This is a genomic window from Haloferax sp. Atlit-10N (assembly GCF_003586325.1).
GTDB lineage: Archaea > Halobacteriota > Halobacteria > Halobacteriales > Haloferacaceae > Haloferax > Haloferax prahovense.
Genome location: NZ_PSYX01000004.1, coordinates 160,858 through 274,409, shown reverse-complemented (window position 1 = coordinate 274,409; position 113,552 = coordinate 160,858). Strand labels below are relative to the sequence as shown.

Annotated in this window: 102 protein-coding genes, 1 tRNA gene and 2 pseudogenes (1 of these 105 running past the window's edge); 42 read left to right on the top strand and 63 right to left on the bottom strand. The window is 67.3% G+C overall.

The window, feature by feature from the left end; genetic code table 11:
• From C5B91_RS14535 to C5B91_RS14505, 7 genes are all read left to right on the top strand, one after another.
• A protein-coding gene (locus tag C5B91_RS14535) for a GTP-binding protein (RefSeq protein WP_115819898.1) crosses the window boundary here: on the top strand, nt 1-846 show its 3' portion. Its footprint begins 462 nt before the window's first position; the window shows 846 of its 1,308 coding nt (coding positions 463-1,308); the start codon falls outside the window, past its left edge; its stop codon occupies nt 844-846.
• Nucleotides 843-1,079 carry a hypothetical protein gene (locus tag C5B91_RS14530; protein ID WP_008090892.1) on the top strand — a complete coding sequence of 79 codons (237 nt, stop codon included), beginning with the start codon at nt 843-845 and terminating at the stop codon, nt 1,077-1,079. Before C5B91_RS14535 ends, C5B91_RS14530 begins: the two co-directional genes overlap by 4 nt.
• A 108-nt stretch (nt 1,080-1,187) precedes the next feature.
• The gene (gene upp / locus C5B91_RS14525; protein WP_008090895.1) at nt 1,188-1,868 is read left to right on the top strand and encodes a uracil phosphoribosyltransferase; all 681 of its coding nucleotides are present in this window, start codon (nt 1,188-1,190) and stop codon (nt 1,866-1,868) included.
• A 131-nt stretch (nt 1,869-1,999) separates the two neighbouring features.
• Nucleotides 2,000-2,203, top strand: a complete 204-nt coding sequence (locus C5B91_RS14520; protein ID WP_004974143.1) for a hypothetical protein — start codon at nt 2,000-2,002, stop codon at nt 2,201-2,203.
• 450 nt (nt 2,204-2,653) lie between these two features.
• On the top strand, nt 2,654-3,682 hold the full coding sequence (locus tag C5B91_RS14515) for a TAXI family TRAP transporter solute-binding subunit (protein WP_049967892.1): 1,029 nt from the start codon (nt 2,654-2,656) through the stop codon (nt 3,680-3,682).
• A gap of 51 nt (nt 3,683-3,733) precedes the next feature.
• Nucleotides 3,734-4,219 (top strand): DUF1850 domain-containing protein, encoded by a 486-nt coding sequence (locus tag C5B91_RS14510; protein WP_049905033.1) that lies wholly within the window; start codon nt 3,734-3,736, stop codon nt 4,217-4,219.
• 6 nt (nt 4,220-4,225) lie between these two features.
• Nucleotides 4,226-7,105 (top strand): TRAP transporter fused permease subunit, encoded by a 2,880-nt coding sequence (locus tag C5B91_RS14505; protein ID WP_115819897.1) that lies wholly within the window; start codon nt 4,226-4,228, stop codon nt 7,103-7,105.
• 24 nt (nt 7,106-7,129) lie between these two features.
• Here C5B91_RS14505 and C5B91_RS14500 read toward each other — a convergent pair whose 3' ends face one another.
• Together C5B91_RS14500 and C5B91_RS14495 are read right to left on the bottom strand one after the other, a co-directional pair.
• A complete protein-coding gene (locus C5B91_RS14500) occupies nt 7,130-7,762 on the bottom strand; it encodes a YigZ family protein (protein WP_049967894.1) in 633 nt (210 codons plus the stop codon).
• A gap of 309 nt (nt 7,763-8,071) precedes the next feature.
• Nucleotides 8,072-8,575 (bottom strand): ACT domain-containing protein, encoded by a 504-nt coding sequence (locus tag C5B91_RS14495; protein ID WP_004974129.1) that lies wholly within the window; start codon nt 8,573-8,575, stop codon nt 8,072-8,074.
• Nucleotides 8,576-8,737: 162 nt separating this feature from the next.
• Here C5B91_RS14495 and C5B91_RS14490 point away from each other — a divergent pair, with 162 nt between their 5' ends.
• Nucleotides 8,738-9,454: a hypothetical protein gene (locus C5B91_RS14490; RefSeq protein WP_008090902.1), complete on the top strand. Its 717-nt coding sequence runs from the start codon at nt 8,738-8,740 to the stop codon at nt 9,452-9,454.
• A gap of 43 nt (nt 9,455-9,497) precedes the next feature.
• Here C5B91_RS14490 and hisB read toward each other — a convergent pair whose 3' ends face one another.
• Nucleotides 9,498-10,091: an imidazoleglycerol-phosphate dehydratase HisB gene (gene hisB / locus C5B91_RS14485; RefSeq protein ID WP_004974124.1), complete on the bottom strand. Its 594-nt coding sequence runs from the start codon at nt 10,089-10,091 to the stop codon at nt 9,498-9,500.
• Between the two features lie 121 nt (nt 10,092-10,212).
• Between hisB and C5B91_RS22665 the strand changes: the two genes are divergently transcribed.
• Together C5B91_RS22665 and C5B91_RS14475 are read left to right on the top strand one after the other, a co-directional pair.
• Entirely contained in the window at nt 10,213-10,371 is a 159-nt protein-coding gene (locus C5B91_RS22665) for a hypothetical protein (protein WP_233514263.1), read from the top strand.
• A 45-nt stretch (nt 10,372-10,416) separates the two neighbouring features.
• Nucleotides 10,417-10,605 carry a hypothetical protein gene (locus tag C5B91_RS14475; protein WP_008090904.1) on the top strand — a complete coding sequence of 63 codons (189 nt, stop codon included), beginning with the start codon at nt 10,417-10,419 and terminating at the stop codon, nt 10,603-10,605.
• Nucleotides 10,606-10,641: 36 nt separating this feature from the next.
• Here C5B91_RS14475 and hisA read toward each other — a convergent pair whose 3' ends face one another.
• Nucleotides 10,642-11,358, bottom strand: a complete 717-nt coding sequence (gene hisA, locus C5B91_RS14470) for a 1-(5-phosphoribosyl)-5-[(5-phosphoribosylamino)methylideneamino]imidazole-4-carboxamide isomerase (protein WP_115819896.1) — start codon at nt 11,356-11,358, stop codon at nt 10,642-10,644.
• 142 nt (nt 11,359-11,500) lie between these two features.
• On the opposite strand from hisA, the gene glmM reads away from it, so the two are divergent.
• A complete protein-coding gene (gene glmM, locus C5B91_RS14465; RefSeq protein WP_008090906.1) occupies nt 11,501-12,865 on the top strand; it encodes a phosphoglucosamine mutase in 1,365 nt (454 codons plus the stop codon).
• A 45-nt stretch (nt 12,866-12,910) separates the two neighbouring features.
• On the opposite strand, the gene C5B91_RS14460 is transcribed toward glmM, so the two are convergent.
• From C5B91_RS14460 to C5B91_RS14420, 9 genes are all read right to left on the bottom strand, one after another.
• Nucleotides 12,911-13,162 (bottom strand): hypothetical protein, encoded by a 252-nt coding sequence (locus tag C5B91_RS14460; protein ID WP_008090907.1) that lies wholly within the window; start codon nt 13,160-13,162, stop codon nt 12,911-12,913.
• A gap of 90 nt (nt 13,163-13,252) precedes the next feature.
• The gene (gene hisI, locus C5B91_RS14455) at nt 13,253-13,621 is read right to left on the bottom strand and encodes a phosphoribosyl-AMP cyclohydrolase (RefSeq protein ID WP_004974115.1); all 369 of its coding nucleotides are present in this window, start codon (nt 13,619-13,621) and stop codon (nt 13,253-13,255) included.
• Between the two features lie 76 nt (nt 13,622-13,697).
• Nucleotides 13,698-14,750: an A24 family peptidase gene (locus tag C5B91_RS14450; RefSeq protein WP_115819895.1), complete on the bottom strand. Its 1,053-nt coding sequence runs from the start codon at nt 14,748-14,750 to the stop codon at nt 13,698-13,700.
• A 73-nt stretch (nt 14,751-14,823) separates the two neighbouring features.
• The gene (locus C5B91_RS14445) at nt 14,824-15,765 is read right to left on the bottom strand and encodes a hypothetical protein (RefSeq protein WP_115819894.1); all 942 of its coding nucleotides are present in this window, start codon (nt 15,763-15,765) and stop codon (nt 14,824-14,826) included.
• Nucleotides 15,766-15,886: 121 nt separating this feature from the next.
• Nucleotides 15,887-16,276 carry a ferredoxin Fer gene (gene fer / locus C5B91_RS14440; RefSeq protein WP_004974109.1) on the bottom strand — a complete coding sequence of 130 codons (390 nt, stop codon included), beginning with the start codon at nt 16,274-16,276 and terminating at the stop codon, nt 15,887-15,889.
• A 140-nt stretch (nt 16,277-16,416) separates the two neighbouring features.
• Nucleotides 16,417-17,538, bottom strand: a complete 1,122-nt coding sequence (locus tag C5B91_RS14435) for an inorganic phosphate transporter (protein WP_181950705.1) — start codon at nt 17,536-17,538, stop codon at nt 16,417-16,419.
• Between the two features lie 143 nt (nt 17,539-17,681).
• Entirely contained in the window at nt 17,682-18,977 is a 1,296-nt protein-coding gene (locus C5B91_RS14430; RefSeq protein WP_115819893.1) for an O-acetylhomoserine aminocarboxypropyltransferase/cysteine synthase family protein, read from the bottom strand.
• Between the two features lie 126 nt (nt 18,978-19,103).
• The gene (gene metX / locus C5B91_RS14425; protein ID WP_049967899.1) at nt 19,104-20,351 is read right to left on the bottom strand and encodes a homoserine O-acetyltransferase; all 1,248 of its coding nucleotides are present in this window, start codon (nt 20,349-20,351) and stop codon (nt 19,104-19,106) included.
• Nucleotides 20,348-21,667 (bottom strand): O-acetylhomoserine aminocarboxypropyltransferase/cysteine synthase family protein, encoded by a 1,320-nt coding sequence (locus C5B91_RS14420; protein WP_008090917.1) that lies wholly within the window; start codon nt 21,665-21,667, stop codon nt 20,348-20,350. Before C5B91_RS14420 ends, metX begins: the two co-directional genes overlap by 4 nt.
• Nucleotides 21,668-21,838: 171 nt before the next feature.
• On the opposite strand from C5B91_RS14420, the gene C5B91_RS14415 reads away from it, so the two are divergent.
• The 4 genes from C5B91_RS14415 to ligA all read left to right on the top strand — a co-directional run bounded on the left by C5B91_RS14415 (nt 21,839) and on the right by ligA (nt 26,459).
• A complete protein-coding gene (locus C5B91_RS14415) occupies nt 21,839-22,492 on the top strand; it encodes a helix-turn-helix domain-containing protein (protein WP_115819892.1) in 654 nt (217 codons plus the stop codon).
• A gap of 99 nt (nt 22,493-22,591) precedes the next feature.
• Nucleotides 22,592-23,944 (top strand): cytochrome P450, encoded by a 1,353-nt coding sequence (locus C5B91_RS14410; RefSeq protein ID WP_115819891.1) that lies wholly within the window; start codon nt 22,592-22,594, stop codon nt 23,942-23,944.
• 100 nt (nt 23,945-24,044) lie between these two features.
• Nucleotides 24,045-24,263, top strand: coding sequence for a hypothetical protein (locus C5B91_RS14405; RefSeq protein WP_049967900.1), 219 nt, complete (start codon nt 24,045-24,047; stop codon nt 24,261-24,263).
• A gap of 96 nt (nt 24,264-24,359) precedes the next feature.
• A complete protein-coding gene (ligA, locus tag C5B91_RS14400) occupies nt 24,360-26,459 on the top strand; it encodes an NAD-dependent DNA ligase LigA (protein WP_115819890.1) in 2,100 nt (699 codons plus the stop codon).
• 62 nt (nt 26,460-26,521) lie between these two features.
• On the opposite strand, the gene C5B91_RS14395 is transcribed toward ligA, so the two are convergent.
• The 4 genes from C5B91_RS14395 to C5B91_RS14380 form a co-directional block, all read right to left on the bottom strand.
• Nucleotides 26,522-27,445 (bottom strand): ABC transporter permease, encoded by a 924-nt coding sequence (locus C5B91_RS14395; protein WP_008090922.1) that lies wholly within the window; start codon nt 27,443-27,445, stop codon nt 26,522-26,524.
• Nucleotides 27,442-28,422 (bottom strand): ABC transporter ATP-binding protein, encoded by a 981-nt coding sequence (locus C5B91_RS14390; protein WP_049967902.1) that lies wholly within the window; start codon nt 28,420-28,422, stop codon nt 27,442-27,444. The genes C5B91_RS14395 and C5B91_RS14390 overlap by 4 nt, the downstream gene beginning before the upstream one ends.
• A 175-nt stretch (nt 28,423-28,597) precedes the next feature.
• Nucleotides 28,598-28,873: a hypothetical protein gene (locus C5B91_RS14385; RefSeq protein ID WP_004974087.1), complete on the bottom strand. Its 276-nt coding sequence runs from the start codon at nt 28,871-28,873 to the stop codon at nt 28,598-28,600.
• A gap of 66 nt (nt 28,874-28,939) precedes the next feature.
• Nucleotides 28,940-30,460 (bottom strand): methyl-accepting chemotaxis protein, encoded by a 1,521-nt coding sequence (locus tag C5B91_RS14380; protein ID WP_115819889.1) that lies wholly within the window; start codon nt 30,458-30,460, stop codon nt 28,940-28,942.
• A 147-nt stretch (nt 30,461-30,607) separates the two neighbouring features.
• On the opposite strand from C5B91_RS14380, the gene C5B91_RS14375 reads away from it, so the two are divergent.
• Nucleotides 30,608-32,347, top strand: coding sequence for an excinuclease ABC subunit C (locus tag C5B91_RS14375; protein ID WP_115819888.1), 1,740 nt, complete (start codon nt 30,608-30,610; stop codon nt 32,345-32,347).
• A 65-nt stretch (nt 32,348-32,412) separates the two neighbouring features.
• On the opposite strand, the gene mdh is transcribed toward C5B91_RS14375, so the two are convergent.
• Nucleotides 32,413-33,327, bottom strand: coding sequence for a malate dehydrogenase (gene mdh / locus C5B91_RS14370; RefSeq protein ID WP_049905028.1), 915 nt, complete (start codon nt 33,325-33,327; stop codon nt 32,413-32,415).
• 206 nt (nt 33,328-33,533) lie between these two features.
• Here mdh and C5B91_RS14365 point away from each other — a divergent pair, with 206 nt between their 5' ends.
• Nucleotides 33,534-34,226, top strand: a complete 693-nt coding sequence (locus C5B91_RS14365; protein ID WP_049967905.1) for an Sjogren's syndrome/scleroderma autoantigen 1 family protein — start codon at nt 33,534-33,536, stop codon at nt 34,224-34,226.
• Nucleotides 34,227-34,507: 281 nt separating this feature from the next.
• On the opposite strand, the gene C5B91_RS14360 is transcribed toward C5B91_RS14365, so the two are convergent.
• The 4 genes from C5B91_RS14360 to C5B91_RS14345 all read right to left on the bottom strand — a co-directional run bounded on the left by C5B91_RS14360 (nt 34,508) and on the right by C5B91_RS14345 (nt 39,523).
• Nucleotides 34,508-37,102: a DEAD/DEAH box helicase gene (locus C5B91_RS14360; RefSeq protein ID WP_049967906.1), complete on the bottom strand. Its 2,595-nt coding sequence runs from the start codon at nt 37,100-37,102 to the stop codon at nt 34,508-34,510.
• A gap of 345 nt (nt 37,103-37,447) precedes the next feature.
• Nucleotides 37,448-38,434 carry a Zn-ribbon containing protein gene (locus tag C5B91_RS14355; protein WP_115819887.1) on the bottom strand — a complete coding sequence of 329 codons (987 nt, stop codon included), beginning with the start codon at nt 38,432-38,434 and terminating at the stop codon, nt 37,448-37,450.
• A 48-nt stretch (nt 38,435-38,482) separates the two neighbouring features.
• Nucleotides 38,483-38,875, bottom strand: a complete 393-nt coding sequence (locus tag C5B91_RS14350) for a DUF2073 domain-containing protein (RefSeq protein ID WP_004044951.1) — start codon at nt 38,873-38,875, stop codon at nt 38,483-38,485.
• 6 nt (nt 38,876-38,881) lie between these two features.
• The gene (locus C5B91_RS14345) at nt 38,882-39,523 is read right to left on the bottom strand and encodes an Era-like GTP-binding protein (protein WP_004974066.1); all 642 of its coding nucleotides are present in this window, start codon (nt 39,521-39,523) and stop codon (nt 38,882-38,884) included.
• A gap of 535 nt (nt 39,524-40,058) precedes the next feature.
• Here C5B91_RS14345 and C5B91_RS14340 point away from each other — a divergent pair.
• Nucleotides 40,059-40,342, top strand: a pseudogene (locus tag C5B91_RS14340) (hypothetical protein).
• Nucleotides 40,343-41,595: 1,253 nt separating this feature from the next.
• Nucleotides 41,596-43,269 (top strand): Cdc6/Cdc18 family protein, encoded by a 1,674-nt coding sequence (locus C5B91_RS14335; protein ID WP_008090936.1) that lies wholly within the window; start codon nt 41,596-41,598, stop codon nt 43,267-43,269.
• Nucleotides 43,270-43,357: 88 nt separating this feature from the next.
• On the opposite strand, the gene C5B91_RS14330 is transcribed toward C5B91_RS14335, so the two are convergent.
• Nucleotides 43,358-44,197 carry a S26 family signal peptidase gene (locus C5B91_RS14330; RefSeq protein WP_199519533.1) on the bottom strand — a complete coding sequence of 280 codons (840 nt, stop codon included), beginning with the start codon at nt 44,195-44,197 and terminating at the stop codon, nt 43,358-43,360.
• A 78-nt stretch (nt 44,198-44,275) separates the two neighbouring features.
• On the opposite strand from C5B91_RS14330, the gene C5B91_RS14325 reads away from it, so the two are divergent.
• A complete protein-coding gene (locus C5B91_RS14325; RefSeq protein WP_008090938.1) occupies nt 44,276-45,868 on the top strand; it encodes a DNA-directed DNA polymerase II small subunit in 1,593 nt (530 codons plus the stop codon).
• 109 nt (nt 45,869-45,977) lie between these two features.
• Entirely contained in the window at nt 45,978-47,105 is a 1,128-nt protein-coding gene (locus C5B91_RS14320; protein ID WP_008090939.1) for an NADH:flavin oxidoreductase, read from the top strand.
• A 126-nt stretch (nt 47,106-47,231) separates the two neighbouring features.
• On the opposite strand, the gene C5B91_RS14315 is transcribed toward C5B91_RS14320, so the two are convergent.
• Together C5B91_RS14315 and C5B91_RS14310 are read right to left on the bottom strand one after the other, a co-directional pair.
• A complete protein-coding gene (locus C5B91_RS14315) occupies nt 47,232-48,041 on the bottom strand; it encodes a ZIP family metal transporter (RefSeq protein WP_008090940.1) in 810 nt (269 codons plus the stop codon).
• A 153-nt stretch (nt 48,042-48,194) separates the two neighbouring features.
• Complete coding sequence (locus tag C5B91_RS14310; RefSeq protein ID WP_008090941.1) at nt 48,195-48,623, bottom strand: hypothetical protein; 429 nt, start codon at nt 48,621-48,623, stop codon at nt 48,195-48,197.
• Nucleotides 48,624-48,810: 187 nt separating this feature from the next.
• Here C5B91_RS14310 and C5B91_RS14305 point away from each other — a divergent pair, with 187 nt between their 5' ends.
• Entirely contained in the window at nt 48,811-49,989 is a 1,179-nt protein-coding gene (locus C5B91_RS14305) for an aspartate kinase (protein ID WP_008090944.1), read from the top strand.
• A 216-nt stretch (nt 49,990-50,205) separates the two neighbouring features.
• On the top strand, nt 50,206-51,552 hold the full coding sequence (locus C5B91_RS14300) for a tryptophanase (RefSeq protein ID WP_115819886.1): 1,347 nt from the start codon (nt 50,206-50,208) through the stop codon (nt 51,550-51,552).
• Between the two features lie 30 nt (nt 51,553-51,582).
• Here C5B91_RS14300 and C5B91_RS14295 read toward each other — a convergent pair whose 3' ends face one another.
• A complete protein-coding gene (locus tag C5B91_RS14295; RefSeq protein ID WP_008090948.1) occupies nt 51,583-52,242 on the bottom strand; it encodes a metallophosphoesterase in 660 nt (219 codons plus the stop codon).
• Nucleotides 52,243-52,336: 94 nt separating this feature from the next.
• Entirely contained in the window at nt 52,337-52,909 is a 573-nt protein-coding gene (locus C5B91_RS14290; RefSeq protein ID WP_008090950.1) for an IMP cyclohydrolase, read from the bottom strand.
• 132 nt (nt 52,910-53,041) lie between these two features.
• On the opposite strand from C5B91_RS14290, the gene C5B91_RS14285 reads away from it, so the two are divergent.
• Nucleotides 53,042-53,114 (top strand) — tRNA-Gln (locus C5B91_RS14285).
• Between the two features lie 161 nt (nt 53,115-53,275).
• On the opposite strand, the gene cgi121 is transcribed toward C5B91_RS14285, so the two are convergent.
• Both cgi121 and C5B91_RS14275 read right to left on the bottom strand, forming a co-directional pair.
• Entirely contained in the window at nt 53,276-53,770 is a 495-nt protein-coding gene (gene cgi121, locus C5B91_RS14280) for a KEOPS complex subunit Cgi121 (protein ID WP_115819885.1), read from the bottom strand.
• Nucleotides 53,767-56,241 carry an ATP-dependent DNA helicase gene (locus C5B91_RS14275; RefSeq protein ID WP_008090954.1) on the bottom strand — a complete coding sequence of 825 codons (2,475 nt, stop codon included), beginning with the start codon at nt 56,239-56,241 and terminating at the stop codon, nt 53,767-53,769. Before C5B91_RS14275 ends, cgi121 begins: the two co-directional genes overlap by 4 nt.
• Nucleotides 56,242-56,349: 108 nt before the next feature.
• On the opposite strand from C5B91_RS14275, the gene C5B91_RS14270 reads away from it, so the two are divergent.
• On the top strand, nt 56,350-56,595 hold the full coding sequence (locus C5B91_RS14270; RefSeq protein ID WP_004044976.1) for a ferredoxin: 246 nt from the start codon (nt 56,350-56,352) through the stop codon (nt 56,593-56,595).
• Between the two features lie 253 nt (nt 56,596-56,848).
• Nucleotides 56,849-57,700: a hypothetical protein gene (locus tag C5B91_RS14265; protein ID WP_008090959.1), complete on the top strand. Its 852-nt coding sequence runs from the start codon at nt 56,849-56,851 to the stop codon at nt 57,698-57,700.
• Between the two features lie 31 nt (nt 57,701-57,731).
• Here the strand turns inward: C5B91_RS14265 and C5B91_RS14260 are convergent, their stop codons facing one another.
• A complete protein-coding gene (locus tag C5B91_RS14260; protein WP_008090962.1) occupies nt 57,732-58,310 on the bottom strand; it encodes a hypothetical protein in 579 nt (192 codons plus the stop codon).
• Nucleotides 58,311-58,407: 97 nt separating this feature from the next.
• A complete protein-coding gene (locus C5B91_RS14255; RefSeq protein ID WP_008090964.1) occupies nt 58,408-58,866 on the bottom strand; it encodes a DUF2391 family protein in 459 nt (152 codons plus the stop codon).
• Nucleotides 58,867-58,992: 126 nt separating this feature from the next.
• On the opposite strand from C5B91_RS14255, the gene C5B91_RS14250 reads away from it, so the two are divergent.
• Entirely contained in the window at nt 58,993-59,673 is a 681-nt protein-coding gene (locus tag C5B91_RS14250; RefSeq protein WP_008090965.1) for a class I SAM-dependent methyltransferase, read from the top strand.
• Nucleotides 59,674-59,715: 42 nt separating this feature from the next.
• Here the strand turns inward: C5B91_RS14250 and C5B91_RS14245 are convergent, their stop codons facing one another.
• From C5B91_RS14245 to C5B91_RS14235, 3 genes are all read right to left on the bottom strand, one after another.
• Nucleotides 59,716-60,852 (bottom strand): ABC transporter ATP-binding protein, encoded by a 1,137-nt coding sequence (locus tag C5B91_RS14245; protein ID WP_008090967.1) that lies wholly within the window; start codon nt 60,850-60,852, stop codon nt 59,716-59,718.
• A 94-nt stretch (nt 60,853-60,946) separates the two neighbouring features.
• Nucleotides 60,947-62,662, bottom strand: a complete 1,716-nt coding sequence (locus tag C5B91_RS14240; RefSeq protein ID WP_008090968.1) for an iron ABC transporter permease — start codon at nt 62,660-62,662, stop codon at nt 60,947-60,949.
• 9 nt (nt 62,663-62,671) lie between these two features.
• Complete coding sequence (locus C5B91_RS14235; protein ID WP_115819884.1) at nt 62,672-63,811, bottom strand: thiamine ABC transporter substrate binding subunit; 1,140 nt, start codon at nt 63,809-63,811, stop codon at nt 62,672-62,674.
• A gap of 130 nt (nt 63,812-63,941) precedes the next feature.
• Here C5B91_RS14235 and C5B91_RS14230 point away from each other — a divergent pair, with 130 nt between their 5' ends.
• The gene (locus C5B91_RS14230; protein WP_115819883.1) at nt 63,942-64,976 is read left to right on the top strand and encodes an AI-2E family transporter; all 1,035 of its coding nucleotides are present in this window, start codon (nt 63,942-63,944) and stop codon (nt 64,974-64,976) included.
• 12 nt (nt 64,977-64,988) lie between these two features.
• Here the strand turns inward: C5B91_RS14230 and C5B91_RS14225 are convergent, their stop codons facing one another.
• Nucleotides 64,989-65,765, bottom strand: coding sequence for a sulfurtransferase (locus tag C5B91_RS14225; protein ID WP_115819882.1), 777 nt, complete (start codon nt 65,763-65,765; stop codon nt 64,989-64,991).
• A 251-nt stretch (nt 65,766-66,016) separates the two neighbouring features.
• On the opposite strand from C5B91_RS14225, the gene C5B91_RS14220 reads away from it, so the two are divergent.
• A complete protein-coding gene (locus C5B91_RS14220; protein WP_004045008.1) occupies nt 66,017-66,877 on the top strand; it encodes a sulfurtransferase in 861 nt (286 codons plus the stop codon).
• 53 nt (nt 66,878-66,930) lie between these two features.
• Here C5B91_RS14220 and C5B91_RS14215 read toward each other — a convergent pair whose 3' ends face one another.
• Entirely contained in the window at nt 66,931-68,373 is a 1,443-nt protein-coding gene (locus C5B91_RS14215; RefSeq protein ID WP_008090973.1) for a short-chain fatty acid transporter, read from the bottom strand.
• A 185-nt stretch (nt 68,374-68,558) separates the two neighbouring features.
• Here C5B91_RS14215 and C5B91_RS14210 point away from each other — a divergent pair, with 185 nt between their 5' ends.
• Nucleotides 68,559-69,158, top strand: a complete 600-nt coding sequence (locus tag C5B91_RS14210; protein ID WP_008090975.1) for a hypothetical protein — start codon at nt 68,559-68,561, stop codon at nt 69,156-69,158.
• 257 nt (nt 69,159-69,415) lie between these two features.
• Here C5B91_RS14210 and C5B91_RS14205 read toward each other — a convergent pair whose 3' ends face one another.
• Nucleotides 69,416-69,685: a hypothetical protein gene (locus tag C5B91_RS14205; RefSeq protein ID WP_008090978.1), complete on the bottom strand. Its 270-nt coding sequence runs from the start codon at nt 69,683-69,685 to the stop codon at nt 69,416-69,418.
• A gap of 88 nt (nt 69,686-69,773) precedes the next feature.
• Between C5B91_RS14205 and uvrB the strand changes: the two genes are divergently transcribed.
• The 4 genes from uvrB to C5B91_RS14180 all read left to right on the top strand — a co-directional run bounded on the left by uvrB (nt 69,774) and on the right by C5B91_RS14180 (nt 74,294).
• On the top strand, nt 69,774-71,870 hold the full coding sequence (gene uvrB / locus C5B91_RS14200; protein ID WP_115819881.1) for an excinuclease ABC subunit UvrB: 2,097 nt from the start codon (nt 69,774-69,776) through the stop codon (nt 71,868-71,870).
• A gap of 6 nt (nt 71,871-71,876) precedes the next feature.
• The gene (locus tag C5B91_RS14195; protein ID WP_008090980.1) at nt 71,877-72,296 is read left to right on the top strand and encodes an NUDIX hydrolase; all 420 of its coding nucleotides are present in this window, start codon (nt 71,877-71,879) and stop codon (nt 72,294-72,296) included.
• A 408-nt stretch (nt 72,297-72,704) separates the two neighbouring features.
• Nucleotides 72,705-73,790 carry a sulfite exporter TauE/SafE family protein gene (locus tag C5B91_RS14185; RefSeq protein ID WP_008090981.1) on the top strand — a complete coding sequence of 362 codons (1,086 nt, stop codon included), beginning with the start codon at nt 72,705-72,707 and terminating at the stop codon, nt 73,788-73,790.
• Nucleotides 73,791-73,853: 63 nt separating this feature from the next.
• A complete protein-coding gene (locus C5B91_RS14180) occupies nt 73,854-74,294 on the top strand; it encodes a universal stress protein (protein WP_008090982.1) in 441 nt (146 codons plus the stop codon).
• A 25-nt stretch (nt 74,295-74,319) separates the two neighbouring features.
• Here C5B91_RS14180 and C5B91_RS14175 read toward each other — a convergent pair whose 3' ends face one another.
• Entirely contained in the window at nt 74,320-74,814 is a 495-nt protein-coding gene (locus C5B91_RS14175) for an acyl-CoA thioesterase (RefSeq protein ID WP_042665339.1), read from the bottom strand.
• A 454-nt stretch (nt 74,815-75,268) separates the two neighbouring features.
• On the bottom strand, nt 75,269-76,471 hold the full coding sequence (locus C5B91_RS14170) for an SPFH domain-containing protein (protein ID WP_008090984.1): 1,203 nt from the start codon (nt 76,469-76,471) through the stop codon (nt 75,269-75,271).
• Between the two features lie 76 nt (nt 76,472-76,547).
• On the opposite strand from C5B91_RS14170, the gene C5B91_RS14165 reads away from it, so the two are divergent.
• Nucleotides 76,548-76,742, top strand: a complete 195-nt coding sequence (locus C5B91_RS14165; protein WP_004974006.1) for a hypothetical protein — start codon at nt 76,548-76,550, stop codon at nt 76,740-76,742.
• 49 nt (nt 76,743-76,791) lie between these two features.
• Nucleotides 76,792-77,289, top strand: coding sequence for a 2'-5' RNA ligase family protein (locus tag C5B91_RS14160; RefSeq protein ID WP_049967917.1), 498 nt, complete (start codon nt 76,792-76,794; stop codon nt 77,287-77,289).
• Between the two features lie 64 nt (nt 77,290-77,353).
• Here the strand turns inward: C5B91_RS14160 and C5B91_RS14155 are convergent, their stop codons facing one another.
• The gene (locus tag C5B91_RS14155; protein ID WP_115819880.1) at nt 77,354-78,730 is read right to left on the bottom strand and encodes a cytochrome P450; all 1,377 of its coding nucleotides are present in this window, start codon (nt 78,728-78,730) and stop codon (nt 77,354-77,356) included.
• A 75-nt stretch (nt 78,731-78,805) separates the two neighbouring features.
• Nucleotides 78,806-81,010, bottom strand: coding sequence for an ATP-dependent DNA helicase (locus C5B91_RS14150; RefSeq protein ID WP_008090993.1), 2,205 nt, complete (start codon nt 81,008-81,010; stop codon nt 78,806-78,808).
• A gap of 147 nt (nt 81,011-81,157) precedes the next feature.
• On the opposite strand from C5B91_RS14150, the gene C5B91_RS14145 reads away from it, so the two are divergent.
• Nucleotides 81,158-81,628: a DUF6789 family protein gene (locus tag C5B91_RS14145; protein ID WP_004045043.1), complete on the top strand. Its 471-nt coding sequence runs from the start codon at nt 81,158-81,160 to the stop codon at nt 81,626-81,628.
• Nucleotides 81,629-81,664: 36 nt separating this feature from the next.
• Here the strand turns inward: C5B91_RS14145 and argF are convergent, their stop codons facing one another.
• From argF to C5B91_RS14035, 21 genes are all read right to left on the bottom strand, one after another.
• On the bottom strand, nt 81,665-82,564 hold the full coding sequence (gene argF, locus C5B91_RS14140) for an ornithine carbamoyltransferase (protein ID WP_115819879.1): 900 nt from the start codon (nt 82,562-82,564) through the stop codon (nt 81,665-81,667).
• Nucleotides 82,565-82,627: 63 nt separating this feature from the next.
• Entirely contained in the window at nt 82,628-83,803 is a 1,176-nt protein-coding gene (locus tag C5B91_RS14135; RefSeq protein ID WP_008090999.1) for a [LysW]-lysine hydrolase, read from the bottom strand.
• Nucleotides 83,800-84,936 (bottom strand): aspartate aminotransferase family protein, encoded by a 1,137-nt coding sequence (locus C5B91_RS14130; RefSeq protein ID WP_115819878.1) that lies wholly within the window; start codon nt 84,934-84,936, stop codon nt 83,800-83,802. Before C5B91_RS14130 ends, C5B91_RS14135 begins: the two co-directional genes overlap by 4 nt.
• Nucleotides 84,933-85,865, bottom strand: coding sequence for an acetylglutamate/acetylaminoadipate kinase (locus tag C5B91_RS14125; RefSeq protein ID WP_008091004.1), 933 nt, complete (start codon nt 85,863-85,865; stop codon nt 84,933-84,935). Before C5B91_RS14125 ends, C5B91_RS14130 begins: the two co-directional genes overlap by 4 nt.
• Before the next feature lie 54 nt (nt 85,866-85,919).
• Nucleotides 85,920-86,963, bottom strand: a complete 1,044-nt coding sequence (gene argC, locus C5B91_RS14120) for an N-acetyl-gamma-glutamyl-phosphate reductase (RefSeq protein ID WP_004973998.1) — start codon at nt 86,961-86,963, stop codon at nt 85,920-85,922.
• Entirely contained in the window at nt 86,960-87,835 is an 876-nt protein-coding gene (lysX, locus tag C5B91_RS14115) for a lysine biosynthesis protein LysX (RefSeq protein WP_008091006.1), read from the bottom strand. The genes argC and lysX overlap by 4 nt, the downstream gene beginning before the upstream one ends.
• A 1-nt stretch (nt 87,836) precedes the next feature.
• Nucleotides 87,837-88,016, bottom strand: coding sequence for a lysine biosynthesis protein LysW (lysW, locus tag C5B91_RS14110; RefSeq protein WP_004045057.1), 180 nt, complete (start codon nt 88,014-88,016; stop codon nt 87,837-87,839).
• A 317-nt stretch (nt 88,017-88,333) separates the two neighbouring features.
• Entirely contained in the window at nt 88,334-89,800 is a 1,467-nt protein-coding gene (argH, locus tag C5B91_RS14100) for an argininosuccinate lyase (protein ID WP_115819876.1), read from the bottom strand.
• 1 nt (nt 89,801) lies between these two features.
• Nucleotides 89,802-91,019 (bottom strand): argininosuccinate synthase, encoded by a 1,218-nt coding sequence (locus C5B91_RS14095; protein ID WP_115819875.1) that lies wholly within the window; start codon nt 91,017-91,019, stop codon nt 89,802-89,804.
• 484 nt (nt 91,020-91,503) lie between these two features.
• The gene (locus tag C5B91_RS14090; protein WP_115819874.1) at nt 91,504-92,718 is read right to left on the bottom strand and encodes a cation:proton antiporter; all 1,215 of its coding nucleotides are present in this window, start codon (nt 92,716-92,718) and stop codon (nt 91,504-91,506) included.
• A complete protein-coding gene (locus C5B91_RS14085) occupies nt 92,718-93,203 on the bottom strand; it encodes a cation:proton antiporter regulatory subunit (RefSeq protein WP_115819873.1) in 486 nt (161 codons plus the stop codon). Before C5B91_RS14085 ends, C5B91_RS14090 begins: the two co-directional genes overlap by 1 nt.
• Nucleotides 93,204-93,276: 73 nt before the next feature.
• Nucleotides 93,277-93,879 carry a dolichol kinase gene (locus C5B91_RS14080; protein ID WP_115819872.1) on the bottom strand — a complete coding sequence of 201 codons (603 nt, stop codon included), beginning with the start codon at nt 93,877-93,879 and terminating at the stop codon, nt 93,277-93,279.
• 6 nt (nt 93,880-93,885) lie between these two features.
• Nucleotides 93,886-95,670, bottom strand: coding sequence for a glycine--tRNA ligase (glyS, locus tag C5B91_RS14075; protein WP_049967925.1), 1,785 nt, complete (start codon nt 95,668-95,670; stop codon nt 93,886-93,888).
• Nucleotides 95,663-96,517, bottom strand: a complete 855-nt coding sequence (locus C5B91_RS14070) for a CBS domain-containing protein (RefSeq protein ID WP_004968794.1) — start codon at nt 96,515-96,517, stop codon at nt 95,663-95,665. The genes glyS and C5B91_RS14070 overlap by 8 nt, the downstream gene beginning before the upstream one ends.
• Before the next feature lie 123 nt (nt 96,518-96,640).
• Nucleotides 96,641-97,231 (bottom strand): hypothetical protein, encoded by a 591-nt coding sequence (locus tag C5B91_RS14065; RefSeq protein WP_008091031.1) that lies wholly within the window; start codon nt 97,229-97,231, stop codon nt 96,641-96,643.
• 59 nt (nt 97,232-97,290) lie between these two features.
• Nucleotides 97,291-97,728 carry a hypothetical protein gene (locus C5B91_RS14060; RefSeq protein ID WP_115819871.1) on the bottom strand — a complete coding sequence of 146 codons (438 nt, stop codon included), beginning with the start codon at nt 97,726-97,728 and terminating at the stop codon, nt 97,291-97,293.
• Nucleotides 97,729-97,730: 2 nt separating this feature from the next.
• On the bottom strand, nt 97,731-99,065 hold the full coding sequence (locus C5B91_RS14055) for an ABC transporter ATP-binding protein (RefSeq protein ID WP_008091035.1): 1,335 nt from the start codon (nt 99,063-99,065) through the stop codon (nt 97,731-97,733).
• The gene (locus C5B91_RS14050; RefSeq protein ID WP_008091037.1) at nt 99,062-100,141 is read right to left on the bottom strand and encodes an ABC transporter ATP-binding protein; all 1,080 of its coding nucleotides are present in this window, start codon (nt 100,139-100,141) and stop codon (nt 99,062-99,064) included. Before C5B91_RS14050 ends, C5B91_RS14055 begins: the two co-directional genes overlap by 4 nt.
• Complete coding sequence (locus C5B91_RS14045; RefSeq protein WP_115819870.1) at nt 100,138-101,577, bottom strand: ABC transporter permease; 1,440 nt, start codon at nt 101,575-101,577, stop codon at nt 100,138-100,140. The genes C5B91_RS14050 and C5B91_RS14045 overlap by 4 nt, the downstream gene beginning before the upstream one ends.
• 6 nt (nt 101,578-101,583) lie before the next feature.
• Nucleotides 101,584-102,633 carry an ABC transporter permease gene (locus tag C5B91_RS14040; protein WP_008091041.1) on the bottom strand — a complete coding sequence of 350 codons (1,050 nt, stop codon included), beginning with the start codon at nt 102,631-102,633 and terminating at the stop codon, nt 101,584-101,586.
• 212 nt (nt 102,634-102,845) lie between these two features.
• Nucleotides 102,846-104,684: an ABC transporter substrate-binding protein gene (locus C5B91_RS14035; RefSeq protein ID WP_049967927.1), complete on the bottom strand. Its 1,839-nt coding sequence runs from the start codon at nt 104,682-104,684 to the stop codon at nt 102,846-102,848.
• Between the two features lie 235 nt (nt 104,685-104,919).
• Between C5B91_RS14035 and C5B91_RS22490 the strand changes: the two genes are divergently transcribed.
• The 3 genes from C5B91_RS22490 to C5B91_RS14025 all read left to right on the top strand — a co-directional run bounded on the left by C5B91_RS22490 (nt 104,920) and on the right by C5B91_RS14025 (nt 110,681).
• Nucleotides 104,920-105,087: a hypothetical protein gene (locus C5B91_RS22490; RefSeq protein ID WP_004973981.1), complete on the top strand. Its 168-nt coding sequence runs from the start codon at nt 104,920-104,922 to the stop codon at nt 105,085-105,087.
• An 84-nt stretch (nt 105,088-105,171) separates the two neighbouring features.
• On the top strand, nt 105,172-105,591 hold the full coding sequence (locus tag C5B91_RS14030) for a PPC domain-containing DNA-binding protein (protein ID WP_004973980.1): 420 nt from the start codon (nt 105,172-105,174) through the stop codon (nt 105,589-105,591).
• A 2-nt stretch (nt 105,592-105,593) separates the two neighbouring features.
• Nucleotides 105,594-110,681, top strand: coding sequence for a DNA polymerase II large subunit (locus C5B91_RS14025; RefSeq protein WP_115819869.1), 5,088 nt, complete (start codon nt 105,594-105,596; stop codon nt 110,679-110,681).
• Between the two features lie 163 nt (nt 110,682-110,844).
• Here C5B91_RS14025 and C5B91_RS14020 read toward each other — a convergent pair.
• Nucleotides 110,845-112,109: pseudogene (locus C5B91_RS14020) on the bottom strand (PQQ-binding-like beta-propeller repeat protein).
• A 170-nt stretch (nt 112,110-112,279) separates the two neighbouring features.
• Between C5B91_RS14020 and C5B91_RS14015 the strand changes: the two are divergent.
• Both C5B91_RS14015 and C5B91_RS14010 read left to right on the top strand, forming a co-directional pair.
• Nucleotides 112,280-112,567: a rubredoxin-like domain-containing protein gene (locus C5B91_RS14015; protein WP_008091050.1), complete on the top strand. Its 288-nt coding sequence runs from the start codon at nt 112,280-112,282 to the stop codon at nt 112,565-112,567.
• A gap of 71 nt (nt 112,568-112,638) precedes the next feature.
• Nucleotides 112,639-113,535 carry a ketopantoate reductase family protein gene (locus C5B91_RS14010; protein WP_115819868.1) on the top strand — a complete coding sequence of 299 codons (897 nt, stop codon included), beginning with the start codon at nt 112,639-112,641 and terminating at the stop codon, nt 113,533-113,535.
• The last annotated feature ends 17 nt before the right edge of the window (nt 113,536-113,552 follow it).

Below are 113,552 nucleotides of genomic sequence, written 5' to 3'. Positions count from 1 at the left end.
GACGGCTCGGTGCGCCCCCTCTCGGACCTCCTCGTCGAGCAGGTCGAGAGCGCCGACCTCGTCGTCCTCAACAAGCGCGACCTCGTCTCCGACGCGGAACTCGCGGCGGTCCGCGACGCGGTCGAGGCGCTCCGTCCCGGCGCGACCGTGGTGGAGACGACCCGCGGCGACGTGGACGTGGACCTGCTCCTCTCTGACCTCCACGACCCCGACGCGCCCGTGGGCTGGCGGACGGCGTTGCAGAGTGCTACGGGAGGAGACGAGAGCGACCGAGACGGCCACGGCGGCCACGGCGACCACAGCGACCACGACCACGGCGGCTACGGCGACCACGACCACGACGACACCCTACACGCGGAAGCGACCTACGGCGTCACCTCGTTCGTCTACCGCCGGCGGGCACCGCTCGACCCCGACGGTGCGGCCGCGGTCCTCGGGAACCTCCCGGAGTCAGTCGTCCGCGCCAAGGGCTCGCTGTGGGTCGCCGGGGCCGAGAACGTACACTTCACCTACAGTCAGGCCGGCCCGTCGGCGTACGTCGCCGCCGCCGGCCCGTGGGTCGCCTCGCGCCCCGAGTTCGAACAGGACACCTACCGCCGCAACCACCCCGAACTCGACTGGCACGACGACCACGGCGACAGGCGGACCGAGCTGGTGTTCATCGGCCGTGAGATAGACGAAGACGCGCTCGCGGCCGCGCTCGACGCCCACCTGCTCGACCCCGGCGCGTCCGCGGACGCCGGCGACTTCCCGACCGACCCCGGCGAGGAAGTCGCGCTCGCGGAGCCGACCCGGGAGCGCGAGTCGGTGCCGACCACGGGCGCGGCCTCGGAGGGCGGGCGATGAGCGGCGAAGCCGAAGGGGCCGGGAGCGACGACGAGGGGCGCGGGGCCGACGAGATAGAGTGGGGCGAGGGCGACCCGCGGGTGCTGTTCGTCATGAACCTCGTTCTCTCGACGGCGTTCGCGGCGGTCGTCGTCTACGGCCTGTCGTACCTCGACCTCGCGGCCTTCTCGGCGGTCAACGTCGCCTCCGCGGCGCTCGTGCTCACGGCGGTTACGTACCTCGTGACGAACTGAAACCGCGGGATGCGCCGCCGACCCATTCTACGCGTGAACTACCCGCAGGGCACCGCTGGCGGCCGATAGCCGCATTTATGTCCTTCGGGAAACCGCCTTCTCAGTAAGATGCCCATCGAAGACCGAGACGATGCGTACCTCATCACGCACGCGCTGGCGAAGGACACGCTCTCGCGCCTCCGGGACGTGGAGACGACGCAGGTCGCCTTCCGGAAAGGCCTCGTCAAACTCGGCCGCATCTGTGGCTACGAGATAATCGACGGCGCGATGGAGACCGAGTACGTCACCATCCAGACCCCGCTGGCTGAGACGACCGGCGAGCGCGTGAAGGGGCTCGACAACGTCGTCATCATCAACGTGCTCCGCGCCGCGACGCCGTTCGTGGAGGGACTGCTCAAGGCGTTCCCGCGGGCGAAGCAGGGCGTCATCTCCGCCGGCCGCGACGAGGAGGCGGGGATGGACGACGACGGCGGCTTCCCCATCACCATCGACTACGTGAAGCTCCCCGAAATCACGGAGAAAGACACGGTCATCGTGGCCGACCCGATGCTCGCGACCGGTTCGACGATGTGCTCGGTCCTCGACCACATCCTCGAGAACGCGGGCGTCGACCCCGAGAAGCTGTTCGTCCTCTCGGCCGTCTCCGCGCCCGACGGCCTGCTCCGCGTCGACAGCGAGTTCCCCGAGGTCGACCTGCTGACGGTCTCCATCGACGACTACCTCGACGACGACGGCTACATCGTCCCCGGTCTGGGCGACGCCGGCGACCGCGCGTTCCGCACGACGTAACTCGGTCACCTCGCACCGCGGCTCGCGGGCGGGACGCCCCGGCCGCCGGCCCCGATTCGGGTAACGACTAAGTTACCGCCCGCGCACCTCCGACGCATGGACGAACCTCGCGCCACCGGAGGAACCCGACGATGAGCGACCCGTGCGACGGCTGCGGGCGGGCGGTCGAAGACGCCCTCGCCCGCGCGGTCCAGTTGCAGGTCGACGGCTCGACCGTGGACGACCAGCGACTCTGTCCGACCTGCTTCGCCGACTGGATAACCCGGTACGAAGAACAGATGTCGCCCAAGCAGTCGTCGGACGACTCGACGGACTCCGAGATAATCGTCGACTGACGGCTGCGGGCGCGAGCGCACTCCCCTGAACGCCGTCCGAACCCCCTCTTTTCGGGTCGAAAGTCGCCCGCCGGCGGCCGACTGTCGTTCGAGTCGAACGTCCCGAACCGCACCCCCGTAGACTACTGTGAGAGACGTTTGCACGGGGTGCGTCGGGGTCGGCACCCAACTCGCCGAACCCCTTCGTTTCGGGTCGAAGTCCGCCGCGAACTCCGGAGTCGGACGGAACAGAGAAACGAGAAACCGACAGCGGTGGGCACGCGGGTCGAAGTGAAATCAGAACCGCGGAGGATTGTATTTCTCCCCAGAAGGGCGAGTTCAGGTATGTGTATCGTTGGCGAATTAATATTCTAACATTGATAAGAATTTACCACAATTAGTGTGTAAATAGAGATATGTTGGCCGTTGACATGAACAGTCATAAATACGTATCGTGACGAATAGTGATGTATGACTCGGAAGCTTGACCGCCGACAGTTTATCGCTGCGACAGGTGCCGTCGGTCTGGCCGGCCTCGCCGGCTGTTCCGGTGGCGGCGGCGAAGAGACGACGACGACGACCGAATCCGGTGGCGAAGATACCACCACCGCCGAGGAGACGACGACCGAATCCGGCGGTAACGGCGGCACCGAGAGCCGACTCTCGTGGCACGCCGGCGGGACGGGCGGCACGTACTACCCCCTCTCGAACGAGTTCAAGTCCGTTATCGAGGGACAGACCGACTTCACGATTCAGGTGCAGTCCACCGGCGCGTCCGTCGAGAACGTCGGCAGCCTCGCCCGCGGCGACGCGGACTTCGCGCTGATTCAGAACGACGTCGCCTACTTCGCCCGCAACGGCGAGGGCATCGAGGCGTTCCAGGGCAGCCCCGTCGAGAACCTCCGCGGCGTCGCCACGCTCTACCCCGAGACGATTCACGTCGTCACGCTCGCCGACACGGGCATCGAGACGCCGTCCGACCTCTCCGGTGCGACCATCAACACCGGCGACCTCGGCTCCGGGACGCAGGTCAACGCGACCCAGATTCTCGAAGCCCTCGGCATCTCGGACTACAGCGAGCAGAACACCGGCTTCTCGCAGGCCTCCGACCAGCTGAAGAACGGCGACATCGACGCCGCGTTCGTCGTCGGCGGCTGGCCGGTCGGCGCTATCGAGGAACTCGCCGCGACCGAGGACGTGCGCATCGTTCCCATCGAGGGCGAGGACCGCACGGCCGTCAAGGACGCCGCGCCGTTCTACGCCGACGACGAGGTCCCGTCGGGCACCTACGGACTGGAGAACCCCGCCCCGACCGTCTCGGTGCAGGCGATGATCGCGACCAACGCCGAACAGCCCGAATCGACCGTCGAATCGGTCACCAGCGCCATCTTCGAGAACGTCGACGAACTCACCATCAAGACGGACTTCATCTCCAAGGAGAGCGCGCAGGACGGCATGTCCATCGAGCTCCACCCCGGCGCGCAGGCCTACTTCGGCTGAGCCCGGGCGCTTCGCTTCGCTTTCGAACAGCGGTTTCCTACCCATCTTTCGATGCTTGATTCGACTCCCACACGTCTCCTCGTCGTAGTCGCGGTGCTGGCGGTCGCCGTCGGCGGGAGCGCCGCCGTTCCGGCCGGACAGGTGCTCGTCGTCGAAGACGCCGAAACCGGCGAGCGACTACAGACGATGCCGGTCGAAGAGAACACGACCGTCGCGCTCGAATACACCCACAGCGTCGAGAAGACGCGCGTCCTCGACGCCTACGCGGTTCAGGACGGCGAACTCGTCATGACCAAGATGGAGTTCAAGTCCTACGGCGCGGGGCTGCCCGCTCGGGCGAACGTGACGACCGAAAACGGCTCGTTTGTCTTCGACCCCGAGGGAAGCTACGAGGATCTGTACGTCAAGCCCGGCCGTATCGCCGGCCACAAGCTACACGTCGGTGACCGGACCTACGACCTCGTGGCGCTCTCCGACGCGCGCTCGGTCCGCCTGTACGTCACGCACCGCTCCGTCCTCGACGCCGCCCTCCACTGACTAACGATGAACCGAACACACGACGAGGGTCGACCCGACGGCCCCGACGACGAAGACGCCTCCCGGTCCGTCCCGGAGACCGACGCGGCACCGGTCGACTCGCCGATTCGAACCGACGGCGGCGAGTCGCCCGCAGACGACGACCGCGAGGCAGCGAGTACCGACGAAGAACTATCCGAAGAAGAGGCACAGGAGATGCTGGAGGGCATCGACCGGAAGCGGACGCTCTCGGGGTGGGCGGCGATTCTCACGTCGCTCGTCGCCATCTCCTTTTCCGTCTTCCAGTCGTGGCTGGCCGCCCGCGGCTTCGAGTTCGCCGCGACGATACCGCTCGTCGGCGAGGTGTCGCTCGGTTCGCTCCAACTCCTGCAGGTGAACTCGATTCACGTCGCCTTCGCGCTCGTGCTGGCGTTCGTCCTCTTCCCGGCGACGACCGGCCACGGTCGGTTCGCCGCGGCACTCAGTCGCGTCGTTCCGACCCTCGCGTCGAACCTCGGTGAGGACCACCCGGTCACCCGCGGTGCCGCGGGAATCCGCCGGTTCGTCCGATGGCTCGCGATCGACCCGGAGCGCGAGCGCGTGACACCGCTCGACCTGCTGTTTATCGTGCTCGCCGTCGCCACGGCGGCCTACATGGTGTTCGAGTGGTCCGAGATTCAGCGGCTCCGCGTGTTCGGCCTCGAAGCCGGCCGGACGGTCGCCGAGTACCTCGGCGCGCCGTTCGTCTCGGTGTCCGAGACGCTCGGTCCGCTCGGCTTCCTCGCCGACGCGGTCGTCGCGGCCATCGGCGTCCTCCCCTTCACGGACGTGTCCTACCCGTTCTTCCTCGGCGCGGTCGGCGTCCTCCTCGTCCTGGAGGCGACCCGCCGCTCGCTCGGGTTCTACCTGATGGTCATCGTCGCCTCGTTCATCGTCTACGCGAGGTTCGGCTACCTCATCTCGCCGTCGATGCCGCTGGTCGGCGTCCTCTCCATCCCCGAAGGGTCGTGGGCGAACATCATCCAGAACCTCTGGTACAACACCGAAAACGGCGTCTTCGGCATCCCGGTCACCGTCTCCGTGCAGTTCATCTACATCTTCATCCTGTTCGGGGCGTTCCTGGAGATGTCGGGGGCCGGCCAGTGGTTCATCGACCTCGCGTACGCCGCGACCGGGACCCGCAAGGGCGGCCCGGCGAAGGCGTCCATCCTCGCGTCCGGATTCATGGGGACCATTTCGGGCTCTTCCATCGCCAACACGGTGACGACCGGCGCGTTCACCATCCCGCTGATGAAGCGCTCCGGCTACCGCTCTGAGTTCGCCGGGGCCGTCGAGGCCTCCGCCTCCTCCGGCGGGCAGATTCTCCCGCCGGTGATGGGCGCGGCGGCGTTCCTCATGATCGAGTTCATCGGCGTCCCCTTCTCCGATATCATCATCGCGGCGGCCATCCCCGCCGTGGTGTTCTTCTTCGGCGTGTGGGTGATGGTCCACCTCGAAGCGACGCGGGCCGGCATCGGCGGCCTCGACCGCTCCGAGGTCGTCGACCTCGGGAAGCACCTCGTCAGCGGGTGGTTCTACCTCATCCCGCTCGTGTTGCTCATGTACTACCTGCTGGTCGAGCGCCTGACGGTCGCGCGCTCGGCGTGGTTCACGCTCATCGCCATCATGGCGCTCCTGTCCGTCGTCGCGGCGTACAGCGAGCGGACCCGTGTGCCCCTCTTGGGCGCTATCGCGGCGGCGTTCGTCGCGCAACTCGGTTCCTACGTCACTACCGGCGTCGGCGTCATCGACGCGGTCACGGGTGGAAGCGGTGAACCGCTCGGCGCGACCGCGGCGCTCTTCGCCGCCGCGGGCGACCTCGGCGTCATCGCCATCTTCGTCAGCCTCGTCGTGATGCTCGTCCGACCGGCGCTCGACTCGCCGCTGTTGGAGTTCGACGACGCGGTCGACGAAGCGGCCGACAACATCGCCAACGCCGTCTCGCGGCCGTCGCTGTCCGACCTGAACGTCTTCCGCTACGTGACGTTCATCGGGAAGTCGATGGACTCCGGCGCGCGCACCTCGACCGAGGTCGTCGTCGCCGTCGCCGCCGCGGGAATCATCCCCGGTGTCGTCAGTGCGACCGGCCTCGGCCCGAACCTGACCGCGCTCATCAAGGCGGTCGCCGGCGGCTCTATCGTCCTCTTGCTGCTTTTCACCGCCATCGCCTCCATCATCCTCGGGATGGGGATGCCGACGACGGTGACGTACATCATCCTCGTCTCGCTGCTCGGGCCGGCTATCGCGCAGTCCTCCGACATCCCGCTGCTCGCGGCCCACCTGTTCATCCTCTACTTCGGGGTGATAGCGGACATCACACCGCCGGTGGCGGTCGCGGCGTACGCCGCCTCCGGCATTGCCCGGTCTAATCCGTTCCGGACCGGGACGAAGGCGTTCTCGCTGTCGCTCAACAAGGCCATCGTGCCGTTCGCGTTCGCCCTGACGCCCGGCATCCTGCTCCTCCGCGGACAGGGCGAGGCCGCGGCGGTCATCACGTTCGCCGACGTGGCCGAAATCGGCTACTTCGTTCCCGAGGTGGTCATCCCGGTCGCGGGCGTCTTCGTCGGCGTCATCGGACTCGGTGCGACCGTCATCGGTTACCTCTACAGCCGCGTGTCGCAGACCGAACGGGCCCTGTTCGCCCTCTCGGCGTTCCTGCTCATGGCCCCGATGCTCCTGTTGAACGCCGCGTTCGACCTCGGGAGCTTCCTCGGGCTCGTCGGGAACGTCCCCGACACGGTCGCCGTCGACCTCGCCATGCGCGCGGTCGGTGGGGCGCTGTTCGGCGCGCTCGCCATCAAGAACCGCCGCGAGACGCGCGAGAAAGCCGCACCGACGCCGCCGGAACAGGTGGAACCGACCGACTGAACCGAAAAGAATCCCGCGGCCGCGCTACTCGATGTCCGCGCGGCCGCTGGTCGCGCTTCTGATGCGGTCGCGGAGGTCCGCCCCGTCCTCGACGGGAACGCGGACTTCGAACGACACGTCGGCCTCGTAGGCGGCTTCGAACTCGACGCCCGCGCTTTCTAACAGCCCGCGAACGCTCCCCGAGTCGTCGTACTCGACGGTCGCAGTGAATCGTTCGTGGGGAATCTCCTCGACGACGCCCGCCGCGTCGAGCGCCTCCTTGACGGCTCGGGAGTACGCGCGGGCGAGGCCGCCGACGCCGAGGTTGGTGCCGCCGTAGTAGCGCGTCACGACGGCGGCGACGTTGCGCACGTCCTGCTGGACGAGGACGTTGAGCGCCGGTTTTCCCGACGAGCCGCTCGGCTCGCCGTCGTCGCTCTGGTACTCGCGGAGCATGACGTTCCCCCCGCCGGGAACCGACGACGAGGCCGCCCCGGCGGGCACCCGGTAGGCGGGGACGTTGTGGGTGGCGTCGGGGTGGCGCTCCTCGATTTCGGCGACGAACGCCTCCGCCTCCTCGACCGTCTCCGCGGGGGAGACGTAGCCGATGAACTCCGAGCCGTTGACCTCGAAGCGGGCGTCGGCCCGGCCGGCGACGGTTCGATAGGCGTCGGTCATGCCACCGAGTTGGCGTCGCGGCGTGGAAAAGCGTTCGCACCGGGGCGTCGTCGGCCCGGCGCGGGAGAAACCGAGCAGGGCGAGGCGGAGCGGGCGAGCGCGGAGCCGCGCTACTGCTACTGTCCGCAGGCGTCCGCGTACGACGTACACCCGTTTTGGATGCAGACGCCGCAGAGGTGGCGCGTCTCGGAAATCGGCTCACCACAGCACATGCAACTGCGCATGGACACCATGCGAACGGCTACCACGTGAAGTTACAAGAATCTTATTGCTACGTTGACAGAATATTCGCGGAGCCGACGGGCGGGCTCAGGCGATGATGATGCGGCGGACGAATTCGAGGTTCGACAGGTCGTTGAGCAGGTCGCCGGGAATCGGCTCGTCGGTGATGATGTAGAGCTTCGGGTCGTCGGTGAACTCGGGGTCCTCGCTTATCGTCTGGCGAATCGAGATGCCCGCGTCGGCGAGCTTCGAGGTGACGGTGGCGACGATGCCGGGCTCGTCGGCGTCGGCAACCTCGACGGTGAGCACGGAGAGGTTGAGCACCGGCGCGAGGTCCATCAGACTCGGAATCGACGAGATGTTCTGGAAGATTCGTCGAAGCTCCTCGTCGGCGAGGATGGCGTCGGTGGTCGAGTCGACGACGCGCCTGTCCACGTCGGCCTCGCGGGCGATGCCGGTGTTCGGTATCTCGATGCCGCCCGAGACGACCCGTCCCTGGTCGTTGACGGAAAAGCCCCGTTCCAAGAGGAGCCGGATGACGGCCTGCTGGCTCGGGCTGCCCTCGAACTTCTCCATAATCTCGTCGAACATTCGTTGGTCGGGGGATTTGCGGGCGGGTGCATTAAGTGGTACGTCGCCGACGGCGGCTGACTGGAGACGTCGCGTGGGCGTCGGGTGGACGACGCCACGGGCAGGCGACCGACGCCGCGGCCGGGGAGTGGGTTTAACCGTCGGCGCGGAGACCCGTCGTGCATGCGCGAGCTACGCACCTGCGACTTCTGTGGGACCGACGCCGTCGGCGTGTTCGAGGTACTGCCGCCGGAGTTGACGCCGGCCGACGACCAGCGCCGCGTCGTCCTCTGCGAACACTGCGAGGAGACGCTGAGCGAGGTCATCGCGCCGCTTCTCTCCCGACTCGGCGTCGACGCTGGCGTCGACGTGCCCGACGACGCACGGGCCGAGACGGGCGCGTCCGCGGCACCGGAGCGGACCGCGAGCGGGTCGGGCGGCGAGGCCGCCTCGGTCGACGTGAACGCGGTCGACCCCGCGCCGACGCCGCCGGAACCGGCGAACCACGACTCGCCGGACGAGGCCGACGACCACGAGGAGTCGGGAGACGACGCGGACGACGACGACGGCGAGGACGAGGCCGAGAGGTCCGACGGTGCCGCCCGGGCGGCCGACGAGACCGCCGACGAACCCGAGCGGCTCGACAGTGACGCCGAGTCGGACGCCGACGATGAGACTGAAACCGGCGGCGACTCGTCCGACCCCGGCGAGGAGCCGCCGAAGTTCCGAAAGGTCATTCGCATCCTCCAGAACCGCGAGTTCCCCGTCGAGCGGGCGGAGGTCGAGGCGCTGGCGTCTGGCGCGTACGACCTCGAGGACGACGAGGTCGCCGACATCTTCGACTACGCGGTCGAACGCGGCCTGCTCGTCGACGACTCGGGGACGCTCCGGCGACCCTGAGAGTCGAGTGCGGGAGGTCGGGGAGAACGGGGCGGACTGGCGACTACAGCTTTCCTTTGGTACTCGGCGTGTCCGAGCGCCGCGGGTCCACGCGGGTCGCGTCGTCGAGCGAGCGCGCGAGCGCCTTGAACAGCGCCTCGACCTCGTGGTGGGCGTTGTCGCCCTCGACGCCCGCGTGGAGCGTGAGGCCGGCGTTCATCGACAGCGACATCGCGAAGTGTTCGGCCATGTGGCTGGTGAACTCGCCGACGTAGGGCTGGGAGAACTCGCCCGAGAACTCGAAGAAGGGGCGGCCCGACACGTCCACGACGACGGAGGCGACGGCCTCGTCGAGCGGGACCTTGCGGTCGGCGTAGCGGACGATGCCGCGCTTGTCGCCGAGCGCCTCGGTGAACGCCTCGCCGAGGACGATGGCCACGTCCTCGACGGTGTGGTGGTCGTCGATGTGGAGGTCGCCGTCGCACTGGACGGTCAGGTCGAACAGGCCGTGTTTGGCGAAGGCCTCCAACATGTGGTCGAAGAATCCGATACCGGTGTCGACGACCGCGTCGCCGTCGCCGTCGATGGACAGCGTCACGTCGATGGTCGTCTCGGACGTCTCGCGGGAGACGGCCGCGCGTCGGTCGGCGTCGCTCATGTCGCGTTCGAAGCGGGCCGCGCATATAGGGATTCTCGTCGTGCGGCGGCGGCCGCAGCCCGCCGCAGCGTCAGACGCACGTCTGACGGACGTTCATAACTTCGGACGCGTACGGTGGGGTATGCAGCGAAAGGGAGCGCTGGTGGTGGGCTACACCATCTGCGTCGGGGGACTCCTGCTCACCGCCCGGTCCGGGGTGGCTGTCGCGCTCGGCGTCGCGCTGGTGACGCTCGCGGTCGGCGCGGCGGTACTCGGCGGAGGCGTCCTGGGTGGGCGATAACCGACCGATGCGGCTGGAATCGAGTCGTCCGGAGGCGAGCGACTGATGCGGCGCGGAGCGACCGCCAGCCCGAAACGCGACGTGGTGACCCTCAGTATGCTCGTTCTCGCCGGGCCGTTCCTCGCGACCTCGCGTCCCGAGACCGCGATTATCGGCGCGCTGTTCGTCGCCGTCGGCGTCTACGGGACCGTCGAGAGCCTCGCCGCGGCCGTTTTCGCGTACCTCGACGCGTAGCGTCTCGGTCAGGTCGTGTCTCGCCGCGTCGGCGACCTACGCCTCCATCGCTTCTTCGAGCGTGAACCGCCCCTCGTAGAGCGCGGTGCCGACGACGGTCGCCGCCGCGCCCGCCTCGCGGAGCGCGCGGACGTCGTCGAGCGAGGCGACGCCGCCGGAGGCGACGACGGGAATATCGACCGCGTCGACGACCGCCGAGGTCGTCTCGAGGTGGACGCCTTCGAGTTGGCCCTCCACGTCCACGTCGGTAAACAGGATGGCCGCCGCGCCGAGTTTCTCGTACCGGGCGGCCGCCTCGGCGGGGTCCAGGCCGGTGCCCTCGGTCCAGCCGGAGACGACGACCTCGCCGTCTTTCGCGTCGAGACTGACCATCACGCCGTCGGGGTAGTCGTCGGCGAGTTCGGCGACGATGTCGGGGTTCTCGACGGCCGCGGTGCCGAGGATGACGCGGTCGACGCCGCGGTCCAGCAGGTCGCGGGCGTCGTCGGCGGTGCGGATGCCGCCGCCGAGTTGGAGCGGCACGTCGACCGCGTCGAGGACGGCGTCGACCGCCGGGGCGTTCTTCCGCTCTCCCTCGAACGCGCCGTCGAGGTCGACGAGGTGGAGCGTCTCCGCGCCGGCGTCGACCCAGCGGCGAGCGGCCTCGACCGGGTCGCCGTAGGTCTTCTCGGTGCCGCGTTCGCCCTGTACGAGCTGGACGACCTCGCCGTCTTGCATGTCGACCGCGGGGACGACTTCGAACTCCGGGAACATACGCCACCGTGGGCGAGCGACGTGCGTAAACGCACCGGATACGGCGACCCGGATGATTGGGCGACTCGAATCGGGCGACGAACGTACCGAGCGAGCCACCAGTTCGGAACGGCTTTGTCGCGCCGGGGTGCACACACACTCAATGAAACTCTTCGGTTCCAGCGGCACCCGCGGCGTGGTGGGTGAGAGCCTCACACCGGAGTTCGTCCTCCGCGTCGCCAAGGCCGCCGGCACGGTCTGGAACGCAGACCGGGTCGCCATCGCACGCGACACCCGAACAACGGGTGAGATGTTCGTCAACGCCGCCGAGTCCGGGCTGGCGAGCGTCGGCGTCGACGTGGACGACCTCGGCGTCGTCCCCACCCCCGCCGCCGTCCGGTACTGCGAGAACCAGGGCGTTCCGGGCGTCGTCATCACGGCCTCGCACAACCCCCCGGAGTTCAACGGCGTCAAACTCGTCGGCGACGACGGCGTCGAACTCGCCGTCGAGGAGTTAGAGCGCATCGAAGACCACATCCTCGCCGAGGAGTTCGACGTGGCCGAGTGGGACGCCGTCGGGAAGACCCGGTGCGTCGAGACGGCGAACGACGACTACCGCGAGGACCTCCTCGCCAGCGTCGACCGCGAGAAAATCGCCGACGCGAACCTCACGGTCGCGCTCGACCCCGGCCACGGCGCCGGGTCGCTCGTCACGCCCGACTTCCTCCGCGAACTCGGCTGTGAGGTCCGCACCGTCAACGCCCAGCCAGACGGCCACTTCCCCGGCCGCCAGTCCGAACCGGTTCCCGAGAACCTCCGCGACCTCGAACGACTCGTTCGTGCGACCGACGCCGACGTGGGAATCGCCCACGACGGAGACGCCGACCGAGCCGTCTTCGTGAACGAGCGCGGCGAGTGCATCTCCGGCGAGGCGTCGCTGGCCGCCCTCGCGGCCGCAGCCCTCCAACCGGGCGACGCGACCGTCTCCGCGGTGAACGTCTCCCAACGGCTCGTCGACGTCTGCGAGGAGGTCGGTGCCGACCTCGAACTCACGCCCATCGGCGCGACGAACCTCATCACCCGCATCCGCGAACTCTGGCGCGAGGGTCGGAACGTCCCCATCGCGGGCGAGGGTAACGGGGGAGTGTTCTACCCCAACTACCGTCTCGTCCGCGACGGCGCGTACATCGCGGCGAAGTTCCTCGAACTCGTCGCCGAGCGCCCGCCGAGCGAACTCGTCGCGCCCTACGAGGACTACTACAACGTCCGCATCAACCTCGAATACGACGAGGAATCCGAGTTGACGGCGATGCTCAACGCCGCCGCAAACTACGCGGAATCCGCCGACGCGACGCCGAACACGACCGACGGCTACCGCCTCGACTACGGCGACGCGTGGGTGCTCGTCCGCCCCTCGGGGACCGAGCCGAAAGTCCGCGTCTACGCCGAGGGGCGCTCCGAGGAGCGCGCGACCGAACTCGCCGAGGACGCCGCCGACGCGCTTCGAAGCGCGGTCACGACGCTGTAACTCGGCGACAGCACCGGGGAGAAAGAATCACTTTTCGCGCGCCACTCACAGGCTAATCGCCGCGAACAGGAGCGCCAGCGCGCCGAACACCAATAGCATGAAGCCGCGTTCGAGGCCGTCGCCGTCGAGTTCGTCGTCCGGCGGGTCCTCGCGGGTCGGGTCGAGGACGAACTCCGGGTCGTCCGAGCGGGCGACCCGACGGGCGGCCGCGGCGCTCTTGAGCAGCCGGCCGCCGAGGGCGAAACAGCCCAGCCCCACGACGATGGCGACCACGGAGATCGGATTGACGCTCAGCATCGGCCGACGCCCGCGGTCATCGGTCGGTCGACCCGTCGGTCGCGATGGTCGACAAAGCGGCCGTCCCCGTCATCGGTCGGCTCGCATCGGTCACTCGTCGTCGTAGACCGCGTCGGGGTCGAAGACGCGCTCGCCGACGTTCTCGCCCTCGACGGTGCGGTAGAAACACGACCGGTGACCGGTGTGGCACGCGCCGACGTTCTGGTCGACGAGATACAACAGGGTGTCCGCATCGCAGTCGACGCGAACCTCCCGAATCTCCTGTGTGTGGCCGCTGGACGCACCCTTCTCCCAGAGTTCGTCGCGGCTCCGCGAGTAGTAGTGCGCCCGACCCGTCTCGACGGTTCGGTCGAGCGCCTCGGGCGAGACGTACGCCAGCATGAGCACCTCTCCGGAGTCGGCGTCCTGCGCCACGGCGGGGACGAGGCCGTCCTCGCCGAAGTCGACATCGACGGTCATGATTCGGGTCACGCAGTGGCCGGGGTTATCTCTTGTGCGTCGCCGCGCGGAAACTACGCACGACCCGCGCGGGTTCTCAGACGATACCGAGCGCGCCGAGGACGCCGAAGAGGATGTCGCCGTAGACGAACGCGACGACGAGACCGACGAACATGGGGACGAGAAACGGAATGCCCGGCGAAATCCAGACCGACTCGCGGGCCGTCACGAGTTCCAGTCCGCCGCGGAGTTTCTCGGGCGAGGTGCCGTAGGCGGTGCCCTCGATGCTGTCGAGGAACTGGGCCGCGCCCCACGGGTCGTCGAACGACGCGTCCGCGTCGGCTTCGGCGGTGTCGCCTCCAGCGCCGTCGTCCGCGGTATCGCCGTCGACCGCATCCTCGTCGTCGAGGTTGGGCGACGCGCCGCCGTCGGTCGCCGCGCGGTGGACCGCGCCGTCGGTCGGGTCGAACGTCTCGCCGATGCTGTCGGGGTCGCGGAGAGCGTCCGGGTCCGAACGCAGGTCCGCGAGCGTGAGGCCGCGCCAGCGGAGGTACATCCGGAGCGCGTCGAGGTCCAGCCCGTTCCGCGTCACGCCCTCGGGCGACTCGAACAGGCGGCCGTGGGCCGTCGAGAGCGACGGGACACCGACGCGGCGGCCGACGAACGAGATGGGGAACTCGAACTCGCCGTCGGCGAGGTTCCGGGCGGCGAGGAACAGCGGGTAGGCGAGGCCGACGATGACCGTGTTCGTGAGAATCGTCATCGAGAAGACGCCGAGGCGGGTGGCGGCGAGCGGGAACTCCGTTCCGGCGAGGGTGTAACTGGGGAACGTCGGGAGCAGGACGGCGAGCACCATGAGCGCCTTCGCGTCCGCGCCGCCGAAGCCGCCGAGCCGCCAGAACAGGTACGAAAGCGGGACGACGAAACAGACGCTTACGCCGACGCGAATCAGGTACAGCCGGTCGAACACCGTCTCGGGCGGCAGGTGGCCGACGAGTTCCCACGCGAGCAGGACGAGCCCCAGCGCCGCGAGCGGATACCAGACGACGTTGGGGACGCGCCGCGTGCGGACGTCGCGTACCGCGGTCCACGCGAGGACGGGGAGCACCACCAACCGCAGGAGGTCGGGGAGCGTTCCGATACCGAACATACCCGCAGACTGGGGGCAGGGGAGTTAGGTGTTCGGGACGGGTATCAATCCTGAAACCGACCCCGGCGACGCGTCAGAGCAACGCGAGTTCGACGAAGCCGACGAGTCGAATCGAAAGCGAGAACAGCGCCATCGTGGCCGCGGGAACCCACGCCGACTTCGAGCGGCCGAAACCGAGGGCCGCCACGCCGAACGCGAGCGACCACAGGGCGTGTTCGACGCCGCCGGGAACGTCGGCGAAGACGGTTCCGAGCGCGGCCACGGCGAACAGTCCGAAGGCGAACGCGGGAGCGAGTGTCGGGCGCGAGAGGGGTCGAATCGACCGCTCGACCACGCCTCGGTACGTCACGCCGGCGGCGACGCAGCCGCAGACGGTAGCGACGAGGAGAAGCGAGACGACGCCGACCCGCCACGGCTTCGGGAAGACGACGAGCGTGAACGCGGCGTCCCGAAGCACCGAGTGAAAGAACGTCGCGAGCGCGGCCGTCGTAGCGACGGCGCGCGCGGACGAGAGTCCGACCCGCGACGAGGCGAGGTCGAACACCGCCGCGACGAGAATCCCGAACCCGAGGCCGGTGAGTGCCGCGTCTTCGGCGGTCCGAACCGCCGCCGTCGCGACCGACGCCTCCGGATGGTACGTCCAGCCGAGGAGCGCGGCGAGCGAGGCGTCGAATCCGACCGCAAAGAGGACGCTCGCCGCGATGACGGCGAGCGCGGGAGCGAGAGCCGTCGCCGCCGCGTCGCCGAGTCGGGAGCGCTCGGGAGGCCCGAACGAGAGCGAAACGCCGCGATAGCGCGCGTAGACGAGCGTCGGAACCGCGAGGCCGGCGACGTTCGGCGACGCGAGCGTGCCAACTATCGGGACGCCGCGGAGCCTGAGCGCGACCCAGTAGCTGGCCGCGCTCGCCACCGTGAGACAGGCGAGAAAGAGCCCGAGTCGACCGAGTTCGGTCGCTTCGCTCGGGAGCGAATCGTCGGGGCGGAGTTCGCGGACGACGGCCGTGACTCTCGACACGGGTGGAGCGACCGGTCGGCGGGACAAATCGCTGTCGGCCTCTCGGCTCGGACGGGGGCGGAAACGGCGTACCCGTCAGTCACGGGTGCGACGCGTCGAAAGAAATGTTCGGGATAGCGCCTTAGATGACGCGGTTCTGCAGGTAGTCGAGGTGCTTCGCGTTGTAGACGATCTTGACCTCGTCCTCGACCGGCGAACCGATGCAGGTGAGACGGACGTTCTTGTCGTTGACTTCCTCGTCGGAGAGGATCTGCTGCATGTCCATCTCGATTTCGCCCTCCTTCAGGATGGACGCACAGTTCGCACAGGCACCTGCGCGGCAGCTGAAGGGCCAGTCGTAGCCCTGGGCCTCGGCGGCTTCCAGGATGTACTCGCCCTGGTTGACTTCCATCTCACCGTAGTCTTCGGCGTCGAGACCGGCGTCAGCGGCCTGCTCGAAGAGGTCGTCGTCGTCGAGGTCCCAGCCGTTGTCGTCGAGAACTTCGTAGTTGAGGTAGGTTACCGTGGGCATCGACAGAGGATTCGAAGGCCACCCCATTAGACTTTGCTGTTCCGTGCGCCGAATTCGACCCGCGCCGCGGCGGCGGCCGCCCGTTTGTTACATTGTTGACCGTGATAGTCCCGGGTTGACAGACGCGGCGATTGAACGCTTCAGATAACGCCAGCGGAGAACAGCGCGTACGACGCGAGGGCCGAAAGCGAGGGCGTGAGCATCCAGAAGAAGATGACCCGCCCGGTCGTGCCGGGGTCGAACAGGTCCTGCGCGGAGAGTTCGTCGGGGGCTTCCTCGCCCATCTTCGGCACCTCGTCCTCGCGCTCGACGGTGAGGGCGTTGACCGATACCTGCGGGGCCTCGCCGCCGCTCAGGGCCTCGCCGAGAGTGACAGTTCGGGTCGCCCGTCCCCAGCCGAGGCCGACGATGCACATCGTCGCGCTCACGGCGAGGCTGGCGGGGATACCGATGGCCGACAGGAAGGAGATGAGCGACGCGCTCACCGTCTCGACGATGAGCGCCGCGAGGATGGGCAACTGCGTGAGGTCGTTGCCGACGGTGTCGAGCGTCCGACGGGCGATGGTGAACGCGCCGAGACCGATGGCGCCGCCGGCGATGAGGATGCCCGTGTTCATCTCGACCGCGCCGTTGCCGACGAGCGGGGCGACCGCGTTGGCGACGTTCGACGCGCCCGCGGAGAACGCCATGTAACAGGCGACGACGACGACGAGGACGGTGCTCCCGAACTCGCGGTACGTCGTGTTCGGCCCGAGTCGCGGTCGCGGAACGCCGCCGTCGCGGTCGAGTCTGACGAGGGCACCGGGGCTCTGGTCGAGTTTGAGCCACGCGTCGAGATACGGGTAGATGTACCGACCGATGACCGCGCAGATCCAGAAGGCGATGACGGGCGCGACGATCCACCACGAGATGATTTCGAGCATCACGCCGGAGTCGAGCGACCCGTTGGCGAGGCCGAGACCCGCGATGGCCCCGACCGCCGTCATCGACGTGGAGGCGGGGACGCCGAAGGTGTTAGAGACCAACAGCGCGAGGCCGACGAAAAAGAGGACGGCGACGCTCGCCGCGAGGGTGAACTCGCTTTGCGGGACGATTTCGCCGCCCATCTTGGCGACGACCTCCCTCCCGAGCGTCCACCCGCCGAGGAGCGCGAACCCCGTCATCAGGGCCGCTGCGGCGAGTTTCCCGAGCACACCGCTCCCGACCGCGGGACCGAAGGCGACCCCCGTGGACGAGCCGCCGATGTTGAACCCGACGAACACTGCCACCAGGAGACCGACGAAGAGGAGTGCTTCTACCACGGAGCTACCTACTGGCGCGGGAATAAAAGGAACGGCGGTCGGTGGCCGGCCAGTCCGCCGACGCGGCGGCCGGGAACGACTCGTCCGAGGCGAGCGCGCTCAGTTCAGTTCGACGCGGCGCGAATGGCCTGGTCGAGGTCGTCGATGATGTCGTCGACGTCCTCGATGCCGACCGACAGGCGGACCATGTCGGGCGTGACGCCCGCGGCGGCCTGTTCGTCTTCCGTGAGCTGCTGGTGCGTCGTGGACGACGGGTGGATGACGAGCGTCTTCGCGTCGCCGACGTTGGCGAGGAGCGACGCGAGTTCGACGTTGTTGACGGTGCCCTTGGCGGCCTCGTAGCCGTCGGTGAGGCCGAAGGTAATCATGCCGCCGTAGCCGCCTTCCAGGTACTTCGAGGCCTCCTCGTGGCTCTCGTGGGATTCGAGGCCGGGGTAGTTCACCCACGACACCTTCTCGTGGTCGTCGAGGAACTCCGCGACGGCCTGCGCGTTCTCGCAGTGCGCGCGCATCCGAAGCGGGAGCGATTCGAGCTTTTCGAGCGTCTGCCACGCGTCGAACGGCGACTGGGCGTTGCCGAGGTCGCGCAGGCCGCGGGCGATGCCGGCGTAGGTGAAGCCGGCGGGACCGAACGTCTCGTCGAAGTTGACGCCGTGGTACGCCGGGTTCGGCTTCGCGATTTCGGGGTAGTCGTCGGCGTACTCGTCCCACGGGAAGGTGCCGCCGTCGATGAGGATGCCGCCGATGGTCGTGCCGGCCCCGTGAATCCACTTCGTCGTGGACTGCCAGACGAGGTCCGCGCCGTGCTCGATGGGGTTACAGAGGTACGGCGTGGCGAACGTGTTGTCCACGAACAGCGGCGTCCCGTGGTCGTGGGCGACCTCGGCGATGGCCTCGATGTCCGGCGTCACGAGCGCCGGGTTGCCGATGGTTTCGAGGTGGACGAACGCGGTGTCGTCGTCGATGGCTTCCTCGTAGGCGTCAACGTCGAGCGTGTCCACGAACCGGGTCGTGACGCCGCGGCGCTCGACGGTGTGGGTGAGGTAGGTGTAGGTCCCGCCGTACAGCGACGACGCGGAGACGATGTTGTCGCCGGCCGAGGCGAGCAGGAAGGTAGCGAGGTCGAACGCGGCCATCCCGGACGAGGTCGCGACCGCGCCCACGCCGCCTTCGAGCGACGCGAGGCGCTCCTGCAGCATCCCGACGGTGGGGTTCATCAGCCGCGAGTAGATGTGCCCCGGTTTTTCGAGGGCGAACTGCGCGGCGGCGTCGGCGGCGTCTTCGAAGACGTACGAGGTGGTCTGGTACAGCGGCGGGGCGCGCGCGCCCGTCGCGGAATCGGGACTCTGTCCGGCGTGGAGGCTCCGAGTGTGGAAGCCCGGGCTGTCGTCGTCGCTCATACCCGAACGTCGAATCGAACGGGGGTAAAGCGGGGTGTCGGTCGCAATTCCCGCCGGCTTCTGCGACGTGGGACCGACGCGAAAGAGGAAAACCGCCGGGGAGAAGCAGGAACGACGGAGAGACCGTCAGCGCGAGAACAGCGAGGAGTGGACCGGTGCGAAGTCCTCCTCCTCGTCGGGTTCACCGCCGTCGGTCGCGGTGTCGGTCACGGCGCGGCCCGCGACGCCCTCGTCGACGAAGTCGCCGAGCGGCGGCCCGACCTTCTCTGGTTCGACGAGGAAGGCGTCGTGGCCGTGGTCGGACTCGACGACGTGGTGGGCGACCGGCACGTCGACGCGGCGGAACGCGCCCGCCAGCGACTCCGACTGCTCGGTCGTGAAGTGCCAGTCGCCGGTGAAGGAGACGAGGAGCGACTCGCCCTCGAAGGCGGCGAGGGCAGCCGCGTCGGACTCGTAGCCCTCCGAGAGGTCGAAGTCGTCCATGGCGCGCGTGAGGTACAGGTACGAGTTGGCGTCGAAGCGCTCGGCGAACTTCTCGGCCTGGTAGTCGAGGTAGGACTCGACCTCGCGGTACGGGAAGAACGCGGCCGCGGGGTCCGACGGGAAGGCGTCGCCGCGGTCCCCGCGGCCCGCGGAGCGCCGGCCGAACTTGCGCTCCATCGAGTCCTTCGAGAGGTACATCAGGTGGCCGAGTTGGCGGGCGAGTCCGAGGCCCGCGTCGGGCGTGGCGCTGTCCTCGCCGTAGTAGTCGCCGCCGTTCCAGTTCGGGTCCGAGGTGATGGCGCGGCGAGCGACGGCGTCGATGCCGAGACACTGCGAATCGAGGCGGGCCGCCGAGGCGACGACGGCGAGGCGCTCCACGTCGTCGGGGAACTGCACGGCCCAGTCGAGGGCGTTCATGCCGCCGACGGAGCCGCCGACGACGGCGTGGAGGCGGCCGACGCCGAGGTGGTCGAGCAGGCGGCGCTGGGCGCGGGTCCAGTCGTGGACGGTGACCGGCGGGAAGTCGGTCCCCCACGGCTCGCCGTCGGGTCCCTCGCTCGCCGGGCCGCTCGTGCCGTAACACGACCCCGGGACGTTCACGCAGATGACGTAGTAGTCGTTCGTATCGAGCGCCTTGCCCGGCCCGACGATGTCGCCCCACCACGCGCGGGCCTGCCCGGAGACGCCCGACTCGGTGCCGTGGCCGGCGACGTGCTGGCTCCCGGTGAGACCGTGACAGACGAGGACCGCGTTCTGTCCGTCGAACTCGCCGTAGGCCTCGTAGGCGACCTTCAGGTCGGGCAGTATCTCGCCCGACTCGAACTCGTGTTCGCCGATGTCGACCACGTCGGATTCGACCCGGCGACCGGGCGTGGTTCGCGTGCGGCTCATGGCTCCTCCGGGCCCCCGTCGGCCTGCTGACGCAGGGCGTGTTCGATTGCCTGGTCGAGGTCGGCGATGATGTCGTCGGCGTCCTCGATGCCGACAGACAGTCGAAGCATGTCGGGCGCGACGCCCGCGGCGCGCTGTTCGTCCATCGAGAGTTGGGCGTGCGTGGTCGACGCGGGGTGGATGAGGAGCGTCTTCGCGTCGCCGATGTTGGCGAGGAAGCTCACGAGGTCGACCGACTCGCAGACGGTCTTGGCGGCCCCGTAGGCCGCCTCGTCGTCCGCGCCGTCGAGGCCGAAGGTGACCATGCCGGCGTAGCCGCCCTGCAGGTACTCCGAGGCGAGGTCGTGGGTCTCGTGGTCCTCGAAGCCGGGGTAGGTGACCCACGCGACGCCGTCGCGGTCGCGGAGGAACTCGGCGACCTGCCGGGCGTTCTCGCAGTGGGCGCGCATCCGGAGCGCGAGCGTTTCGACGCCCTGAAGCGTCTGCCAGGCGTCGAACGGCGACTGGCAACTGCCGGTGCTCCTGACGGCGCGCTGGCGGACGGCCTCGGCGAAGGCGCGCTCGCCGAACCGCTCGACGAAATCGACGCCGAAGGCGGGGTTCTCGCCGGAGAGTTCGTCGTAGTCGGCCGCGTCCCACGGGAAGGTGCCGCCGTCGACGACGACCCCGCCGACGGTCGTGCCGGAGCCGTGGAGCCACTTCGTCGTGGACTCCCAGACGATGTCCGCGCCGTGTTCGATGGGCCGACAGAGTGCTGGTGTGGCGAACGTGTTGTCCACGACGAGCGGGACGCGGTTCTCGTGGGCGACCTCGGCGATGGCCTCGAAGTCCGGCGTCTTCAGCGAGGGGTTCGCCACCGTCTCGACGTGGACGAAGGCGGTGTCCTCGTCGATGGCGTCCTCGTAAGCGTCCACGTCGAGCGTCTCGACGGTCCGGGATTCGATACCGCGCCTGACGGCGGTCTTCGAGAAGTACGAGGCCGTGCCGCCGTACATATCCTCCGAGAGGACGACGTTGTCGCCGACCGACGCGAGAACGGTCGTGAGCGCGTCGAGCGCGCCCATCCCGGAGGCGGTGGCAACCGCGTCGACGCCCGATTCGAGGGCGGCGAGGCGGCGTTCGAGGATGCGGGTCGTCGGGTTGGAGATGCGGGAGTAGACGTCGCCGTCGGCTTCGAGGGCGTACAGGTCCGCGGCGTGGTCCGCGTCGTCGAAGACGTACGACGTGGTCTGATAGAGTGGCGGGGCGCGGGCCCCTGTCGCCGGGTCCGGGTCCTGTCCGGCGTGGAGGCCGAGCGTGCGGAAGCCTCGGTTCATGTATGAGGTGCATAATCTTCGACAGAGGAATAACCGTCAGTTACGGCAAGCGTTGCCCGTGGTTAGGGGTGAAAAGCGGCGGCCAGTTCGGAGGGGAGCCCGGGAGAAACGAGACGCCCCGCGCCGGAGAGTAACTTGCATACCTCGGCGGCGCGAGGGAGGATATAACGCATGAAGTGTCTCCGGGCCCACTTCGACGCCGACGAGAACCCGTTCGGGAGCCCGTACGACGTGTTCGCGGTCGACGGCCGACACCCGCGCGGGGAGCTTCGCGACCTACGGCTCCGGCCCGACGGAACCGTGGTCGAACTCTGCGTCCTCGAAGACGCGCCGCCGGACGTCGAGGCGCGGCTGGCCGACCACCCCGATATCGTCGATTTCGACGCGGGCGAGACGGCCGACGGCGGTGTCGTCTGCCACGTTCATCTCGTCCCCGACGACGACGTGCGCCGCCTCCTCGAACTCGTGGACGAACACGACCTGCTTCTCGACACGCCGATTCGGCTCACCCGCGAGGGCGTCGTCGTCAACGTCCTCGGGAGCCACGCGCAGCTCTCGGGCGCGGTCACGTCGCTGCCCGACTCGCTCACCGACGCGTTCTGCGTGGACGGCCTCTCGGACTACGAACCGGTCCGCGGCGGCGTCCGCGCGGACCTCACCGCCCGCCAGCGCGAAGTCCTCGACACCGCCGTCGAGCGCGGCTACTACGACATCCCGCGTCGGGTGTCGGTCGAGGAACTCGCCGGCGAACTCGGCTGCTCGCAGAGCACCGTCTCGGAACACCTCCGGAAGGTCGAATCGCGCGTGATGAATCGACTCGGGTGACGGCCGCCGGCGTCGCGTCGCCGACTTGGTGGACCACCATATAAAGGGCCGGCCGGCATCGGCAGTAGCGCCATCCCGGTTCCGACCGTAGCTTCATCCATGTCAGAAGCGACGCAAGGCGGTCGAGAACGACCGCCGAGTCCCCCGTCGAAGCCCGTGGTCCACCACACCCTTCGGTACGCAGACGACCCGCTCGCGTTCGTCACCGGGGTCGCCCGCGAGTACGGTCCGGTCGCCGAGTACGACATCGGCGGCATCTCGTTTTACCAGCTGAGCGACCCCGAACTCGTCGAGCACGTCCTCGTACAGGAGAACCAGCGGTATATCAAAGGCGAGCTGTTTCAGGAATCGCTCGGGACGGTCCTCGGTGACGGCCTGCTCACGAGCGAAGGCGAGTTCTGGCGACAGCAGCGCCACCTGATGCAGCCTGCGTTCCTCCCGCAGATGCTCCGGCGCTACAGCGAGGTGATGGTCGACTACACGGAGCGCATGCTGTCGTCGTGGGAAGACGGCGAGACGCGCGACATCCACGAGGACATGATGAGCCTCACCGTCGAAATCGCCGCGAAGACGCTGTTCGACGTGGACATCCGCGAGGAGGAGTCCGCCGTCGGCGACGCCCTCGAAACCGTCATGGACTACTCGTCGACCTCGCTGAAGCGCCCGGTGGACGTGCCCCGGTGGGTCCCCACCCCGCGCAACCGTCGGTATCAGCAGGCGCTGAACGACCTCACCGAGGTCGTCGGCCGAATCGTGACCGAGCACCGCGACGACGACCCCGACCCCGAGGCCAACGACGTCGTCTCGCTCCTGTTGACGTTCCGCGACGACGACGGCGAACCCCTGCCGGACGAGCAGATACGCGACGAACTCGTGACCATCCTCCTCGCCGGCCACGAGACGACCGCGCTGGCGCTCACCTACACGCTCCACCTCCTCGGGACGAACCCCGAGCAGGCGGCGACGCTCCGCGAGGAACTCGACACTGTCCTCGACGGCGAGCGCCCCGGCTTCGGCGACCTCGACGACCTGACCTACACCGAGCAGGTCGTCAAGGAGGGGATGCGGGTCTATCCGCCGGTGTGGGAACTCATCCGCGAGGCCGCCGAACTCGACACAGTCGGCGGCTATCGCGTCGAACCCGGCCAGACCGTCTCGGTCCAGCAGTGGGTGCTCCACCGCGACCCGCGGTTCTACGACGACCCCCTCGACTTCCGGCCGAGTCGGTGGACGAAGGCGTTCGAACGCGACCTCCCGAAGTACGCCTACTTCCCGTTCGGCGGCGGCCCGCGGCGGTGTATCGGCGACCGCTTCGCCATGCTGGAAGCGCGTCTCGCACTGGCGACGATTACCCGGTCGTGGACGGTCGACCCGACCCACGACCTGTCGTTCGACCCCTCGATTACGCTCCGACCCGAGGGGTCGGTCGAGATGGTCGTGAACCGCAGGTGAGCGGTCGGCGGGAGTCGAGTCGTCGGCGCACAGTCTCATCCCCGGCTTCGCCCGCCGTCGTCGCCAACACGCTTATTCCCCGAGACCGAAGACCGGTTTCATGGCCGGAGACTTCCTCCTCGTCGCCGCCGTCTTTCTCGCAGTCGGCCTCCCGGCGGCGGCGTTCCCCTCCCGCGTGTCGAAACTCGGCGAGCGGGTCGACGCCATCGGGAGCAAGACTTCCAACGACGAGGTCGAACCCGCCGAGTGGAACGTGACGCTCACGCGGTTCGTCGGCGTCTTCACGTCCGCGCTCGGAGTCGCCTACCTGTTCGCGTGACGCGGCGCGGTTCGGGCGGGAGTCGTCGCGGCCGGACCGTCGCCGTTCGCCGCCACCCCGGAGCGTTTACCCGCCGTCCGGCCGACACCCGAACCAATGAGCGACGCCGACGTCAACGCTGAGTCGAACCCGTACCTCCGCGACCCGCCGACCGAGTTCGAACCCGCCGAGTCGCTCTCGCGCGAAGCGGCCGAAGAACAGGCCGCGCTCCTCCGCGAAGCCGTCCGCGAACACGACCACCGGTACTACGTCGAGGCCGACCCGCTCGTCTCCGACGCGGCCTACGACGCGCTGTTCTCCCGACTCGTCGCGCTCGAAGGCGCGTTCGACCTCGACACGACCAACAGCCCGACGGACCGCGTCGGCGGCGAGCCAATCGACGCGCTGGAGACGGTCGAACACGTCGCGCCCATGCTCTCTATCGACCAGAGCACCGACGCCGACGACCTCCGGGAGTTCGACGAGCGCGTCCGCCGCGAGGTCGGTGAGGTCGACTACGTCTGCGAACCCAAGTTCGACGGCCTCTCGGTCGAAGTCGTCTACGAGGGCGGCGAGTTCGTCCGCGCGGCCACTCGCGGCGACGGCCGACACGGCGACGACGTGAGCGCGCAGGTGAAGACGATTCCGACCGTTCCCCTCTCGCTCCGGGGAGACCACCCGGGCCGACTCGCCGTCCGCGGCGAGATTTACATGCCGAAGTCCGACTTCAGCGACCTCAACGCCCGGCGCGTCGAGGCCGGCGAGGACGCCTTCGCCAACCCCCGGAACGCGGCCGCCGGGACGCTCCGCAACCTCGACCCCTCGGTCGTCGCCGACAGACCGCTCGCGGTCTTCTTCTACGACATCCTCGACGCGAGCGCGCGACCCGACAGCCAGTGGGCGGCGCTGGACCGCCTGCGCGAGTGGGGCCTCCGCGTCGCCGACCGGGTCGAGCGCGCCGAGGACGTAGCGGGGGCCATCGACTACCGGAACCGGATGCAGGCGGCCCGCGACGACCTCGACTACGAAATCGACGGGACGGTCATCAAGGTGGACTCGCGGGAGGCCCGCGAGCGCTTGGGCGAAAAGAGTCGCTCGGTCCGCTGGGCGTTCGCCTACAAGTTCCCCGCCCGCCACGAGGTGACGACCGTCCGCGACATCGTCGTGCAGGTCGGGCGGACAGGCCGGCTCACGCCGGTCGCCATCCTCGACCCCGTCGACGTGGGCGGCGTCACCGTCTCGCGGGCGACGCTCCACAACCCCGACGAGATAGCCGCCCTCGGCGTCGCGGTCGGCGACCACGTCCGCGTCAAACGCGCCGGCGACGTGATTCCGCAGGTTGTCGAAGTCACGGAGGACGGCGGCGGAAGCTACGAGTTCCCCGACGAGTGCCCGGTCTGCGGGAGCGCGGTTGACCGCGACGGCCCGCTGGCGTTCTGCTCGGGCGGACTGTCGTGTCCGGCCCAGCGGGAGGCCTCTATCGGCCACTTCGCCGTCAAGGGCGCGATGGACATCGACGGCCTCGGCGAAGAGCGCGTCTCGCAACTCGTCGACGCGGGACTCGTCGAGACGGTCGCCGACCTGTACGGCCTGACGGTCGACGACCTCGCCGAGTTAGAAGGGTGGGGCGAGACGAGCGCCGAGAACCTCGTGACCGCCGTCGAGAACTCGACGAACCCCTCTCTCGACTCGTTCCTCGTCGGCCTGAGCATCCCCGAGGTCGGAGAAGCGACCGCCCGCGGTCTCGCCCGCGAGTTCGGGTCGATCGAGGCGTTTCCCATCGAATCCGACGCCGACGAAAGCGAGTTCGACGCGTTCGAGGAACGTCTGACAACGGTTCCCGACGTGGGCGAGACGGTCGCGCGCCGCGTCCGCGACTTCTTCGAGAACGCGGACAACCGCGCCGTGATTCGCGCGCTCCTCGACCGCGGCGTCGACCCCGAACCCGTCGAATCGGGCGGCGACGAACTCGACGGCCTGACGTTCGTCGTGACCGGGACGCTCGCCGCGAGCCGGGGCGGCGTGAAGGACCTCGTCGAATCCCACGGCGGCAGCGTCACCGGTTCCGTCTCGGGCAACACCGACTACCTCGTCGTCGGCGAGAACCCCGGCCAGTCGAAGCGCGACGACGCCGAGGCGAACGACGTGCCGACGCTCACGGAAGCCGACTTCGAAGAACTGCTCGCGGAGCGCGGCGTGGCGTACCCGCCAGAATAGTCGGCAGTCGGTGGGGAGTCGCGAAAGCGGTCGTTACCGCCTCGGCGGTCCGCGTCTCCGCTTCAGAGGTCCGCCTTCTGGAACGCGCGGTAGCCGAGCAGCGGCGGGACGACGATCCACGCGAGGAGGATAGCGAGGATGAACGGCCCGGTGAAGTAGAACGGAAGCGCCTCGCTGAAGGTCGCCTCGATGGCGAGTCGCTCGCCGAGTCCGGCCTTGAACAGGCGGGCGGCGACCGCGGGGCCGTACAGCTCCGCGACCAGCGTCTCGTAGGCCCGAAGCGGGTTCAGGTACTTGATGAAAAGGCGCATCTGGACGACTTGGGGCGCGGTCAGCGCGGTGAGACCGAGCTGCTCGATGACCCAGTTGACGAGCCGCGGGACGCCCGTCGCGACCGTCGACCAGAGGACGGCGAAGATGAAGTACAGCCCGACAGTGCCGAACAGCGCCTGTCGCTGGGACGCCGAGGTCGCGGAGAGCCAGACGCCGATGGAGACGAACGCCGTGGCGAGAAGCCCCGAGAGTGCGACCTGTCCCGCGTAGGAGACGAACATGACCTGCCCGCCGGTGAACAGCATCGCGAAGAGGGCGACGACGAAGCCGACGAGCATCGAGATGATGACGACGAGCGTGCGGCCGACGAGCTTTCCGAACACCACGTCGCGCCGGGAGTTCGGCAGCGACAGCAGGAGCTTGATGGTGCCCGACTCGCGCTCGTCGATGAGCGAGCCGTGGGCCGTTACGAGCGCGATGAGCGCGAGGACGAACCCGAGCATGCCCGCGTAGGAGAAGTTGAACAGCCCGCCCGGCGCGGTGGTGAGGCCGAACAGCGTCTCGGAGTTCGCGCCCGCGCCAGAGAGCAGGACGCCGTAGAACAGCGCCGTCGACCCGCCGATGAGGAGGGCGAAAAACAGCGTCAGGCCGAGGAGCCACCGCGACCGGAGGGCGTCGCGGAAGTCCTTGCGCGCGACCGATTCGAGCGTCATGCTGTCACCTCCGGTTCGCCGGCCGAGTCGTCACCCTCGGTGTACGCGAGGAAGATGTCCTCCAGCGACGCGGAGTCAGTCTCGAAGTCGGCCACCGTGGCACCGTTCGATTCAACCGCTTCGATGACGCGCGTCTTCGCGTCGTCGGTACAGCCGACGACGAGGCGGTCGCCGTCCGATTCGACCGACGAGACGCCGTCGAGGGCGCGGACAGCGTCGAGGTCTGCGTCGCCGTCGACGTCGAGTCGGAGAACCGAGTCGGTCTCGATTCGGCTACGGAGCCCCTCGATGGTGTCCTCGGCGATGAGCTCGCCGTCGCGCATGATGCCGACGCGGTCGCAGACCGCCTCGACCTGTCCGAGGACGTGGCTGGAGAAGAACACCGTCGCGCCGCGGTCGGCCTCGGTGCGGACGATGTCGCGCATCTCGCGTGCGCCGGCGGGGTCGAGACCGGAGGATGGCTCGTCGAGGACGAGGAGGTCGGGACTTCCGGCGAGCGCCATCGCGAGCGCGAGGCGCTGGGACATCCCCTTGGAGTAGCCGCCGGCGCGGCGGTCCGCCTCGTCGGGGTCGAGGCCGACGCGGGAGAGCAGTTCGTCGGGGTCGTCGTCGGCTTCCTTGGACTCGATGGCGAACTCGACGTGTTCGCGCCCGGTCAGCCGGTCGTACACCTCGTAACCTTCGGGGAGCACGCCGGTCCGACGCCGGACGGCCACGCTCTCGGCCTGCGCGTCGTGTCCGAGCACGCGGACGGACCCGCTCGTCGGGCGCACGAAGTCGAGAAGCATGTTGATAGTCGTCGATTTTCCGGCACCGTTGGGACCGAGGAACCCGAAGACCTCACCCTCCGCGACGGAAAACGTGAGGTCGTCGACGGCGGTGACGCCGTCGGCGTCGGACGACGGGAGGAGAGAATCGAACAGTCCCTCGTCGTCTTCGAACCGTTTCGTCACCCCGTTCAGTTCGATGGCGGCCATGGGCGGGCCTGCGTCGTACTGGGTTAAAGGGTTTTAGGTGCAAAAATCACGGGCGATAACATTCCCGCGCGGAGCGGGGGGTCAGACGGAGGAGGTTACATCGCCGCAGTCGTGCGATTCGGTCGGCTTCGACGGCCGGTATCGACGGTCGACGTCGACGGTCGGCGGGGCCGACTCAGACCTCTTCGTCGGGTTCGTGGGAGTCAGCCATCTTCGTGGCCTCCGTCGCGTACCGCTCGCGCAGGTCGTCGTCACTTACTGGTTCGAGGTTCTCGGTCGGCGCGTCGATGGCGGCGGTCACGGTCATCCGGCGCTGGTGCATCACGGCCGCGGCGAGCTCCTTCCGGAGTTCGTACTCGCCGTCCGGCGTCGCGTAGATGAGGATGATGAGGTCCCGGTCGTCGTAGGACCGCTCGACCAACCAGAGCCGCGTCGTGTCGTCGTCGCTCATGGCCCGTGGTTCGGACGGGGTTCCCTTACGCGTGCCGGCATCGACGCCGGCCGTTCGGAACCCGACTCAGGAGCTATTGCCCGTCAGCTCCTCGACTTCCATGGCGAGCGACGACAGCGCCTGCGTGCTCTCGTCGGTCGCGCTGACGATGCTGTCGACCGCGCCCTCGGTCTCGACGGTCCGGTCGCGCACGTCCTCGATGGTCGCGGTCAGTTCCTCGACCGCCTCGGCCTGCTCGTCGGTCGCGCGGGAGACCTCCGCGACGCCGTCGGCGGCGGTGTCGATGGAGGTGGCGATTTCCTCGAACGCCGCCAGCATCTCGGAGATGCGGTCGTCGGCGTGCTCGATGCGGTCGTTCGACTCCGTCGCCGCGTGGACCGCCTCGCCGGTCTGCGACTGGATGTCCTCTATCTGCGCGGTGATGTCTTCGGTGTGCTGGCGCGTCTCGTCGGCGAGCGACTTGACCTCCTCCGCGACGACGGCGAACCCGTCGCCGTCCTCGCCGGCGCGAGCGGCCTCGATGTTCGCGTTGAGCGCGAGCAGGTTCGTCTGTTCGGCCACCTCGGAGATGACCTCAACGACCGCCTCGATGTCGTCCATGCGGCCGCCGAGTTCGGTCACGCGGTCGACGAGTTCGTCGCCCATCGTGACGACGCTCTCGGTCGCCTCTCGCGCCTCGCTGTTGGCCTCGCGGCCCTCGGCGGTCGCCTGCCGCGCCTCCGTAGCCGCCGTGTCGACCTCGTCGGCGGTCGCGGCGACCTCCTCCATCGTCGCGCTGAACTGCTGCATCTGGGTCGCGCCCTCGTCGAGGAGGTCGCGCTGTTCCTCGACGTTGTCGACGATGGCGTCGGCCGCCGAGGCGGCCCGCGTGACCGCCGCGGTCGCCGTCTCCGTCTCGTCTTCGACGTTCGACGCCAGCGTCGAGAGGTTGCGCGCCGTCTCGTTGACCGCGTCGACGACGAGGTAGAGCTGGTCGTCGACGGCCCCGCTCTCGTCTATCGTCGCCCGCGCGTCCAGGTTGCCCCCGCTCAACTGGGTCAGCGTCGATTCGACCTCGGAGACGAGCGCGGCAACCTCGCGGTGGCGCTCGACTTCCGTCGTCCGGTTGCGGACGGTCTGGAGGACGCCGACGAGCTCGTCGTCCTCGTAGAGCGGCATCGCCGTGTGCCGGGCGTGGCAGTCGTCGCCGTTCACGTCCGCAAACGTCTCCTCTACGGCGTAGAGCAGGCGGTCGGAGTCGTCGAGTTCCACGCCGTCGAGCGCCGCCGCGTCGCGGGGGTTGTCGAGGACCTGCCCCGCGAGCACGCTGGCCGCGGAGTCGCCGTAGAAGGCATCACCGAGGTCGCGTCGGCCCAGCGCGGCGTCCGCGGACGTGCCGGTCAACGACTCGACGCCGGCGTTCCACGCCGCGATGCGACCCTGCTCGTCGAGGACGAACGCCGGGAGGCCGACGCCGTCGAGCAGTACGTCGTCGTCGACGTTCAAGTCCGGCGCGTCCGTGGCGGAACCGGCGACGATTCCGCCGTCCGGTAACGGAGTCTCCTCGCCGAACCACGAGCGGACGCGTGAGAGTATACCAAGTGACATTAGAGGCCACGTTTCAGAGCATCACAGGAGTATCTTTCGAGCATATTATCAAATTAGATAACTTCCGAGGCGGCGAGACGACCGAATCGACCGTCCCGCTCGCTCGACGCGTCAGCCTCAAGCCCTTCGCGCGGTAAGCCACCCCAGATGGACCCTGCCGCGGTCAGCGAACGAGCCAGCGCGCTTCCGTCGGACCCCGGCGTGTACCAGTTCGTCGCCGGCGACGCGGTGCTCTACGTCGGGAAAGCGGTCGACATCCGCGCCCGCGTCCGGTCGTACGCCGACCCGCGGTCGGAGCGCATCTCCCGGATGGTCGACCGCGCGGAGCACATCGACTTCGCCGTTACCGACACTGAAACGCAGGCGCTCCTCCTCGAAGCCAACCTCATCAAGCGCCACCAGCCGCGCTACAACGTCCGCCTGAAGGACGACAAGTCCTACCCGCTCGTCCAACTGACGGCCCACGCGGTCCCGCGCATCGAGGTCACTCGCGACCCCGAGGACTCCGCGACCGTCTTCGGACCGTACACCGACAAGGGCCGCGTCGAGACGGTCGTGAAGGCGATTCGGGAGACCTACGGCCTTCGCGGCTGTTCGGACCACAAGTACTCGAATCGCTCGCGGCCGTGTCTCGACTACGAGATGGGCCTGTGTACGGCTCCCTGTACCGGCGAAATCGCGGAGCGCGACTACCGCGAGGACGTGGAGTCGGCAGTTCGATTCTTCGAGGGCGAGACGGGCACCCTCGCCGACCCGCTCCGGCGAGAGATGGAAGCCGCCGCACAGGACGCGGAGTTCGAGCGCGCCGCCAACCTCCGCGACCGGTTGGAAGTCGTCGAGTCGTTCCACGGCGCGGGCGAAGACGCCGTCTCGGCGCAGACCGACGAGCGCGCCATCGACGTGCTCGGCGTCTCGCTCCGCGGCGACTCGGCGACGGTCGCGCGACTCCACGCCGAGCGCGGCCAGTTGGTCGACCGGACTCGCCACCACCTCGACGCGCCCGAGGGCGAAGACCGCACGGCCGCCGTCCTCTCGGCGTTCCTCGCGCAGTTCTACGCCGAGCGCGAACTCCCCGACGCGGTCGTCCTCTCGGAGCATCCGGACGACGAGGACGTGGTCGCGTGGCTCGAATCGGAGGGCGTGGGCGTCCGCGTCCCCGGCGCGGGCCGCGAGGCGAAACTGGTCGAACTCGCCCTGAAGAACGCCCGCCGACGCGCCGGCCGCGACGACGGACTCGCCACGCTCGCCCGCGAACTCGACCTCGACGTGCGCCGCGCCTCCCGCATCGAGGGCTTCGACGTGAGCCACGCGCAGGGCAAGGCCGTCGTCGGCAGCGACGTGTGCTTCGTCGAGGGGAGCGCCGAAACCTCGGACTACCGCCGGCGGCGACTCCCCGAGCGCAACGACGACTACGCGAACATGCGAGAACTCGTCCGCTGGCGGGCGACCCGCGCGCTGGAGGGCCGCGACGACCGCCCGGACCCCGACTTACTCCTCATCGACGGCGGGAAGGGACAGTTGAACGCCGCGCTCGACGCCCTCGACGAGACCGGCTGGGACGTGCCCGCCGTCGGCATCGCCAAGGACCGCGAACTGGTGGTCACGCCCGACCGGACGTTCGACTGGCCGGACGACGCGCCGCACCTGCACGTCCTCCAGCGCGTCCGCGACGAGGCCCACCGCTTCGCCGTCCAGTACCACCAGACGCTCCGCGACGAGGTGAAGACCGTCCTCGACGACGTACCCGGCGTCGGCGAGAAGACCCGCCGGGCGCTGCTCACGCGGTTCGGCAGCGTCGAAGGCGTCCGCGAGGCGTCGCTCGAGGACCTGACGGACGTGCCCGGCGTCGGCGAGAAGACGGCCGATGAACTGAAGCGACGGCTCTGAGGGGAGTCGAGCGCGTCGGGTGAAAAAGACGGATTGGATTCGTCGCGCGAGCGAGCCGGAGCGGCTTACGCGATTTTGTTGTACTGGTCGCGGAGCTTCTCGGCCGCGTCGTCCATGAGGTCGGCCTCGTAGTCGTCGAGGTCCCACTCGACGACTTCCTCGATGCCGTTCGAGCCGAGCTTGACGGGGACGCCGAAGGCGGTGTCCTCGTAGCCGAACTCGCCGTCGAGGACGAGCGAGCCAGGGAGCACTTCGCCGGTGTCGTGCAGGACGGCCTCGACCATGTGGGCGACGCCGGTCGCCGGGCCCCACTGGGTCGCGCCCTTGCGCTCGATGACGTCCATGGCGGACTCCTGGAGGTCGCCGAGAATCTCGTCTTTCTCGTCGCCGGAGAAGGCAGGGTCGTTGCCGTCGACGCGGACCTTCGAGAAGACGGGCACCTGTGCGTCGCCGTGCTCGCCGAGGATGGTCGCTTCGACGTTCTTGACCGGCACGTCGAAGCGCTGGCTCAGCACGTAACGGAAGCGGGCGGAGTCGAGGCGGCCGCCGAAGCCGATGACTTTGTGGCGGTCGCGGTCGCCCGTCTCGTAGAGGTGGCGGTTGAGCAGGTCGACGGGGTTCGACGTGGTGATGGAAACGAAGTCGTCGTTGTGCTCCGCGAGCGAGGAGCCGATGTCGTCCATGATGGGGGCGTTGTCGCCCGCGAGGTCGATGCGGGTCTGTCCCGGCTGCCGCGGGATGCCCGCCGTGATGACGACCACGTCGGAGCCGGCGGTGTCCTCGTAGCCGCCCTGCGTCACGACCGTGTTGGAGTCGTACGCGATGCCGTGGTTCGTGTCCGCCGCCTGTCCGACCGTCTTGTCTTCCATCTTCGGGATGTCGACGAACACGAGTTCGTCACAGACATCGCGAAGCGCGAGGTTGTACCCAGCCGCGGCGCCGACCGTCCCGGCCGCACCAATCACGCTAACTTTCGTCATACCACATTAACCAGGCTGTGGATTCCGAGTAAACGTTTCGAAACGGGCACCGAAGCGCCGTCTGTCGATTATCTGTTCGTCAGTCGTCGAATTTCGACCGACAGCGGCGGGGTGTGGTCGGCCGCGAGAGCCGGTGAGACCGTCGGTGACGGACCCACCCGAGCGACGCCGTGGGGTTTTTCGACGCACGTCGCGTCCACACGCACATGAGCGACTTCGATAAGGAAGCAGAGCGGCAGCGACTTCGGGAGAAGTACGAACGAGACGAAAAGAAGCGCCGTTCGACCCAGCGCATGAGCGAGTTGCTCCTCAAGGGCGCGACGATGACGAACAAACACTGCGACAACTGCGGCGACCCGCTGTTCCGCTACGAGGGACAGGTGTTCTGTCCGACCTGTCAGGCCGAGGGGCAGGTCGCGGCGGACGCGGACCAAGACGCGGAGCGGGCCGCCGAGGCGGCCGTCGAAGCCGACGTGTCCGAGGCCGGGGTCGAGGCCTCGTCCGGCGGAGCGACCGAGTCCGTAGAGAGCGCCGATGCGGCGGCCGACTCTGCGGCGGTCACCGCCGAGGCGTCGGACTCCGAGCGACCACAGGCCGGAACGCGACAGCCGGCGCAGGGCCAAGGAACCCGCGTCGCCGACGAGGCGCGCCGCGACCCCACCGGCGTGAACGGGCGTGCTGCGACCCCGCCGGCGCGAACCGCAGGCGACCAGAGGGCGACCGGGCAGCGTGCACGCCGCGAGGTCGCCGGCGACGTCACCGACGCGCGCGAGTCGCTCGTGCGGACGCTGACGTGGGCCGCCGAGCGCGCCGAGTCGACCGACGACCCGCGGCGGGCGACCGAGTACCTGGCCGCCGCGCGCGAGGCCGCCGAGGCCATCTCCGCGCTCGACCGATAACCGACCCGCGAACCGCGATCTCTCTCGGCGGTTGAAATCAACACACTGCGGTCCCTCTGTTTCGGAGATGCACACTCATCCACACCGGCGGCACCGACGCGAGCAAACGCGCTCGACGTCGCCATCGAGACGGCGGTCGGGCTGGCGGGAACGTTCACCTCGTGGCGGCAACGAAGACCGAGTCGTCGAACGAGCCGACTTCGAAAGCGCCACCGAACGGTGCTTCGGACCGAGCCCGTCTGACCCTCGTCTCCTGACGCGCCTACGGGCAGGAAAACCGCTCAGCGATACTCCGCCCCGACGACCTCGCGGATTCGCTCGGCGGTAACTTGGCCGACGCCACGGACCTCTTTGAGGTCGTCCTCGTTGGCGGTCATGACCGCCTCGACGCTCCCGAACGCTTCGAGCAGCGTCCGCGCCGTGACCGGGCCGATGTCGGCGATGGCGGAGACGACGTACTCCTGTTGCTCGTCGAGCGTCTTCGCGCTCTTGCCGCCGTGGACGCTCACGGTGCGCTCGCGGTCCGTCTGCTCGCGGGTGGCGATGGTCGCCAGCATCTCCGCGGTGTCGTCTTCGTCCTCCGTGAACAGCACGCTCACGTTGAAGTCGACCGCGACCGACGACAGCGCCCCCCGAATCGCGCCGGGGTGGATGTTCCGCTCCTCGTAGAGACCACGACCCTCGATGATGAGAAGTGGCCGGGCGTAGTGACGCGTGAGGTCCGCTATCTGTTCGAATATCGAGCGGTCGCCGCCAGTGAGCGTGTCGAGGAAGTCCGAGACGCTCTTTCGTTCGACCGCGACGCGGTCCGAGAGGACGTAATCGCCGACCGCGAGCGTCTCCAACCGGGTCGTCAGGTCCTCGCGCTTCGAGAGAGTGCGGGCGATGTTGGAGTCGAGTTCGCGCTGGTCAACGACGATTTCGACGGTCTCCTCGTCGTCCGTTCCTGCCGCGGCGACGGTGGCCAGTTCGCCCGACTCGTCGCCTTCGGTCTCTGACGACAGGTTGGCATTGGAATCGTTCGAGTCCTCGTCTCGGACGGGCGCGTCGTCGCTGTCGTCGCCGTCATCACCATCTTCCGCCCGCGCCAGTTCCTCGTCGGAGGGACCGAAGTCGGCGAGGCCGGACTGTCCGTCCGAGTCGGTCGCCGCGGCGGCCGCGGTCTGTCCGTTCGAGGCGGTCGGTGCGGCGTCCGACGCTCCGTTTGCACCGTTCTCGGTCGCGGCGTCAACCCCCCCGTTTCCGGTGGAACCCTCCGAATTCTGGGTGGATTTTCCGTCGTCTCCCGCGAACGCCGAGAGGTCGCGCTGGGAGGGGTCGAGTTCGGCTTCGAGGTCGTCGGCCGCACCCTTGAGGTCGCGAAGCTCGTTTTGCATCGTCTTCTCGCGACGGCGCGATATCCAGAAGTACGCCTCGTCGCGGGTGTCCTCGGCGAGGAGGACGACCACGCGACCGTCGGCCTGACGACCGGTCCGACCCTTCCGCTGGATGGACCGGATGGCCGTCGGCACGGGTTCGAAAAAGAGCACGAGGTCGACCTCGGGCACGTCGAGGCCCTCCTCCGCGACGGAGGTCGAGACCAGCACCTCGAACTCGCCGCTTCGGAACTTGTCGAGGGTCTCCTGCTGTTCGTTCTGGGTCATCCCGTCGGAGCCCTCGCGGTCGCCCTGCCCGACGAACCGCCGGACGGAGAAGCTCTCCGAGAGGAACTCCGTGAGCGCCTCGGCCGTGTCGCGGGACTCGGTGAAGACGATGACGCGCTCGCCGTCCTGAATGCCGAGCGTCTCCGCGAGGAGGATGCGCGTCTTCCTGAACTTCGGGTGGAGGCCGTCGAACGACTCGGCTTTCCGCATCGCCTCGCGGACCTTCGGTTCGGCGACGAGTCGCTGGCTGGCCTTCGACGCGCCCGACGACCGGGCGGCGTTGCGCTGGCGCTCGAAGTACCGCCGGACCGACTCGACCGATTGGGTCTCCACGAGTTCGACAGCCCGGCGGAGCTTCATCACCTCCGCGTGCGTGGACATACCCTTGTAGCCCTCCGACTTGTCCGCGTTCATCAGCCGCTGTAGCTCCGCGCGCATCCGGTTGAGCTTCTTCTGCGAGATATCGGGCTTCGTCGACTTGGTGACGCCCAACTGCTTGAGTTTCTCCAGGCGGTCGGTGATGACCTCGTTGAGGGCGTCGCGTATCTCCAGAATCTCGTCGGGGAGTTGGATGCGGTTCCACTCCACGTCCGTGTCGTGGGTGTACTCCGACACGTCGGCGTCCTCCTCGGTCATCACCTCCACGTCGACGATGCCGAGGTTCTCACAGACTTCGAGGATGGCCTCCTCGTCGCCGCCCGGCGAGGCGCTCATCCCCGTGACGAGCGGGTCTTCGGCGTCGGCGTGGTAGCGCTCTGCGATGTAGACGTAGGCGTAGTCGCCGCTCGCGCGGTGGCACTCGTCGAAGGTGAGGTGCGTCACGTCCCGAAGCGAGATGCGGTTGCCGATGAGGTCGTTTTCGATGACCTGCGGCGTGGCGATGACAATCTGGGCCTCCTGCCAGAGTTCAGCCCGGTCGTCGGGCCGAACGTCGCCGGTGAAGACGACGATTTCGTCGTCCGGGACGTTCAGCGCCTCGCGGTAGAAGTCGGCGTGCTGTTGGACGAGCGGCTTCGTCGGCGCGAGAAACAGCGACTTCCCGCCGACGTCGTAGAGCCGCTGGGCCGTGACGAGTAGGCTGACGGTCGTCTTCCCGAGGCCGGTGGGGAGACAGACTAGTGTGTGGCCGTTGCGCGCGGTACCGGCGAGGCGAATCTGATAGAGCCGTCGCTCGATGAACGACGGCGCGAGTAGCGGGTGGTCCACGTACGCAACGTCCTCGGAGGCCGACATCGGTGACGATTACGCGTCCTCGCCGATAAGGGTTCGCAGAGCGGGGTGAAAGTAAAGCGGTCCGCCGGTGGAAACCGCGGCGGTCGTTACCCCGCGCTGTCGGCGGTGTCGAGGTCGAGGTCGTCTGGTCGCGCGGACGGGAGCGACGCTCCGAGGAGCGACGCCCACTCGGCGACTTTTTCGTTGTGCGGATTGGACATAGCGCTTCCCCAAGGAGATATACTCTCAACTATCGTATATAACGATTGTGCCGATTCGACGGACGGACTCGTCCGCGAGACCGAACGGCCGGCGTTCCACCGGAAACAACGGGGTCGGAAAATCAGTTCGACGCGAGGAACGCGCTCAGTCTTCGCGGTTGCCGGGGCCCCACGAATCCGGGACTTCGATGACGTAGCGGCCGTCCTCGCGGAGCGAGATGATGTACTCGTCGCGGTCGTACAGTTCCATGAGATTGAGTTCGTACTGACCGGGATTGACGATTTTGATGCTCTCGAACTGGTCGTTGAGTTCCTCGCGGAGCTGGTCCAGGTTGGGTCGGTCGTCGGACGACGGCTCGATGACCGTGCCGTCCGCGTCCGTGGGCGCGGCGTCGGTGGACTGACCGGCAGCCGCGTCGGGGTCGGGGCCGGAAGGCGCTTCGGACGGCGTCTCGGCCGGCGAGCCGCGCCGGTTCGCGTCGGCAGCGGCGAGTTCCTCGGGGGTGACGACGTCGCTCCGCGCGCTCTTCTGGGAGTTGTCTTCGTCCGTCTCGCGCGCGTTGATTTTGCCCGGCTCGCGGTTCGGGGGCGAATCCGGTCCCCGCGAGCGGCTGGCCTGCTCCGAGGCCGATTGGGCCCGCGATTCGTTCCGCGACGCTTCCGGGTCCTGCGGCTCGGCCCCCGGGGACTCGCCGGGCGCAGACGGCCATTCACCCCAACCGCGGGGTTTGGTTTCGGGGTCGTCGACCGCGTCACTTGCGTCGGCCGCGTCGGTCGACGACGGCTCGTTCTGGGTCGAGCCGGCGGCATCGGCAGTCTCGGTTCGCTGTGAGGCGTCCGCGTCCGCATTCGCGTTCGCCCAGTCGCTGACGGTCATCGACTCCTCGTCGGTCGAATCGGGATGGGACTGACGCTGCCCGCGGTCTCGGACGGCGTCGGCCGCCGAGGAGGTCAGGTCCCGCGTTCCGGCGCCGCCCGTCGACGTCGCGTCGTCGCTCGCGCTCGCGGGAGCGCTCCCGCTCGACGCGGGCTTGAACTGAAACTTGTTGCCGCCGCAGCTCGGGCACCCCGAGAGCATCTCCTTCGAGCCGTCGGGGAACACCTTACCGCACGTGGTGCATTGATGTGGCATTGATAGATGTTGACGCCGGATGGCGCGTGAGGGCGTTCGTGGGACCCCCTACTTTCGCGAGACGAGCGCGCTGATGAGATTCTCGTCCTTGTGTAGCGTCTGAATCTGGTTCGCGGGACCGATGACGGTGAGCTTCTGGGTCGACTGTCGGCCCATGAGCCGGTCGAGGAAGCTCTGGTCTGCGGTCTGCGAACGCGGGTACGTCTCGATTTCGATTCCGTTGAACTCGTCGGGGCTTATCTCGGCCATCGTGACCTCGATGAGCTTCGACTCCTCGTCGGGCGAAAGGCCCTCCTCGAGGATGACGATGTTGCCGTCGCGAACGCCGTCGAGGATGAGCCGAATCTTCTCCATGCTGGTGAGGTTTGCCATCCGATTCCCGCTGAAGAGGTCTATCTGGACCCCGTCGGAGCCGTTGTCGGAGGCGGTTGCTTCAGGCATGGTGAATCACGCGAAGTACTCCGCGATTTTGGCGTACACTTCGTCCATGTTCTCCCCTTCGAGCGCCGACAACTCGACTGTTTCGTGCTGTGGGTACGCGTTCGCGATGCGCTCGACGTTCGAGTCTTCGAGGTCGATCTTGTTCGCGAAGATGAGCACGGGCAGGTCCTGGCTCTCGATGATGCCGATGAGCATCGTGTTGACCTGCGATATCGGGTCCTTCGTGCTGTCGAGCACGTAGATGACGCCGTCGACGTCCTCGCGGAGCCAGTGCATGGCCTCGGCGACGCCCTCGGTCGCCTCGCGGGACCGGCGGACGGCGTCGTCTTTCTCCATGTCGTGTTCGAGAAATTCCTTGTAATCGACCTTCGTCGTGACACCCGGCGTGTCGACGATGTCGATGGTGACTTTCTTGCCGTTCCGCTCGATTTCGACGTTCTCTTTCCGCCTGGCGCGGCGAGTCTCGTGAGGGATGTGGCTCTCGGGACCGATGGCGTCACCGGTCCAGTCACGGGCGATACGGTTTGCGAGAGTCGTCTTCCCGGCGTTGGGCGGGCCATATATACCGATCCGCTTCGGCTCGCTCTCCGAAAAGAGCCGGTCGACGACTCGTGAGATGCTGTCTCTTAAATCTGTGAGCAGTCCCATCCTGGGCCTCCCGCACCTCCCGAACGCGTCGTGGAGGGCGTATGGAGGTATCACCCAACCGGACTCACTTAAGCACTACGTCAGACACCAGTCACGTGGGAGACAGGACGACAGAAAGGAACGTCGTGGACAGCGGTCGCGACGGACCGACGCGAGCGAGAAAAAGACGAGAGAGAACTGGGAGATTGCACGTGAAACGAAGGGGCAGGGAGGGGCAGCGGAAAGACGCCACTGGCCGCACCCTTCGAAAAGAGACTCGACGGAGTGACCCCGTCCCGCATCCCTCCGCTGATGTCTCACTCGGTGATTTGTGTTACTTCGGGCGTGCGTGCGCGCGAGCCGATTAGCCAAGACACAGACAAGCGTGAGGGTATTCGACCCTCGGCGAAAGCGCGAGCGAGTAACTCATCGGCCGGCTCGGATGGCATATTCACCCCCGCCAAATTAGTTAGCTAGTTTGAAATTAATTTCTGATGACGTTTGGAATGCAGATATTTGTCAATTCGAAAGGTAGTTAGAACGGGTTCCTGTAACCATGAGGGAACCAGACCCTCCCGAACAAAGTGTGCAAGCCGACGGCGCGGGCATCGTAGCCCCCGACGACGAGACGCCTACTTGGAGCGAGCGCAAGACTCGTGAGACGGCCCACTTCCGACTCACTTACGGCGTATTGGCGAACGTCGTCGGTGCTATCGCCGTCGTACCGTTCCTCAACAAGGGGTCGCCGGGGCGGCCTCTTACGCGGTGCTGAAGACGATGCGCAAGGGGTACATGTACAACCTCAACCGCCGCTACTACCGACTTCGTCCGCCGAAGTGAGTAGGAGGGGACGGGACCGAAACGATATCGGTGCCGGAAGTCCGGCCCCGTACCGGTAGTGGCTCTCTCGTCGAGGCGGGCCACTCCACGGACGTGAACTCGTCGCAGGGGTAACACCCCCACCCCTTCGTTTCGGGTGGAACGGCCCGAAGGGGTGGGTGGGGGGAGACCGCTAGACGGCGGTGGGACGTTAATTCTATTCTAGGGGAGTACAATAATATCTCTTTTTGCCCCAGTACGGTTACGGTATGATAATATAGTTAATAAAACTATCTGTATCTAAAGACCGCCGAGACCCCCTCCCTACTCTCTCACGGCTCCACCCGAAACGAAGGGGTGTGGGGGCTCCGAGCCCCAAGGGTTTCCCGTCGAACTGGAAAACACCCACTTAATTGCAGAGGAAACCAAGGGGTTAGAACAGTCGCTGAACTCCTCAGTTCCTCGATTTCTCCGGAAGCGTGTTTTTCCCGTTTCCACACGAAACAGAGGGGTTGCGGGGACCAATTTTTCTCGTCGGACACCCACTCAACTCCGAGTTCCACTCCACCCGCGCGGACCGGTGGGTTTCGCGTCAACCGGGAGTCCGGTGTGGTGCCGCCCGGATGTCCGGTGTGCAACTGCCGTTCGTCGAAATCTACCACTATCGCTTGGAGTCTCGACGCGTCCCGCGGTTCGACTCGGTAGAGTGCGATTGTTCGAACCGACCCGTTTCACCTCGACGCCACTGTGCCCAATTCCCTCCGTCCCAGCCGGTCGACTCTATCAGACCCCACGTCGACTACGTTCTCCAATCGACTCGAACTACTCGCCTCATCCGAACCCTTCCTCACCCATCCCTGACTCCCGGCCATGGTTTCGACTCCGAGACGCTCCGCTCTCGGTGTCGATACGACCTGCCGACCTCCATCGACTGACCCCCGGTTGACCCTCGACTGACTCCCGACTTCCAACTGACGACCTCAATCGATTGACGACTCCAACCGGCGCTTCCGAACAGTGGTCGCGAGGAGTCTCCGTCCTCCGAGCGAATCGAGCGCTCGTGTTGAAACGGTCCCGTCCGGCCGAGTTCCGGTCGGACGGCGGCAGACGAGTCGGAGAAGTAAGATTTTTGTACCGACTGTTCGTTTGGTTCCTTTGCATCATCTGGAATCGCCTTCTTCGGCGTGACGCGCAGATGCCGGCTACCACCGGCCTCACGCACCGTATGCGCCGCTGCGGGCGACTATTCCACTTGAAACAAAGGGGTATTCACGATGGACGAGGAAGAGAATCCGCGAGGCGGCGCACGAGGAGAAGTCGGGAACAGTACGTCGGACGACAGCGCCGTCGACGGCGACTCCGGCGATGCACCCAGTACCGACGCGTCCGCTGACGATGCGTCCTCCGGGGCACCGACATCCGCCGCCGAGGACGACGTCTCCCCCGAAGACATCGACATTCAGGCGAGCATCGGCCCCGACGCCGACGCGCCCGACGAGGACCTCGACCAGCACAAAGACCCCGACGTCGGTCTCGACAAGGTCGTCCTCAACGACGACGAGGGTTCGAAGGGGCTGTTCGACGACCTCCTCGCCGGCGAGCCGATTTTCGAGAACAAGGAAGTCCTTCGGCCGTCGTACACCCCGCACGAACTCCCTCACCGGACCGACCAGATAAACCAGATGGCGACGATTCTCGTCTCCGCCCTGCGCGGGGAGACGCCGTCGAACATCCTCATCTACGGGAAGACGGGGACCGGCAAGACCGCGAGCGCGAAGTTCGTCAGTCAGGAACTCGAATCCACCTCCCAGAAGTACGACGTGCCCTGCGAGGTCGAGTACATCAACTGCGAGGTGACAGACACGCAGTACCGCGTGCTCGCGCAGTTGGCGAACAAGTTCATCGAGAAGAACGTCGAGCGCATCGAGGCCGAACAGGAACGACTCGACGAGATGCGCACGCGGGCGACGGAAGACCCCAACGCCCTCGCGGACACGCCCTACGACTCCATCGCCGAGATAGACGAGCGCGCGGCGGAACTCGACGACGACGCCGACGAGATGGAGACGGTGCCGATGACCGGGTGGCCGACCGACCGGGTCTACACGACGTTCTTCGACGCCGTCGACTACAAGGAGCGCGTGGTCGTCATCATGCTCGACGAAATCGACAAGCTGGTGGAGAAGTCGGGCGATGATACCCTCTACAACCTCTCGCGGATGAACTCCGAACTCGACAACTCCCGCATCTCCATCATGGGTATCTCGAACGACCTGAAGTTCACCGACTTCCTCGACCCCCGGGTCAAGTCGAGCCTCGGCGAGGAGGAAATCGTCTTCCCGCCGTACGACGCGAATCAGCTCCGCGACATCCTCCAGCACCGCGCCGACGTGGCGTTCAAGCCCGGCGCGCTCACGGACGACGTGATTCCGTTGTGTGCCGCCTTCGCCGCGCAGGAACACGGTGACGCCCGGCGCGCACTCGACCTGCTCCGCACGGCCGGCGAGCTCGCAGAGCGCGGGCAGGCCGACACTGTCGAGGAGGCACACGTCCGGCAGGCGCAGGACAAAATCGAACTCGACCGGGTGGTCGAGGTCGTCCGTACCCTCCCCACGCAGTCGAAAATCGTCCTCTTCGCCATCATCCTCCTGGAGAAAAACGGCGTCCGCAACATCAACACCGGCGAGGTGTTCAACATCTACAAGCGCCTCTGCGAGGAGATCGACGCCGACGTCCTCACCCAACGCCGCGTCACCGACCTCATCTCGGAACTCGACATGCTCGGCATCGTCAACGCCGTCGTCGTCTCGAAGGGTCGTTACGGCCGAACCAAGGAAATCAGCCTTTCTGTCCCCATTGACGAGACCGAGGCCGTCCTGCTGACGGACTCCCGACTCGGCGACATCGAGAGCGCACAGCCGTTCGTGCAGGCGCGGTTCGATAACTAAACGACAATCACTAAACGACAATCGTCGCTCTCTGGTTGGTGCCGTCGTAGAAGTTCCGCTCTGCTTAGTCCTGCTTACCGAACCCGGATCACGCCGCGACCGCGTCGCCGTGCACTGCTGTCTTCGACGTCTCGACCGGAAGCGGTGCCGTCGTCGGTATGTTGGTGGCTGTCGCCTCAATCATGGTCACGTCCTCGGTCGCCACGTCGACGGATTCGACGGACTCAACGGACACGGGTGCGACCGGCGTCGTCGTCGCCATCGAGTTGGCGAGCGTCAGGCGAACCCACCCGAGAAGCGGGATGCGGACCCGCGCGACGCCTTGGACCCACTCGGGTCGGACCGGGTCGGCGATGCCGCTCACCTGGTCGTACCGCGGGTTGTTGTCTCCTTTCGTGATGAAGCCGGCGTACTCCGCGGGACAGTTGGCGAGTTCTCGACAGTTGTCGGCCGACATATATTCGGGGTTCGCCCGGTCGTACCAGTTCTCTCCTTCGTCGACCCAGAACATCGCCCGGTGGATAATCGGTGGCCCTGCCGACCCGGGGTCGTCGTAGACGATGACGCTGCCGGGGCCGCCGAACTTCCGATAGTCGACATCCGCGCCCGTCTCGGCCGTGACGACGGCGGTTCCCTCGACGGACGCGTCCGGGGCGTACCGGTCCGGTCCCGTGATGAACACGAGGTCGCCTTTGTGCATGTGCGGTTCCATGCTCCCGCTTTCGACGGCGACCATCGGTGGCCACACGCCGCTCACCGCGAACAGGAACAACCCGACGGCCAACACGGCGAGCGCGCTCGTCAGAACTTCGCGGACGAACAGCAGCGGCCCCTCCTCTGCCGTCCGGAGTCGAGTTAGTACGCCTTCGTCGGAGGCGGGACCGCGCCGCGGTTCGGGGGAGGGCGGGCGACCGTCGTCGTCACTCATCACTCCCAGTTTACCCGGACTGGGTTTCAACGTTCTGGGTTTCGGCATCCTTTTTGCCGCGTGTCGCACACTCCGGGTGTGCCACTGGAGACGCCGGCGCGCATCGTCCGGGCGCTCGTCGGTCGCGGCTACAACGCGGAACGCGAGGCCGTGACCCTCATCGCCGGCTCCGACGACCCCGGCCGCACCCTCGCCCGCGTCGTCGAAGCCGTCCCGGACGACGCGCTTCGCATCACCGCCGACCACGTCCGCGAGGTGCTCGCGTCCGCCCCCGCCGCGGACCCGCCGGGAACGGAATCGACCGGCCCGGCCGCCGCGCAGGTTACGGACGCCGACGCGTCTGCCACCGCCGCGTCAGACCCCCCTGTTTCCGCTGCAACATCGCACGACAACGCGGACCACACTGCTCAATCGACTCCAGCCGAAGCCGAGGGAGAGCCGACCGGGCGGAACGTCGACCCGGCGCTTCGGTCCCTCGAAATCGCCAACGACATGACCGGCCAGTCGACGGGCACCGGCGAGTACGACGACTTCGTGAAGGTGTTCCGCGACCGCTACGAGAAGCTCTCGAAGATGCTCCGCGGGCGCGTCAACCACCGCCCCGCGAAGGCCATCTCGAACATGTCCGGCGGCGAGGACGCGGAACTCATCGGCCTCGTCGACGACGTTCGCTCCACCAAGAGCGGCCACTGGATTATCGAACTCGAAGACACGACGGGGACGTTCCCCTGTCTCGTGATGAAGGACAAGGACATCGCGGGCTACGTCGACGAACTCCTCATGGACGAGTGCATCGCGGTGCAGGGGACGCTCTCGGGCGACGCGGGCATCCTCTTCGTCGACTCGATGCACTTCCCCGACGTGCCGCGGAGCCACCGACCCAACACCGCCGACAGGGACGTGCAGGCGGCGCTCATCTCGGACGTGCACGTCGGCAGCCAGGAATTCATGGCCGGCGCGTGGAATCGCTTCGCCGACTGGCTCCACACCGAGGAGGCAGAGCGCATCGAGTACCTCCTCATCGCCGGCGACATGGTCGAGGGCGTCGGCGTCTACCCGAATCAAGACGAGGAACTCGACGTCATCGACATCTACGAGCAGTACGAGGCGTTCTCGGAGCACCTCAAATCGGTGCCCGGCGACCTCGACATCGTGATGATTCCGGGCAACCACGACGCGGTCCGACTCGCGGAGCCACAACCCGGTTTCGACGACGAACTCCGCGATATCATGTCGGCCCACGACGCTCGAATCACGAGCAATCCCTCGATGATCACGCTCGAAGGGGTCAACGTTCTCATGTACCACGGCGTCTCGCTCGACGAGGTCATCGCCGAGCTGCCGGCCGATAAGGCGAGCTACGACGAGCCGCACAAGGCGATGTATCAGCTCCTGAAAAAGCGCCACGTCGCGCCGCAGTTCGGGGGCCACACCCGCCTCGCGCCCGAGGAACTCGACTACCTCGTCATGGAGGACGTGCCCGACATCTTCCACACCGGCCACGTCCACAAGCTCGGCTGGGGCAAGTACCACAACGTCCTCGCGGTCAACTCCGGCTGCTGGCAGGCCCAGACCGACTTCCAGAAGTCCGTCAACATCGACCCCGACGCCGGCTACGCCCCCATTGTCGACCTCGACACGCTGAACATGACGGTTCGGAAGTTCTCCTGAGTCGGCGGCCGTTCTCCTGCTCAGCGTGCCCCCTGATAGCACGCCGGATGTGCGGGGGTCGGGACCATTCCGCCGTCGCTTTTTATCCGCGACGCGCGCAGAATCGGTGATGACTGACGACGCGCTGTTCGACGCGACGATCCTGAACGACCTGTCGCTCGCTAACCGGGCCGGGTTGGCACCGATGACGCGTATCAGCGCCACCGACGAGGGGTTGGCGACGAACGAGATGGCCCACTACTACCGGAAGTTCGCCGACGGCGGGTTCGGATTCCTCGTCACCGAGGGCGTCTACACGGACGACGCGTACAGCCAAGGCTATCTGAACCAGCCGGGGCTCGTCACCGACGACCACGTCGAGGCGTGGACGAACGTCACGGACGCCGTCCACGAGGTCGACACGCCGATTTTCGCGCAGTTAATGCACGCCGGGGCGCAGTCGCAGGGGAACCCGCACCTCGACGGCGACCGGACGCTCGCGCCCTCCGCGGTCCAGCCCGACGGCCAGAAGGCGGAAGCCTACGGCGGGAGCGGCGAGTTCGCCGTCCCGAAGGCGGCTGACGAGGTGGACCTCGAAACCGCTCGTGAGGGCTTCGTACAGGCGGCGAGGAACGCGGTCGAAGCCGGCTTCGACGGCGTGGAACTCCACGGCGCGAACGGCTATCTGCTCAACGAGTTCCTCGCGGCGGACGCGAACCAGCGCGACGACGAGTACGGCGGGGGCCCCGAGTCTCGCGTTAAGTTCCCCGCCGAGGTCCTTTCTGCGGTCGCCGACGCGGTCCCCGAGGAGTTCGTCGTCGGCATCCGCGTCTCCCAAGAGAAAGTGACCGACGGCGACTACGAGTGGCCAGAAGGCGAGGACGCGGCCGCGGTCTTCTTCGAGGCGCTCTCGGCCGCCGGAGCCGACTACGTCCACACGACCGAGACCGACGCGACGAGTCCGACCTTCGGCGCGGACGGGTCCTCGCTCGCCGAGGCGGCCGCCGAACACGTCGCGGACGACACGGTCGTCATCGCCAACGGCGGTCTCGGTGACCCCGACGCGGCGGGGGCCGCCGTCGACGCCGGCGCGGACCTGTTCACGCTGGGAACGAGCGCGCTCGCCAATCCGGATTGGCCGGCGCGCGTGGCCGCCGACGACGGCCTCGACGCCTTCGACCCGGCGAAGTTCCTCGCGCCGACCGCCGGTCTCTCCAACCACGAGGTTCCGTCCGACCCACCGGCCGCGGACGACTGACGCGCGCTCGACGCCGAGTCCCCTGACGGCGGACCGACGACCGAACCCCTTCGCTTCCACTCGAACTCTCGTTTTTGCGGCGTTTTCCGGGGCGTTCTGTTTTCGGGTTCCGCGACCCCGACTCGACTACCCGAGCGTCACGTCGAGGTAGAGCATCACGACGACGCCGACCATCGTCCCGAAGGTCGCCACGCGCTCGTGACCGTTCGAGTGCGTCTCGGGGACGATTTCGTCGGAGATGACGAACAGCATCGCGCCGGCGGCGAAGCCCATCGCGTAGGGGAGCAGCGCCGAGGCGTACTGGATGGCCCACGCGCCGAAGACGGCGAGCGGAATCTCCACGAGGCCGGCTCGGATGCCCGTGAACGTCGCGTAGGTCGTGTTCCGGAGGCCGGCGTTGACGGCGGCGATGGAGACCGCCAGCCCCTCGGGGATGTTCTGGATGCCGATGGCGAGCATCAGCGGGATTGCCGTCCCGAGGTCGCCGGAGCCGAAGCCGACCCCGACGGCGAGGCCCTCGGGCATGTTGTGGATGGTGATGGCGACGATAAAGAGGACGACCGAGGCCATCTTCTTCTCCGTCTCAGGGGCGTCCGTCCGGGTCTTGCCGGTCACGAGGATGTGGACGTGCGGAATCCACAGGTCCGCTTGGTCGAGGACGACGACGCCGATGACGAAGCCGGCGAGGACCGGAATCGGATTCCCGCCCGCCGCCTCGATGCCGGGGAGGATGAGACTCGTGAAACTCGCGGCGAGCATGACGCCGGCGGCGAAGCCGAGGAGCGTGTCGAGCGAGCGCTTCGAGGGGTCGCGCCAGACGAGAATGAGAAGCGCGCCCACCATGTTCATGCCGGCGATGACGATGCCGCCGAGGAGGCCCTGCATCACCGGGTCCGAGCCGGCGAGCGAGACGAACAACTCTTCGACCGTGGTCACAGTCGTCTCACTCCCGGCCGCCGGTTCGCGCGTCGTTCGGTCATGGGCCACCAAACGAGAGGGAGGTATGTATTCCCACCGTCGGTTCTCGCCGACCGCGCCCTCGTTGCGCGCGACGGGAGCGAACTGGGCGGTCGCGCCCCGCGGGCTGGACTACCCCGTCTCGTCGAGGACGTACCGGACGGTCGGCGACCCCTCGAACCGCGGGCCGTGGCCGACGCGGTCGAACCCGGCGTGCTCGACCGCGTCACACAGCGGCCGCTCGGATTCGAGGACGAGCACCTCGACCGGCAGGCTCTCGGCGCTGGCGAAGCGGAGCGGCTCTTCGAGCAGCCGCCGTACCGCCGGCTCGGTCCCGCCGAGCCGAGTGACGTGGAGGACGCCGTCGCGGACGTCGAAGCCGACGAACCCGAGTACCGGTTCGTCGTCGGCCGGCGCGTCGGCGTTCGGGTCGGAGCCCGTGTCGGCGGTGGCGAGACGGACCGTGCGGTCGCGTATCAGCCGCCGCATCGCCCGTATCGGCGCGTCGGCGACGGCGGCGAGCGCCTCGGCGTCGGTGTCCACGGCGTCTCTGACATCCATACCCGAACGTACCGCGCCTTCGGTGATAAATCTCCGCACGCGAGGCGGCGGTACGGGCCGTCTCGACGCCGGATTCGAGGGTGACGGCAACGGTTGAATCGGAGGACATAGTTATACGTCCCCCCGCGTTAGCCCCTCGCATGTTTACCAACGAAGCCCCGAAGCGACGCGACGCACCGGAGGGACGATGCGCGTAGTCGCGAAGTTCGGCGGCACCTCGCTCGGTAGCGGTGACCGAATCAACCGCGCCGCGGACTCCATCGCCGCGGCCGTCGAACACGGCCACGAAATCGCCGTCGTCGCCTCCGCGATGGGCTCGACGACCGACGACCTCCTCGACGAAATCAAGTTCGAGGCCGACGACCGCGACCGCGCCGAAATCGTCTCGATGGGCGAGCGGACCAGCGTGCGCATGCTCAAGGCGGCGCTGGCCGCCCGCGGCGTCAACGCCCTGTTCGTCGAACCCGGCACCGACGAGTGGCCGGTCATCACGAACGACCTCGGCGAGGTCGACGTCGAGGCGACCCGAGAGCGGGCCGCGAAGCTCGCCGCCGAACTCGACGGCGTCGTTCCGGTCATCACCGGCTTCCTCGCGCAGAACCACGACGGCGAAATCACGACGCTCGGCCGCGGCGGCTCCGACACCTCCGCCGTGATGCTCGGTAACTACATGGACGCCGACGAGGTCGTCATCGTCACCGACGTGGAGGGTGTCATGACCGGCGACCCGCGCGTGGTCGAAGGCGCGCGCAACGTCGGCCGCATCACCGTCGACGAGCTTCGGAACCTCTCGTTCCGCGGGGCCGAGGTCGTCGCGCCGTCTGCGCTCTCGTACAAGGACGCGGGGCTCGACGTTCGGGTCGTCCACTACCAGCACGGCGACCTGCTCACCGGCGGGACGCTCATCGAAGGCGAGTTCCACAACCTCATCGACATGCAGGAAGAACCCCTCGCGTGTCTCACCGTGGCCGGGCGAGCGATTCGCAACCGACCGGGAATCCTCGCGGACCTCTCGGCAGCCCTCCGAGAAGAGGACATCAACGTCGACTCGGTCGCCTCCGGGATGGACTCTATCACGTTCTACGTCCTCGAAGACGACTCCGACCGGGCCGAGGCCGTCCTCCACGACCGCGTCGTCGCCGACGACGCGCTGTCTTCCGTCACCGTCGAAGACGACATCGCCGTCGTCCGCGTCACCGGCGGCGAACTCCCGAACCGCCCCGGCGTCATCCTCGACATCGTTCAGCCGCTGTCCGACGCCGGCATCAACATCCACGACGCCATCACCTCCGCGACCTCCGTCGCAATCTTCGTGGCGTGGGACGACCGCGAGGAGACGCTCGGCATCATCCAAGACAAGTTCTGAGCCCGCTCCTCGGCTCGATTCCGTTTTTACGCAGTCGTTTCCGCCAGCGACGCCGAACAGCCGGCAGCATCCGACGGTCGGCGTGGGCGGTTCGTGGCGATAGCGGAACAGCCGGCGACACCGATGCACAGTCCCGTCCACGAGCGCCGAAAACCGGGCGTCGTCCCTCGATTTTCCGCCTGCCGATTACTTCACGTTCGCGGGTCTATTGCGGGCATGAAATCGTACAAGGCGAAGATGGTCGAGCCCATCGAACTCCCCTCGCGCGAGGAGCGCGAGGCCGCCCTCGAACGGGCCGGCTACAACGCGTTCAACCTCGACGCCCGCGACGTGTACATCGACCTCTTGACCGACTCGGGGACGGGAACTATGTCCGCAGAGCAGTGGGCGGCGATGATTCGCGGCGACGAGGCCTACGCGGGCAGCGAGTCGTTCGCCCGACTCGCGGAGTCGGTCCGCGACGTGATGGGCTTCGAGCACGTCGTACCGACCCATCAGGGTCGCGGGGCGGAGAACGTCCTCTACGGCGTCCTCTTGGAGGACGGCGACGTGGTTCCGAACAACTCGCACTTCGATACGACCCGCGCCCACATCGTCAATCAGGGCGCGGAGCCGGTCGACTGTCCGTCGCCCGCCGCGCGCGACCCGAACTCCACGGAGTCGTTCAAGGGTAACTTCGACATCGACGCGGGCTACGCGCTCGTCGAGGAGGTCGGCGCCGACGCGGTTCCCGTCGTCGTCCTCACCATCACGAACAACTCCGTCGCCGGCCAGCCGGTCTCGATGGCGAACATCCGCGCCACCGCCGAGTTCGCCCGCGACATCGACGCCATGTTCGTCATCGACGCCTGCCGGTTCGCGGAGAACGCCCACTTCATCAAGACCCACGAGGCGGGTTACGAGAACCGCTCGGTCGCCGAAATCGCCCGCGCGCAGTTCGAACACGCCGACGCGATTACGATGTCCGGCAAGAAAGACGCGCTCGTCAACATCGGCGGCTTCGCCGCGATGCGCGACGAGACGGTGTTCGAACACGCGAAGCAGCGCGCCATCCTCTACGAGGGCTTTCCGACCTACGGCGGCCTCTCGGGCCGCGACATCGAGGCGATGGCCGTCGGCCTCCGCGAGGCCGTCACGCCGCCCTACGTGTCCGACCGCGTCGAACAGGTGGCCGAACTGGGCGACCTCCTCGTCGAGGCGGGCGTCCCCGTCTACCAGCCGACCGGCGGCCATGCGGTCTATCTCGACGCCGGCGAGGTGTTCCCGCACATCCCGAAAGAAGAGTTCCCCGGACAGGAACTCGTCTGCGCGCTCTATCTCGAAGGCGGCGTCCGCGGCGTCGAACTCGGCGGCTTCGCGTTCCCCGGCACCGACCGGCCGGACCTCGTGCGCCTCGCGCTCCCGCGGCGCACCTACAGCCGCGAACATCTCGAACACGTCGCCGAGACGGCCGCGAAGGTGATGGACTCCGCCGGCGAGTACGGCGGTCTCGAAATCGTCGAGGAGCCGCCGATGAAGGAGCTTCGGCACTTCTCGGCGCGGCTCGAACCGGTGTCGAACTGACGGCTTCAGGATAGCTACTCGATTTCGTCCCTATTTTCCCTCGTACAGCCGGCTCGCCAGTCGCTCCGGCAGGCCGACCTCGCGCACGCGCTCGGCGACGCGGTCGATGTCGTAGTTGACGCGCTCCGCCTCGATTTCCATCGCGTCGAGGTCGGCGACCGCGTAGGCCGCCCGCGGGTCGCCGTCGCGGGGCTGGCCGACGCTTCCGGGGTTCAGGACGATTCCGTCGTCGTAGATTCGGTGGCCCTGCACGTGGGTGTGACCCAACACCAGCAGGTCCTCGCCGTCGAGGAGCGACGGCGAGAAGTCGTCGGGGTAGGTGTAGCGGTCGGGGTGGTCGGGGTGGCCGTGGGCGAGTTTGACCCGGCCGTCGGCGACGTGTCGGGTTTTCGGAAGTGACGATAGCCACTCCATCGACGCCGGGGAGAGCGCGTCGCGGGCGTAGTCGACGCCCGCGGCCGCCATGCTGTTGAAGCGGAAGCCGGTCCCCGACGTGACTGCGCGGTCGTGGTTCCCCGAGACCGTTGGCACGTCCCGGTCGGCGAGTTCGGACACGCACTCCTCGGGCCACGGGTTGTAGCCGACCACGTCGCCGGCGCAGACCAGTCGGTCGACCGGCGGCATCGATTCGAGCACCGCGTCGAGTGCCGGGAGGTTCCCGTGCACGTCCGAGATGACGCCCAGTCGCATGGCTCGGTGTACGGGTGCGCGGCTGAAAAGTTCCGGGCCGGTCGCGAGTCGAGTACGACAGCGCACCTGACCCGGCGGGACGCCGACAGTCGCGTTACTCGCCGTTGTAGAAGGCGGTCTCGACCGAGTCACCGACGGTCGCGGCGGCGGCACAGACGGCGTGTTCGAACTCGTGGTCGTAGAGTTCGCGGGCCGCGTCGGCCGCGGTCTCCGCGTCGAGGTCGAACGCGCGCGGTTCGTCTTCCTCGTAGGTCGCCACGAGCGTGGGTTCGGAGACGGCTTCCACCACGAGCGCGTCCTTTCGGACGATGCCGATGAACGCCTCGTCGTCGCCGACGACGCCCGCGATTCGGGGCGTGTCGTAGTCGTCTTTCTCGTAGTCGAGCGCGAGCAGAATCTCGGCGAGGGCGTCGCGCGGCGGGTAGCCGAGGTCGAGTTTCTCCGCGATGGGGTCGACCTGCGAGCCGTTGCCGACGACGACGTAGTCGCCGCCCTCGCGGACGCAGTTGTAGGCGATGTAGGGGTTATCGGTCTCGGGGGCGTCGGGCGTCGGCCCGACGGTCAGGGCTCCGTCCCGGTCGACGACCTGTCGGTTCGGGAAGGACCGAGAGGAGACGCGATACGCACCGATTCCGGGGCCAACGACGACGAAACGTCCGACGTACATACACGAGAGTGGATAGAATAGGGGCAAATAGTTGGCGGTTTATGCACGTCTGTCCGTCACCGTGCCATAAAATCGCACGGCGGAATCGACACGCAACGTTTACAAATACCCGCGAAGTACGAATTGATGCGAAGTCCCATGGGGTAGTGGCCAATCCTGTTGCCTTCTGGGGGCAACGACCCAGGTTCGAATCCTGGTGGGACTATTTCTCCGATTCTCACGCTCTTTGAGGCCGCGCTGTCCCCTGTTCTCCAGTTGAAACGAAGGGGTAGGTTTCAGAAACCCAAGGGGTGTGTTTCGAGTGGAGTTTTTGCTGACGGATTCTCAGACCGTCCGAATACGGGCGATACGGGTCGTGAAAACCGCTTAGCGTTCGACCGCGAGCAGCGCGACTCGTTCTTTGACCAGTGCGGGGAGGTCGCCGTCGGCGACGCGCAACTCCGTCTCGCCCACGTCGAACACCTCGCGGACGAGCGCTTCGTCGTAGTCACCGAGGGTCTCCGCGGGTTCGAGGTCGAGTCGGTCGAACAGCGCGGCCTCGGCGCCTTCTTCGTCGCCGCCGTCGACGAGAATCACGACGGGGAGCGTCCCCTCCGAGACGCCGATTTCGAACGCGCGGTTAATCTGCCGGCGGCCGCTGGCGTAGAGGAGGATTTCGACGGCCCGGTCGCGGGCGATTTCGTTGCCGCGGCCGATGGCCCGGTCGGCGAGTTCGGTCGCCCGTTCGAGGTGCTCGCGGTCCACGACGTACCGGGCGTCGAACGCCTGCACCGTCGCGCCCGTCTCGTCGGCCACGTCGCCGACGACCGCGATGAACGAATCGAGGTCCGAGACGGTCGCCTCGGCTTCGAGGAGTCTCATTCGAAATCACCCAGACTCGCCTGTTGGTCGGCGCGGTCTTTTGCCGTCTCGAAGCCGGTGTCGTCGGGGACGGCGTCTTCCGGCGCGTCGTCTTCGTCCACCTCGTCCATCGAGGGGTCCTTCCGACCCGCGGCTTCGAGGATGTTCTGAGCCGTCTTCCTGCGACCCCGGAGCGCGGCGAGGATGCGCGATTTCTCGGTCTCGCGGAGGTCGGCCCGACTCTCGACGCCGGCTTCGAACAGCCGTCGGGCGCGCTTTCGGCCGACGCCGCGGACGCCGGCGAGGTCGAGCAGTTCCTCGCGGACGCCGTACTCGACGCGCTTTTTCCCCTCGCGGACCGCGTACACGGAATCGAGGTCGAGTTCGGAGGCGAGTCGCTCGGCCGCACCGAGGAGCCACTCGGCCGTCTCGACCTTCCCGCGGATGTCGCCGGGGCCGACGCCGTAGCGCTCGGTGATTCGGTCCTCGTCGACCTCGCCGACCCAGTCTTCGAGGAGCTTCGCGGTCTTCAGCGCCGACAACCAGTCTTCGAACGCCACGTCCTCGTACTCCGAGGGGACGCGCCCGAGGAACTCCGGTTCGCGCTCGTAGCACAGTTCGGTGTAGGTCTCGCGGTCGCCGGACTTCAGGTAGAGCTGATACATGTCCGGCGTCCGGCAGACGAGGTGGTAGAGGCCGAGCGGCGTCGGATACGTCCGGTCCGTCTCGAACTCGTCGGCGTCGTCGTCTCCGGAACCACCGGCGTCAACGTCTCCCCCGTCGCCGCTCTCTGTCGCGACCATCTCGCTGGCCCGCTGGAAGCCGCCGGGTTCGTCGTCGGATTCGCCCCGCGCTTGTTTCGGCTTCTCGGGCGTCTCGCCCGCGAGCGCCCGGAGCTTCTCGGTTCGGTGGTCCGCCGCCCATTCGAGGCCGTCGATGATTTCGGCGGCGCTCATCGGGTCAAGATAGAGCCGCGAGACGGTGTGGCCGACGGGCGTCGCCCGTATCGTCTCTCCTTCGAACTCGACGAACCCGTTTACTTCGAGATAGTCGAGCACGCGGTCGGTCACCTGTCCGAGTCGCTCGGGGTCGTCGGTCTGGGTCGCATAGAGCGTCTGGTCGAGGAATTCGAGCAGTCCCTCGCGGGTGTGGGCGAAGCCGGAGGCGACGGTGGCGAGCAGGTGCGTCCGCAGCGCGGGCTCGGCCGCGAGCTTCGACCGCACGTCTTCTGCGTCGGCCCAGATGTACCGCTCGAACAGTTCGTCGCGGGCGTCGGCGTCCTTCGCGAGCAGTACCGCCTCGCCGTAGGGGTCGAGGCCGGGCCGACCGGCGCGACCCATCATCTGGTGAACTTCGAGCACGTCAAGCGGCTTCATTCCGCCGTAGTCGCCGTCGTAGCGCTGCCAGTCGCGGACGACGACGCGGCGGCTCGGGGTGTTGACGCCGGCGGCGAGCGTCGGCGTGGCGCAGATGCACTTGATGAGTCGGTCGCGGAAGGCGTCCTCGACGAGGGTTCGGTGCTCCGCGGCGAGCCCCGCGTGGTGGAACGCCGCGCCCTTGGCGACCGCCGCGGCGAGGTCCTCGGAGGTCTCGGTGTCGGACACGTCGCGTATCTCGGCGGCGAGTTCCGCGAGGTCGCCGCGCTCGTCGCCGGTGATGTACCGCTCCGTCACGTCGGCCATGCGGCGGGCCGCGGACTCGGCGTTTCGCCGCGAGTTCACGAAGACGAGCGAGGAGCCCTGGTCGCCGTCGCCGTCGCCCTCCAACGCGTCGGCGACGAGCGCGGGCGTCTGCCGTTCCCCGCGGCCGACCGGCACCTCGCGTTGGCTCCCGTCGGCGAAGGAGATGGCGTTGCCGTAGTGGACGCCCATCTTGAGGTCGATGGGTCGCCAGTCGGACTTGACGAGTTCCGCGTCGAGCCAGTCGGCGACGACGCCCGCGTTGCCGACGGTCGCCGAGAGCGCGACGACCTGCAGGTTCGGGTTGAGCCGGCGGAGCTTCGCCAGCGTGACCTCCAGCGTCGGCCCGCGGTGTCTGTCGTCGACGAGGTGGACCTCGTCGGCGACGACGCAGGTGAGTTGGTCCATCCACGCCGCGTTGTTCCGGACGAGCGAGTCGACCTTCTCGGAGGTGGCGACGATGATGTCGCGCGAGGAGAGCCACTCGCCGTCGGACTCGTAGTTGCCGGTCGAGACGCCCACGTCGATGCCGTACTCCTCCCAGCGCTCGAACTCGGCTTTCTTCTCGGAGGCGAGCGCCCGGAGCGGGACGATGTACAGCGCCTTCCCGCCGCGCGCGACGCTCGACAGCATCGCCAGTTCGGCGATGAGCGTCTTTCCGCTCGCCGTCGGGACGGCGGCCACGAGGCTCTCGCCGTCCGTCAGGCCGGCCTCGACGGCCTCGGCCTGCGGCGGGTACAGCTCCTCGATACCCTCGTCGCGGAGGGCCTCGGGAATCCCCGTCGGCAGGCCCGTCAGGTCCGCAGTTCGCATTGCATCTCCCTTGGACCGTCCCCCGGTTTAAGCCATCGGGTCGGTTCGGTCGCCGACCCACGTCCCCGCGTCGGCAGGGCTTTGTACGGCCCGGCGGTACGATGGCGCATGAGAGTCGAGTACGACCGCGACACCTGCATCGGCATGTTCCAGTGTGTCGACGAGTGGGAGGGCTTCGAGAAGAACGTCGACGACGGCAAGGCCGACCTCGTCGACGGCGAGGAGACCGACGACGGCGTCTTCGTCCGCGAGGTCCCCGAGGACGCCGAGTTCGACGCGAAGTTCGCCGCCCGCGTCTGCCCCGTCGAGGCCATCCGCATCCTCGACGACGACGGCGAACAGCTCGTTCCCTGACCGCGACGCCGACGAGCCTGCTGTTTTCTCTCGCGTCCGCGACGCGACCGAACCGTGTGACCGACGACCGTGGGGCACGTCCCCGAACCCCTCCGTTTCGACTGGAGATTCGGCCGACGATAGAGTGTAACAGTTAAGCGGCGGGCCCCTAATCGTGCCACTATGAGCCAAGCGACGAAAATCGTGCTCGGTACCGTCGGCGTGTCGGCCCTGCTGGCCGTCGTGTTCGTCGGGATGAGCATCGCCTGAGCGGATGTTCGAGACGCGCACCCTGCCGTCGGACCTCGAATCGGTCCGCGACGAGTACGCCTCCGGCGCGCTCGTCTTGGACGTGGCCGGTGACTTCGACACCATCCCACCCGAGGCCGCGGAGAACCTCGGGTTGGTGGTCGAGTCGCTCTCCCCGGCGGCGTACCCCGCGGAGTGGCTACCAGACGACTCGCCCCAACAGCTCCGACGCTACGCGTCGTCGGACTTCACCATCGGGATGCCCGGCGACGGCACCGTGACGTGGTCCCGACAGACCGACCCGCCGGTCGTGCTGGTGAAGTACCGCGCGAAGGGGACGCCGGACGACTTTCTGGACTTCCTCATCGCCGAGGCATTCGTGCAGGCCGGAAACGACGAGATTCCGGAGCACTTCCTCCCCTTCTTCGGTGAGCGGTACCGCGACCTCGCCGCGGCGACGCCGCTCGGCCCGAGCGAGACGTATCAGGTCGCCGCCGCCCTCTACGAGGGCTGGGTCGGTCTCCACACCCGCGAGGCGTTCGCGTCGTGGGAGGGGAGCCACGACCGCCTCCACGACGCGTGGGTCGATGCCGGCGGCCGACTCGACGACCGACTTGCGAACCTCCCGCGGCTCGTCGCGCTCGGCAGACTCTCGTTCGCCGAGGCGACCGAGTTCGCGTGTTCGGCCATCAAACACGGCCGCGACCTCCCCGCGCCGTTTTCGGCGCTGGACACCGCGGCGTACCGCGACCACGGGCCGAGCTACGCGGTCAAGTGGGCGGAAAAGACGTTCGAGCAACTCGCGGCCGACGACGCGGAACCGGTCGACGGCGCGGCCACCGACGATTCGGCCGACGACGACGCCGACTCGGCGTAGTCGGTCGCGCCCGAGCGCGTCGCGCGTCGCCTCAGAACTCGGTTTCGACGGTGCCGTCCTCGTCGAGGTCGACGACGCCGTCGAACAGTTCGCGGAATCGGTCCAGCGTCTCTTGGTCGTGGACCTCCTTCGAGAGGTGGAACAGCCCTACCGCGTCGAACTCGTCGAGGAGTTCGAGAATCTGTTTTGTCGCCTCGAAGGCGCGGTCCTCGTCGGCGTAGTAGGCCATCTCCGTGACTGAATCGACGCTGAGCCGGAGCTTTCCGTCGTGGCTTTCGAGGAACTGTCGGGTCTTCCCGACGATGGCGTCGAGGTCGTCGGGAGCCGCGACGTAGTGGATGTTGTCCGAACTGCGTCGGGAGTAGCCGCGCTCGATAGAGAGCGTGTCGAGGATGGTGGCGCTGGACTCGTCGACCTCGTAGTGTTCCAGCTTCTGTTCGACCTCGCGCGCGGTGGTCCGCGTCGAGATGACGAGGAAGCGGTCGGTGTCGACTTTGAAGAAGTCCGTGTCGATGCGGTCGGTCTCGCCGATGCTCGGATGAAGGAGCAAGATACCTGTGCCGCCCGGAATCGTCGCGGGCGCGTCTTCGATGGCGAGCTCGTAATCCATACCCCAAGCAGTTACCCTGCCGACTTAATCCTTCATGCCGCTTGGGCCGCGGCGTCCCCGAATCGTGTCGTGTGTTCACTCTCCGCGCGCTGGGCGGTCAGAACAGCGAGTCGGCCGTGGCGGCGCCGATGACGCTGAACACCGCGCCGACGCTCGTCGCCTTGAGCGTGATACGGAGCACCGCGAGGTCGAGGTCGTACCCCAGCACGGTGACGAGGACCTGTCCCGACACGTCCGAGAGGAACGTCCCCGGCGCGTCGAACGCGAGCGCGAGGATGAACACGGAGAGGTACGAGACGGTGATGAGCGAGATGAACCGGACGGGAATCCCGCCGACCTCGCGCTCCCTGTCGGGGTCGCGGTCGTCGGCCTTGTAGAGCGCGCCGTAGCCGACCGCGAGCACGATAAAGAGCGTGAGGAGCGCCTGCGCGAACGACATGCTCCGCGCGAGCACCCACACCTCCTCGGTGACGACGAACGGCCCCGCGAGGAGGAACCCGCCGACGACCTGCTGGGCGGTGTCGGCGAGCGCGAACCGGCGGCGGACTCCGACCATACACCGGTCGTCGGGACGGCGGCAATTAAAAGGCGCGACGGGAGACACGGCTGATTCGTCGCCGGATTCGCCGCCCCCGCGGGACCAGTTCGAACGCATTTTCACCCCGGCGCGCGAGGCTTCGGTATGAGCGTCCGCGACGAGTTCGACGCCTGGGCGGCCGACGGCCGCGACAAGGGCATGGAGGACCGACACTGGCACACCGCGAAGCACGCGCTCGCACGGATGCCGGTCGAGGAAGGCGACACCGTCGTCGACCTCGGGACCGGAAGCGGCTACGCCCTGCGCGCGCTTCACGACACGAAGGGCATCGGCCGCGGGTTCGGCCTCGACGGCTCGCCCGAGATGGTCCAGAACGCCCGCGAGTACACCGACACCGATGACCTCTCGTTTCTCGTCGGCGACTTCGACGACCTCCCGTTCGACGACGACAGCGTCGACCACGTCTGGTCGATGGAGGCGTTCTACTACGCCGCCGACCCGCACCACACCCTCGAAGAAATCGCCCGTATCCTCAGGCCCGGCGGGACGTTCTACTGCGCGGTCAATTATTACGACGAGAACGTCCACTCCCACGAGTGGCAGGAGCTCATCTCCATCGACATGACCCGGTGGTCCCACGCGGAGTACCGCGAGGCGTTCCGCGACGCCGGCCTCCACGTCGCCGAACAGGACTCCATCGCCGACCTCGACATCGACATCCCGGCGGCCGCCGAGTTCCCGACCGACGATTGGGAGACCCGCGAGGAGATGGTCGAGCGCTACCGGACGTTCGGCACGCTCCTGACCGTCGGCGTCGCGCCCTGACGCGGAACGGGACCGCAGAACCGACCGACCCGCGCTTTCGACCTACTCGACGATGTGAGCCGACGCCGGGGCGAATCCGATATCAAGCGTCGTCCCGACCTCGAATCCGGCCGCTGATTCTTCGCCGCCGTCTTCGACCGCCACGACGAGTTCCGTCTCGCCCCAGTCGAGTCGCACCCGCGTCGTCGCCCCCTGAAACTCGGTGTCGACGACGGTCCCGCGAACCCGGTTCGTCTCCGCGCCGACCCGGAGCTGTTCGGGTCGGACGCAGAAGGTGAGTTCGTCGCCGGGCGCAGGACGTGCGGGTCGGCCGCCGTCTCTCCCGTCGCTTTCAGCGCGGTCGCCGGACGCCGAACCACCTTGGCCGAGGACGCGCCGCCCCTCGGCCAGCGTGAACACCGCGTCGCCGACGCCGACGCGAATCCCCCCCGTTTCCGGTCGAGACTCGACGACTGCGTCGAGGACGTTGTTCTCGCCGAGGAACTCCGCGACGAACCGCGTCCGCGGTCGGTGGTAGAGTTCGCGGGGCCGGCCGACCTGTTCGACGCGGCCGCGGTTGAGGACGGCCACCCGGTCGGACACCGCCAGCGCCTCCGACTGGTCGTGGGTGACGTAGACGGTCGTCACGCCGAGTTCCGACTGGATTCGCTTTACCTGTCGGCGGAGGCGGTCGCGGAGTCGGGCGTCGAGCGCCGACATCGGCTCGTCGAGGAGCAGCAGGTTCGGGCCGGGCGCGAGGGCGCGGGCGAGCGCGACCCGCTGTTGTTGCCCGCCCGAGAGAGAGTCCGGGTCGCGGTCTTCGAACCCCGCGAGGTCGACGAGGTCCAGCAGTTCCGCGATGCGCTCGTCGCGGGTGCCGCCGCCCGGCGGGTCGGTAAAGCGGAGGCCGTAGGCGACGTTCTCGCCGACGCTGAGGTGCGGGAACAGCGCGTAGTTCTGGAACACGACGCCGACGCCCCGAGACTCGGGCGCGACGCCGGCCATCGACTCGCCGTCGAAGCGCACGGTCCCCTCGGTCGGGGACTCGAAGCCGGCGATACAGCGGAGCGTGGTCGTCTTGCCGCAGCCAGAGGGGCCGACGAGCGTGAAAAACTCGCCGTCGTCGACCGACAGCGAGACGGAATCGAGCGCCGTCGCCGACCCGTAGCGCTTGGACACCGCGTCGAGTTCGAGTCTCACGGGTTCGCCTCCGAAGTCACGTTCTCCCCTCGCCGGCGGACGGTCATAATTCTCACTTCCCGCGGCTCGCCCTCGTCTCGTTCTCCGGGCTCACTCATAGCTCGCCCCACCGGCCGCCGAAGCGGTCCACGACGAGGAAGCTGGCGGACGTGACGAGAAGCAGGAGACAGCCCATCGCCGTCGCGGGGCCGAGACGTCGCCCGAGGAACCGCTCGACTGCGATGGGCATCGTGTAGCTCCCCGCGCCCTCCGCGAGGATGATTGTCGAGTCGAACTCGCCGATGCTGATGGCGACGGCGAACGCCGCGCCCGCGACGACGCCGGTCCAGACGAGCGGCAGTTCGATATCGACGAGCGCGCGGGTTCTGGTCGCACCGAGCGACCGCGCGGACTCCACGAGCCGGCCGTCGAGTCGGGCGAAAAGCGGCGCGACGTTTCGGGTGACGAAGGGGTACGCGCCGACGGCGTGGGCCGCGACGATAGCGAGCGCGCCGGTGACGCGGATTCGCGTCCCCAGCACGTCGACGCCGAAGACGAGGCCGCGGAGCAGGCCGAGGCCGACGACGATGCCCGAGACGGCGAAAGGTGCCATCGCGAGTACGTCGATGAGGCCGCGCCCGCGGTACCGGCGGGTCGTGAGGACGGCCATCACCACGCCCATCGGGACGGCCACGACGAGCGTCCCCGCGGCGAAGGCCAGCGAGTTCAGGATGGCGGGGAGGGGTTTGACCTGAAAGCTCGCGCCGGTCGCCTGTCGCTCGGCGAGGAAGGCGTAGTTGGCGAGCGTGAAGCCGCCGTCGCCGCCGGTGACGCTCGCCAGCACCATGCTGGCGATGGGGACGACGAACACCAGTCCGACGATGAGGGCGTAGCCGGCGATGCCGGCGGTTCGGAGCGCCGATTTCGGCGTCCAGTCGGACGGGACGACAGACCGGCGAGGAAGCGGGTTCGCCGCGCCGCCGGCCGACCGCTGGCTGGCCTCGTACCGGAGGTAGACGGCGGTCAGCGTGATGGAGATGACCGTCTCGATGACCGCGAGGCTGGCGGCCTCGGCGTACGCGAGGTCTCGGACCCGCGAGTAGACGAACACCTCGATGGTCGCCAGTTGGAAGCCGCCGAGTGCGAGGACGATGGGGAACGACGCGAAGGTGAAGATGAACGTCAGGGTCGCGCCGACGCCGATGGACGGCAGGAGCTGTGGGAGGACAACGTCGCGGAAGGCCCGCCGCGGGTTCGCGCCGAGCGAGCGGGCGGTCTCGACGGTCCGGGCGTCCACGCTCTCCCACGCGGCGGTGACGACGCGGGCGACGAGCGGGGCGTTGTAGAACGCGTGGGCGACGATGATGGCTTCGAGCGTGAACAGCAGTTCGACCGGCGGGAGGCCGACGGCAGAGAGCGCGCGGTTCAGCGTCCCGTTGCGGCCGAACGTCGCCACGAAGCCGATGGCGACCATGATGGAGGGCATGACGAACGGGAGAATGGTAAGCGAACGGAGCGTCTCACGGCCGCGGAACTCGAAGCGCGAGAACAGCCACGCGGCGGGGAGGCCGAGCGCGAGGCTGGCGAGCGTCGAGTAGAACGCCTGTTTCGCCGTGAACCAGATGATGTCGACGAGGTAGAACTCGCTCGTCAGAATCGCCGCGATGGGTTCGACCGTGGGTCGGCCGTCCACGAGGACGGCGTCGGCGAAGACGGTGGCGACGGGGTAGTAAAACAGGACCAGGAGGACGACGGCGGTGAGCGCCGCGACGAGGGTGAGCAGTCGCTGTTCGAGGACGCGGACGACCCGGCGAACCGAGACGCGGCTCACCGGTTCACCTCACTTTCTGGCGAACTCGCGGGCCCAGGCGTCGGTCCAGTCACTCAGGTTGTTCTGAAGCCGGTCGTAGGAGAACGTGACGGCTTCCGGCGGCTCCTGTGCGTACTGCGCGAAGTCCTCGGGCAGCTCCGCGGTGGTCGTGGCCGGGAACTGGACGTTGCGGACGGCGATTTCGGCCTGCACCTCGGGTCGGAGCATGAAGTCCATGAACTCGGCCGCGAGGTCGGGGTTCGACGCGTCGGCGAAGTGGGCCATCCCCTCGGGGTTGGCGTAGCCCTCGTCGTTCAGGAAGCGAATCTGGTGTTTCGCCATGTCCTCGCCGGCCTCGGCGGCGAACACCTGGTCGGTCGAGTACGAGACGACCATCGGGGCCTCCCCGTTCGAGTAGGCGTTGTAGGAGTCCTCCCAGTTGCCGAGGACGCGGACGTCGTTTTCCTTCAGGCTCGCCCAGTAGTCGAGGTAGCCGTCTTCGCCCTTGGCGTCGATGGTGTGGAGTAAGAACGCCTGTCCCGTCGCCGACGATGTGGGGTTCTGCGCGAGGAGCGCGCCCGCGTACTCGGACTCCAGCAGGCCGTCGAACGTTTCGGGGGCGACGAAGTCGCCGTCGCCGTAGGTCTCGTTGTAGACGAGCGAGATGTAGCCCGTGTCGTAGGGGACCGCGCGGCCCTGCGGGTCGAAGTTCAGTTGCTCGTTCACGTCGCCCAGTCGGGACAGTCCCTCGGCGGGCGAGAACAGCGCCTCGTCGAGGTTCTGGTCGATGCGGACGAGCATCTGCGCGTCGAGGCCGACGTAGAGGTCCGCGCCGGACTCGACGCCGCGGAGGGCGCGTTCGATGTAGTAGTTCACGCCCGAATCGGGCGTCTGCCACTCCAGCGTCGCGTCGAACTCGGACTCGAACGTCTCTTTCAGCCACGGACCGGGGCTCGAACTCGGCGCGTCGACGAACGAGCCGTAGGTGCCGACGGTGAGCGTCGGCGACTCGCCGTCTGTGGTCGTCCCCTCGGTCGTCGTCGTGGTCGTCTCGGCCGTGTCGCCCGAGGCCTCGGTCGTCGTCTGCTCGCCGCCGGTCCCGGTGCAGCCGGCGAGGAGCGCGGAGACGCCTCCCGCACCGGCGGCCTTCAGGAAACTACGTCGTCTCATTACTCGGTTGTTGCACTCTGTGGTATTTAACGGGCGTGGTGTTCTCGGAGACGAATAAACGGCCGAATCTGTCGGATTCGAGGTCCGTATCGGGAGAACGACTTTATCCTCGGCGGGAGTATCACCGGAGGTGACTGCTTCTCGTCCGTACGTCCTCGGCGGTGTGCTCGCCCTCTTCGTGCTGCTCGCGGCGGTCATGCTCGCGGACGTGTTGGCGACGGTGTTTTTCGCCATCACGGTCGCCTACCTGCTCGTGCCGCTCAGGCGACGCCTCGAAGCGCGCGGGGTCTCCCGATGGGTCTCCAGCCTCGCCGCCACCGTCGTCGCGGCGGTCGGCGTCGGCGTCGTGCTCGCGCCGCTCGTCGTCATCGTCTTCCTCCGACTGAGCGACATCCTCGAGCTCGCGGCGCTCCTGCCCGACGTGGTGACCGTCGAGTTCCTCGGGATGGTCGAGACGGTGACGCTCGACGACGTGGTTGCGGTCGGCCTCGACCTGCTCCAGTCGCTCGGCCGCGTCGCCGCCACCGCCGCGCCCGTGGTCCTGATCAAACTCACGCTGTTCGGCTTCCTCGTGTTCTCGCTGCTCCTCAGCGGCGACGCCGTCGGGCGGACGCTCCTCGCGCTGGTCCCCGCCGACTACCGGGATGCGGCGACGGCCCTCAACGAGCGGGCCCGCGAGACACTGTTCGCCATCTACGTCCTGCAGGCGGCGACCGCCGTCGGCACGTTCGCCATCGGCCTCGTCGTCTTCTGGGCGCTCGGCTACGACTACGTCGTCACGCTCGCCACGGTCGCGGCCGTCCTCCAGTTCATCCCCATCGTCGGCCCGAGCGTCCTGCTCGCGGCGATGGCCGTCTACCACGTCGCGGTCGGCGACCTCGTCGCCGCCGCGCTCGTCGTCGCCGTCGGCGGATTCGCGGTCGCGTGGCTCCCGGACATCCTGATTCGCCCGCGCCTCGCCAAGGAGACCGCCGACCTGCCGGGGAGCCTCTACTTCGTCGGCTTCGTCGGCGGCCTGCTCAGCCTCGGTCCGGTCGGCATCATCGCCGGCCCGCTCGTCGTCGCGCTCCTCGCGGAGTCCGTTGACCTGCTCGGTGCGGAGTTACGCGTCGACGAGGGCGGCGGCGAGGAGGCCGCGGGCGACGACCCGGTCGAGACTTCCTGACTGCGCCGCTCGTCAGCCCTCGACGACCGCGCCGTCGCGTTCCTCCCACTCGGTGAGGCTGCCCTCGTAGAACGCCACGTCGTCGTAGCCGAGGTGCGAGAGGACGACGTAGGTGTGGCTGATGCGCCGGGCGGTGTTGCAGTAGAGGACGACCCGACGGTCCGGGGTGACGCCCGCGTCGTCCAGAATCGAGTCGAGTTCGTCCCGCGGTTTCAGCCCGCGGGTCTCGTCGTCGACGAGTTCGCGCCAGTCGAGGTTGACCGCGCCGGGGAGGTGGCCCTCGTCGTACTCCGCGGGGTCGCGGGTGTCCACGATGACGGTCTCGGGGTCGTCGAGCGCGGCTTCGACCGCCTCGAAGTCCACGAGCGGCGTCTCGGTCGGGTCGGTTATCTCGTAGACCGTTCCCTCGACCTCGGTCGCCTCGGTCGTCGTCTCGCGCTCGCGGTTCCACGCGCTGAAGTCGCCGTCGAGGAGGTGGAGTTTCTCGGGGTCGTGTCCGTAGAGGAGGGCGGTCACGAGAAAGCGGGCGGCGAAGACGCCGTGGGTGTCGTCGTAGGCGACCACGTCGTCGTCGGCCGCGATGCCCGCGCCCGAAAGGAGGTCGGACCACGCGTCGCGGCCGGGGAGCATTCCCACGTCGCCGTCGGCGCTTCGGAACTCGTCGAAGGGTATCGACACCGCGCCGGGGAGGTGCCCGATGCCGTCGAACTCCCAGCCGTCCCGTACGTCCACCACGCGAACGTCGCCGAGTCGGTCCGCGAGCCACGTCGAAGAGACCACGTCTACCATGTCCCCACGTTTCCGGGCCGCGGATTTAGGTCCGCCCCTCCTCGCACCCCTCGCCACGTGTCCGGGGTAGCGGATGTTGTTGCTGGTTTCGTCGGATACCGGGCTGAGAATCCCCGAGACGGCCGTTCTCCGAGTCACTTTCGCCGTCTCCCCCGCCTTATCTGGGACAATATTGCCGCATCACCCGAGGTCAGGCCGTACATGCCGTCGCTGTGAGAGTTATGGGCCTTCCTGTTGTACGGTGAAACGCGATGTCAAACTCCGATTACGCGAAGGACGTGCTCGTCTCTGCGGACTGGGTGGAGAGCCACCTCGACGAGTTCCAGAGCGACGACCCGGCGTACCGACTCGTCGAAGTGGACGTGGACACCGAGGCGTACGACGAGAGTCACGCCCCCGGTGCCATCGGGTTCAACTGGGAGTCCCAGCTGCAGGACCAGACGACCCGCGACGTGCTGACCAAGGAGGACTTCGAGGACCTCCTCGGCTCCCACGGCATCTCCGAGGACTCTACGGTCGTCCTCTACGGCGACAACTCCAACTGGTTCGCCGCCTACACCTATTGGCAGTTCAAGTACTACGGCCACGAGAACGTTCACCTGATGAACGGCGGCCGCGACTACTGGGTCGACAACGACTATCCGACGACCGACGAAATCCCGTCCTTCCCGGAGCAAGACTACAGCGCCAAGGGTCCCTTCGAGGACATCCGCGCGTACCGCGACGACGTCGAGAAGGCGGTCGACAAGGGTCTTCCCCTCGTCGACGTTCGCTCGCCCGAAGAGTTCTCCGGCGAGATTCTCGCGCCCCCGGGACTGCAGGAGACCGCCCAGCGCGGCGGCCACATCCCCGGCGCGAGCAACATCTCGTGGGCCGCGACCGTCAACGACGACGGCACCTTCAAGTCTGCCGACGAACTCCGCGACCTCTACGCGGACCAGGGCATCGAAGGCGACGAGTCCACCATCGCCTACTGCCGCATCGGCGAGCGCTCGTCCATCGCGTGGTTCGCCCTTCACGAACTCCTCGGCTACGAGAACGTCACCAACTACGACGGCTCGTGGACGGAGTGGGGCAACCTCGTCGGCGCGCCCGTCGAGAAGGGTAACTGAGCCGCCTCGGCCTCAGTTCGTTTCGATACCGACCGACCGGTTCTTTTTGCGGTTCACATCGGCAGGACGCTGATGCCGACGGCGACGAGTACGCCCGCGCCGAGAAGCACCATCACGCAGTAGCCCATAATGTCGCGGACCGACAGGCCGCTGATGGAGAGCAGCGGGATGGCCCAGAAGGGCTGAATCATGTTGGTCCACGCGTCGCCCCACGAGGCGGCGACGGCGACCCGCGGGATGGACTCGCCGGACGCCTTCGCGGCCGTGACGAGCGTCTCGCCGATGACGGCCCACTCGCCCCCGCCGGAGGGGACGAAGAAGTTCACGAGGCCGGCGGTGAAGAAGGCAAAGGCCGGGAGCGTCCCGTCGGGCGCGACGGCGACCATGCCCTGTGCGATTTGCGTGGCGAGGCTGACGGAGCCCTCCGGCGCGTAGGCCATGATGCCCATGATGCCCGCGTAGAAGGGGAACTGGAGGATGATTCCCCAGACGTTCTCGACGGCCTCGACGACGGCCTCGATGTACGCCTTGGGCGTCCCGTGGAACAGCAGGCCGAGAAAGAGGAAACCGAAGTTGACGATGTTCAGGTTGAGATTGTTCCACGGCATCGTCCCGTTCTGGACGCCCTCCCAGAAGTACAGGGCGACCGCGAGCAGGCCGACGACGCCGATTGCCACGCCGATGCCGAGCGAGTGCTCGATGCGCGTCGCGAGCGAGGCGTCGTCGGGGACGGCCGTGGAGGCCCACCCGCCGGTCGCCTGCTCGCCGCCGTCGGTCGCCGTCTCGAACGCCGCGGGGTCGATGGGCGTCTTCTTCGCGTCGTCGGTCGGGTACATGAGCGCGAACAGCGCCGGCAGGAAGAGGAAGCCGACTGCGACGACCAACACGAGGTTGGCGACCGTGAAGATGGTCCCGCCGGTGCCGAACGTCGTGTCGAGGATGCCCGCCTCGATGAGGAAGTTCCCCTCGGTGTTCAACAGGAGCGGAATCGACCCCGCGAGACCGCCGTGCCAGACGACGAACCCGGAGTACGCCCCGGCGACGACGATGGGGAAGTCGATGCCGCGCATCTCGGTCGCTATCTTCCGGGCGAACAGCGCCCCGACGACGAGGCCGAGGCCCCAGTGGACGAACGACGCCGCGGCGGCGACGACCGGCACCATCGCGGCCGCCCCTCGCTCCGTGTTCGGGACGCCCGCGAGGCGCGTCAGGAGCCAGTCCACGGGCTTCGTCTGCGCGAGCGCGTAGCCCGTCATCAGGATGAGCGTCATCTGCATCCCGAACGAAAGCAGGTTCCAGAAGCCGCCGTACCAGCCGTCGATGAGGAGGTTCCCGGCGTGTCCGACCACGCCGACCCCCTCGGCCGGCGCGACCGACACCAGCGCCAGCACGAACGCCACTCCGGTCAGGATGATGGCGAACAGGAACGCGTCGGGGAGGTACTGTTCGACCAGTTTCGAACTGCGCTCCGCCGCCTGCCTGATAGCGTTTGTCATAGCTCGGATAACCTCATGATAATACAATATATAATGTTTAATATTCCTGCTAGTTCGATTCGGTAGAATGTCACGAACCGGCCGACACGCCGGTCGTCGTCTGGGATCGGGTCGGGTCGTCGCAGACCCGCGCCGGACTCGCCGCCGCCGATGGGTACAAACCCGAGACGGACATACGGGAGCGTATGTCCGAACTCCTCGACACCCTCCGCGACGACCACGAGACGCCGCTTTCCCGACTCGGCTCCTCGAAGGCGCTGTACGCCGTCACCGGCGGCGAGATGGACGGCGACGCGGTCCGCGCCGCGGCCGCCGCCGAGGCCGCCGCCGCCGCCGACCTGTTCGACTGGTGGGCAGACGACGAACCGAACGACGAGGCGGCCGCGCTCTTTTCGGACCTCGCCGACACCGCCCGGGAGCACGCCGAAACCGTCGGCGCGGAGTCCGACGGCTCGAAGCCGAACGTCTACGACGTGCTCGCCGAGTTCGAGACGACCGACGGCCGCCTCGGCGGCGCGCTCGCCCGCGCGCTCGTGTCGCTGAAGACCGTCGAGCAGATGGTCGGCTTCTTCGTCGGCGACGCGGACCCGATGGCCGCCAACGACTTCCGCACGCTCAAGTCCGACCTCAACGACCAACTCGACACGCTCGAAGCCGCCATCGACGGCCTCGTCGAGGACGACGCCGTCGCCCGCGAGGCCGCCGACGCGGTGGTCGAAGCCGCCTACGACGAGTACGTCGAGACGCTGGAAGGCATGGGCGTCAAGCCGAAGAACGTCTGCTAAGCCCCCTTTTCACTCACAGAGGGTCGCCGTTGGCGACCCACCCGGCGTAGACCGTCTCCGCGAACGGTAGCGGAACGACGGCTCGTGAGACGCAGCGCGTCTCACGGTGGGGAAAACAGCCGCGAGACTCGACTTCGGCCTGGCTCGCTGTGCGTTATGCTCGGAACTTGTATCTTCGTTCGCCCAGTGCTGACAGCGCCGACTCGCGGCGTAACGGGCGAGTTCCAGTAGAAACGAGGGGGTTTGTCAGCCGGTCGTCAGACGCCGGGGACGCCCTTGCGGTATTCGAGAACTTCGCTTCGAGCCTCGCGGACCGTCTCGGCGACGTCGCCGTCGAGGCCCTCGGCGAGTTCGTGGAGGACCGTCATGTGGCGGGCGAGTCGCCCGTGGTCCGGTCCCTGCTCGCGCGTCGCCAGCTTCGCGAGCTGGTCGGACTGTTCGTAGAGTCGCTCCTGCACGTCGCCCTCGGTCGCCTCGGCGGCTTCCTTGAGCAGGTTGCTCGCGCGTTCGAGTTCGGCTCGCGTCATACTGAACGGTTCGACAGCCCGACCCAAAACCGTTCCTCCGGCGACAAGCACCGCCTCGCTCAAGTACGCCGCGACCCAAGGACGGGCAATGAGCGAGTCCGGTCCCCTGTCCGCCGACAGACCCGACGCAGACCGCGAATTCCGCGTCGACGCCCCCTTCGACCCCGCGGGCGACCAACCCGAGGCAATCGAGGCGCTGGCCCGCGGCTTCCGCGAGGGTGCCGACGTGCAGACCCTGCTCGGTGTCACCGGTTCCGGCAAGACAAACACCGTCTCGTGGGTGGTCGAGGAGATTCAGAAGCCGACGCTCGTCCTCGCGCACAACAAGACGCTCGCCGCCCAGTTGTACGAGGAGTTCAAGAGTCTCTTTCCCGACAACGCGGTCGAGTACTTCGTCTCCTACTACGACTACTACCAGCCCGAGGCGTACATCGAACAGACCGACACCTACATCGACAAGGACATGTCGATAAACGAGGAAATCGACCGGCTCCGCCACTCCGCGACCCGGTCGCTTCTCACCCGCGACGACGTCATCGTCGTCGCCTCGGTGTCCGCCATCTACGGCCTCGGCGACCCGACGAACTACACCGACATGTCTCTCCGGTTGGAGGTCGGCCAGCAGATGGACCGCGACGAACTGCTCGGCGCGCTCGTCGACCTCAACTACGAGCGAAACGACGTGGACTTCCGACAGGGCACGTTCCGCGTCCGCGGCGACACCGTCGAGGTGTTCCCGATGTACGGTCGCTACGCCGTCCGCATCGAGTTCTGGGGCGACGAAATCGACCGGATGCTGAAGCTCGACCCGCTGGAGGGCGAGGTCAAGTCGTCGGAGCCGGCGGTGCTCGTCCACCCGGCGGAGCACTACTCCATCCCCGAAGAGCAGCTCGAAGGAGCCATCTCGGAAATCGAGGAGCTGATGGAACAGCGGGTGAAGCACTTCCAGCGACAGGGCGACCTCGTGGCCGCCCAGCGCATCGAAGAGCGCACCACCTTCGACATCGAGATGCTCCGCGAGACGGGCCACTGCTCCGGCATCGAGAACTACTCGGTCCACCTCTCTGACCGCGAGCCGGGCGACGCGCCCTACACGCTCCTCGACTACTTCCCCGACGACTTCCTCACCGTCATCGACGAGTCGCACGTCACGCTCCCGCAGATTAAGGGCCAGTACGCCGGCGACAAGTCCCGAAAGGACTCGCTCGTCGAAAACGGCTTCCGCCTGCCGACGGCCTACGACAACCGCCCGCTCACCTTCGAGGAGTTCGAAGAGACCGTCGGACAGGCGCTTTTCGTCTCCGCGACCCCCGGCGACTACGAGCGCGAGCACTCCGACCAAATCGTCGAGCAAATCGTTCGGCCGACCCACCTCGTGGACCCGAAAGTCGAGGTGACGGAGGCGACCGGACAGGTCGACGACCTCATGGCCCGCATCGACGAGCGCATCGACCGCGACGAGCGCGTGCTCGTCACGACGCTCACGAAGCGGATGGCCGAAGACCTCACCGAGTACCTCGAAGAGGCCGGCGTCGACGTGGCCTACATGCACGACGAGACCGACACGCTCGAACGCCACGAACTCATCCGGTCGCTCCGCCTCGGCGACATCGACGTGCTCGTCGGCATCAACCTCCTCCGGGAGGGCCTCGACATCCCGGAGGTCTCGCTCGTCGCCATCCTCGACGCCGACCAGCAGGGCTTCCTGCGCTCCGAGACCACGCTCGTCCAGACGATGGGTCGCGCCGCCCGCAACGTCAACGGCGAGGTCGTGCTCTACGCCGACGAGATGACGGACGCGATGGAGGCAGCCATTTCCGAGACGCAGCGCCGCCGCCGCATCCAACAGGAGTTCAACGAGGAACACGGCTACACGCCGACGACCATCGAAAAGGAGGTCGGCGAGACGAACCTGCCGGGGAGCAAGACCGACACCCGCGGCGTCTCCGGCGACGAACCCGCCGACGCCGACGAGGCGGTGGAACAGATAGCCTTCCTCGAAGACCGGATGCAGGAGGCCGCCGACAACCTCGAGTTCGAACTCGCCGCCGACATCCGCGACCGCATCCAGAACCTCCGCCGCGAGTTCGACGTGGACGCGCTCGAAGACGGCGTTGCGCCCGAGTACCCCGACGAACACGACGGCGAGGCCGACGACGGCCTGACGCCCCCGGACGAGTTCTGACCGGTCGTGTCCTCACCACCGACCCTGACGTTCGCGGCCGGCGGACTCCTCCGCCGCGACGACGGCCGACTCTGTCTCGTCCACCGGCCGCGCTACGACGACTGGTCGCTCCCGAAGGGGAAACTCGAACCGGGCGAGACGCTGATCGAGACCGCCGTCAGAGAGGTCCGCGAGGAGACGAGATGCGAGGTCGACTGCGGCCGGTTCGCCGGGCGCTACGAGTACCGCGTTCCCGACGACGCGGGGACACGGAGCGGCCCGAAGGGCGTGTTCGTCTGGCACATGCGCGTCGCCGACGAGCGCCCGTTCGAACCCGACGGCGAGGTCGACGCGCGCCAGTGGGCCACCCCCGCCGCAGCGCTCGAACGGCTCACCTACGAGACCGAACGGGCGCTGGTCAGACGGGCGTTCGAACCCAACGACTGAGCACAGATTTTGGATAGAAACACATGTTACTGGTTTTTCGACGCGCGTCGGTGTGTGGACCGTACCCAAATTGGGGGGTCGACATCAAGACTTATTAGCCCGACCTCGCTATGCCCGTTCCACCGTGATCCGCACCTCGGCGGACGAGCCTGCAACCCACACCGTTCACCACGCCTACCCCAACGGAGGCATTACCTGAATGGTCCGCGGATTCGAGCACGGAGTGCTCGATAGTTCGGGCGACCACCGCACGCCGGCCCATCCGGCGTGCGACGCGGTCGCATCCTCGGGAGACGGTGAACACGCGCGGGTCGGTGCCGCTGATGACTCGGCGAACGGGCTGTTTTCGACGTGCCACTCCACGCGAGTGCACGCGAACGCTACTGCGTACTGATAACAACGAGAACCATGAGCTCTCAGTCTCTCAGTCACGTCCAGAAGTCGTTCCTGAAGTACCAACACATCCTCGTGTTCATCGCTCCCCTGCTGTTCCTCGCCTCGGTGTTCACCATGGCACCGACGCCGTCGGGTGCAGGCATGGAGTACTGGCTCCAGTACTGGTGGCTGTTCCCGGTGTTCCTCACCGGCGCGACCATCGTGAACACGGTCGGCATCAGCGGGTCGGCGCTCTTCGTCCCGTTCCTCATCTTCATCTTCCCCATCTTCGCGCACCCGCTCGACTCGTCGACGCTGGTGAAAGTGGGCCTCATCAGCGAGGCGTTCGGCCTCTCCAGTTCGGCCGTCGCTTTCATCCAGTACGGCCTCGTCGACCGGCGACTGGCGCTGACGCTCGTCGGCGGCTCGATTCCGTTCGTCGTCGGCGGCGCGCTCCTGTCGTTCGTCATCCCCGACGTGGTGTTCCACGCGCTGCTCGGAATCGCGCTGCTCGCCGCGTCCTACCTGCTGTTCAACGCCGACCTCGGCCACGACGAACCCGGCTCGTCGGACTCCGACCACGCCGCGGCCACCGACGGCGGCACCGTCTCCGCGAGCCTCCCCAACGACCCCGGTAAGCTCGGCCCCGCGGGCGTCCACACGGCCGACGACGGGACCGTCACCCGCGTCGACCGCGAGGGCGACGACTACACCTACACCCGCGGCGGCTACCTGCGCCGCTTCGCCAACTACAGCGTCGGCGGGATGTTCCAGGGCCTCGCCGGCTTCGGCGTCGGCGAACTCGGCATCATCTCGATGCTCAGCACGAAAGTCCCCGTCCGCGTCGCCATCGGTACGAACCACATCGTGGTCGCGCTGACCGCCATCCTGGCGTCGCTCGTCCACGTCTTCGGCGGCGGTATCGTCGGCGGTCACTCGCTGAGCCTCGCGACGACGCCGTGGAACATGGTCGTCTTCACCGTCCCCGCGACGGTCCTCGGCGGCCAAATCGCCCCCTACGTGTCGAACGCGCTGGAGACCGACGTCATCAAGAACTTCGTCGGCGTCCTCTTCGCCGTCATCTCGATTGCGCTGTTCATGATGGCGCTGGGCATCTAACGACCCGCTCGAACCGTTTTCACCGGCACCACTTTCACAGTCCTCGATTCTGAACCCTCACCCATGTACGACCACATCCTGCTTCCGACCGACGGTAGCGACGCGACCGATGCGACCATCGAGCACGCGGCGACCCTCGCCGAAACGTACGGCGCGACGGTCCACGTCCTGTCCGTGGCCGACTCGCGTAACCGCTTCGAGTCGCCCTCGGCCGGCATCGCGCCGGACGTGTGGGAGAAGTCCGAACTCGACCGCGCGGAGTCGGCGGCCGACGCCGCCGTCGAGGCGCTCCCTGACAGCGTCGCGACCGAACGCATCGTCGAGGAGGGCGTGCCTCACTCGACTATCGTCGACTACGCCGCCGACGCCGAGGTCGACCTCGTCGTGATGGCGACCCACGGTCGAACCGGCCTCGACCACTACCTCGTCGGCTCCGTCACGGAGCGCGTCGTCCGCCAGTCCGACGCACCGGTGTTGACCGTCCGCGCGGCGGACGAAAAATAAGCGCCGCGACCCCTCGCGGTCCGCGTTACTCGAACTCTTCTGCCAGCGCGGCGCGGTGCTCGCGGCGCTTCTGAAGCGCCGCGTCGCGCAGTTCGCGCTCCTCTTGGGAGTCGCAGACGAGGTCCGGAACCGGAATCGGTTTCTCGTCGTCGTCGAGCGCGACGAAGGTGAAAAAGGAGGTGATGGTCTCGCGGCGGTCGCCCTCGCTCGGTCGCTCGGCGGTCACGTCGACCTTGATGTCCATGCTGGTGCGACCGGTGTCGAAGACGTACGCCTCGACGGTCACCACGTCGCCCACGTCGATGGGTGCGAGGAAGTCCACGTGGTCCATCGACGCCGTGACTACCTGCCGCTCGGCGAAGCGTCGCCCGGCGATGGCCCCGCAAACGTCCATCCACTCCAGAATCCGCCCCCCGAGGGCGCGTCCGAGGTTGTTCGTGTCGTTGGGCATCAAAATCTCGCTCATCTCGGCGCGGGACGCCGACAGCGACCGCGTGCCGACCGACGACTGCTGTTGCATACCACACGGTCGGAGTCGGACGTGGTTAAATTATTCTACGTGGTGAAAAATAGAAATAAAGGTGATTAATCGCTCGGGTTGTCGATTGTCGACAAACGCGCCTCACGTTTCAACAACCTAGACAATTAATAGTGTTTATTACGTATCGAACGGTGTCTGCGCGAACCGCAGACCGGTGGTGGGACGCCGACGCCCGTCTCTCGCCCGCGTTCGAGGGAACGTTCCCGAGGGTTCCGACTCCCGTTCGACCGCGACGAGCGACGGGGAATCAGTCGCCGATTCCGACTCCGACGACCCGAGCGGCTCCCGTTTCACGTCCGTCCCGCGCCTCGCCGAACCGCGACGGCCGGACGACGGGGCTCGCGCCGGTCGCCCCGCAGACCGGACACGACGCTGCACCGGCCCCTCGGCGCGTCGGTGGAATCGCGACTGCTTCGCGTATTCGATTTTTGGCTCACTCGACCCGCTCAGCCTCGACGCCGCCGTCTTCGATTTCGATGTCGACCGCGTCGGCGGAGATGTCCGCCGTCTCGATGCCGTCCAACTCACCGAGTATCTCACTGATGTCGTCGAGGCCGAGGAGTTCGCGGGTCTCCTCGTCGAACGCCTTGCTTTCGAGGCCCGCTGCCTGCTGTATATCGGAGCCGGTCAACCCCTTTCCGTAGCGGCCGAGCAGCGACGTGAGTTCCTGCGGGAGGATGTACGTCGTCGACGGCGAGGTTCCGATGTTCCCCAGCGTCTCCATGCCCTTGTCGATGATGGCGCGCTCGCCCATCGACTCCGCCGCGCGGGCCCGCAGAACCGTCGAGATGGCGTCACCCTGCGCTTCGAGAATCTGTGACTGCTTTTCCCCCTGCGCGCGGATGATGTTCGACTGCTTGTCGCCCTGCGCCTTCTCGACGGCGGAGCGACGTTCGCCCTGCGCTTCGAGAATCATGGCGCGGCGGCGGCGCTCGGCGGAGGTCTGTTGTTCCATCGCGGTCTCGACGTCCTTCGAGGGCTTCACCTCGCGGACCTCGACGGATTCGACGCGGACGCCCCACTCGTCGGTCGGCTCGTCGAGTTCCCGGCGGATGCGCGCGTTGATGTGGTCCCGGCGCGCCAGCGTCTCGTCGAGTTCCATGTCGCCGAGGGCGGCCCGCAGCGTCGTCTGCGCGAGCAGCGAGACGGCCCGGCGGTAGTTGTCGACCTGCAGGAAGGCGCGTTCGGGGTCCATCACGCGGATGTAGACGACGGCGTCCGCCGTCACGGGGGAGTTGTCCTCCGTGATGGCCTCTTGGGAGGGCACGTCGAGCGTCTGGGTTCGCATGTCGAAGCGGTAGGTCTTCGAGACGAACGGCGGGACGACGTTCAGCCCCGGTTCGAGGATGCCCTTGTAGTCGCCGAACACGGTCAGCGTCCGCTTTTCGTACGCCTGCACGATTTCGACCGCGTCGTACACCGCGGCGACGGCGAGCGCGAGGACGACGTATCCCGCGAGCGTCAGCGGCGTGACGGGGAAGACGACGACGGCGAGGCCGAAGACGATCACCGCGACGGCGAGGGGACCAAGCCAACGCGGGATTCGGCCGGGCTCGCTGTCGACCCGCCCCGCGCCCGACGACGAAGACGACGAGGACGCCGAGAGCTTCCCGAGTTGGTAGAACAGGCTGTCCATGGTGGAGAGTGACACCGAAGCGGAATAAAGCTACCCGGCCACCAGCTATTTGTCCGCGAACGCCCGACCGCCCCGTATGCGAACGAACCGCGGCCGAATCGACGTGGAGGACCTGCTGAAAATCATCCTCCTGCTCGTCCTCGTCTGGCTCGTGCTCGAAATCATCGGCGAGGTGCTCGGGCTGTTCGGCGCGTTGCTCGGCCCGCTCCAGCCGATTCTGGGACTCGTCGTCGCGGCGCTCATCGTCCTCTGGCTGCTCGACCGAATCTGACCCCCCGCGGCGACGATACGCCTTTGTGTCTCTCGCGTGAGTCACGGGCGTGTACAGTCTGAACGTCCCGGTTCCGGGGCGGGTCGCCCGCCTCGCGTCCGACCTGTTTCCGTACCTCGCCCCGTTCGACCGGGTTCGCGACCGGCACACGCTCGTCTGCAAGCGGTTCGAAGACACCGAGTTCGACCGCTTACACGAACAGTTGCGGCGCGTGCTCGCCGGTCAGCCGGCGTTCGAAGCCCGCGTGACCGACATCCGGTTCTTCGAAGCGCCGCCGCGCGGAGCCGCGCCGGTCGTCTATCTCGCTGTCGAGAGCCCCGGCCTCGCCGACCTGCACCGCGCGCTCACTGACGAGTTCGGCGCTGTCGACGGACTGGAGGGCGACGAGTACGTCCCGCACGTCACGCTCGCCCGCGGCGGCAGTCTCGCGGACGCCCGCGCGGTCGCGAGCCAGTCCATCGAGCCCGTCGAGTGGACCGTCTCGCAGCTCGACATCTACGACTCGTCGTTCCGCGAGACCGCGGCCTCGATTTCGCTTCCGGCCTGACGGCGGCGATTCGACCGCGTCGCCGTCGGCGAAGCGACGACCGCCGGTGTGTCGCCCCGCCCCGTCAGTCGCGCGCCCGGAGCCGCATCCCCATCGGCTCTTCGGGGTGCATCGTCAGCGACCCGCGAAGCGAGAACGGCTCGTCGCGGACGTAGTCGAGTTCGTACCGCTGGGCGACAGTGCCGAGGATGAGCCGCCCTTCGAGCAGCGAGAGGTGCTTACCGATGCAGTGGCGCGGCCCCCCGCCGAACGGGAAGTACGCGAAGCGCGGGCGGTCCCCGGCCCGCTCGGGTGCCCAGCGGTCCGGGTCGAACGAAAGCGGGTCGTCCCACCAGCGCTCCGACCGGTGGACGACCCACTGCGGGAGCATGATGGCCGAGCCTTCCGGGACGCGGTAGCCGCCCAGACGAACGTCCACCTTCGGCTCGCGGAACATGACGTACACCGGCGGGTACAGCCGCATCGCCTCGTTCAGCACGCGTTCGGTGTACTCCAGCTTCCGCACGTCTTCGAACGTCGGCGTCCGCCCGCCGAGCACCTCGTCCAGTTCGCGGTGGAGCTTCGCCGCCGCCTCGGGGTGTTGCGAGAGCAGGTACCACGCGTACGTCAGCGTCAGCGCCGTCGTGTCGTGGCCCGCGAGGAGCATCGTCATCAGCTCGTCGCGGAGGTTCTTTTCGGTCTGCTCGCCCTCGTCGTGGGCGCGGAGCAGAATCGAAAGCAGGTCCATCGGCCGGTCGTCGCTCGTCGCGTCGGCCGGCACCGACGACGCCGGCGTCTCGCCGTACTCGGTCCCGCGGCGCTCCTCGACGATGTCCCAGACGAGCGATTCGAGTTCGGACAGCGCCTCCTTGTACTGGCGGTTCTCCCGCGTCGGGGCCCAGTCGGGCGTCAGGAACCGAAACGGGTCGGGTTCGAACCGCGCCCCGAGCGGTTCGAGGTTCTCCTGTACCCGCCGAATGCGCTCGTCGTCGAGATCGGTGCCGAACATGGCGTCGACGATTATCTCGACGGTCAGCCGCGCCATCTCCAGTTGCACGTCGACCACGTCGCCGTCGCCCCACGACGACAGCATCGACTCCGTCCGGTCGGTCATCATGCCGGCCATCGTCGAGATGCGCCGCACGTCGAACGCCGGCTGGGCGAGTTGGCGCTGTTTCTTCCACGTCGCACCCTCGCTCATGAGCAGGCCGTCGCCAAGCAGGTCGCCGATGGCGCGGTCCTGGAACTGCGGCTTCCTGAACTTCGACGCCTCGCTCACGAGCACCGTCTCGATGTCCGCCGGATTCGTGAGCATGTAGGTGTCGAGCGGGCCGAGGTCGAAGTGGACCACGTCGCCGTAGGCGTCCGCGACAGCCGTCAGGAACGTAAACGGGTCGCGGGCGTACTGTCTGCTCGCGCCGAACAACGGGAGGCCCTTCGGTCCGGGAGGGGTCGCACTCATCACCCTGTGTTGGTTCGAACAGGTAAGAATTGCACGGCGGTCGCGACCGACGTTTCCGTGCCGACCGCGACCCGCTCAGGGCCGCGGCGGGTCGCCGTCGTAGGCGTCGCGGTCGTTGTAGAAGTTCAGCATCGCGAACTTGAGCTTGTTCGGCGCGATGTCGACCATCTCGGCGCGCTCTTCGACCGGGAACGACCCGCGGACGCCGTACTTGCCCATCGAGGAGCTCTCGCGGGTGTAGCGCTTGTCGGCCAGCACGCGGACGCCGAAGTCGTCGGGCGCGCGGATGACCCGGCCGAGCGCCTGTCTGGTCTTTCGAATCGTCGGAATCTCGACGGCGTAGCGCCAGCCGGCGTCCTTCTTGCCGCGATAGGCGCGGTCGTAGGCGTCCTGTACCGCCTCCAATCGCTCGGAGAGGTGCGGGTAGGGAACGCCGACGACCACGACCGTCCGGGCGTCGTCGCCGTCGAAGCTCACGCCCTCGGCGAGCGTCCCCCAAAGCGAGGTGAGAAGCACCGCGCCGTCCTTGCCGACGAACTCGCGGCGAAGCTCCTCGGCGCGGACGCCCGGCTCGTCCAAGAACAGCTCCGCGTCGACGTCCGGGTTCGCCCGTAGGCGCTCGTGGTAGCGCTCCGCCTCGGCGTACGACGGGAAGAACACGAGCGTGTTGCCCGGCGTGAACGTGGCCGCGTCGGCCAGCATCCCCTCGATGGTCTCCTGCGTGCTCGGCTCGTCGCGCTCGGAGGAGAACAGCGCGGGCAGCGACACCGAAAATGTCCGGCGGTTCTCCTCGGGGTATTCGAGGCCGTAGGCCATCGTGACGGGGTTTTTGAGGCCAAGAGTCCCCTCCGTCACGTCGAACGGGCGGAGCGTCGCCGACATCAGGATGCTCGCGTGGACCTCCTCGAACAGCTCTTTCGTGACCTCTCTCGGGATGCAGGTGTACAGCTCCGCGCGGCCGTAAATCTCGTCGGTGCCGCCGTCGCGCCGGACTGACAGCATCGGATGGCGGCCGAGTTCGCCGCCCATCTCCGTCCAGTCGGCGATGAAGTTCGCCGCCTGTAGCGTCTGGCACTCCTTGCGCGTCGTCGCCTCGCCGTTCTTGTACGCGTCTTCGTACTGCTCGTCCAACTGCTTGCCCAACTGGAGCGCGAGTTCGACTTCCACGTCGATGCCGCGGCCCTCGTAGGACTGCAGGAACTCCATCGTCAGGTCGTCGCGGCGGCCCTGATTGGCGATAGAGAGGTCGTACCAGTTCTCGCCGACCTGCTCGCGCTCGCCGAAGCCGAACGCTTCCTCGTAGCTGTCGCGAAGCGAGTCGAGGAACGTCCCGATGACGTTGCGGGCGCTCTCGGCCCGCGAGTCGTCCTCGTCTTCCAGCTCGTTCATCGCGCTCTCGAGCGTGTTCTCGGTGAGCGCGCGACTCGCGTGGTCGCGGGCCGCGCTCTCGATGTTGTGCGCCTCGTCGAACACCGTAATCACGTCGTCGGGGTCGCGGTCCAACCACCGGAAGAACTGCTCGCGTATCATCGGGTCGAGCAGGTGGTGGTAGTTGCAGACGACGAGGTCGATGCCCTCCATGCCCTCCTTGAGGAGTTCGTAGCCGCAGAGGTTCTGTTTCCCGGCGTACTCGAAAATCTCGTCGGGCGTCCGCACGTCGTCGAACAGCCACTGGAAGAACTCGTCGGTGTTCCGCGCGAGGTTGTTGTAGTAGTGCTCGCAGTAGTTGCCCTCCTTCAACTCCTCTAGCTCGTCGTCGATGCTGTCGAGTTCGTCCGTGACGGCGCTTCGCGCGTCGGCCGCGCCGGACTCGCCTTCGCGCATCCCGTCGAGGAGCGACTGCGCCTGCTCGGAGAGCTCGGCCTTGTCGGACTCCTTTTCGACGATGCTCCGGGTCGTATCGCGGAGGGTCTGGCACTCCTGAAAGCCCACGTCGATGTGGCACATCGAGGACTTCCCGCGGAACACCACCGCGCGGATGGCCTCCTCTCTGGTGATGGCGCGGGCGTCCTCGACGAACTGGCGCATCTGCTGGTGGACGTTCGTCGTGATGACGACCGTCTTGTCGTGCTCGCGGGCGTACGAGAGCGCGGGCACGAGCGCGGAGATGGTCTTCCCGGTCCCGGTCGCCCCTTCGAGGAGGACGTTCCGCTCGTCGTCGAGGGCGTCTGCGATGCCGGACATCGCCGCCTCCTGATTGGGGTACGGCTCGTCGTACGGGAAGAACCGCCACGCTCCGTCCGCGTCGCCGTCGTCGGGTGCGCCGTTGGCGTGGGCCACGGGAGAATCTCGGCCGCCATCCGATTAAAAGGCTCGGAGCCCTCGACACCGCCGGATTCGACAGGTCCGGTATAATGGTACCCCTGCGGTGCGGCGGTGCCGCCCGTCCGAGTGACCGTTATCGTGCCAGACGTTGGCACGCTAACCATGGCCTCTGAAACAGCCACGACACGACTCGAATCGACGACGGCCACCTCTTGGCGCACCGGCGTCGCCGCCGGCTCGCTCGCCGCCGTCGTCATGGGAGCGATGATGGTCGTCCAGATGCGGCCGGTCCTCGAAGTCGCCATTCCCTCGATGTACGGCTTGACGGGCGGGGCCGCCGGCTTCACCATCCACGTCGCCCACGGCGCGATTCTCGGCGTCGCGTTCGCCGGCCTCGTGAGCGCCCTCGACTTCGACCTCGACGGTTCGCTCAGGTCGCTCGGAGCGGGCGTCGGCTACGGTGTCGTCCTCTGGGTCGTCCTCGCCGTCTTGGTCATGCCCGTGTGGCTCGGTGCGGTCGGCTCGCCCGCGAACCCGCCGCTCCCGAACGTGAACGTGACGAGCCTCGTCGGCCACGTCGTCTACGGGGCCGTCCTCGGGGCGTCGTACCCCGCGCTCGACGGCGTCTTCTGAGACGCTGAAAAGAGCGGCGACCGCTGCAGACCCGGACTATTCTTCGAGCAGTTCGACGATGAGCCCTTTCTGGGCGTGCAGGCGGTTCTCCGCCTGGTCCCAGACGAGCGAGCGCTCGCCTTCGAGCACGTCGCCGGTAATCTCCTCGCCGCGGTGGGCCGGCAGACAGTGCATGACCTTCGCGTCGGTGCTCGAAAGCAGGTCCTCGTTGAGTTGGAATCCCTCGAACGCCTGCAGTTTCTCGTGGCGCTGGTCCTCCTGACCCATCGAAATCCAGACGTCGGTGTAGACCACGTCCGCGTCAGCGACGGCCTCCTCGGGGTCGGTCGTAATCGTCGGCGTCGAGCCGAGTTCCGCCGCCTTCTCGAGCACGTCGTCGTCGACGCCGTACGCCGGCGGCGTCGCCACGGTGAGGTCGATGCCGGCCATCGCGCAGCCGAGGACGAACGACTGGCCGACGTTGTTGCCGTCGCCGACCCACGCGGCCTGCACCTCGTCGAAGTCGCCGACGCGCTCGCGGATGGTGAGCAGGTCGGCGAGCGTCTGGCAGGGATGGGCGTCGTCGGTCAGACCGTTGATGACCGGCGCGTCGGAGTGTTCGGCGATTTCGAGCAGGTCCTCGTGGTCGAACAGGCGGACCATGATGGCGTCGCCGTAGCGACCCAGCACGCGCGCGGTGTCCGAAAGCGGCTCGCCGTGGCCGAGCTGGATGTCCTCGGGGCCGAGGAACAGCGCGTGGCCGCCCAGTTCGGTCATCCCCGTCTCGAAGGAGACACGCGTCCGGGTACTCGGCTTCTCGAAGAGCATCGCCAGCGTCGCTCGGGTGAGCTGCGTCTCGTCGTCGCCGGACTTGATGTCGGCGGCGCGGGTGAGGACGCGGTCTAACTCCGATGCGCTGATGTCGTCGATGTCGGTGAAGTGGGTGGTTTCGAGCATTGTGTCGTGTGTCGTGTCTCCGTGTCGGTTCGTCGTCTCGGTCGGTCGTCCTCGCCGCTCGCCTCAGTCGTCCGCGAGGCGCTCGCACACGTCGACGAGCACGTCGATGGCGCTGTCGAACTCGGCGAGGTCGAGGTGTTCGTTCGGGGCGTGGTCGAGGTCCGAGTCGCCGGGACCGTAGGTCGCCATCGGGCAGTCCCACGTGCCGGCGAAGATGTTCATGTCGCTGGTCCCGGTTTTCCGGAGGAGCCGGGGTTTCACGCCGCCGACGTTGCGGATGGCGACGCGGAACGCCCGCGCCACGTCGGTGCGGGGGCTCATCATGACCGGCGGGATGGGCTTGTTCCAGTGGACGCCGCCGCGGGTGAGTTCGCCCTCCGCGACCTCGCGCACGTCGTCGATGGAGAGCCGCGGCGGGACGCGGAACTGCACGTCCACCGTCGCCTCGACCGCGAGGCCGTCGTCGGTCGGGCCGCCGTCGAACGTTACGGGCTTGGTCGTCACCGTGTCGAAGACGCCGTCGCGCTCCTCGTCGAAGAAGTCGGCCACGCGGGACCACCACGCGACCGCGGACTGGATGGCGTTCTCCTCGGGGCGCGAGGAGTGGCCGAGTTCGCTCGTCGCGATGTACGTTCCCGAGAGGAACCCGCGGTAGCCGAGCGTGACGCCGTCCCAGCCCGAGGGCTCGCCGTTGACGACCGCGTCGGGCTCCTCGCGGTCCTCCACGAGGTGCCACGCGCCGCGCGAGGAGGTCTCCTCGCCGACGACGCCGACGAACGAGACGCCCGTCTCGACGGCCGCCGCGGCCATCGAGCAGAGCGGCCCCGTCGCGTCGACGCTGCCGCGACCCCAGAGGACGCCGTCTTCTATCTTCACCGGCACGTCGCCGGGGACGGTGTCGACGTGGGAGGTGAGAAGCACCGCGTCGTCGGCGGGCGCGCGGACGTTGCCGACCTCGTCTATCCAGACCTCGCGGTCGTGCGCCTCGAAGAACGCCTTCAGGACCTCGGCGGCCGCCTCCTCGTCGCCCGACACCGAGGGCGTCGAGACCATGTCGTAGAGGAGGTGGCGCGCGTCGACCCACTCGCCCTCGTCGAGAGCGTCGGTGTCGGCGTCTGCGCCGGAGGTCACGCTGGCGTCGGCTTCGGCGTTGGCTGTCGTCTCCGCCGTCGCCTCCGCTTCTGCTTCTGCCGCCGCTTTCGCCTCCTCGCCGTCCTCGCGGTCGATTTCGGCGTTCATGATAACACGTTCGTCATGGCGTCGACCGCGCGGTCGGCGTGTTCCTCCTCGATGACGAGCGGCGGCAGGAACCGGACGACCGTCCGGCCCGCGGGGAGCGCGAGCAACTGCTCGGACAGCGCGAGGTGTTTCAGCGTGCGGTTCGCGCCGCGTTTGACCTCGACGCCGACCATGAGGCCGTCGCCGCGGACCTCGCGGACCGGCAGGTCGTGTTCCTCGACGGCGGCTTCGAGCTCCGTCGTGAGGTAGTCGCCCACCGCGGCCGCGTGGCCGGGCAGGTCCTCTTCGACGATGGTGTCGAGGGTGGCGTTCGCCGCCGCACAGACTACGGGACCGCCGGAGAACGTCGAGCCGTGAGAGGCCGCGCCGTCCGCAATCCAGTCGGCACAGAGCGTCGCGCCGAGCGGCAGGCCGTTGGCGATGCCCTTCGCGCTCGTGAGGATGTCGGGGACGACGCCGGCGTTCTCGCAGGCCCACAGCGCCCCGGTGCGACCGATACCGGTCTGAATCTCGTCGAAGACGAGCGCCGCGCCGGCGTCGTCGGTCAGGTCGCGGGCGGTCTGGAGGTACTCCGCCGCGGCGGGGTTGATGCCGCCTTCGCCCTGAATCGGCTCCAAGAAGACCGCGGCCGTTTCGTCGTCGATGGCCTCGGCGAGTTCCTCCTCGTCGCCGTAGCTGACGAACTCGACGCCGCCGGCGACCGGCTCGTAGGGCTTCTTGTACTTCTGTTTCCACGTGAGCGCGAGGCTCCCGAGGGTGCGGCCGTGGAAGGCGCGCTTCGTGGCGATAATCTTCTGGCGGCCGGTCGCCGAGCGGGCGAACTTCATCGCCGCCTCGTTGGCCTCCGTGCCGGAGTTACAGAGCCAGACGTTCGAGATACCGCCGGGCGCGAGCGTCGCCAGCTTCTCGTAGAGTTCCGTGCGGACCTCGACGGGGTACGACGCCTGCACGTAGGTCAGCTTCGCGGCCTGCTCTTGAATCGCCGAGGTGACCGCGGGGTGGGAGTGGCCGAGCGCCGCGACGGCGTAGCTCGCGCCGAAGTCGAGGTACTCGGTGCCGTCGTCGGAGTAGAGATACGGCCCCTCGCCGGACTCGATGGCGATGGGTTTCTCGTTGAAGACGAAGCCGCTCATTGTTCGGCCTCCTCAGCTTCGACCAGCGCGCCGGGCGTCACGTGCGTGCCGCCGTCGTTGAGCGCCGTCACGATGGGGTCGTTCAGGTTCGCGTCGGAGACGATGACCTCGGCGGCCCCGCCGTCGAGCGCCTCCTTCGCGGCCATGACCTTCTTCGTCATGAACCCCTCGGCGGCCGATTCGAGCGCCGAGAACTCCTCGGGCGTGTCGGCCGTCTCGATGAGCGTTGACTCGTCGTCGGGGTCGGCGTAGACGCCTTTCACGTCGGTGAGGACGACGAGTTTCGCGCCGAGCGCGCCCGCGACCGCAGCGGCGGCGCGGTCGGCGTCGGCGTTGACCGGCACGCCGTCGTCGGCGAGCATCGGAACGGTCACGACGGGCGTGTAGCCACCGTCGAGGAGGGTTTCGAGGAGCGTCGCGTTCACCGAGGTGATCTTCCCGGAGTGGTCGCCGCGTTTGATTTTCTTCTTGCCGTCTTCGATGACCCGGACGGCCGACTTGCGCGGGCCGGTCAGGAGGCCGCCGTCGACGCCCGAGAGGCCGAGCGCATCGACGCCGGCCTCGCGGAACAGCGCGGTCAGGTCCGTGTTGAGCTTGCCGGGCATCACCATCGAGAAGACCTCCATGGTGCGCTCGTCGGTGAAGCGGCCGGAGACGCCCGAGGGCGACTCGACGTACGTCGGCTCCTCGCCGAGTTCTTCGAGCGTCTCGTCGACGGCGGTCGAGCCGCCGTGGACGACGACCACGTCGGTGCCGTTGGCGACGAGGTGGGCCACGTCGGAGACGGCTCCCTTCGGGTCGACGGCCTTCGCGCCGCCGATTTTGACGACGACCGGCGGCTCGGAACCGCCATCCGTGAGTAGGTTCGCTTCGTTGTCGACGAGCTGTTCGTGTGCCGCGAGCAGTTCCTCGCGTGTGTATCCTGTCATAGTCGAAATGGTGCGTAAATCGTGGGTCGGAGCGAGCGTTCGGGGGCGGTGCGGTCAGGGCGAGCCGATGGGGTGGAAGCCGGTGAAGTCGAGTCCGGCGGTCTCCTCCAGCCCGAGCGCGATGTTGGCGGCGTGGACCGCCTGCCCCGCGGAGCCTTTCATCATGTTGTCGATGGCCGAGAAGACGACGAGTCGTCGGTTTCCGGGGTCGATTTCGAAGCCGACCTCGCCGAAGTTCGTCCCGGCGACCGACTTCGGTTCCGGGTAGCGGTAGACGCCGCCGCCGCCGGCGACGGTGCGCATGAACGGTTCGTCGCCGTAGGAGCCGCGGAACGCTTTCCACATGTCGCCCTTCGAGACGGGGCCGTCGGGGAAGACGTGACAGGTCGCCGCCGCGCCGCGGACCATGTCGACCGCGTGGACGGTAAACGAGACCGAGAGGCCGAGGTACTCCTCGATTTCGGCCTCGTGGCGATGGCCGGTCGGCGCGTAGGGGCGGACGATGCCCGAGCGCTCGGCGTGCGACGACGCCTTGCTCGCGCCCGCGCCGCCCTCCGACGAGCCGACTTTCACGTCCACGACGACCTGCTCGTCGCCGGAGAGGATGCCGGCGTCGAAAAGCGGCTTGAGGCCGAGAATCGTCGCAGTCGCGTTACAGCCGCCCGCGGCGATGAGGTCCGCGCCGGGGAGGTTCTCGCGGTTCAGTTCGGGGAGCGCGTACTCCGACTGTTCGAGGTATTCGGGGCAGACGTGGCCGTCGTACCACTCGTCGTACTGCGCCGCCTCGGAGAGACGGAAGTCCGCAGAGAGGTCGACGACGGTGTCCGCCGCGTCCTGAAAGGCGTCGATGTGCTCCATCGAGACGCCGTGGGGCGTCGCCGTGAACAGCACGTCGACTGATTCGAGGTCCTCGGGCGAGGTGAAACGGAGGTCGAGGTGACGAAGGTTCGGGTGGACGTGACCGACGGTCTTGCGCTCGTAGGAGCGGCTCGTCGCCTGTTCGACGTCGAAGTTCGGGTGGCCGTCGAGCAGGCGGAGCAGTTCGCCGCCGGTGAAGCCGGAGCCGCCGACGACGCCCGCGGTGAGCTGTTCGCTCACGCCGAGACCTCCGCCAGCGACTGCTCGCCGTCGGCCTTCGCTTCGAGCCAGTCGACGACCGTCGCGGGAACGTCCGCCTCGACGGCGTCGTTGAGCGCCTTGAACTCGACGGTGTGGTTGACCTCGTGGACGGTGTAGTCGTCTCCGGTCTCCATGAGGTCGACGCCGAGGAGGCCGCCGCCGACCGCGTCGGACGCCTGCTTGACGAGTTCCTTCGCGCGGTCGTCGAGTTCGAACTCGTCGACGCTCGCGCCCTTCGCGGCGTTCGTGAGCCAGTGGTCCGACGAGCGGACCATCGCGGCCACGGGTTCGCCGTCGGTGGCGAGCACGCGGATGTCGCGGCCCGGCTTCTCGACGAACTCCTGGATGTAGAACACCTTGTGCTCGTAGTTCCCGAGCGTCGACTTGTGTTCGAGGATGGCCTCGGCGGCCGCCTCGGAGTCGATTTTCGCCATCAGGCGACCCCACGAGCCGACGACCGGCTTGAGGACGCAGGGGTAGCCGAACTCCTCGACGATTTCCATGGCCGAGTCGACCGTGAAGGCCACTTTCGTGTTCGGCGTGGGGACGCCCGCGTCAGCGAGCGCGAGGCTGTTTTTCGCCTTGTCGGCGCAGATGTCGGCGGTCTCGTGGGAGTTGACGACCGGGATTCCGTACGACTGCAGGAAGCGCGTGATGTAGATGCTCCTGCTCGTCGCCAGACAGCGGTCGACCACCACGTCGAGTCCGTCGAACGATTCCGGCGGCTCCGTGAGGTCGAACTGCTCTTTCCGAACGTCTATCTTCGTCACCTCGTGGCCGCGGTCGCGAAGCTCGTTGAGCAGGAGCTTCTCGTCGCGGCGAATCCGGGAATAGAGCAGTCCAACGTGCAATTTACTCTCCCCAGTCCTCTTCGAGTTCGGGCGCTTCTTCGAGTGTCACGGGGTCGAGGGAGACGACCTCAAGCTCTGCGCCCGTGGCGGGGCTGTCGATGATTTCGCCGACTTCGACGTCGGCAGGCAGCTCGATTTCCTCTCCACTCAGCGGGTCTTCCGCGGTGATGGTGTCGCTCATTACATCCGTGGCTGGTCGACGGACGGTATTAAAGCCGTCGAAAATTACACGGAGAAAATAAACGCAAAGAAGTCTCTAGCGGGTGTTATCTGTCGAATCGGCCGACAATACGGGTCAGCCGAACGACGCGTCGAGCTTGGGTGCCACGCTCACTCGACGCCGGAGACGGGACCGGTCGTCGGACCGGTCGACCCGTCCCCCGCGTCGGGCGTGGTCGTCGTCGGGGTTCCGGTCGGGGTCGCCGGAGCCCGGCCGGTCGTCGCGGCGCGGTCGCTCGCGGTCGTCGGAGCAGACCGGCGGGCGTCGCGTCGGTGAACTCAGACATAGCTCGAGACCTCCTCTTCGAGACCCTCGGCCGCCGCGGCGAGCGAGTCGCGCGCGTCGGCGACGGCGGCGTCGTCGTCCGAGAGCTCGTCGCGGGCCGTCGAGAGCGTCGCCTCCACGGCGGCGGGTGCGGGCCCGCCGACCGAATCGCGACTCGCCACGCTCTCGGTCGGGTCGAGCGCGGCTTCGACGGCCTCGGCTGTCACGTGCGTAAAGAGTGACTCACCTAATACGTCCGTAGCGACGGCGTCAAGTGTTGCCACGTCGGGCGTTCCCTCGGAGCGGGCGGCCGCCTCCGCGACGACCTCGTGGGCCGTACGGAACGGCAGGCCGGCCATCGCCAGCAGGTCCGCCACGCCGGTCGCGGTCGAAAAGCCGTCGCCCGCGGCCGCGGCGAGTTCGTCCTCGGGCCACGTCGCCGACCCGACCGCGCCGGCGGCGACCGCGGCCGCCTCGGCCACGTCGTCGACGGTGCGGAACGCGTGTTTGTGGGCGCGCTGTAGGTCGCGGTTGTACGCGCGCGGGAGTCCCTTCAGCGTCGTCAGGAGGCCGGTGAGTTCCCCGACGGCGTCGCCCGCGACGGCGCGGACGAGTTCCATCGTGTCGGGGTTCTTCTTCTGCGGCATGATAGAGGAGGTCGACGAGTAGTCGTCCGACAGCTCGACGAGGCCCTTGTTCGAGAATATCACGAGGTCCTCGGCGAGGCCGGAGAGCGTGACCGCGTGGGTCGTGAGCGCCGACAGCGTCTCCGCGAGGAAGTCGCGGGTCGCCGAGGCGTCCATCGAGTTCTCCATCACGCGGTCGAAGCCGAGCAGGTCGGACACGAGTTCGCGGTTCACGTCGAAGGGCGTGCCCGCGAACGCCGCCGACCCGAGCGGCGACTGGTTGATGCGCTCGTACGCGCACATGAGGCGGGCGCAGTCGCGGGCGACCGCCCGTTCGTACGAGAGAAGGAAGTGCGCGACCGTCGTCGGTTGCGCGGGTTGGAGGTGCGTGTAGCCGGGCATCACCGTCTCGGTGTGTGCCGCGGCCGTCTCGAGTAACGACTCGCGCAGAGCGAGCGCGGCGTCGAGGGCCGAAAGCACGTCCTCGCGCAGACGGTAGCGGATGCAGGTCGCCACCTCGTCGTTGCGCGAGCGGGCGGTGTGCATCTTCCCGCCGTCGGGGCCGACGATGTCGATGACGGCGGCCTCGATGGCCTCGTGAACGTCTTCGCCGCCCGAAAGCGCGTCGTGGCCCGCGGCCTCGACCTCGTCCAGCGCGGCGAGAATCTCGCTCGCGACCTCGGACTCGATGATGTCCTGCGACGCGAGCATCACGACGTGCGCCCGGTCGACGGCGAGGTCGGCCTCGAAGATGCGTTCGTCGGCCGCGAGGCTCGACATGAACCCGCGGGCGGGGCCGCCGCTGAAGCGGTCCCGGCGGATGACGCCCTCGGAGTCGCCGTCCTCGCCTGCCATCTTACTCGTCGCTACCGCCGTCTGCTGCCAGTTCGGGCTTTTCCTTCTTCGCGTTCTGGTTGGCGAGGCGCGCCTGGAAGCCGTGGTACTTGGCGACGCCCGTCGCGTCGGCCTGTTCGATGCCGTCGACCGTCTCCGTGTTGAAGGAGGCGGCGGACTCGGAGTACGCGGCGTACTCGGATTTGCGACCGACCGGGCGGGCCTGCCCGCCCTCGAACTTGATGGTCACGGTGCCCGTGACGCGCTCTTGGGTCTTCTCGAGGAAGGCGTTCAGCGCGCCCACGAGCGGGGCGTCGATGAGGCCCTCGTAGGCCTTCTGGGACCACTCGTTGTCCACGGTGGCCTTGAAGTCGCGTTCCTCCTTCGTGAGGACGAGCCCTTCGAGCGCCTCGTGGGCGTTCAGGAGCGTCGTCGCGGCCGGGTGCTCGTAGTTCTCGCGCACCTTGAGGCCGAGCATGCGGTCTTCCATCATGTCGGTGCGGCCGACGCCGTGCTTGCCGGCCTTCTCGTTGAGGAACGAGATGAGTTCGAGGGGCTCCATCTCCTCGTCGTCGACGGCGACCGGGTAGCCGTCTTCGAACGCGATTTCGATGAGTTCCGTCTCGTCGGACGGCTGGTCGGTCCACTCGTAGATGTCCTCCGGCGGGACGTAGCCGGGGTCTTCGAGGTTGCCGCCCTCGATGGAACGGCTCCAGAGGTTCGTGTCGATGGACCAGACGCCCTCGTTGCCGCCCTGCACCGGGAGGTCCTTCTCGGCGGCGTACTCGATTTCCCACTCGCGGGTCATGCCCATCTCGCGGACGGGTGCGATGACTTCGAGGTCGGAGGCGCGCCAGACCGCTTCGAAGCGAAGCTGGTCGTTGCCCTTGCCCGTACAGCCGTGGGCGATGCCGTCACAGTCCTTCTCCTCCGCGAGTCCGAGGATGGCCTTGGCGATGACCGGACGCGCGAGCGCGGTGCCGAGCGGATAGCCCTGATAGTCCGCGTTGGCGCACACCGAGTCGAGACAGAGCTGTGCGAACTCCTGTTTCGCGTCGACGACGTAGTGTTCCAGCCCGAGGGCCTCGGCCGTCTCGTAGGCCTCCTCGAACTCCTCTTCCGGCTGGCCGACGTCGACGGTGACGCCGACGACTTCGTCGTATCCGTACTCCTCTTCGAGAATCGGGACGCAGACTGTTGTGTCGAGTCCGCCCGAGAACGCGAGTGCGACTTTCTTCATGTACTCGTCTGTGGCGGGGACATACAGATAAATTCTTTGCATTCAATTTCTGAAATTAAGTGGTAGAGATGCCTATAGGCACGAAAATAGGTGATTAGCGATTCCGACGTGTCCCGAAGGAGATGATGATTGTGGCCCTAAAGGGCCCGTCGTCGGGGTCGGACAGCCGCGGCTCGCAGCGGGGCAAAAGTGGCGAAGGTGCTGCGAGTCGCCATGGTTGCGAAACGCTACGACGTCTTCCCTATTAAACGCTTCCGGCGACGCAAACGTTTCCTCAGTCGAGCAACTCCCCGGCGAGTTCGACCAGTAGTTCGTTGTCGACGAGCGCGACCACGAGCGCGATAATCGCGAGCACGACGACTGCGATGATGAGCCACTCGATAAGGGTCATAGCACCCGCAACGTGACGACTCCTCGGATAAGTGTTCTGTGGCCGTTCGGGTCGGTCGGCGTCGACGGCTCGAAAACGCCGCGCCGGGGCGAATCAGGCGCTCTCGGTCGAGGCATCTCCGTCCGCCGCGCCGCCGCGGAACACGAGTCGCTCCACGAGGTCCGACCGCTGCATCAGCACCGTCCCGAGCGCGCTCATGACGAAGACGTAGCCGACCGCGAACGCCGGGATGATTTCGCGCATCACCGGCGTCGTCCCCGCGGCGGCCAGCGCCGCGATGACAAGCGAGAACTCGCCGCGCGGCACCAGCCCGACGCCGACCCGGAGCGACCGGTGTGCGGAGAGGTCGTACGCCCGACCGCCGAAATAGCCCGAGAGAATCTTCGACGGCGTCGACACGACGACCGCGATGGCGAGCGGGACGGCCGCCGCCGCCAACAGCGTCGGGTCGGTGCCGAGGCCAATCCAGAAGAAGAACACCGCGGCGAACACGTCGCGGACCGAGACGAGCAGGTGTTCGAGTCGCTCCCGGTGGCCGCTCGTCGAAAAGCCCATCCCGACGAAGAACGCCGCGACGGCCTCGCTCACCCCGAGCGCGAGCGCCGCACCCGAGATGGGAACGACGACCGCGAGCGCCCGCAGGACGAACGCCTCCTCGTTCTCCACGTCGAGGACGCGGGCGAAAAGCACCGTCCCGTACTGGACGGCCACGAACAGGAGGCCGAGGAAGCCGAAGGCGATGGCGAGCGAGCGACCGATGGCCGCGACGCCGCCGTCGCCGCCGAGCACGAGCGAGGTGACGACCGCGAGGTAGACCGCGATGGCGAGGTCCTCGAAGACGAGCGTCCCCAGAATCGGCTCCGACTCGGGGTCCGCAATCCATCCGAGGTCGATGAGCGTCTTCGTCACGATGGCCGACGACGAAATGTAGACGATGCCGCCGAGCAGCAGCGCCTCCACCGGCGACCACCCGAGGACGAGACCGATGGCGATGCCGATTGGCAGGTTCACCGCGAGGTCGATGACGCCCGCGCGGCCGATTTTCGCCCCCGACGACCGGAGTCGGTCGAGGCTGAACTCCAACCCGAGGAAAAACAGGAGGAGGACGATACCGAGTTCTGCCAGAATCGCCACCACTTCGCCGTTCGGGACGTACGGGAGGCCGAACCGCCCGGCGACGTACGGTCCGGCGACGACGCCGCCGACGACGTAGAGGGGAATCACCGACAGGCCGAGGCGGAGCGCGACTGCTCCGACGACCGCGAGGACTGCGAACAGGTAGCCGAATTCGAGCAGCGCCGCCGCCATCAGGTCCCTTTGACGAGCGCTGTGAAGTCGCGGCAGGCCGCCTTCGGACCGATGACGACCAGCGTGTCGCCGGCTTCGACCACCGCGTCGCCGCCGGGCGACGTGATGACCTCGTCGCCGCGCTCGATGGCGATGACGGACGCGCCGGTCGCCTGCCGGAGGTCGGACTCACCGAGGGTCTTGCCCGCTACCTCGGAACCAGCACCGACTTCCACCCACTCGATGAGCGTGTCCCCGCCAAGAAGCGTCTCGATGTTCTCCGTCTGGATCGGCTGGAAGTACGCGCCTTCGAGGAGCGTCCCCACCTGCCGGGCGAGTTTGTCGGTGAGCTCGAACAGCTTCTCGGAGTCGCTGTCGGCGTTCGGACGCCGGAACACCTCCCGTTTGCCGGTGTTGTGCGTCACGATAACGAGTCGGGAGCCGTCGCCGAGTTCTACCTCGTGTTTCTTCCCGACGCCCGGAAGGTCGCTCTCGTAGACAGTCATGACTGTCCGGTTCGTCGCCGACCGAAATAAAATCGCATCACGGACCGACGCCCGAACGCCGACCGCGTTCCGCTCAGGCGAGCAGCCAGAGCGTCACCGCGATGGCGGTACAGGCGACCGGCGGAATCGAGAGGTTGTCGTCGATGACGTAGCCGGCGACGACCGGCTTCGCGCCGTCGGCCAGCGTCGCCCCCGCGGCTCCGGCGGCCGCGGCGAGGCCGCCGACGACGAGTCCCGAGACGGGAATCACGAACGGGGCGGCGAGGACGAAACAGACCGCGAACATCGCCGCGAGCGTCCGCGCCGACTTCAGTTCGCCGACCGGGGCGGAGCCGAGGAGGCCACTTATCGGGTCGCCGATGGTGAGCATGAACATCCCCGGAACCGCGACGTGCGGGTCGAACACCAACGCGACGGCGGTCTGGCTGTAGACGTACAGCGCGTAGCCGGCGACGTTGTCCTGTTCGTACTCGCGGGTGAGTTCGTCGTAGACGACCCATTCGAGGCCGCCGAACAGTCGAAGCAGTTCGAGGACGCTGACGACCGCCGCGAGGAAGACGAACAGATACCCGAGGGTACGCCACTCGACCAGCCCGAGGAGGTACAAAAGCGGCATCCCCGAGCCGCTCGCGTGGACCAGTCGCCGTTTCACCTCGGCGGTGCTCGGTCGCCCCACGGCGGGTTACGCCTCGACGACCTCGTTCTCGTCGAGCACGTCGTCGAACGAGGCGGTGCCGGCGCGCAGGCCGACGAGCGTTCCGACGAGGTCGTCGACGGGCAGTCGGACTTGCTTTCCGCTGTCGCGCTCGCGGATGGTGACGGTGTTCGCGCCGTCGCCTTCGAGCCCGTCGCGGTCGATGGTGATGCAGAACGGCGTGCCCACCTCGTCCTGTCGGCGGTAGCGCCGACCGATGCTACCCGAGTCGTCGTAGACGACCGCGAAGCCGGCCGCGCGGAGTTCGGCGGCCACGTCGTCGGCGAGGTCGACCAGTTCGTCGACGTTGCTCACGAGCGGGAAGACGCCGACGTTCGTCGGCGCGACCGACGGCGAAAGCGAGAGGTAGCTCCGCGCCTCGCCGTCGACCTCGTCGGTCTCGTACGCGTGCGCGAGGAGCGTGTACACCGTGCGGTCGATACCGAACGAGGGCTCGACCACGTGCGGGGTGATGTGCTCGCCCGCCTCGGTCTGCGTCTCGACCGAGAAGTTCGCCACGTCGGTGTCGACGGTGATTTCCTCGCCGTCGATGTCGAGGGTCACCTCGTCGGCGTCGAAGGCGTCGGGGTCGCGCTCGGCGAGCGTCTCCAGCGCCTCGGCCACGTCGGCGGCCTGCGCGCCGAACTCGGGCCCGAGCGTCGCCATGTCGGGGTCGACGACGGCGCGCTCGACCGTCTTCGGCTCGTCGTACTGCTGGAAGACGGTGAAGTCGTCGTCGCCGTACTCGCCGTGCTTCGAGAGGTCGTAGTCGCTGCGGTACGAGAAGCCCGCGATTTCTATCCAGTCGCCGTCGACCTCGCTCTCGGCGTCCCAGCAGTCCGAGGAGTAGTGGGCGCGCTCGCCCGCGAGGTGCTGGCGGAAGCGGAAGCGGTCCATGTCGACGCCGACCGTCTCGTACCACTCCTGGGCGATGCCGAGGAAGTAGCCGAGCCACGCGTTGCCGATGACGCCGTCTTCGACGGCCTCGCCGATGGTCGTCTCGACGTAGTCGCCGTCGTCGGCCTCCTGCTCGGTCGCGGGGTACAGAAGCACCTCCACGTCCTCGACCGCAGAGAGGTCGGCCTCGTCGCGCTCGGGGTCGATGAAGTGCTCCAGTTCGGCCTGCGTGAACTCGCGGGTGCGGACGATGCTCTTCCGCGGCGAAATCTCGTTGCGGTAGGCGCGGCCGACCTGCGTCACGCCGAACGGGAGGCTATTGCGCGCGTACTCCTTGATGCGCGGGAACTCCACGAAGATGCCCTGCGCCGTCTCGGGGCGGAGGTAGCCGGGCGTCGAGGAGCCGGGTCCGATGTTCGTCTCGAACATGAGGTTGAAGTCCTCGACCGACTGGCCGGCGAGGTCCGCGCCGCAGGTCGGACAGACGAGGCCGAGGTCGGCGATTTTCTCCGCCGCCTCCTCGGGCGACAGTGTCTCCGCGTCCTCCAGTTCGGAGTTGTCCTCGATGAGGTGGTCCGCGCGGTGGGACTCGCCGCACTCGGCGCACTCGACGAGCATGTCGTCGAAGCCGTCGAGGTGGCCCGACGCCTCGAAGACGGGCTCGGGCATGATGGTCGGCGCTTCGATTTCGAGGTTGCCCTCCTGGACGGCGAAGCGCTCGCGCCACGCCTCTTCGACGTTGGACTTCAGGGCCGCGCCCTGCGGGCCGTAGGTGTAGAACCCGCCGACGCCGCCGTAGGCCTCCGAGGAGCCGAAGAAAAAGCCGCGTCGCTTGGCGAGTTCGGTGAGCGCTGCGGACTCGTCGCCCTCACTCATACAGCGCCTCCAGCAGGTTGATGTCGCGGACGATGCCGATGAGTTCGTCGCCGGAGACGAGCGGAATCTGCTCGATGTCCTCGCGAATCATCGTCTGGGCGGCGTCCTTGGCGGTGGCGCGCGTCGGGACGCTCACGAGGTCGTCGGTCATGAACTTCGAGACCGGCTCGGCCGGAATCTCGACGTTCCGGGTCGGGATGTAACGGTTGCCGACCGCCTTGATTCCCTCCCACATCCACTCGTCGTCCTGGTTTGCGACCGAGTCGCCGGTGCCGGCCTCGCCTTCGACGACGCGGGCGACCTCGATGATGTCGACTTCGGTCACGATGCCGGCCAGCGAGGCCTCGTCGTCGAGGACGACCGCGTAGGGAACGTTCGCGTAGAATATCTCGCGCTCGACGATGTGCAGAGGGACGTCGACGTACGTCGTGTTCACGTCGCGGGCGGCGAGGTCGCCGACCTCGGTCTCGCCGTCGATGTCGCCGCGGGCGATGGCCCGGACCACGTCGGTGACGGTGAGGATGCCCTCGATGGCGTCGCCGTCGACGACGGGGATTCGGCGCGCGCCCTCCGAGACCATCGTCGCGGCCACCGCTTCGAGGTCGTCGTCGGCGCTCGCGGTCGGCACCTCGCGGACGAGCACCGCCAGCTGGTCCTCGTCGGGGTGTTCGATGAGGTCCTCTCGAGAGATGAGCCCTCGGTACTTCGTCCCCTCGTCGGTCTCTTTCACCACAGGAACAGAAGAGAACCCACGCTCTTGGAGGTATTCCAGAACGTCGTCGCGGGTGCCCGGCAGGGACACCGTCACGACCTCCTCACCGCGGGTCATCGCGTCGGCTACTTTCATACACCCGCTTTCTTCCCCCCGCCTAATGTACTCTGCGAACGCTTTCGGCTCGTTGACAGGCGTCCGCCGTCGCTCGCGGGAGCGTCGTGAGTCCTCCGAAAACGAAAGCGGAACGGCCCCGACTCAGTTGTCGTCGCTCGCGTCGCCTTCGGCCTCGTCGTCGCCGCTGTTCGGCGCGTACCGCCGAATCGCATCGAGGTTGGGGAAGAACTTCTCGGGGTCGTCGTGTTCGACGACGCCGACGACGGTGCCGTCGAGCTTCTGCAGGTAGGTGTACATCCGCCCTTCCTCGACGGCGACGGTCGCACACTCGAGCGCCTCGCGGAGGTCCCACGCGCCCGCGAGGAAGATAGCGGTCTCGGCGTCCGGCGAGAACAGCGCCGTCACCATGTAGACGCGGCCGTCGTTCTCCGCGCGGTACACCTCGTACTCGGGGAACGACGTCGCTTCGAACAGGTCGGCGACCGTCTCGGCCTTGTCGCCGGGAATGACGTACGCGAGGCCGAACGCCCCCTCGTCGCCCTTGCCGCTGGAGGGACCGAACGGACCGCTGTCGCCCGCCGGGATGCGGACCGTCTCCCACCCGTCGGCTTCGAACTCGTCGGCCATCGCTGTCATGTCGTCGAGCGTTGCGCCCCACGCCTCGCGGCGGCGGTCCGCCTCGCCGGCGATTCGTTCGACATCGGGCGTCTCGTCGTCTCCGAGTTCGGCCATACCCGTTCTGGACGACGTATATGGTAAAAGGCATCGAAGGCCACGGGGGTCCGAGGTGGTCAGTAGTTGATGCCGAAGACGACCTCCATCGCGTACGAGGCCGCGAGGATACAGACCGACGCGAGGAGGAGTTTCACCCCGCTCGACGGCCGCTCGTCGCTGTTCGCGGGTCGCAGTCGCGGCGGCAGTACCGCGTCGAGCGCGTTCCCGACGAGTTTCTCGACGCCGACGGGCTCGTCGCTCCCCGAAAACAGGCCGCCGTCGGTGCCGCCGTTTTCGTCGCCGCCCTTCCAGGCCGCCTTCGGGCGGACCTTCAGCGACGCGTAGCCGAACATGGCGAACCCGAGAAAGAACATGAGCCACTTCGCGCCGGGCAGTCCGTTGCCGGCGAGCGTGCTCAGGAGGGCGGTCACGACGAACACCACGCCGGTGAGGGAGACGGCGTAGACCACGGCGTCGATGGTCTTGACGCCGAAGCGGCGTGGGTCGAACTCCATGGCTATTGAACGAGCGTCTCGAAGACGGCCGCCGGCTCTTCGTACTCGGGTTCGTGACGGTGACAGAGGCTCAAGCGCCCCCGGTTGCCGACCGTGAGCTGGTCGGGTCGCTCGTGGTCACAGACGCTCCCGAACTCCTCGTGGAGGTAGGTCTGCGCGGCGTCCTCGTCGTCGTTTTCGGCGTAGTCGGCGGCCTCGCGGATGTGGGTCATCACGCTCGAGGGCACGTCCAGTTCGCCGAACAGTTCGGGGATAATTTCGTCCATCCCGGCGCGGTGGCTCTCGCGGCCGAGCAGTTTCCGGACGCGGTCGCTCAACGAGGGGTCGGCGCGCGAGCGCTCCCGCAGAACTTCGCGGAAGACCTCGATGCGCTCCCAGAGCTCTGGGTCCATGTCTCTGTACGCCTCCGGGCGAATCTTCACCGGACAGCGCGTCGAGAACGGACAGCCCGCCGGCGGGTCGCGCGGGCTCGGCGGCGTCCCGCGGAGGGTGATGCGGTCGCGCTCGATAGTCGGATCCGGCTCCGGAATCGACGACAACAGCGCGTGCGTGTACGGGTTCGCCGGTTGGTCGAACATCTCGTCCGCCGGTCCGATTTCCATCATGTTGCCGAGGTACATCACGGCGACGCGGTCGCAGATGTGGCGGACGACCGCGAGGTCGTGGGCGATAAACAGGTACGTCAGCCCGAACTCGTTTTGCAGGTCTTCGAGCAGGTTGAGAATCTTCGCCTGCACGGACACGTCGAGCGCCGACACCGGCTCGTCGAGGATGATGAACTCCGGTTCGAGCGCGAGTGCGCGGGCGATGCCGATGCGCTGGCGCTGGCCGCCGGAGAACTGGTGCGGGTAGCGGTAGTAGTGTTGTTCCTGCAGGCCGACGGTTTCGAGCAGTTCGCGGACGCGCTCGCGGCGCTCCGACGGCGTCTTCCAGTCGTGCACGTCGAGCGGCTCGCGGACGATTTCGCCCACGGTCATCCGCTCGTTGAGGCTCGAATCGGGGTCCTGGAACACCATCTGTACGTCCTTGCGGAACTGCTTGAGGTCCGAGCCGGACAGCGTGGTGATGTCCGTGCCGTTGAGTTTGACCTCGCCCGCGGTGGCCTCTTCGAGGCGCATCAACGTGCGCCCGAGCGTGGACTTCCCGCAGCCGGACTCACCGACGAGTCCGAGCGTCTCGCCGCGCTGGATGTCGAACGAGACGCCGTCGACCGCTTTCACGGGGTTGCTGCCGAGGAAGCCGCCGTCCTCGTAGTAGGTTTTGAGGTCGTTGACTTCGAGGATGGTGTCTCCGCGCGCCTCGGTGCTTCGCTCTTCTTCGGTGGATGTCGTACTCATCGCGTGTCACCTCCGCGCTGTCCGCCCTCGCGGTGGACGGCGACCGCCTCCTCGGACGGGAGGTCCTCGGGGTACAGCAGACACGACGCTCGGTGGTCGTCCGCGCTGTCGCCCACGTCGACGGGGACCGGATGTACCGTGTCGCACTCTGCGAACGCCTTCGGGCACCGGGGGGCGAACCGACAGTACGTCGGGTCCTCGTTCGGTGTCGGCACGTCGCCCTCGATGGTCGCGAGGCGCTCGTCCTCGTCGAGCCCCTGTCCGGGAATGGAGTTGAGAAGCCCCTGCGTGTAGGGGTGTTTCGGCGACTCGAACAGTTCGACGACGGGTGCGCTCTCGACGATTTCGCCCGCGTACATCACGTTGACGCGGTCCGCGATTTCGGCGATGACGCCCATGTCGTGGGTGATGAACATGATGCCGAGGTCGCGTTCCTCTTGGATCTCTTCGAGGAGTTCCAGAATCTGCGCCTGGATGGTCACGTCGAGCGCCGTCGTCGGCTCGTCGCAGATGAGCAGTTCGGGGTCGCACGCGAGCGCCATCGCGATGACGGCGCGCTGGCGCATCCCGCCGGAGAACTGGTGGGGGTACTCGCGAACGCGGCGGTGCGCGTCCGGAATCCCGACCGCTTCGAGCAGTTCGATGGCCTCTTTCGTCGCCTTCGACCCGCTCAGTCCGCGGTGGAGTCGGAGCGCTTCCTTGATCTGGTTGCCGACGGTGTAGACGGGGTTCAGGCTCGTCAGCGGGTCCTGGAACACCATCGCGATGCTGCCGCCGCGGATGGAGCGCATCTGCTTCGGCGACTTGTCGAGGAGGTCCTCGCCGTCGTACATGATGCGGCCGTTCTCGATGCGGCCGGGATTTTCGACCAGCCGCATGATAGAGCGGGCCGTGACCGACTTGCCCGAACCGGACTCGCCGACGATACCCACGGTCTCGCCGCGGAAGATGTCGAACGAGATGCCGTCGACCGCGCGGATGACTTCCTTGTCGGTGTAGAACGACGTTCGGAGGTTCTCGATTGAGAGCAGGGGCTCTCCCTCGGTGCGGGTCGAACTCGCCTGTTCGGTGCTCATGCGCCACCTCCCGTGGCCGCGGCCTCGTCACCGGTGTCCGCCTGCGGGTCGATGGCGTCGCGGATGCCGTCGCCGAAGGCGTTCAGACCGGTCACGACGAGCGTGATGAGGAGGCCGGGGACGAGCGAGATGTGCCACGAGGGACTCGCGACGTACTGCTGTCCGTTCGCGATGAGCCGGCCCCACTCGGGGGTCGGCGCGGTGATGCCGAGCCCGAGGTACGAGAGCCCGGCGACGCTGATGATGATACCACCGAGACTGAGCGAGGCGTAGATGAGCATGTAGCTGAACACGTAGGGGGCCATGTGCTTGCGCATGACCTGCGACGGCGACTGACCGAACGACTTCGCGGCGTCAATCCAGTCCTGCTCGGAGACCTGGAGCGCTGGCCCACGTATCGACCGCCAGATGAACGGCCAGTAGACGATACTGAAGATGAGGATGATGAGCACCGCGCCGTCGTACAACTCCCTCACCCAGGTGTTCTGGAAGATGACGAGCATCAAGATGAGGACCATGATGACCGGCAACGCCTGTATCGAGTCGGAGACTAACACCGTTGCCAAGTCTGCCAGTCCCTTGTAGTACGCCGTTATCATGGCCAAGGCGAGTCCGATGAGGCCGGCGATGCCCATGGCGACGACGGCGATGGTCAGGGATATCCTGGCCCCGAACACCACCTGTGTGAACAAGTCCTTCCCGTTTGTCGCCGTGCCGAACGGGTGGAATCTGCCGAAGTCGTCGTACGTCAGCGGCGCGACGTTCTCGTCACCCGCTCCCTGCGACCCGGAGCCGAGATTGGCCTCGCCGACGAGGACGGTCTCGACGCTCTGGGTGTCTTCGCTCCAGTAGCTGACCTCGTAGTCGTACGGCTGGAGGATGTTCTGTTCCATCGTGGTCGGCCCGAGCGTGGGCGCGAATACCGCCATGACCACAAACGTGATGACGATAATGAGCCCGAACTTGCCCCAGGAGTGGCCCCGGAAGCGGTTGACCACGTCGTCCCGCGGCGTCCAGTCGACGCGGCGGTAGTGGCGGCGGAACCGCTTGTAGCCGTTCCACGCCCACGCCAGCACCGCGAAGGCGTACGCGTAGACGACCGCGACGCGGATGGCCCACGCGACCGCGGGCGAGAGCCCGAGGAACGTGTTCTCGTAGCCGGTCCCGTTCCAGTAGCCCTGGTTCGGAATCACGTCGCGGGAGATGAGCGTCGGAATCGCGTCGAACGCCGCCTGCAGCGACTGGACGGCCGACGCGCCGGGGTCACCGGGGATGAGGTTGACGACCACGCCGGCGACGGCACCGACGACTTGGAGGATAGCGCCCAGCTCGGCGCCGATGAGGACGGCACCGATGGCGGCCCAAATCAGCGCGGGCTGGGGGTTCTCAGCGACTCGTTGTCGGAGCGGAATTTCGGTTTCGGTTGTCGTGCTCACTGTGGTTCACCCGTCGTACCCGACGCGCGGGTCGATAATCGTGTACAGGAAGTCCTGTAGGATGTTCGTGCCGACCAGGATGAGGATGAAGATAAACATCAGCGTCCCGATGAGCGGCAGGTCCCCGTTGATGGCTGCGTTGAAGAACAGCCAGCCGAGGCCGTTGATGGCGAAGACCGTCTCGACGAACACGGACCCGCCGAGAAGCAGGAACGCCTCGCCCGTGATGATGGGCACGAGCGGGATGAGCGCGTTCCGGAAGATGTGCTTCCAGACGAGCGAGCGCCCGGAGACGCCCTTCGCGCGGGCGGTCTCGACGTAGTTCGAGTTGATGGTCTCGAGGACGGCGGTGCGGCCGATGCGCATCTCGTTCCCCATCGACGCCGACCCGAGGACCAGCGCGGCCGGGGCGATCTGCTTCGTCGCCCGGACGAACGACTCGGTCCACCCGCCGGGGTCTTCGAGGAACTGTTCGACCGGCGACTGGAAGAAGCCGAGCGCCGGCGGCGTCACGACGTTCGTCCTGACGATCCACGTCTGCCACGTGAACAGGCCGTTGGTCCACGTCCCGAGCTGCGAGAGGGCCGTGACGAGCATGATGGCCAGCCAGAAGTTCGGCATCGCGCGCCAGACGATTCCGCCGAAGGAGGCGGCGTAGTCGGAGGGCGTGTTCGGGTTCAGCCCGGCGTAGAAGCCGAGGGGAATCCCGACGAACAGCGCGATGATGACCGACCAGAAGCCGAGCCAAATCGTCCGGGGCGCGTAGATCTCGATAAGTTCGTACGCGGTCGTCCCGGGTGCGATGACCCACGACTGGCCGAGTTGGAAGGTGAACAACCGATACATGAAGTCGAGGTACTGACTCCAGAGCGGCTGGTTCAACCCGAGGTTCGTCCGAATCTGTTCTGCCGCCTGTGGGTTGTATTGCGTCCCCAGAATCGCCGAAACGGGGTCGAGTGGCCCCAGGCGGATGAGGGCAAACGTAATTGTCGTCCCGAAGATGACGACAGGAATCGACATCAGTACCCTGCGGAGGAAGTACTGCCATCGACTCATGGCATCACCTCGCAGACCGTTCGAGCGGACATTATTGTACTGGTTTAATGAGTGGTATGGATATGTCTTGCGCTTCGAAGTCCTAATGTCGCAGTTTCAGCAACTCTACTGCCAGATTATACTATATAGTAGGGACTAATTGTACGCTTGTCAAAAATAACCGGACGTTTCAATTGGGACGGGACGCGAGGGTGCGCCCGTGCTACCCAGTCTTACCGGTTGAGGGTGACGTTGTTGAGCTTCTGACGGCTCGGACCCATCCCACCGAACGGTTCGATGTTGACGGTGTCGTACCAGAACGTCTCGTCCTTGCGGTTGTAGATGGGCAGCATCGCGACGTCTTCCCAGTTGGCCGTCTCGATGTCGACGTAGGCCTCGTCGCGGATCTGCTGGGCCTCGTCGGTCGGGGCCGGGTTGTTGACGACCTGCTGGTAGGCGTCGGTCGCCTGCTGGTAGGCGTCGCCGTTTTCGGCCGTCCAGTTGACGTACGAGATGGGGCCCTGCTTGGAGGTGTCTGTCTGCGGCGGGTTCAGGAGCTGCAGGAAGTTGTCCGGGGCCGGCCAGTCGGCGATCCAGCCGAGGGTGTACGCTTCGAGCTGGCCGTTGCGGCCGCGCTCGAGGAGCGTCGAGAAGTCGGCCTTCTGAATCTGCATGTTGATGTGGGCGGACGCGAGCTGGTCGCGGAGGATACTCGCCATCTCCTCCCACGTGTTGGAGTTGTACTGGGTCCACTGGACCTCGAACTGGTTGTCCTCACCGTAGCCAGCTTCCTCCATAACCTCGCGGGCGGCCTGGATGTCCGTCTCGTCCGCGTTGTACGGGTATTCGGAGTCGATGAGGTCGTTTGCGGCCTGCGCGCCACCGGGGAAGATAGTCGGCGGCGTGAAGAGCTGTGCGGGGGAGCCGCGGCCCTTGAAGACCTCCGAGACCATCTGGCCCTGGTTCAGGACGTAAGCGAACGCCTGACGGACCGGCTTCGGGACCTTCTCCATGTTGAAGCCGACGTAGAAGATCGACAGCGTCGGGACGCCGACGTAGTTGAGCGTCTTCCCGTTGCGGACGGGACCGTACTTACCGATTTCACGACCGTACTCGTCGGTCGACTCCACCTGAACGAGACCGGGGTCGTACTGCGCGGTGGGCAGTCCGAAGTAGTCCGCGTTCTCGTTCATCGCGTAGTTGTAGCGAGCCGTGTCGTCCTCGATGACCTGCCAGCGGACGTTGTCGACCTGCGCGACCTGTCCGTAGTAGTCGTCGTACTTGGAGACGGCCGCGGCGGTACCCTGCTCCCAGAAGGCGAACTCGAACGGACCCGCGCCGATGGGGTTGTTCGAGGCGAATTCGGTGTACTCCATCTCGCCGTCGTAGCCCTCGACGTCGCCGAGGACGCCCTCGGGGAGGGCGGCGAACGAGGTGTAGGCGAACATCTCGAGGGTGTCGTGGAACGGCTCGGAGAGGTTGACGACGAGTTCGGTCTCGGTCTCGCCGACTTCGACGCCGAGCGAACCGGGCACGTAGTTGCCTTCGTCGTCCGTCTCGTGTTCCACGCCGATGGAATCGAGGATGAAGTAGGCGCGGCGGCTGTTCGAGGAGGCCGCGAGGCGCTCCCACGCGTAGATGAAGTCGGACGCGGTGACCGTCTCACCGTTGTGGTAGGTCGCGTCGGCGAGCTGGAACGTGTAGGTCGTGAAGTCGTCCGAGACCGTGTAGTCCGCGGCGAGCTCGTTTTCGACCGTCGGCAGGGCGTTCGGGTACGACATCAAGCAGTCGAAGACCTGCTGGATGATGATGCCCGACGACGTGTCGGTCGCGGCGACGGGGTCCATCGTCGTGATGGTGCCCGAGAGGATACGGTTGAACACCGAGCCGGACAGCTCCGTGCCCGTGTCCTCTTCGGTCGTCGTCGCGGTGGTGGTCTCGTCGCCACCGGATTCGGTCGTCGTCGTCTCTTCACCGTCACCGCCGGTACAACCGGCGAGGGCGGCGGCCGTGGCGGCCCCACCCGTTGCCTTCAGGAAACGGCGACGCGAGAGTTTGTTAGTGTCTGGCATTCGAACCAATCTTTCCGGGCCGCGTGGATAAACTTACCGTATTCGATTTGTTTGATATAGTGTAGCGTGGAAGGGATGTAGTACCATACATAAGCGGCGAAAACTGCCACGAGAATCCCCACAGAACTCGTTTTACATTTTAAACCACTTTTCGGAACGACAGAATCGGGTAACGGGCTCCCTCTCGCCCTGCCGTTTCGGTCCACTTATATAGGGGTGTCACTATGTATCATACATGACGCCGGATGCGACGGCTTCCGTCGACGACTCGGGCGCCGAGGTCATGGCCTCGGTGGATCGCTCTCAGACGGGCCAGCGTCTTATTATCGCGGACATCTCCCGCGACGACGCGTGGCTCGCTGCTGACGTAGCCGACGCGCTCGCGCTCGACGAGTGGCGATAATCGCTCCGGCCCCGTAAGCCCGCCGCCGGACGCCCGGCGGCCAGACCATTCACATTTTAGTCCGACTCGCTCGTGGTACGCTGCATGAACGCTCGAGCGGTGACGGTGAGCGAGGAGTACCTCGCCCGCCTCGAACACGGTGCGGACTGGCGCGAGGAGATCGAGGAGTTCTGCGCGCGCAAGGACATCGAGTCCGCGTGGTTCAACGCCATGGGTGCCGTCCAAGACGCCGAACTCTGGTTCTACGACCAGACGGACCAGGAGTACCAGTCCGTGACGTTCGACGAGCCGCTCGAAGTCGCCGCCTGCGTGGGTAACGTCGCGCTCCTCGACGGCGAACCCTTCGCACACACGCACGCGATTCTCTCTCGGCGCAGCGGGCAGTCGCTCGCCGGCCACCTCGACTCGGCGACCGTCTTCGCCGGCGAAGTGAACCTCCGCGCCTTCGAGGAACCGCTCGAACGCGACCACGACGCGGTGACCGACCTCGACCTCTGGTTGTAACCGTGCGCGAGGAGGACTCCCGGTACTTCCGCCGCATCGAAGCTCGCCTCGACGAGGCGTTCGACCTCGCGGAGGCCGCGAAGGCGACGGGGTACGACCCGAGGACCGAAGTCGAGATTCCGGTCGCCAAGGACATGGCCGACCGCGTGGAGAACATCCTCGGCATCGACGGCGTCGCAGAGCGCGTCCGTGAACTCGAAGGCGAGATGTCCCGCGAGGAAGCCGCGCTCGAACTCGTGACCGACTTCGTCGACGGCAACGTCGGCGACTACGACTCTCGCGAGGGCAAAATCGAGGGCGCGGTCCGCACCGCCGTCGCCCTCCTCACCGAGGGGGTCGTCGCCGCCCCCATCGAGGGCATCGACCGCGTCGAAATCCTCGAAAACGACGACGGCACGGAGTTCGTCAACGTCTACTACGCCGGCCCGATTCGCTCGGCGGGCGGCACCGCGCAGGCCCTCTCCGTGCTCGTCGCCGACTACGCCCGGTCGCTTCTCGACATCGACGAGTACAAGGCTCGAACCGACGAGGTCGAGCGCTACGTCGAGGAGATTAACCTCTACGACAAGGAGACCGGCCTCCAGTACTCGCCGAAGGACAAGGAGTCGCGCTTTATCGCCGAGAACATGCCCATCATGCTCGACGGCGAGGCCACCGGCGACGAGGAGGTCTCGGGCTACCGCGACCTCGAACGCGTCGATACCAACTCCGCCCGCGGCGGTATGTGTCTCGTCGCGGCCGAGGGTATCGCCCTCAAGGCCCCGAAGATTCAGCGCTACACCCGCCAACTCGACGAGGTCGACTGGCCGTGGCTTCAGGACCTCATCGACGGTACCATCGGCAAGGACGACGAAGACGCCGAAAAGGCAGACGACGCGGGTGACGACCCGGACGCCGACGAGGCCGACGCAGACCCGGCCGACGACGACGCCGAGAGCGACGCGCCGGACGGGCCGACCCGCGTCGAACCCGCGACCAAGTTCCTCCGCGACCTCATCGCGGGCCGCCCGGTGTTCGGCCATCCTTCCGCACGCGGCGGTTTCCGCCTGCGGTACGGCCGCGCCCGCAACCACGGCTTCGCAACCGCCGGCGTCCACCCCGCGACGATGCACATCGTGGACGACTTCATCGCCACCGGCACCCAAATCAAGACCGAGCGTCCCGGCAAGGCCGGCGGCGTCGTCCCCGTCGATTCTATCGAGGGACCGACGGTGAGACTCGCCAACGGCGACGTGCGCCGCATCGACGACCCCGAGGAGGCGGAGGAACTCCAGAACGGCGTCGAGAAGATTCTCGACCTCGGCGAGTACCTCGTCAACTTCGGCGAGTTCGTCGAGAACAACCACCCGCTCGCACCCGCTTCGTACGTCTTCGAGTGGTGGATTCAGGACTTCGAGACGACCGAGGCCAACGTGCAGGCGCTCCGCGACGACCCCGCCGTCGACCTCGAAGAGCCGTCGGTCGAACAGGCCCTCTCGTGGGCGACCGAGTTCGACGCCCCGTTGCACCCGACGTACACCTATCTCTGGCACGACATCTCCGTCGAGCGGTTCGACACACTCGCCGACGCCGTCGCGGCGGGCGATGTCGTCGCCGCCGAAGCCGACGGCGGCACGGCCGGTGCGCTCGAACACGAGAACGAACCCGAGCGCGGGCTTGAGGGTACGCTCGTCCTCGACAACACGCCCGAGATTCGGAAGGCGCTCGAACACCTGCTCGTCGCCCACCGCCAGACTGACGAGACGCTCCGGGTCCCCGTTTGGCGACCGCTCGCCCGGAGCCTCGGCCTCACCGACGACCGCGAGCGGACGTGGGAACTCGCAGACCTCTCGGAGCGCGCCCGCGAGTGGGACGACGGCGACAACGCCGTCGAGGCCGTCAACGAGGTCGCGCCCTTTACCGTCCGCGAGCGCGCGCCCACCCGCATCGGCAACCGGATGGGCCGCCCGGAGAAGTCCGAGCGCCGCGACCTCTCGCCGGCCGTCCACACGCTGTTTCCCATCGGCGAGGCCGGCGGGAGCCAACGCGACGTGGGCGACGCCGCCAGACACCGCGGCGAGTCCGGTAGGCGCGGGCAGATTTCGGTCCGACTCGGTCGGCGCAAGTGCCCCGACTGCGGCGCGTTCGGCTTCAAGTCGAAGTGCCCCGACTGCGGCGGCCACACCGAACCCCACTACGAGTGCGACGACTGCGGAACCGTCATCGAACCCGACGAGTCGGGACGCGTCTACTGCGAGCGCTGCGAGTGGGACGTCGAGAGCGCCGAGTGGCAGGAAATCGACCTCAACACCGAGTACCGCGACGCCCTCGAACGCGTCGGCGAGCGCGAGTCGTCGTTCCAGATTCTCAAGGGCGTGAAGGGACTCACCTCGGCGAACAAGACGCCCGAACCTATCGAGAAGGGCGTCCTGCGGGCGAAACACGACGTATCGTCGTTCAAAGACGGCACCGTCCGCTACGACATGACCGACCTGCCCGTCACCGCGGTCCGCCCCGAGGAACTCGACGTGACGGCAGACCACTTCCGCGAACTCGGCTACGAGACCGACATCGACGGCGAACCCCTCCGGTTCGACGACCAACTGGTCGAACTCAAAGTTCAGGACATCGTCCTCTCGAACGGCGCGGCGCAGCACATGATGCAGACCGCCGACTTCGTCGACGACCTCCTCGAACAGTTCTACGGCCTCGACCGGTTCTACGAAATCGAAGAGCGCGACGACCTCATCGGCGAACTCGTCTTCGGGATGGCTCCCCACACCTCCGCCGCGGTCGTCGGCAGAGTTGTCGGGTTCACGACAGCAGCAGTCGGATACGCTCATCCGTACTTCCACGCTGCGAAGCGTCGGAACTGTTTCCATCCGGAGACGAAGGTCTGGTTCCGAGACGAGTCCGACCGGTGGCGATACGACGAGGTTCGATCGCTCGTCGAGGAACGGCTCGATGACCCGGAGACCGACGACTTCGGGACGCTCGTTCAGGAACTGGACGGGAACGTGTACGTCCCGTCTTTGGACAGAGACGGCCGAGAGACGATGAAACCGGTCGAAGCCGTCTCTAAGCACGTCGCACAGGACCACCTCGTACGAATCGAGACTCGTGGTGGAAGAGAACTAACGGTCACTCCGGACCACACGGTGATTCGAGCCGACGACGGCGGCTTCACTCGGATTCCCGCGCACGAACTCGACGAAGGTGACGCACTTCCGTCGCCCAAGCGCGTCGACATCGACGCGGGCCCGGCGCAGTTCGACCTGCTCGCGGAGTTCCTGCACGGCGAGTCGATACCGGCCGAAGACCTGATGATTCGGGGGCTCGGCGCGGACCGAATCCGGTCGCTCTTCGACGAGCATACCGAAGCGAGCGGCTACCTGAAACCGGTCGCTGAGCGACTCGGACGGAGCGATTCGACGGTTTACAACTGGGTCGCTCGCGACAGTGTTCCGGCATCGGTATTCGTGGCAGTTCTCGGAGACGTCGAAACGGTCGTCGACGTGCTTCCGCGTGAGCTATCTCTCGGCGTTCGTCGCGATACCGCGACTGTTTCGAGAGTGCTCGATATCGACGAGGCGTTCGGAACTGTACTGGGATACTACGCCGCGGAAGGCTTCACGAGAGCGTCGCCCGGAAACTTCTACCAGACGACGATCTGTATCCCGGACGAACTCGCCCGCGAACACATCCTCGACACGGTTAGCGAAGCGCTCGGTGTCGACGCGTTCGAGGAGAACGAATGGAAAGTCACGATTTCGAGTCGGCTCGTTCAGTCGCTGTTTGCGGACGTCATCGGATGCGGGTCGCGTGCCGAGGACAAACGCGTCCCGGAGTCGATACTCACCGGTCCCGAGCCGGTTCTTCGGTCCTTCCTGTCTGCGTACTTCTCCGGCGACGGAAGCGCGTCTTCGGACCGTGTCGAGATTCGCGCGCACACCGTGAGCGACGACCTCAAGCGCGACCTCGTTGCCGCGCTCAAACGCTTCGGTATCGCCTCGAAAACCTACTCCGAGCGCCGAACGCCGCAGACGGGTGCAGTAGCGGAGTTCTACGACGGAGACGAGGTCCCGACGTTCGACTCGTGGGTCCTCAAAGTCACGTCGGAGAACGTGGTTCGATTCGCCGAGGAAGTCGGTTTCCACCTCCCTCGAAAGAGCGAGGCGCTGGCGAGCGCTCTCGACGACACGGACATCCGAAGCCAGCGTCTCTTCTCGGACGGCGGGGATACGTGGCTTGACGAAGTCGTCTCGGTCGAATATCTCGAAAGCGATGTCGACCACACCTACTCGTTGACCGTCGAAGATACCAATTCGCTGGTCGCCAACGACCTCCACGTCGCGCAGTGCGACGGTGACGAGGACTGTGTCATGCTCCTCATGGACGGTCTTCTCAACTTCTCGAAAGAATACCTCCCCGACAAGCGCGGCGGGCAGATGGACGCGCCGCTCGTCATGTCCTCGCGCATCGACCCGTCGGAAATCGACGACGAGGCGCACAACATGGACATCGTGCGGCAGTACCCCCGCGAGTTCTACGAGGCGACCTTGCGGATGGAAGACCCCGACGACTGGGAGGACGAGGTCACCATCGCCGAGGAGTACTTGGGCACCGACCGCGAGTACACCGGATTCGACCACACCCACGACACCACGGATATCGCCGCCGGCCCCGACCTCTCCGCGTACAAGACGCTCGGGTCGATGATGGACAAGATGGACGCCCAGTTGTTCCTCGCACGGAAGCTCCGGGCGGTCGACGAGACGGACGTGGCAGAGCGCGTCATCGAGTACCACTTCCTGCCGGACCTCATCGGGAACCTCCGCGCCTTCTCGCGACAGGAGACGCGGTGTCTCGACTGCGGCGAAAAGTACCGGCGGATGCCGCTTTCGGGCGACTGCCGGGAGTGCGGCGGTCGGGTGAACCTCACGGTCCACCAGGGCTCCGTGAACAAGTACATGGATACCGCGATTCAGGTGGCCGAGGAGTTCGACTGCCGCGACTACACGAAACAGCGGCTCGAAGTGCTCGAAAAGAGCCTCGAGTCAGTCTTCGAGAACGACAAGAACAAGCAGTCTGGCATCGCGGACTTCATGTAAGATTCGGGTGGGTTTTTCCTCCAGGTTTTCGAGCCGAGCGGCCTTGCCGCTCGGCGAAGAAAAAGTGGACGAGAACAAGCAGTCTGGCATCGCGGACTTCATGTAAGATTCGGGCGGGTTTTTCCTCCAGGTTTTCGAGCCGAGCGGCCACGTCGCGGGGGTCTCAGTTCCGCGCCGGTCCCAATCCGTGGAAGCCGTCGGCAGCGACGACGTACACCGCCCCGTCGAGCGGGACCGCCGTGCCGACGCCCTGCGATATCACGTCAGCCACCTGCACTTCTGGTGTCTGATGTATCCATAGCCGACGCTCTTCTACAGAATCGTACGCAACTAGCTGTCCGTGTTCATCGGAGGACAATATTGTTTCTCGTGCGCGCGCGTGAGGAACGCCGTGGAAGCGCGCCGCCACTTCCTTCCCGTCGTCGCGCAATAGCGTCGCGGTCTCTCCGCCGACGGCGATGTGGAGCACGTCGTCGGCGACGACCGGCGTGCCACTCCCCGGCGCCCGCCACAGCTCGGTGCCGTCGGTCGGGGCGAGCACGAGGAGTTCGTCGTCGCGGGTGGACAGGTACGCCGCCTCTGTCGTCGCGACCGGCGTCGTCCACTCGCTCGCCCGGGATTCGACGCGGAAGCGCCGCTCGCCGGTCGCGAGGTCGACGGCGTGGACGGCGTCGTCGGTGACGACGAACACCGCGCCAGCGGCGACGGCCGGCGCGCCCTTCGCGTCGCTTCCGAGGTCGTAGCGCCAGCGCTCGGTCCCGTCGCCGAGTTCGAACGCCCGTAGGTGGGTTGGAACGCCGTCGAACCCGCCGCCAGAGACGACGGCGACGCCGTCTCCCACCGCGGGCGGGCCGTGGATGCCGTCCATCTCCGGCCCGCGCCACAGTACCTCGTCGCCGTCGGCGGCGAGGCAGAAGGCCTCGATGAACGTCGTGACGACGACCCGGTCGCCTGCGACGACGGGCGGCGAGTTTATGCCGTAGCGGACGAGAGTGGTCGCGCTCCGCTCGGCCATCGTCGAGGGGTCGCGTCGAACGAGCGCGCTCTTGTCGCGCCCGCGGCCGTGAAGGTTGTAGAGGCGCTCCCCGTCGAGGACGGGCGAGCCGCCGGCGTTCAGCCGCCAGTACTCCTCGACGACGGGGCGACCGAGACGTCGGGATTGTAGCCGGTGTTACCCGCGTCGAACTGGTACTGCGGCCACGTCCCCGATGGCGAGAGCGGGGGGTCACCCGGTGGCGTGGCCGTCACGCGTTCGTCCGGTCCGGAGGTCGGACCGGAGGTCGTGGTTGGCTCAGCGGTGGTGGTGGTCGTCTCCGTGGTCGTCGTCGGACTCGGCGACCCGCCGTCGCGGCCGAGACAGCCGGCGGCGCCGAGAGATGCACCCCCGAGCAGTTGGAGGAACCGGCGACGGCTCCGAAATCGGGACATGTTACGAGCGTGACACCGATTCGGTAAGTGTCTTGTCGCGTCCTCGAATTCTATATCGCGATATTCAGTTTATTATTTATGCTGGGTCCACACCCCTCCGAGCATCCCGCGGATTCTTGAGGGCGAATCGGCCGTTCCTTTTTATTCGCTCGCGCGACGAATAGTCTGGTATGGCTGACGAGACACAGCCGACGGTGGGAATGACGGTGTACGCGGAGGACGGAACCGAACTCGGGAGCATCCGTGGCTTCGACGACGACGGCTTCTTCGTGACGACCCGCGACGGACTCGCCGGGATGTCCGTCGAACACGAGCGCGCGGGCGGCGAGTTCGGCGAGGCCGAGTTGATGTGGCGATGCAGCGACTGCGGCGAGATGGGCGACCTCGACGGACTGCCCGACACCTGTCCGAACTGCGGTGCCGAGCGCGAGAAACTCTACTACTGGACTGAGGACTGAGGGGTCGCCCCCGATTCGACCGCCGCGCCGCGACACTCGCCATTTTTGTCGTCCGCTGAGTACGGGTAGCCATGCGAATTCTCGTCTTCGGCGCGGGCAGTCTGGGCACGCTCGTCGGCGGCCTCCTCGCGTCGGTCCACGACGTGACGCTCGTCGCCCGCGACCCGCACGCAGCGCGGGTGTCGGCGGCCGGTCTCGACATCGTCGGTGCCGAGTCGGCGCACGTCTCACCGGCCGCGACGACGACCAAGACGGGCCACAGCGCGGATCTCGCACTCGTCACCGTCAAATCGTTCGACACCGCGGCGGCGGCCGACGCGCTCGCCGACTGCGACGTGGGTGCGGTGCTATCGCTCCAAAACGGGCTCACCGAGGAGATGCTCGCCTCTCGTCTCGACGCACCCGTCCTCGCGGGGACGGCGACCTACGGGGCGCGGCTCGTCGAACCGGGTCGCGTCGAGTGCACCGGGGTCGGCCGGGTCGTCCTGGGCGCGCTCGACGGCGGTCCCGACCCGCTGGCCGAGCGCGTCGGCAAGGCGTTCCGGGACGCGGGGCTCGACACGCTCGTCGCCACAGACATGCCGAGGCGGCGCTGGGAGAAACTCGCGGTCAACGCCGGCATCAACGCGGTCACCGCGCTCTCGCGGGTCGAAAACGGCGCGCTCGCGGGCGATGACGCCGGCGAACTCGCACACCGGGCTGCCCGCGAGACGGCCCGCGTCGCCCGATTAGAGCGCGTGTCGCTCCCGAACCGGATCGCCCGCGAGGCGGTCGACCGGGTGGTCGAAAAGACCGCCGCGAACCGCTCGTCGATGCTGCAGGATGTCGAGTCTGAAAAGCGGACCGAGGTCGACGCCATCAACGGTGCGGTCGTCGATATCGCCGCCGGACACGGCTTCGAGGTGCCGACGAACCGGACGCTTGCGGCGCTCCTTCGGGCGTGGGAGCGGGGAGAAGGGATACGCTAAGACGTAGACTCGGCGTC

Excerpts from the sequence above, each read along its gene's own strand:
- C5B91_RS14530 (WP_008090892.1), top strand. The coding sequence starts at position 843 with ATGAGCGGCGAAGCCGAAGGGGCCGGGAGCGACGACGAGGGGCGCGGG.
- upp (WP_008090895.1), top strand. The coding sequence starts at position 1,188 with ATGCCCATCGAAGACCGAGACGATGCGTACCTCATCACGCACGCGCTG.
- C5B91_RS14520 (WP_004974143.1), top strand. The coding sequence starts at position 2,000 with ATGAGCGACCCGTGCGACGGCTGCGGGCGGGCGGTCGAAGACGCCCTC.
- C5B91_RS14515 (WP_049967892.1), top strand. The coding sequence starts at position 2,654 with ATGACTCGGAAGCTTGACCGCCGACAGTTTATCGCTGCGACAGGTGCC.
- C5B91_RS14510 (WP_049905033.1), top strand. The coding sequence starts at position 3,734 with ATGCTTGATTCGACTCCCACACGTCTCCTCGTCGTAGTCGCGGTGCTG.
- C5B91_RS14505 (WP_115819897.1), top strand. The coding sequence starts at position 4,226 with ATGAACCGAACACACGACGAGGGTCGACCCGACGGCCCCGACGACGAA.
- C5B91_RS14500 (WP_049967894.1), bottom strand. The coding sequence starts at position 7,762 with ATGACCGACGCCTATCGAACCGTCGCCGGCCGGGCCGACGCCCGCTTC.
- C5B91_RS14495 (WP_004974129.1), bottom strand. The coding sequence starts at position 8,575 with ATGTTCGACGAGATTATGGAGAAGTTCGAGGGCAGCCCGAGCCAGCAG.
- C5B91_RS14490 (WP_008090902.1), top strand. The coding sequence starts at position 8,738 with ATGCGCGAGCTACGCACCTGCGACTTCTGTGGGACCGACGCCGTCGGC.
- hisB (WP_004974124.1), bottom strand. The coding sequence starts at position 10,091 with ATGAGCGACGCCGACCGACGCGCGGCCGTCTCCCGCGAGACGTCCGAG.
- C5B91_RS22665 (WP_233514263.1), top strand. The coding sequence starts at position 10,213 with ATGCAGCGAAAGGGAGCGCTGGTGGTGGGCTACACCATCTGCGTCGGG.
- C5B91_RS14475 (WP_008090904.1), top strand. The coding sequence starts at position 10,417 with ATGCGGCGCGGAGCGACCGCCAGCCCGAAACGCGACGTGGTGACCCTC.
- hisA (WP_115819896.1), bottom strand. The coding sequence starts at position 11,358 with ATGTTCCCGGAGTTCGAAGTCGTCCCCGCGGTCGACATGCAAGACGGC.
- glmM (WP_008090906.1), top strand. The coding sequence starts at position 11,501 with ATGAAACTCTTCGGTTCCAGCGGCACCCGCGGCGTGGTGGGTGAGAGC.
- C5B91_RS14460 (WP_008090907.1), bottom strand. The coding sequence starts at position 13,162 with ATGCTGAGCGTCAATCCGATCTCCGTGGTCGCCATCGTCGTGGGGCTG.
- hisI (WP_004974115.1), bottom strand. The coding sequence starts at position 13,621 with ATGACCGTCGATGTCGACTTCGGCGAGGACGGCCTCGTCCCCGCCGTG.
- C5B91_RS14450 (WP_115819895.1), bottom strand. The coding sequence starts at position 14,750 with ATGTTCGGTATCGGAACGCTCCCCGACCTCCTGCGGTTGGTGGTGCTC.
- fer (WP_004974109.1), bottom strand. The coding sequence starts at position 16,276 with ATGCCCACGGTAACCTACCTCAACTACGAAGTTCTCGACGACAACGGC.
- C5B91_RS14430 (WP_115819893.1), bottom strand. The coding sequence starts at position 18,977 with ATGAGCGACGACGACAGCCCGGGCTTCCACACTCGGAGCCTCCACGCC.
- metX (WP_049967899.1), bottom strand. The coding sequence starts at position 20,351 with ATGAGCCGCACGCGAACCACGCCCGGTCGCCGGGTCGAATCCGACGTG.
- C5B91_RS14420 (WP_008090917.1), bottom strand. The coding sequence starts at position 21,667 with ATGAACCGAGGCTTCCGCACGCTCGGCCTCCACGCCGGACAGGACCCG.
- C5B91_RS14415 (WP_115819892.1), top strand. The coding sequence starts at position 21,839 with ATGAAGTGTCTCCGGGCCCACTTCGACGCCGACGAGAACCCGTTCGGG.
- C5B91_RS14410 (WP_115819891.1), top strand. The coding sequence starts at position 22,592 with ATGTCAGAAGCGACGCAAGGCGGTCGAGAACGACCGCCGAGTCCCCCG.
- C5B91_RS14405 (WP_049967900.1), top strand. The coding sequence starts at position 24,045 with ATGGCCGGAGACTTCCTCCTCGTCGCCGCCGTCTTTCTCGCAGTCGGC.
- ligA (WP_115819890.1), top strand. The coding sequence starts at position 24,360 with ATGAGCGACGCCGACGTCAACGCTGAGTCGAACCCGTACCTCCGCGAC.
- C5B91_RS14395 (WP_008090922.1), bottom strand. The coding sequence starts at position 27,445 with ATGACGCTCGAATCGGTCGCGCGCAAGGACTTCCGCGACGCCCTCCGG.
- C5B91_RS14390 (WP_049967902.1), bottom strand. The coding sequence starts at position 28,422 with ATGGCCGCCATCGAACTGAACGGGGTGACGAAACGGTTCGAAGACGAC.
- C5B91_RS14385 (WP_004974087.1), bottom strand. The coding sequence starts at position 28,873 with ATGAGCGACGACGACACGACGCGGCTCTGGTTGGTCGAGCGGTCCTAC.
- C5B91_RS14380 (WP_115819889.1), bottom strand. The coding sequence starts at position 30,460 with ATGTCACTTGGTATACTCTCACGCGTCCGCTCGTGGTTCGGCGAGGAG.
- C5B91_RS14375 (WP_115819888.1), top strand. The coding sequence starts at position 30,608 with ATGGACCCTGCCGCGGTCAGCGAACGAGCCAGCGCGCTTCCGTCGGAC.
- mdh (WP_049905028.1), bottom strand. The coding sequence starts at position 33,327 with ATGACGAAAGTTAGCGTGATTGGTGCGGCCGGGACGGTCGGCGCCGCG.
- C5B91_RS14365 (WP_049967905.1), top strand. The coding sequence starts at position 33,534 with ATGAGCGACTTCGATAAGGAAGCAGAGCGGCAGCGACTTCGGGAGAAG.
- C5B91_RS14360 (WP_049967906.1), bottom strand. The coding sequence starts at position 37,102 with ATGTCGGCCTCCGAGGACGTTGCGTACGTGGACCACCCGCTACTCGCG.
- C5B91_RS14355 (WP_115819887.1), bottom strand. The coding sequence starts at position 38,434 with ATGCCACATCAATGCACCACGTGCGGTAAGGTGTTCCCCGACGGCTCG.
- C5B91_RS14350 (WP_004044951.1), bottom strand. The coding sequence starts at position 38,875 with ATGCCTGAAGCAACCGCCTCCGACAACGGCTCCGACGGGGTCCAGATA.
- C5B91_RS14345 (WP_004974066.1), bottom strand. The coding sequence starts at position 39,523 with ATGGGACTGCTCACAGATTTAAGAGACAGCATCTCACGAGTCGTCGAC.
- C5B91_RS14335 (WP_008090936.1), top strand. The coding sequence starts at position 41,596 with ATGGACGAGGAAGAGAATCCGCGAGGCGGCGCACGAGGAGAAGTCGGG.
- C5B91_RS14330 (WP_199519533.1), bottom strand. The coding sequence starts at position 44,197 with ATGAGTGACGACGACGGTCGCCCGCCCTCCCCCGAACCGCGGCGCGGT.
- C5B91_RS14320 (WP_008090939.1), top strand. The coding sequence starts at position 45,978 with ATGACTGACGACGCGCTGTTCGACGCGACGATCCTGAACGACCTGTCG.
- C5B91_RS14310 (WP_008090941.1), bottom strand. The coding sequence starts at position 48,623 with ATGGATGTCAGAGACGCCGTGGACACCGACGCCGAGGCGCTCGCCGCC.
- C5B91_RS14305 (WP_008090944.1), top strand. The coding sequence starts at position 48,811 with ATGCGCGTAGTCGCGAAGTTCGGCGGCACCTCGCTCGGTAGCGGTGAC.
- C5B91_RS14300 (WP_115819886.1), top strand. The coding sequence starts at position 50,206 with ATGAAATCGTACAAGGCGAAGATGGTCGAGCCCATCGAACTCCCCTCG.
- C5B91_RS14295 (WP_008090948.1), bottom strand. The coding sequence starts at position 52,242 with ATGCGACTGGGCGTCATCTCGGACGTGCACGGGAACCTCCCGGCACTC.
- C5B91_RS14290 (WP_008090950.1), bottom strand. The coding sequence starts at position 52,909 with ATGTACGTCGGACGTTTCGTCGTCGTTGGCCCCGGAATCGGTGCGTAT.
- cgi121 (WP_115819885.1), bottom strand. The coding sequence starts at position 53,770 with ATGAGACTCCTCGAAGCCGAGGCGACCGTCTCGGACCTCGATTCGTTC.
- C5B91_RS14275 (WP_008090954.1), bottom strand. The coding sequence starts at position 56,241 with ATGCGAACTGCGGACCTGACGGGCCTGCCGACGGGGATTCCCGAGGCC.
- C5B91_RS14270 (WP_004044976.1), top strand. The coding sequence starts at position 56,350 with ATGAGAGTCGAGTACGACCGCGACACCTGCATCGGCATGTTCCAGTGT.
- C5B91_RS14265 (WP_008090959.1), top strand. The coding sequence starts at position 56,849 with ATGTTCGAGACGCGCACCCTGCCGTCGGACCTCGAATCGGTCCGCGAC.
- C5B91_RS14260 (WP_008090962.1), bottom strand. The coding sequence starts at position 58,310 with ATGGATTACGAGCTCGCCATCGAAGACGCGCCCGCGACGATTCCGGGC.
- C5B91_RS14255 (WP_008090964.1), bottom strand. The coding sequence starts at position 58,866 with ATGGTCGGAGTCCGCCGCCGGTTCGCGCTCGCCGACACCGCCCAGCAG.
- C5B91_RS14250 (WP_008090965.1), top strand. The coding sequence starts at position 58,993 with ATGAGCGTCCGCGACGAGTTCGACGCCTGGGCGGCCGACGGCCGCGAC.
- C5B91_RS14235 (WP_115819884.1), bottom strand. The coding sequence starts at position 63,811 with ATGAGACGACGTAGTTTCCTGAAGGCCGCCGGTGCGGGAGGCGTCTCC.
- C5B91_RS14225 (WP_115819882.1), bottom strand. The coding sequence starts at position 65,765 with ATGGTAGACGTGGTCTCTTCGACGTGGCTCGCGGACCGACTCGGCGAC.
- C5B91_RS14220 (WP_004045008.1), top strand. The coding sequence starts at position 66,017 with ATGTCAAACTCCGATTACGCGAAGGACGTGCTCGTCTCTGCGGACTGG.
- C5B91_RS14215 (WP_008090973.1), bottom strand. The coding sequence starts at position 68,373 with ATGACAAACGCTATCAGGCAGGCGGCGGAGCGCAGTTCGAAACTGGTC.
- C5B91_RS14210 (WP_008090975.1), top strand. The coding sequence starts at position 68,559 with ATGTCCGAACTCCTCGACACCCTCCGCGACGACCACGAGACGCCGCTT.
- C5B91_RS14205 (WP_008090978.1), bottom strand. The coding sequence starts at position 69,685 with ATGACGCGAGCCGAACTCGAACGCGCGAGCAACCTGCTCAAGGAAGCC.
- uvrB (WP_115819881.1), top strand. The coding sequence starts at position 69,774 with ATGAGCGAGTCCGGTCCCCTGTCCGCCGACAGACCCGACGCAGACCGC.
- C5B91_RS14185 (WP_008090981.1), top strand. The coding sequence starts at position 72,705 with ATGAGCTCTCAGTCTCTCAGTCACGTCCAGAAGTCGTTCCTGAAGTAC.
- C5B91_RS14180 (WP_008090982.1), top strand. The coding sequence starts at position 73,854 with ATGTACGACCACATCCTGCTTCCGACCGACGGTAGCGACGCGACCGAT.
- C5B91_RS14175 (WP_042665339.1), bottom strand. The coding sequence starts at position 74,814 with ATGCAACAGCAGTCGTCGGTCGGCACGCGGTCGCTGTCGGCGTCCCGC.
- C5B91_RS14170 (WP_008090984.1), bottom strand. The coding sequence starts at position 76,471 with ATGGACAGCCTGTTCTACCAACTCGGGAAGCTCTCGGCGTCCTCGTCG.
- C5B91_RS14165 (WP_004974006.1), top strand. The coding sequence starts at position 76,548 with ATGCGAACGAACCGCGGCCGAATCGACGTGGAGGACCTGCTGAAAATC.
- C5B91_RS14155 (WP_115819880.1), bottom strand. The coding sequence starts at position 78,730 with ATGAGTGCGACCCCTCCCGGACCGAAGGGCCTCCCGTTGTTCGGCGCG.
- C5B91_RS14145 (WP_004045043.1), top strand. The coding sequence starts at position 81,158 with ATGGCCTCTGAAACAGCCACGACACGACTCGAATCGACGACGGCCACC.
- argF (WP_115819879.1), bottom strand. The coding sequence starts at position 82,564 with ATGCTCGAAACCACCCACTTCACCGACATCGACGACATCAGCGCATCG.
- C5B91_RS14135 (WP_008090999.1), bottom strand. The coding sequence starts at position 83,803 with ATGAACGCCGAAATCGACCGCGAGGACGGCGAGGAGGCGAAAGCGGCG.
- C5B91_RS14130 (WP_115819878.1), bottom strand. The coding sequence starts at position 84,936 with ATGAGCGGCTTCGTCTTCAACGAGAAACCCATCGCCATCGAGTCCGGC.
- C5B91_RS14125 (WP_008091004.1), bottom strand. The coding sequence starts at position 85,865 with ATGACAGGATACACACGCGAGGAACTGCTCGCGGCACACGAACAGCTC.
- lysW (WP_004045057.1), bottom strand. The coding sequence starts at position 88,016 with ATGAGCGACACCATCACCGCGGAAGACCCGCTGAGTGGAGAGGAAATC.
- argH (WP_115819876.1), bottom strand. The coding sequence starts at position 89,800 with ATGGCAGGCGAGGACGGCGACTCCGAGGGCGTCATCCGCCGGGACCGC.
- C5B91_RS14095 (WP_115819875.1), bottom strand. The coding sequence starts at position 91,019 with ATGAAGAAAGTCGCACTCGCGTTCTCGGGCGGACTCGACACAACAGTC.
- C5B91_RS14090 (WP_115819874.1), bottom strand. The coding sequence starts at position 92,718 with ATGGCGGCGGCGCTGCTCGAATTCGGCTACCTGTTCGCAGTCCTCGCG.
- C5B91_RS14085 (WP_115819873.1), bottom strand. The coding sequence starts at position 93,203 with ATGACTGTCTACGAGAGCGACCTTCCGGGCGTCGGGAAGAAACACGAG.
- glyS (WP_049967925.1), bottom strand. The coding sequence starts at position 95,670 with ATGAGTGAGGGCGACGAGTCCGCAGCGCTCACCGAACTCGCCAAGCGA.
- C5B91_RS14070 (WP_004968794.1), bottom strand. The coding sequence starts at position 96,517 with ATGAAAGTAGCCGACGCGATGACCCGCGGTGAGGAGGTCGTGACGGTG.
- C5B91_RS14065 (WP_008091031.1), bottom strand. The coding sequence starts at position 97,231 with ATGGCCGAACTCGGAGACGACGAGACGCCCGATGTCGAACGAATCGCC.
- C5B91_RS14060 (WP_115819871.1), bottom strand. The coding sequence starts at position 97,728 with ATGGAGTTCGACCCACGCCGCTTCGGCGTCAAGACCATCGACGCCGTG.
- C5B91_RS14055 (WP_008091035.1), bottom strand. The coding sequence starts at position 99,065 with ATGAGTACGACATCCACCGAAGAAGAGCGAAGCACCGAGGCGCGCGGA.
- C5B91_RS14050 (WP_008091037.1), bottom strand. The coding sequence starts at position 100,141 with ATGAGCACCGAACAGGCGAGTTCGACCCGCACCGAGGGAGAGCCCCTG.
- C5B91_RS14040 (WP_008091041.1), bottom strand. The coding sequence starts at position 102,633 with ATGAGTCGATGGCAGTACTTCCTCCGCAGGGTACTGATGTCGATTCCT.
- C5B91_RS14035 (WP_049967927.1), bottom strand. The coding sequence starts at position 104,684 with ATGCCAGACACTAACAAACTCTCGCGTCGCCGTTTCCTGAAGGCAACG.
- C5B91_RS22490 (WP_004973981.1), top strand. The coding sequence starts at position 104,920 with ATGACGCCGGATGCGACGGCTTCCGTCGACGACTCGGGCGCCGAGGTC.
- C5B91_RS14030 (WP_004973980.1), top strand. The coding sequence starts at position 105,172 with ATGAACGCTCGAGCGGTGACGGTGAGCGAGGAGTACCTCGCCCGCCTC.
- C5B91_RS14015 (WP_008091050.1), top strand. The coding sequence starts at position 112,280 with ATGGCTGACGAGACACAGCCGACGGTGGGAATGACGGTGTACGCGGAG.
- C5B91_RS14010 (WP_115819868.1), top strand. The coding sequence starts at position 112,639 with ATGCGAATTCTCGTCTTCGGCGCGGGCAGTCTGGGCACGCTCGTCGGC.